Below are 115,343 nucleotides of genomic sequence, written 5' to 3' on the forward strand. Positions count from 1 at the left end.
GCGGTGCCATGGACTGAATGCTATCTACTGATAGGTAGATAGTCAAGGAAAAAGATTTCTATCGAAGGAATAGCCGCCCCGCACCCGTCACGGAAAAGCGCTTCTGAATGAACAATTCTTCACTTGCGGAGTCGGGCCTGCTAGCCTGAAGAAGATGAACCCTGACCCCCGCCCCCCGTCTCAAACCGCGCGGCACCGCTGGCTGGCCGCGGCAGCAGGCATGGCCGTGGCGGCCGGGGTCGCGCGGCATCTGCTGTTTCGTGCGCTGGAGCGCAAAGCCTTTGTCACGCCGACGGATGAGACAAGCCGCGCGGAGCCACCCGACAATTCAGCCCCTATGGTGCGGCACGCCACCTTCGCCAGCGGCGAACGCATCCTCCACGCGGCCTTCATGCCGGTGCCAGACCCCGAGGCACCGGCCCTGATGGTGTGCCATGGCGACAACGAATGCCTGCCGGACTGGGCGCCGGTGCAGGCCATGCTGGCCGATGCGGGCATCGCTTCCTATGTGTTCGACTACAGCGGCTATGGGCGCAGCACCGGGCGGCCAAGCGTGCGCCGGCTGCGGCAGGATGCACTGGTTGCCTATGGACAGTTCATCGCCGCCACGCCGCTATCAAAAAGGCGCGTGGTGCTGGGACATTCGCTGGGATCGGGCATCCTGCTCGATGTGGCGCGGCGTTTCGATCCGCAGCCGGATGGCTATGTGATAGCCGCTGGCTTCAGCTCGGCGCGGCTGGCCGCGGTGCAGACCGGGCGCATTCCCGCATGGGCTGCGTGGCTGCTGCCGGATCCGTGGAACAACGCGGCGCGTGCGAGCAAGCTGGAACGGCCGCTGCTGGTGGTGCACAGCCGTGACGACGTGGTCATCGTGCCGCCCCATGCGGAACGCGTGGCAAGCGCTGCCAGGCATCTGCATGCGCTGGTCATGCACGAGGCCATGCCGCACGATGCGGCCATATTGCCGCAGCATATCGACACCTTCTGGCCGCCGATCCTGCGCTTCATGCAGGCACAGGCAACCGGCTCCGAAGCGCCATTGCAGCAAGCGCGTGATGAGGGGCACATCATGGCCGATTAATCTAACGTAGAGTCCCGCAAGCGGCAATCATCCTTGTGGGCGAGGCGCCACGGCCAAGTGTCCGAGGGACGCTGTCGCGATTTCTTGTCTATATTTGTCCTCATGGCGAAAGCCCGCAAACTCGCTGTTGACAGCACTGGAGGTACTGCCATGCGTTGGCTTGCAAACTTGTTCAGTCCGCCGACCCCGGAAAAAATCGCCGAAAGGGAACTGCAAGACATGAGGCTGACGCTATTCCAGGCCGAACGGCGCATGCTCGAGGCACAGATGCAGGTCGCCTACTACCGCGACATGGTGGCGTTCCTGGAAGATGTCGCGGCCAAGGGCGTCGAAGACGTGGTCGACAAGCGCCGCGCCACACCGCCCGCCATGCCCGAGCTGCCGGCGCGCACGCCCGGCCTGACCACGGTGCCGATCGTTCCGTCCGCGGCCTGAAGCGGGCCCCATGCCGCGGCGCGTGTCAGGGCATGCGGCAAGGCAGGTCCGGACCTGTGCGATACTCGCGCTGCCTGACGCCCCCATGGCGCAGGCAGATCACCCACAGGAACTGGCCCCATGAGCGAACTGCTGCCCGCGATCGAAATTGAAACCGCGCCCAATCCCGGCTGCGCCGTCATCTGGATGCACGGACTGGGCGCCGATGGCAGCGACTTCGCCCCGGTGGTGCCCGAGTTGCGGCTGCCGGCCGCGCCGGGCGTACGCTTTATCTTCCCGCATGCGCCGGCAATACCGGTGACCTGCAATGGCGGCTATGTCATGCCGGCATGGTATGACATCGTTTCCCTGGACCAGGCCGGCCGCCGCGCCGACGAGGCCGGCATCCGCGCATCCTGCGAGGCCATCCGCGCGCTGATCGCACGAGAAAATGCGCGCGGCATCCCGACCGGGCGCATCGTGCTGGCCGGCTTCTCGCAAGGCGGCGCCATCGCCTACACCGCCGGACTGACCCACGCGGAGCCGCTTGCCGGCATCGTTGCGCTGTCCACCTACATCCCCGCACCGTCGACGCTCGCTGCCGAAGCCAACCCGGCCAACGCGGCCACGCCGGTGTTCGCCGCCCATGGCACGCAGGACGACGTGGTGCCTTTGGCCATGGGCGTGGCCGCGCGGGATTTCGTGCAGGCACGGCCGAATCCGGTGACTTGGCACACCTATCCGATGGGCCATGCGGTCTGCCTGGAAGAGATTGCCGAGATCGGCGCCTGGCTGGCTTCGCGCTTTGCGCAGGCCGGTGCCGCGCCCGCCTGACCGCCTTCGACATGACCACGGCCGGCCCGCCGAGCCGGTTCGCACCCAGCTGCAAGCATGACCCTCGCCCCACCCCGCCGGATCGATTTCAATACCCGCAAGGCGCTGCTGTTCGCGCTGGCCGCGGAACGCCTGTCGGCCTACTACGAACACCGCAAGTGGATGACCGATGCCCAGGGCGCCACGCTGGCCGGCGAATGGCTGTCGCGCTCCAAGCTGCAGTTGCCGCTGTCGGAACGGCGCCTGCTGTCCGAACTGAGCGACCAGTTTGCGCGGCAGCTCGCCGAGACCCTGTCGCGCGAAGCCGGCCTCTATGCCGCGCACGAGATGATGGAAGCGCTAGACCCCAACTATCAGTCCGCGTTCGCCTACGACATGCTCGAGGAATGCGAGCGGCTGCTGCACGAGCACGGCGTCACGGAATAAGGACGACGGCCGGAAGGCCTGCAAAGCGGCTGCGTTTGCAAAGGTTGACAATCGCCCGGCGTACGCGCGCTTAAACTTCGCGCACCAATGACGCCCCACTGTCCGCCACCATGGAACGCAAGCACTGCCTGGCCTGGATTGCGCTGAGCATGATCGCGGCAGCCTTGCTGACGCTGCTGTGCCTGATCCTGAACGACCACGCCGAGACCCAGGCGCAGAAGCGCGTCGAGCAAATGGCTGTCCGCATCAAGCCGGCCGGCGCTGGCCTGATCCAGGCCAATGCCCCCTCGCCTTCGCAACGACTCCAGCCGGCACGGCACGAATCACTGCAGCAGGCCAGCGCCCGCTGAGCCAAGCCAGGCGCGCCCCGGTCCGCAGCTTCAGAACGACGACCAGGTAGTTAAGAAGGATTGCGATGCAGGCCGGAGCGCGGGCTTGAGTGTAGACGCGCGCTTTCCCGGCAACTGCAAAGAATTGACAACGATTTGGTCCGTGCGGTCATGCACCCTGTGCAGGCCACTGCGACCCTGACAGCGTGGCCAGCGCCTGGTAAGACGTCGCCAGGTGATAGGGCGAGGTCGAGGGCATCTCCGCACGCACCACGTCGCCGGTCGGCGCCAGGCACTCATGCCAGCCTTGCGCGGACAGGAAACGGTTGCGGAACTGCGCGGCCCAGTCTGCCAGCGTAGCCAGCGACTGCGCCGAGCCTTCCACTGCCAGCGCGCGCGCGAACTCGGTCTGCGCCCAGATGCGCTCGGTGCCGTCGATCCGCGCGCCGCCCGCATCCAGCGCGGCGCAGACGCCCAGCGTGCCCGCCGCCACGCCATGCTGCTGCGCGAACGCGAAAGCGCGGCGCAGGGCATCGGATAGCGGCAGATCGCCAAACAGCGCGGGCCTTCCGGCCACCAGCGAAAACCATTCGAACTGGTGCCCCGGTTCGATGCGGTTATCCGCGCTGCCTTGCGGCAGCTCCGCCACGCAGCCGCTGGCGGTATCGACAAAACACTCGTGCACCGCCATCGCAATCTCGCGCAGCCGTTCCGCATACCACTCGTCGCCGGTAGCATCCAGCGCTGCCAGGTAGGCCTCGGTCAAGTGCATGACCGGGTTCTGCAGCACGCCCGCCCCCTTGGGCCGGAAGTGTTCGGTCAGTGCGGCGTGGTACAGGCCTTGTCCGTCGGCGAAGCGATCCTCGACGATATCGACGGTTTCATCGAGCACCTCCAGCGCATCCGCGTTGCCGAAGCGCGCGTAATACGCGGCGCAGGCAAAGATCACGAAGGCATGGGTATAGAGGTCGCGTGTGCTGTCGAGCGGCGCGCCGGCGGGGTCGACACTGTAGAGCCACGCGCCCTCTCCATTGCCGAAGTAGGCCTGCAACGAGCCGAACAGGGTATCGGCATGCCCCTGCTGGCCCGCCAGCGAGAACACGTACAGCTGGCGCGCACACGCCATGGCGCGATAGCGCGACGGCGGCAGCGGCGCGGCGCTGGCGCCGTCGAGCGCTTCATAGGGCAGCAGCAGGTCGGGATTCCAGCCGGAGGCGGTCCACAGCTGCAGCACGACGGCATCGTAATGTGCCGTCAGGGCGGCGATCCGTTGGTTGAGCTCGGGCGAGAGAGGCATGTTCAGGCGACAAGATCCGGCGCGGCGATTGCCGCAAAGGCCGTATCTTGCCATGGCGCGCCCGCAATGCCTCATGGCATTTGCGGCTGGCACTTGCTAGCATCAATGCGCCTACCTGCGAACGGGAGACACCCATGTCGACTTTGCCTCTCACGCTGACCGACAATCACCGCACCCTGGTGCTCCATGTCCTCGAGGACGCACCGGGCCAGTTCACCTGGCGCATCGTCATGGAAGAACGGTGCGGCGCCGCCGACGAGGACTGCACGGTCGCGGCACCGGGCACCTACCGGTCCTATGCGGAAGCCGAAGCCGCGTGCTGGGCCGCCGGCAACGGCATCCTGAACGGCCCACGCTCGGCAGGCGAACTGCGCATCACCTGATACCCGCAAAACTCCGCGATTCACTTGCACTACGCGCCGCGTGACCTAGTCTGGAAGCGTGGCAGTGGCAACGCGGGCGATGCATTGCCCGCGATTCTTCATTCCGGCCACGTCCCGGGCACGCGCTGCTGCCCGGTGCGCTTTTCTGCCACCTGCCTGTCATCTTCCTGGCCTTTACTGACCTGGTCGCCATGCCGCCCCAAGAAACGGGTACGGTGGCCAGGGCCGCAGGAGCATGCAATGGACAAGCCGGTCGTCACGCCCCAGCGCTTCGTTGAACTGATGAACGAACGCCTCACCAAGCACCCGCTGTTCCGCGAGGGCATGCGGGTCTACGCCATTCCGCAGCACAGCGACCATCCGCGCAGCCTGGTCTGCGTGGGACCGCGCGGCACCGAATGCGTATGCGCCACCATCGAGAGCATCGTGCGCGGCGAATGCGAGGTCTTCCCCGACATCGGCCCGGACTGGCATCAACCGCCCAGGACCGCAACGCCGCCCGAGGTGCGGGCGCGCTGAATGGACGCGGCGCCGTATGGCGCCGCCTGCGTTTCAGACGTCGATGGCCGAATCCGACTTCACCTTGCGGCGCAGCTCGAATTTCTGGATCTTGCCGGTGGAGGTCTTGGGCAACGGTCCGAAGTAAACCGCCTTGGGCACCTTGAAGCCCGCCAGCAGCGTGCGGCAATGCGCGATCAGTTCTTCTGCGCTGACGCTGGCCCCGTCCTTCAGTTCGACAAAGGCGCACGGCGTCTCGCCCCACTTGGCATCGGGCTGCGCCACCACCGCGGCGGCCAGCACGGCGGGATGCCGGTAGAGCGCGTCTTCCACTTCCACGCTCGAGATGTTCTCGCCGCCGGAAATGATGATGTCCTTGCTGCGGTCCTTGATCTTGATGTAGCCGTCGGGCATGCATACGCCCAGGTCGCCGGTATGGAACCAGCCGCCGGCGAAGGCTTCGCGCGTGGCCTTCTCGTTCTTCAGGTAGCCCTTCATGCAGATGTTGCCGCGGAACATGATCTCGCCGATGGTCTCGCCATCGGCCGGCACCGGCTGCATCGAATCGGCATCGAGCACGGCCACCTGCGACTGCAGGTGATAGCGCACCCCCTGGCGCGCCTTCCTGACCGCGCGGTCCTGCTCTGACAGCGTGCTCCAGTCGTCCTGCTCGGCGCAGACCGCGGCCGGGCCATAGACCTCGGTCAGGCCGTAGACATGGGTCAGCTCGAACCCCATCGCCTCCATCTGCGCCAGCACCGCGGCCGGCGGCGGCGCGCCGGCCACCATGCCGCGCACCGGCCCGCGCACGCCCTCGCGCCACGCAGCGGGCGCGTTGACCAGCGCGGTATGCACGATCGGCGCGGCACAATAGTGGGTCACGCCCTCGTCGCGCATCAGGTCGAACACCAGCTTGGGCTCGAACTTGCGCAGGCACACGTTGACGCCCGCGCGCGCCGCCACCGTCCACGGAAAACACCAGCCGTTGCAGTGGAACATCGGCAGCGTCCACAGGTAGACCGGGTGCTTGGGCAGGTCCCACTCAAGGATGTTCGAGATGGCATTGATGGCCGCGCCGCGGTGATGGTAGACCACGCCCTTGGGATCGCCGGTGGTGCCCGACGTATAGTTCAGCGCGATCGCATCCCACTCGTCAGCGGGCAGTTGCCAGGTGTACGACGGGTCGCCGCCGGCGAGAAAGGCTTCATAATCGGTATCGCCGAACGGCACCGCCTGCGGGCCCAGCACATCGTGCACGGCAATCACCTTCAGCCCCGGAAGCTCCAGCGCCATCTGCCGCGCCACGTCGGCAAACTCGGTATCGGCCAGCAGCACCCGCGCCTCGCCATGGCGCAGCATGAACAGCAGGTTGGCGGCGTCGAGGCGGATATTCAGGGCATTGAGCACGGCACCGGCCATCGGCACGCCGAAATGCGCTTCCACCATCGCCGGCGTATTGGGCAGCAGCGCGGCCACGGTATCGCCCTTGCCAATGCCCGCGCGTGCCAGCGCGCTGGCCAGCCGCCGCGCGCGCGCATAGGTGTCGCGCCAGTTCTGGCGCAGCGGGCCGTGCACGATGGCCAGGCGGTCGCCATACACCTCGGCGGCGCGGACCAGGAAATCAATGGGAGTCAGCGGCACGAAATTGGCCGCATTGCGGTCCAGGCCGCTGTCGAAATCGGTTGGCATTGCTGGTGTCTCCGCCTTGTCGGGGTCATTCCGAATCATTCGGGCGCTGTCATTCGGGCGCCTTGCGGCGCTGTCACTTTTTCCGGCACAAGGCTATCATCGCACACGCCTGCGCACTGTCGTCGAGACGACAAAGCTGCCGCAAACCCGCGCCAGGCAAGGCTTACACGATTCTTACAGGATGCGGCGCAGCCCGCCCGTCCGCGCCATGAGCGAACCCGCACACCCCACTTCCCTCCCCGCCCCGGCGCCCGCCGCGGTGCTCGCCGGCCATGCCTGGTTCGGCGAACTGGCCCCGGCACACCAAGCCCTTGCCGCGCGCGAAACCCTGCTGCAGTCCTTTGCCGCGGGCAGCCTCATCGCCCGGCGCGGCGAGCCTTCGCGCCACTGGATCGGCGTCGACAGCGGCCTGATCAAGCTGGCGGTGTACACGCCCGATGGCCGTGGCTGCACCTTCTCTGGCGTGCCGGCCGGCGGCTGGTGCGGCGAAGGCAGCGTGATCAAGCGCGAAGACCGCCGCTATGACGTGATCGCGATCCGCGACTCGCAGGTGCTGCTGGTGCCCGAGCCGGTCTTCAACACATTGCTGGCGCAGAGCCTGCCATTCGCCAGCTTTGTCGTGCGCCAGCTCAACGAACGCATGGGCCAGTTCATCGCCACCGTGCAGAACGACCGCCTGCTGGGGGCCGATGCGCGCGTGGCGCAGGCCATCGCCCAGCTGTTCCATCCGGACCTGTATCCGCGCACCAGCCCGGTTCTGGAGCTGTCGCAGGAAGAGATCGGCCTGCTCACCGGGCTCTCGCGCCAGCGCGTCAACCAGGCGCTGCGCCGGCTGGCGGATGCGGGCATGGTGCACCTGTCGTACCAAAGCATCCGCGTGACTGACCTGCCACGGCTGCGCCACTTCGGGATGTCTGACCTGTAACGCGGCCGCCAACCAGGGGCCGGGCCGGCCTTAAACCGCTGTCCGTGGCTTGCGCCGCCCGCCGAATCCTGCGACAGTTACCCGCCGCACCGCCGCCAGCTTCCGGGTCGTTTTCCGCATGCCGCTTGTCAGCCGTCACCACGTCCGCTTTGCCCGCCTGCGCTTTCCCTTTGCCGTCCATGTGCAAGCCCTGCACGGCACTGCCAGCTTGCGCGATGCCAACGCGCGGCGCGAAGTGCGGCCCGGCGATCCGTTCGTGGTGCACGCCTTCGCCCACTTCGATTGCGACCTGCCTGGCACCTGGCAGCAACCCTGCGCCATCGTCCTGACCGCCGTGCCGGACAGCGACTGTCCGCGCCTGGCCGGCAAGCCCGCCGAGCGCCCGTGGTCGCGCCAGTTCGCCGGCCTGGTCTTTTCCCGCCCCGACACCGACTGGAACGCCGAGCGCCTGGCGGCGCAATGGCAAGTGCCGGCGCGCCTGGTGCGCGCGCGCCTCTTTGCCGAAGGCGAGGCGCTGCATCCGCTGCTGCGCGAGCAACGCGCCGCGCATGCGCTGCACGCGCTGGCCAGCGCCGGCGGCCTGGTGCCCGCGCTGGACCAGCTGGCCACGCACGCGGGCCTGCGTTCAGCCAACGCGCTGGCGCGCGCCTGGCACGACTGGTTCGGCATCGACGCCATGCGGCTGCTCGAAGATTGCCGCGCTGGCGGCCGCACGCTCGCGCCGACGGCAACCTGGCCGGGGCTGGTACGGGCGGCTGCCTGATTGGTCCTTCCTTGGCGGCAAGCCACCCGCCACGCCGCGCGTGGTTTGTCAATCACCTCAACGCGGGTTGGCCGCCATCAGGCATCTCAAGGAAAATCGCGCCCGCGGGGCGGGTAAGCCGCCCCGTGGGCGGGGTCCAGCATGAGCCAGGTTCCATCACGCAGCGCCCTGCCACAACAAAAACCACAGAAATCAATACAGGGATGAAAACAAAACATCTGTTTTTGACGGGTCTGGCGGCGGCAGTACTGACGGCCTGCGGAGGCGGCGGAGGAGACTCCACGACCACGGCACCCGCCGCTACGAAGATCACCGGCACCGCAGCCGTGGGCGCGGCGTTGGCCGGCGCCACGGTCCAGGCCAAATGCGCAACCGGCAGCGGCACGGCCACTACCGCCGCGGACGGAACCTTCACGCTCAGCATCAACGGCGCCACGCGCCCATGCGTGCTCAGCGTCAAGACGCCTGACGGCAACACGCTGCATTCAGTGGTCGAGGCCGGCACCGGCACCACCGCCGTGGCCAACATCACCCCGCTGACCGAACTGGTCACCGCATCGCTGGCGCAGGGCAGCACCACGGCCTTCTTCGACCAGTTCGACGCCACCGCGCAGGCCAAGCTGACCTCCGGCAACCTGACCAGCGCCACAGAAGCGGTGCGCCTGGTGCTGACCGGCGTGGTGGACCTGACCAGCGTCGACCCGCTCAAGGATCCGCTGGTGGCCGCCAACGGCGCCAACGCTGGCAATGCCCAGGACAAGCTGCTGGACCAACTGGGCGATCGCCTGGAAGCGTCGCAGACCACGCTGGGTGAGTTGTCCTCCGCAGTGGCTGCCAATGCCGACGCCGCAGCGGTCCAGACCGCGCTGCAGCCGGCGGCGTCGAGCTGCGCCGGGCTGAAGACGGGCAAATACCATGTGATCGGACTGGGCTCCGCGGCAGCGGAAGCCGGCGACCTCGACGCGGCCGCGCTCAAGCTGCAGGTCGGCAACGAGACCGTCCCCTTCACCGCCGTTGCCAACGACAACTGCCGCTTCACCGTGCCGGGCACGAACGGGACCACCAATACCGTGATGGTGGCCAAGTCGGGCATCGCACTGGCCGTGCCGCCCGCGGGCCCGATGAGCGATCTGCCCACCCTGCTGCTGCCCGCACAGGCCGTTGCCCTGGCTGACCTGGCAGGCGACTGGAACGGTCTCGGCATGGAGCGGGACCACAGCGGGACCCCCTACGCATCGCGCCGCGTCACCTTCAGCATCGATGCCGCGGGCAAGCTGACCAAGGGTGCCGACTGCTCCGGCGTGAACACCTGCGAGGCATGGCTGCCGGAAGAACTGCCGACGCTCAGCGCCAACGCCGACGGCAGCTTCAGGATCACCGACAGCTTCGGCTCGCAGCTGGCCTATGCATTCAAGGGTACCGACGGCCAGGTGACGGTCGTCATCACCCACGACGATGGCTTCATGTTCGCCGCCAAGCAGGTGGTACGTCCCCTGCCGGTGGTGGGTGCGACCAATTCGTACTGGGACACGGTCATGTTTGGTGGCGTGGTGCCCACGCTGCAAAACGCCGGCACGTGGTCGACCGTCGTGACTGTGGTGGATGCGCAGACCGGCAGCTACACGCGCAAGCGCGTGGAAGACGGCCGCCTGGACAGCTGGAAGGCTAACAGCCCGGCCAACGGCCTGCGCTATCGTGCCGCCAGCAGCAACGCTGCCGAGATGATCTCTCTGGTTCCGGGCAATACCGGCCTGAGCTGGGGAATCGCCGTGAACGGAACGTTCTACGATATCTCTGTGAATCGCCCGTAACTTGCCTCGCGAGGCGCCGGCCCGGGCGTGTTGCGCCCGGGCCGGGTAAAGCCGGTGCCGCCATGCGGTGCCGGCTTTTTTCTTTTACACCGGCACCTGGCGTGGCGCGCTCAAAAAAATACCCACAGCCGGGTGGTAGTGGGTAGCAAAGTGGTGCGGGCACGTCGCGGAACTGCCCACGCTCGCATCTTTGCACCGGGTTTCCCGCGCGCCAATAATCTTTCCGGACTAGTTGCGCCCCCACACTGGTTGCATGGACAAGCGCCCGCGATTCTTGTTCAATGGATCGCCCCTCCGCCCCTTCCGTTCAATGCCCCACGCCCGCCTGCTGCTGATCGACGACCATACCTTGTTCCGCACCGGCCTGCGCCTGGTGCTGGCCGACAGCCCGAGCGTGGCGCATATCCTCGAGGCCGGTTCGGTCATGCAGGCGGTGCAGGACCACGACGGCGCGGCGCTCGACATCATGCTGCTCGATATCCAGATGCCGGGCCTGAACGGCATCGAGGGCGTCAAGGTGTTGCGCCGGCATTTCCCGGCGGCGCGCATCCTGATCGTGTCGGGCACTTCGGGGCTGGAAACCATCCCGCCGGAAGTACGGCGCGAGATTTCGGGGTTCCTGCCCAAGTCCGCCGACGCACGCGAGATCGAGGAGGCGATCGCGTGCTGCCTGGCCGGCGGCACCCATTTTTCCGGCGAGGCCGATGCCGCGGCACCGCCCCAGCAGTCCTACGCCGCGAGCACACTCACACCGCGCCAGCTGGAGGTGCTGCATCAACTGACGCTCGGCCGCTCGAACAAGGTCATTGCCTACCATATGGGCCTGTCCGAGAACACCGTGCGCGTCCATGTCGCGGCCATTCTCAATCATCTCGGCGTGGTCAGCCGCGTTGAAGCCATCCTTGAAGCCCAGCGGCGCGGCCTGGTACAGGCGGTGCGATGACGGTGGAGACAAACGACCCGGCCGCCCCCGCGCGCAGCCCGCTGCGCTGGCTGCCCGGCTACGATGCGCCGCGCCTGCTCGCCGCGCAGATGAACCTGATCGACCAGAGCTTCGGCTGCGCGATGGCAGGCTGTTCGCTGGCAGCCCTCATCCTGGCGATCGGCCTGACCCTGAACGGCGACCGCCCCGGTGCCCTGCCCTGGGCGGGCGCGATGGTACTGGTTTGCGCCGTGGCCTACTTTGGACGGCTGCGCTTGCCCGGGCGGCTGACCGAAGCCGGCGCCCCACGCTATGCGCGCGGCATGACCGCCATGCTGGTGCTGATCGGCGCGCTGTGGGGACTGGTGGCGTGGCTATACCTGGACGTGCGCATGCCGGCGGTGGTGATCTGCATCCTGTCGCTGATCGCCGGGATGAGCGCTGCCGCGCTCGCGGTATTCTCGGCATGCCTGCCGGTGGCGATCGGTTTCTTCGTGCCGGCGATCGTACCGGTATGGATCGCCTTCCTGGCCACCGGCGATATCGAATACTTGCCGATGTTCCTCGGCACGCCGCTGTACCTGTGCGTGCTGCTGGTCTTCGCGCGCAACTATGCGCGTGTGGCGCGGCAATCGATTGCGCTGCGCTTCGAGAACGTGGAACTGATCTCGCAGCTGCGCGAACAGACCGCGCGCGCCGAGGCCGCGCAGCACGCGGCCGAGGACGCCAGCCGCGCCAAATCGGTATTCCTGGCCTCCGCAAGCCATGACCTGCGCCAGCCGCTGCACGCGATGGGGCTATTCCTGGTATCGCTGGGCCGCACCTGGCTGGATGAACGCCAGCGCCAGTTGCTGGCGCATATCGAAGCGTCTTCCGGGGCCGCGCGCGAGATGCTGAACTCGCTGCTGGACTTCTCCAAGCTCGAGGCCGGCGTGATTACGCCGCGCGCGCGCGCGTTCCGCCTGCAGCCCCTGCTGCACAAGCTGGAGAACGAGTTCGCACCGCAGGCCGAGGCGCGCGGGCTGGTGTATCGCACGCGGGATACCACCGTCACACTGCATGGCGACCCCACGCTGGTCGAACTGGTGCTGCGCAACCTGATTGCCAATGCCATCCGCTACACGCAGCAAGGCGGCGTGCTGGTGGCTTGCCGCCAGCGCGGCGTGCTGGCCACCATCGAAGTCTGGGACACCGGCATCGGCATTCCCGCCGCACAGCACCGCGACATCTTTCGGGAATTCCATCAGCTGGGCAATCCCGAGCGTGACCAGCGCAAGGGGCTCGGGCTTGGGCTGGCCATTGTCGAGGGCCTGGCGCGGACGATGCAGACGCGCGTGACCCTCGCGTCCACCCCGGGGCGGGGGTCCGTGTTTCGCTTCAGCCTGCGGCAGGCATGGGAACCCCCGGAAGAGAGCCCGCTGGTGCCGGCAGCGCGCGCGCTCGATGGGCTCCGTGTGCTGGTGATCGATGATGACGAGGCCATCCGCAGCGCGATGTCCGAGCTGCTGTCGGCCTGGCGCTGCGAGTGCTGCACAGTCGAATCCGAAGAACAGGCGCTGGCCTCGCTGGCCGGGTTCACACCGGGGCTGGTTCTGGCCGACTACCGCCTGCGCGGACACCGTACCGGCCAGCAGGCGCTGGACGCGATCCGGCAGCGGCTGGGCCGGCACGTGCCGGCCATCATCATTACGGGGGATACTGCGGCCGACCGCCTGCGCACCGCGCACGCGACCGGCACAGCATTGCTGCACAAGCCAGTGGTGCCACAGGAATTGCAGGCGGCCATCGACACCCTGCTGCGGGAATTCCCGGCACAGGACAGAGGCGCGGCGGACCGCCAGGCGGCGGTGACGTAGTGAACGACGCCCCGGTCACGCCGGGGCCGGGGCCTTCAACCGCCCGAATGCAGCGGCGACAGCGAATAGGCCAGCACCAGTCCCGCCACGATCGCCGGCGAGCCGAGCCTGATCGCCGTGCTGCGGGACAGTATGCCCAGATACACGTACAAACACACCAGCACCATCGCAGTCACATACAGCAGGCTGTCATAGACTTGCATGGACGTCTCCCTTGCCATTGTTCTTATTGCTTTACTTCGGTGGGCTGCCAACGGGGCGGGATGCGTGGGGTGTTGCGGAACTGCGTGGGGGCGCTCCGTCGACAGCATGCTATGGCTGTCTGTTGCAAGGATAGTCCGCACTTCGGCGGCGCGTGGCAATTATGGAAATCCCTCTGCGGCGGCGCACCAGCAGCGGGCAGGTCGGCTCAATCGGCCGGCAGCATCTCGGGGTTCCATGCAATTTCCCACAGATGCCCGTCCGGATCCTGGAAGTAGCCGGCGTATCCGCCCCAGAAGGTGTCCTGTGCCGGCTTGACCACGCTGGCACCGGCGCCCAGTGCCTGCGCCATCACCGCATCGACTTCGGCCTTGTCGGCGACGTTATGGGCCAGCGAGACATCGGTCAGCGCGCGCGGCGTTACCTGCAGTCCGGCATCATGCGCCAGGCTGGCGCGCGGCCAGAGCGCCAGCTTGAGGCCGGCCTGCAGGTCAAAGAACGCCACCGCGCCGTGCTCGAACTGCTCGCCGACAATGCCCGCGGTAGGCAGGCCGAGCCCGTCGCGATAAAAGCTCACCGCACGCTGCAAGTCATCGACACCCAGCGTGATCAGCGTAATCCTCGGTTTCATGGCGGTCCTCCACTATCATCGATTGCCTAGCGCTGCCCAAACGCCGCGCCGGCGAACAGGTCTTTCAGTTCGCGCGGCTGCGAACGCCAGTATTGCTTCGGCGCCTGCACGCTCGCACCCAGCCGCGCGGCGGCATGCCAGGGCCAGCGGGGGTCATACAGCATGGCACGGGCCAGCGATACCGCGTCGGCTTCCTGATTGGCGATGATGGCTTCGGCCTGCTCCGGCTCGGTGATGAGCCCGACTGCAATGGTCGGCAGGCCCACCTCCGCCTTCACCCGCTGCGCGTAGGGCACCTGGTATCCGGGCCCGAGCTTGATCGCCTGCTGCGGTGAGACCCCGCCGGTGGTCACGTGGACCGCCGCGCAACCGCGCGCCTTCAGCGCTTTCGACAAGGCGACTGTGCCCTCGATATCCCATCCGCCCGGCACCCAGTCGGTTGCCGAGATGCGCATCCATACTGGCCGCTGCGCCGGAAACGCCTCGCGCACCGCGTCGAACACTTCAATCGGGAAGCGCATCCGGTTCTCCAGGCTGCCGCCGTATTCGTCGCCCCGGTGGTTGGCCAGCGGCGACAGGAACTGATGCAGCAGATAGCCATGCGCGGCGTGGATCTCGATGCCATCCAGCCCCAGCCGCGCTGCGCGCCTTGCCGCGGCGACAAAGTCATCGCGCACCTTGTCCATGCCCGCGCGGTCCAGCGCCACCGGCGCGGCTTCCGCTGCACCATGCGGCACCGCCGAAGGCGCCACCGCATGCCAGCCCAAGGGCGCGTCCGGGGCAATCTGCTGACCGCCGTCCCACGGCGCCTGGCTCGACGCCTTGCGGCCGGCATGCCCCAGCTGGATCGCGATGGCGATCGGAGAATGCGTGCGCATCGCGTTGACCACGCGGCCCAGTGCCGCCTCGTTGTCGTCCGAATACAGGCCCAGGTCATACGGCGTGATGCGCCCTTCCGCGGACACCGCCGTGGCCTCGACAATCAGCATGCCCGCGCCCGACAGCGCCAGCGAACCCAGGTGGATCATGTGCCAGTCGCCCGCATTGCCGTCGTGCGCGGAATACTGGCACATCGGCGCGATCGTGATGCGGTTGGCAAGGGTGAGGCCGCCGATGGCGAGCGGCTCGAACAGTTGGCTCATGCGTTGTGCTCCTAGCGGGAATCTTGTTGCCGTTGCGGACAGGAACTCTGATTCTAGGCCGATGCCGGCATTGCTGGCGACAGCGGCTCACGCTCGCCAACCGAGGCGACGGTATCGAATATGCCCAGGAAGCGCAAGTCGAGCGTGGCATCGCCAACCTTCATGCCGGTTGCCTTGCGTATCCACTGGCAAAAGGTGCGAGCTTCTGCGGCACCGCGTGAGAAGCCAAAAACTGAAAGTCGGACGGCACTGATCCTTGGCCGCCTGCCTTCGATCGCTTTCATTAGGCGCTTTTGAAGGTCGCTGAAGATTCCGATCATCTTGCCATCGCCCAGGCGCCAGGCGGTGCCAAGACCCGTGAATGGTGCTTGTCGAAAGGGTAAGCATCTCGTGCCTTTCGAGCAAGTCATGGTTTAACAATGATCGATGCAAGGCGTTGAAGACCTGCAACATTGCTGTTCCACCAGTCAGTCGTTGAAGCGGAAGCAAGCTGCCGATAATGCGGCAGCCAGATTGCAGGCCTGCCGAGCCCATTCAATCCTGCCGGATCTCGCCACACAAGGATTTGGTGCCCGCTACTCTCGACCAGGCATTCTGCTGTCAACGTCGTCGTGGTCTTGAAATATCCGCAGCGAACATCACGCGTAATAGCGTTAAAACTGAGTTCATACCAGCCCGGCTAAAAAGTGCTCATCTTCGTTCCTTCGGATACAGGGGCATTTGCTCTGGGGAAGCGATAGTGACTCGTCGGGGCTTACCTGAAGCACTCGGTGTGCCTCTTGAGAGCGAGCACGGGCCTCGGCTTCGCTCGCAGCACCACGCCATGGCTCAAATTGGAAGTCTGGTGGCTTTACAGGATAGTCTGGGCCGGGATAGTCGGGGTGGCCAGAACCCATACTTGAGATGATTATTCTCACCTTCCCATCAGGCAGGAAATGTACATTGACGTTTCCCGGCTTTTCGTATTTCTCAATTGGCACGATCGCTTCGTGCCACGTCTCTTCAGCCTCTGCGCCCGTCGCATTCGGATCTGAACTCGAGGTGGTCCACCGGACCTCGGCAGTCAAGCCTTCATGCCACTTCCCTGGGTAAGTCACACAACAAACGAAGCTGCCGCCTCCACCATAGGCTCGGGAATTACCACCCCATGCATCATTGACATAAAACTGGTGAATGTAGTCAGGGGTATGGTTGTAAGGAGTGATGCTAGAAGCAGCGGTATCGTCCGGTTGCTCGCCCCCTTTGCCGCACGCCGCGACCAGCATCGTCAACGCAGAGAAGATCATTACAGCCACTAATGCTCGCTTGTGCCTCATGGGTGTTCCTGTTCATCCCGCACGTGTCACATGACCCGAACCGCGGACGTCTAACACAAAATCTTGCTTATCAGAAAATCGGAAGTTCGCTCCTACCACACGCCGCAAGCCTCACAATAAATGCCGTCACGTCACCGCGTCAGGAATACTCGCACGTGCTCTGTTACGAACTCACCATGCCACCAGACTGATGGGAGCAACGATCGCCACCACTCCCTTCCAGCACGTTCCACAAAGTATCTGACCATTGCGTCATGCATTCCTGAAGGCTGTCACCACTAGCCACCTGTTTCCAGGTATCCGCCAACTCTGGCAATTGATAGAACGTCTCAGCACAGGTAAGGCTTAACACGATGAACTGCAACCGGTCCGCAGGCCGCTTTATGCCCAGCGTCGTCGCGCGATCGAGATAGCTCATTAGCGCTGCATGGAAATTCGCTCGCTGCTCGCCAGGAACCAACTCCGGCGTCGTGTCCAGAAGGAGGCTGAACATCGTATCGCCCTCGCTGGCATCCCAAGCAGCCCCAAGATGCAATGTTTTGCGTCACCCGGCGACGTTGTGAATCCGTCAGCACGCGCCACAACTCCGGCAGTATGCGCGTGCCGGCAAACCGGCAATGGAGCTCCATGTCGCCGTCAACCTGAACCATCGCCAGATAGGCCAGCGTCTGGCATACCTTCTCCATCGGCTGTGAGGAAGCCAACCAACTGAACGCCGGGGCGGCCGCCCCTGACGCTATGAGTTGCCGAATCTGCGTTTGCGCATGGGCATCCCCAGTGGGCAACCCAATCAAGTGCGGCGCCATATCACCAAAGGCCGCAAACCGCGAGTGCTCCAGCACATTGTGAATCGACCAGCCACGCTTTCGCATGGTCGCCTGGATTCTCGCAAAGTCCACAAGCATAGCGTCGACCAGCAGCCACTGTGAAAGGCCTTCTTGTTCGGACTGCCACTGGACAATTTGCGCGGCCACAGCTTCCGGTATCAGGACATCGACAGCAAACTCCACGACATTCCTCATTGCAGCATCGAAAATGGCACCCCCCGCTTGGCGGCTTCCAATGCGCACTCAACGCATACGCTGGATGGAAATAGCGGAATGCCATAGAGCTGGTTCACCGCTCCCTCAAACTTCCTCTGCGCCGCCTTGTAAGTAATCGCCCCCGGACATTCCACGGTAATATTTCCGCCCTCGATCAATATCGAAGCCCCACCCGCCGTGGCAATGCGGATCCGTTTCGCCGCCGCGAAATCCACGTTCATGTTGGCCGACACCACGGTCAAGTCATCCCGTGCCGCCAGCTTTAACAAATCGTGCTGCGCCTGGATATCGATATCATTCTGCCCCGCCGTCAGCTGCAGGCCGATGTTGTTGTCCCCGGCGCTTGAAAGTCCCGCCGCCACGCCGATCGCCTGCCCGGCATGGACGCGGGCCTGGCCATCGTAGTCTTGGAATCGCGTGCCTGACGGCTTTCCCGCACGCGACAATCATCACGGCCATGAGCAGTGTGAAGCCATAAAGCCATGCGCGCTTCGAACCCGATGCTAGAACCATTGAAAAGTCGGAAAAGCGCAGTCTGTCCACCTCGCTATTGGATGCCGGCCAACTCCGGCATTGGCGGAGTCGTGGGTCGCAGACGGATGCTCTTGAGCAAGCCATCCAGCCGTGGGCGGGCTTGCTCGTAAGGTGGTGCGTCCTTCGTCAGTTTGGGGTAGGAAGCTCGGGCTGCCGACTCCATCACCACCTCGATGGTCGGCAAGATTTGCGAACCCGCCCAGCCGGCGTATCCGGTGTACACATGATAGCCCTCCCGCGGTGGCTGGCCCGGACGCTTGGCTTCCACCACGATTCCTCCCTGCTCTGAGGTCAGTGCTCCAATCTTTGCGGGACGAGGACCCAGGCGCTGCTTCACTGTTGTATTTTCAGGCAACTGGCTGAGTAATCCGGTCGCCGAACGACCGGTCGCGTTCAATATCGTCGTCTCCGATGCTCCACCGCCAGGAATCGCGGCAACGCTGAGCGTGTAGATCACTGCGGGACTATCTGCTAGGCGAAAGGACGTGGATATCTTGTTGCCATAGGTGCCGTCGTCGCGCAGGAACGCATAGGGTAGGCACAAGCCCAGGTCCTTGGGGATCTCGTAAAGCTCCCGGGGTTGAAGTTTGCTAATCAGCTCGCGCAGAGCACTCTCGGCGATTTTCCATTGATCTTCAGTCGGCTCAACATAGTTCTCAAAGCCTCTCAACATCGATTGAAAGGCAACAATGTGCTTACCTAACACAATTGCGCCGCGGAAATAGGGCTTGGCCGCTTTTAGATCGGCCCGAAACGCTGCACTATTGGGCCGGCGTAAGTCGATTGCCTTTCGATGTTGGCCAGACTTGATATCCTCGAGTTCTTTTTCGAGCCTTGCTCTATCGTCAGCTACGTGCTCCTTGATTCCAGGCCCAAGGAGCTCCGGTCGCCTCATATACATGTCCTCCGTTTCCTTCTGCAGCTCCAGGGCACGTCCCAACCCGCTGAGTGCAGCGGCATTCATTTCCTCCCTGTAGTTTAAAAACTCATCACGCAACTTTGGAGTTAGGGGACCATACACCGCGAACACCGTATTTAATTGACTGGATTCGATTTGAATTCTTCCTTTACCCGTCCCGTCATCAAAGTGCTGGAAAAGTCCGTCGAAGGATCCATTCTTACTCGTCTCGGATGAAACCGCCCATTCCATTGGCATCTTCTCCGACGTGTCAAACATCAGTCTACCTAGGCATTCTGACTTATGGTCGGCAGGCTTGACATACGTCGGTGCCAGCGCCGCCAGCCGATCTTCACGGCTTGGGTTCGGTATTTCCACTCGTTTTCCAAAGCGATCTACACCTGATGTGGTCTTCGGCTCCTCGGCTTGTCCGCGCGGACCACAGGCAAACAATGTCATAACAGCACAAATGCTAGCTATTCGCCTCAATAATTGCTGTGGTCTTCTGGACATTAATGAATTCCCTTGCTCCAACTTACGTATTAGCTCGATCCGATTTACCAAAAGCAGCCGCTGCGGTCCGCTGCGCACGGTCCGCCTCTTCGTCAAAATCCACATTTGCCAACGTAGTTAGGTTCATCTTTGAATCATTGTTTTCACCAAGCGTCCATTGGAGCGGCAACGCAACGATAAAGCCTCGAATTTCAGCAGGTCTTTTCTCTGGCAAACGCTGCTTGGCATCCCAAGTGAAGCACTCATCTCGCGGTTGATCTGGCCGCCAGAACCGCTCATTGAATGGCATGTAACCTTTGAGGACGCTTTCGTTATCATCCCACGTCGCCCATATTGAACTGCGATTTCGGGGTTTAGCTAGATGTGGGAAGGCGTTTGCATATGCCTCAGCATTTGCGGAGGCTAAAGTTTTGATGGCTTGCCAAGTGTCTCGATTAGCAGGCGCGTCAAGTATGGTCGGCGCTCCAAGTCTTCCAGCTGGCGCAGCCCCCCCCATCAGCCCAAAGTGTTTCCTCCACAACCCCTTACGCAAATCTTGCACGAGCGATCCGACCCCTTGCAAATCGTTTCCGTCTAGTTTTGCCACTGCAGGCTTGTCATCATGAATGATGACAGCCAATTCCGAGTCTCTGTCTCCGAGTTGGCTTCGATCATTGATATTTGCACTGCCAAGAACCACCACGCGATCATCGGCAATCAATAACTTGCTGTGGACATATATCTGCTCGGTGACAGGCCGATTTTTCAGTACGTCCCAATTGCGTAAGTTGAGTAGTGTCAGGTATTGCTCCCACTCTACCTGTCGAACCTTCTCATCCAGCACATTAGGCTTTACCTCATTTGCTAATTCCCTCGCCCTCTTCACCTCCATCTTCCGCTCACGCACATACATCATCGCCAGCAACGCGCGCCGAATCCGATTCACCAGACTGTGGCTCCCAAACACCAGCGACTGCATCGTCAGATGCTGTTGCGTCATGATGTTGATCGTGTCAAGTGTCCCCTCGGGATGTACAGGCAACACCATGTAGACATGGAACGGCTTGCCGTCGTAGATGGCCCGTGTAATCCGATCACCCAACGCCTTGCAAATCGGATTCTTCAGGGACTTTTGAGACGGTCCCAGGGCACTGAAGCCAGCGATTTGGGCTTGCGTGGCCATGACCCGCTTCAGGTCATTGACAAAGTCGGCGCCGCCTCCCCTGATGTCCCGCTGCACGTCGTCGATCTGGCTCCATTTGAGGGACTTATAGATCTGTCCGGGCGGCACACCAAGTATGCCGAGTTGCGCGGCATATTTTTGATATCCCGGCGACCCTTTGACGTCCATCAACGCATGCATCGGTCCTGAGGCCGGGGCACCGCCGCCCGCTTCCTCGTTTCCGATCATGGTGCTCCCATAATCGGACTGAAAAAACTGACCCTCGATGTAAATAAAATGCGACGCGCCCTCGATGTTCTTCAGCATTGCGCTCAGGCAGCTGCTTTCCGCAACGCTCGGCGTAGTCTTTTCCGCCTCTCCGGCAGCCTCGGCCACCCGCATCTTCTTCGGGGCGCTTCGGAGGACCTGGACCCAGCATGACCCTGGCTGGGTCTTGGATCGGACAGGACGGTGTGCAGCCCCGATGCGGGGTGCCTTGAGACGAGCCGCGATACCGAGTTGCCGCAGCAGCGCGTCGACCGTCCTGCCATCGCTGCGCTCGTACTGCAGAGCCACGCCATTCCAGCGCCGTACGAAATTGCGACTCAGGTCATAAACCGACGGCCCTTCGATTCGGCAATGCACGTCATGCCAGGGCATGCGCGGCTGTACGCTGCTGTCAGGGCACTTTCCGCCGGCAGGCAAGAGTTTCCCCAGCTTCTCCAGGTTTGCATAGCACTGCTTGCGCTGGCTGCCTTCTGCTTGCAGGGCCAGCACCAGGCGCATGACAAAGGCCTGGATCGTATCGGCTGTATTTTGCAGGAGGCTGGGCGGCAAGCTGTCCAGCGTGGCGCCGTTCAGCCACGCCATCAGCGCGGTGGTGGCGTCGGCTACATGCGCGCCGCCGTACTCGCGCAGTTTTTCGACCTTAGTCTGAAGGGTCGTTCCCAGCTGCTGGTAGGCCCACTTGCTTGCACTGGCTGCGGATTCCTGTGCGGCGTCGATGACTTTGTCCTGGGCCTTTCGCACGAATTCCGGCACGACGTCGCTGGTCACCCACCAGTCGGAGATCTGCTTGTTGACGTCCTTGACTTTGTCGCTCGCCGCGGAATACGCGTCCATCGCACCCGCCAGCGGCTTCATTGGTGCGGATAGAAAGAATTGCGCCGCACGACCCGCCTTGTTATCGAAACAAGCCGCCACCAGTTCGGCGCGTGTCAGGTATGCCGTTTGTTCTACGCTGCTGAGGCTATGAATCGGTGGTACGCAACTGTTATAGAACTCGCTGCCCTGCCGCCCGTCTGCCTTAAGCGAATACTTGCCATCATCCCGCCTGCCGTAAGCAAGGTCGATGCCGCCCACGTACGCAGACTTGTTATCGATGACCACCAGCTTCTGGTGATGCGAGAAGGCAATGCCCAATGCACCGGATTGATCGCATTGCGATACAGCCGGCAGGACGAAGGCTCGCGGAGCGGGCAGCCCGGCGTTGAGCTGAATCACCGTTAGCGCGGTCTCCAGGTCTCCTGTGTCGACGCCGACCTTGGGAGACATCCAGGGCATGACATAAACGCTGGCCCCGTTTCGGACGGCGGTACGAAGGCATGTCCAGAGCGTCTTCTTGCCGGTCAGCACGACATCGAAATTCACTTGCCAGCCGGTGATAAACACGCTCGACTGCGCGCCTTCTATCGCCTTGGCAACGTTGTCGAAGTACTCTGTCCCCGTGACAAAGAACTGCACCGCGTTGCCCTTCACGGGCTCGGAGAATACGTCCTTGCCGTGCACGAAGCAGCCGGGCGCAGACGTCGCCGTCTTTGCGGCCTTCTGGTCTTCACCAAGGATCTGATACACCTGCTTGTCTGGCGCACCCATAGCTTCTTATTTACTGAGTTTTTTTGTAGATCTGATTGGGCGACCCCGCAGTCAGCGCATCGCGCGCATAGCGCAGGCGTTGCTGGGTATTGTCGTCCGACATGGATTGCGGCAAGCCACCGCTGAAATCACCGGCATTGAGCGCGTGGCGTGCTGCCTCCTCGTCCGTCCACGACGGATCCTGCTCGGCGACGTGCACGCGTACGGTCTGGCCGGGATATACCAGCCAGGTGTTGGCTGGACTGGCGCAATAGGCCCGCGCCAGGGCTTCCTGCTGGGCCTGGCTGAGGACCACGTTGCCATCCGCGTCGGTAACGCCATGTGCCACCAGTTCGTCGTCAGCCACCATGCCGAGTCCCAGCGGCGCTTCGCCAACAGCGATCTTCCAGGGCGCGTGAGCCAGCGCGTGCCCGCCTTCGCCCGGGGTATTTGCCAGTCGCATGCGGAATTCCATGGGCTTGTAAGGCATCGGGGCTTGCGGAAATTCCGGGAGCGGGTAGGCACTATTCACCGCCCCCTCGAACTTCCTCTGCGCCGCCTTATAAGTAATCGCCCCCGGACACTCCACCGTAATATTCCCGCCCTCGATCAATATCGACGCCCCGCCCGCCGTGGCAATGCGGATCCGTTTCGCCGCGGCGAAATCCACGTTCATGTTGGCCGACACCACGGTCAGGTCATCCCGTGCCGCCAGCTTCAGCAGATCGTGCTGCGCCTGGATATCGATATCATCCTGCCCCGCCGTCAACTGAAGGCCGATGTTGTGGTCCCCCGCGCCCGACAGTCCTGCCGCCACGCCGATGGCCTGCCCGGCGTGCACGCGGCCTTGGCCGGCTACCGCGATGTTGCTGTCCTGGCCGCTGGCCAGTGCCACGCTTTCGCCGTTGGCGATCTGCAGGTCCTGGCCTGCAACCAGCGTCAGCCCGGCGCGGCCGTTGAGGTGGACCATGGCGGCGGCCTGGTGCGGGACCTTGCCGGGGGTCGTGGTGTTGCCGCTGGACGCATCGTCCTTGGCCGCTTCCAGCGCTTGACCATCGACCATGCCGGACGCAGCCTGGGTCTGCTCCGACAACGGGGCGTCGTCATCCTTGCCGGTCGACAGCGCCTGCGTCTGGTGCGTGGTCGCGCCCTGGCTCAGGGTTTTGACGAGATCGCGCGCCTGGCGCAGCAACGCGATGCCGGCGGCGTTGTCGCCGGTGGGCAGCGCACGGCCGGTGACGGCGTCACGGTAAGTGGTCAGCAATAGGCCGGCCTGGCCGCGCACGGCGGCGTGGCCGTCGGTGCGCAGCTCAAAGCCCTGGCCGCGGAAGCTGCCGCGCCGGTTGTCCTGCTGGTGGATCAGGTGGCCAAGGTTGAGCTGGGTCGATTGCAGCGTGGTGGCCAGTTGCGTGCGCAGTTGGCTGTCGCTGTCGTCCAGCACCAGCTGGTTGTAGCCTTTGCCGCCGTGCTCCTGGCTCTTGAAACCCGTCAGCGCGGCGGCATTGCGGTGGCCGTCGGGCTGCGCGCCCAGGCCATGCCAGGCGGGACTGTTGCCACCGGCGAGGTTGCCTTGCGCGCTGGCTGCGCTGTCCGTGCCCTGCGTGTACAGGGACTGCCTGTCACCGCCTGCCGCTGCGGTCTTGCCGCCTGGCGTGGGCGCGTGGCCCGCTTCACCCTGGCCGTTGTACAGCGCGCCGATGACGAATGGCTGGTCGATGTCGTCGTCGGCGAATTTGACCAGCACTTCCTGGCCGATGCGCGGCAGCCACTGCCAGCCCATGCCGGCGCCGGCCTGGCGCTGTGCGACGCGGATCCAGCGGCTGCTGCGGTCGTCTGCGCGCTCGCCGCGCTGCCAGTGGAAGCGCACGCGGATTTCGCCGGCTGGGCTGGCGTGGTGTTCGGCGTTGCCATCCGCCTGGGACTGGCCGTCAGGACCGACGACGATCGCGCTATGCACCCCCAGCGAACTGGACCGGCTGTACAGACGCGGACAATCGACGTCGAGTACGCAGGCGCGCCAGGGACGGCGGGCGTCGATGGCGCGGAACATGGCCGCGTAGCCCTGTTCGCGTGCTGCCGTCTGCAGCGCTTGCGTGGGAGCCAGGCGCACGGGCTCTTGATCTGGCAACACGCCCAGCAAGCCGGGCGTTGCCTCTGCGGCGTCCGGTGCGGCCGGGGGTGTGTCGAAACACAAGGCCGCCTCGAGCGGCCCCATGCGATCGGCCAGTGCGGCGCGCGTGTCGGCGGCCAGGTTGTTGATGCCGCACTGCTCCACCGCATCGAGCAGCAGCGGGTAGCCTGCCGCATCGTCTTGCTGCGGCGGCAGGTGTGGGCAGCCATTGACGGTCAGCCGCGTGCCGCTGCGCAGCGTGCGCACGGAGGCCCGGCCGGTGAACAGCAGCGCGCGGGCTTCGACGGCTTCGATCACCTGCTCGGCAACGCGCTGCGCGCTCGCCGCGTCCGGCGCCAATGACAGGCTGACGGACAGGTACGGATCCGGGCTGACCGCCCGGCCCGCATTGCCAACATAGCGTGCCGGGGCGTGGCCGCGGATGGCCCGCTTGGCCTCCGGATCCCATGCCGTCACCGCCACGCCGCCCACGGTCGCGCGGGTCTCGCACGCGAGCTGCTGGATGGCATCGGCCGATTCCTGGCTGTGCGCGCGATGGAAGCGGATGCCGCCACCCGCCGCAGATTCTTCATCTTCCGGCAATTGCGCGCTGTCGGCAAAGATCACCACGGCATGCCCGCCAGGGGCTTCCTCGTCTTCCACGACGGTATAGCCCAGCCCGGCCTCGGCCAGCAGACGCGACAGGAAGTGGTAATCGGTTTCGCGGAACTGCGCGACATGGGTACGCTCGCCGATGGCGGCGATGCGCGCTTCGGCGCCGGCTGCATAGCGCCATTGCGCATGCGGCGCATAGGGTTGCAGCACGCTTTCGATGATGCTGTCGAGCTTGCGGTTCTGGAACACCTGGCTGTTGCGCTGCTGCGTGGTCAGCCACAGCCACGGCACCACCGTCAGGCGATAGCGCGCCAGGCTGCCGTCGGCGCCGAGCTTCTCGGCCTGACGGATCAGGCCGGTGCGGCGCGACTGGCCGCCGCCGGCGAGCGTGGTCAGCAACGTGACCCGCTGGCCAAGCAGGCTGTCCAATGAGATATCGGCATTGGCACTGACCGCGACGATGCGCGACTCGGCCAGCGCGGACACGCCTTCGCGGCCGATCCAGGCTTCGACGGCTAGCTCGCCAAGCGCGCCTTCACCTTCCAGCGCATACAGGCGGTGTGCCGCGCTGAAAAGATGTTGGTAAAGAGTGGTTACATCCATTCGCTGTCCGTTCGTGCAGCTGCAACTGCTTAGGGGCCAACATGCCCGCGGGGACTACCGTTGCCGGCGCCCGCCTTGGATTGCAAGCACGGTGTGGCGCATGCCCGGCCGCCACACCGATTCTCTGTAATGCGATCGAACCGTGGCGGGTTTCAGTTGCGCGCCTTGGTGGTAGAGCGCGTGCTCGCCGTCGCCGTGCTGATCGGCTTGCCCTCGGGTTGGGACAGCAGCGCCGCCAGGACTTCGGCATCGGGGTCAGACGCCGTGCCCGTGGATTTGCGACGTGTTGTTTTCGACTTGGCCGAGGTGCTGGCCTTGGCGACGGTCTTCTTATCCTTGCTGTTCGCAGCGGTACTGGTGGTGCCCTTCTCCACCGGCGTCGTCGTCTTCGACGGTGTTGTCTTTTTGGTATTTTTGCTGACTTCAGTAGTCTTTGGCCGTGCCCCGGCTGGCTGGGCACCGAGAGACGTCAGCGCGGCCAGCGTGGTCGCACCCGCGACGGCTCCTGCGGCAACCGCCGCGCCATCGACCTTGCCGAGCCGATCCAGCGCGGGGTCGCTGTTATCGGCATCGACGATGGTTGCGGCTTGCGGCTGAGAATTCTCGGCAACTGATTGGGCGGATTCCGCCGATGCGGCGGAAGTGACCGGCGCCGATGCGGGCGCATTGTCGGCCAGCGACTGCCCGCCGGGCGCAGCTACACCGGCGGAAGGCTGTGCCGGGGCCGCCGGATTGCTCGCCTGGATTGATACGGGCGTATCGGCGACCCAGTCCAGCCAAAGCCAGCCTGCCACAGCCGTTGCGGCAACAGCGACCAGGCCCGCTCCCAGGTAGCGCCCAGCGGGCTTCCTGGCCGGAGCCTTGGCCGCCATCGGCACGCGGCCTTCCAGGCTGGCCAGGATGCGGGTCTGCCCGGCGGCGTCGGCGTCAGGCTCGCTGCCGAAGAGCGTTGGTGGCGCTGACGGCTTCACATCGTCGCTATTGCTCATCTGTCATCAAGAAATTTGAAATAAAATGCGCGGCGGACGCTACTGGCCGGATTTACAATTACCGGCCCGTTGTGTCATATATGGCAGATTCGATCATTTTGGCCTTAGACTCCCGGATTCTACGGCTGGCATCGTCGAAAGACAAACCCGATACGCGGGAACACCACCCCGGATTGAGATCAAATCGAATACAGATGTAAAAAATACTGAATATGCTCGGCACCCTTGCGGAGGCTTCGCCGCCGGGGCGCAGCCCAGCCCCGGTCAAGCAGGTAAGCATGGTCTTTGTCGCACTGGTCCTCTATTTCGTGTTGATGGTTGCCGCGGCTGCCGTGCTGCTTCTTCCTGCAGTACGGCAGCGCTGCTTGGCGGTAGCGCGCTCGCAGTGGCGCCGCCTGAGCACCAGCGCGGCGTCGGCGGGTTCGCAATCGGCCAGTTCGATCCGCCACTCCGTGGGCAGCGCCACCACGACACTGGCTTCAGCCCGTGACTTCCTGGCCAAGCGCCGCGCGCTGGTGCTGGCTGCCGCCGGGGTGGTGACGCTACCGCCGGTGCTGGCGCTGGCGCTGCGCCACCGGCAGGTCTTTCAGTTCGAGGACGATGACGGTGTGCGCGAGCCGGATCCGCAGATCGCCGCGCTGCTCGATGGCGAGCGGCTGGTGCCGCCGCCACCGCTGCCGCCAGAGGTGTTCACCACGCGCGAAGTGGAGCTGATCCGCCCGGCGATCCGCGAGGCCAGCCGGGACTGGGAGCAACTGGATGCCGAATTCAGGCAGCGGCTGCTGCTGGTCTACAAGATCATGCGCGACGAGCATGGCTATGAAATGGCGCTGCTGGAGGGCTACCGCAGTCCGGAACGGCAGGCCAAGCTGGCGGCGATGGGCAGTCATGTGACGCAGGCCGGCGCCTACCACAGCTATCACCAGTTCGGGCTGGCCGCGGACAGTGCCTTCTACCGCGACGGCAAGCTGGTGATCAGCGAGAAGGACCCGTGGGCCATGCGCGGCTACGAACTGTATGGCCGTGCCGCCGAGTCGGCCGGCCTGGTGTGGGGCGGCCGCTGGAAGATGATGGATCTCGGGCACGTCGAGCTGCGTCGTCCGGGTGTGCTGGGCAAACGGCCGGCACAGCAATAACGGCACGATCGCCCCCGCATGGCGGGGCTGGCGGGAACATGGATACAGGACCGGCAGCGGTGAGCCGGCGCAATTTGGGGAGAGCGTAGTGGCACGTCCTTTCATTCTGCTGGGCGACAAGACCGACCACGGCGGCGTGGTGATCACCGCCTCGGGCAACACCAGCACCAACGGCAAGGGCATTGCGTGCGTGGGGGACCGTGTCACCTGCCCTCGCTCGGGCCATGGCGGCACCACCGTCATCGTCACCGGCGACCCCAACGTGATCATCGACGGCCGTGCCGCCGCGCGGCACGGCGACAAGACCGCTTGCGGCGCAACCTTGCTGTCCAGCCAGGGCGTGACCGGCAGCGCATGAAGTCCCGGCAGCGAACGGCCGTTTCAAACGCACTTGCGCCGCTACTCGACACGAAACCATGTTTCCAAGACTGATCAAGTCCACGCTGATCCTGTTCGCGGTGTTCGCCGTGGTGTGGGTCGCGACCATTGCCTGGTGGCAGTCGATCAACCGGATGCCGACCACCACGGACATCGTCACGCACCTGGCGCTGATGCCGGCGGGCATGGTGGCTGCCTACCTGGTCATCAAGCGGGCCCTGGACGGGATCCGTACCAATGTCGCGGCCGCCAGCCAAACACCCGCCGCTGCGGCGTCCGGAGAAGCCGGCAATGCCGTGGAGGGGGTGCAGGCGGAGCCCAACGATCCCACCCGTACCTGGCGTGCGGCGCTGCTTGCCACCGCCGTGCGCACGCCTGCGGGCAATGCGCCCGATGCGCTGGCGGAGGCCGCCAAGGCCGGCAACCGGCCTGGCCTGGTTGCGCTGGATGGCTTGCCTGCGCCTGTCTTTGCTGCCCAGGTGGAGTCGCTCGATATCGAAAGCCTGCGCACGGAATTCGCCGCGCGCACGCCTGATCTGGCCTGGGACGACGAGGCCCTGCGCGCGCTCGCGCTCGCGGCCGAGGTCACCGACGAGCTCGCCATGCAGGCGGCGGTCTACGCGCCAGCCGGCCACGACATGGCCGTGCCGGATAGCACCGCCCCGCTGGTGGCCACCCTGCTGCTGCCACGCGGCTGGCCGGAACCGCGCCAGGCCGCGGCAGGCGACTGGTTGCGCGAGCGCTTGTCCCAATACTGGCCAGCCACGCGACTCACGCTCGAAGCCACGGCCGCGCGCGGCGACGGCGATGCCCTGCTGTTGCTGGATCGCGCCACCCAGGCCGTGAACCGCCCGGTCGACGGCCAGCCGGCGCTGCGCATGCTGGTGGCCGCCGATTCACTGATCGGCGCCAATACCGTCGAAGCGTTGGAACAGGAAGATCAGTTGTTCAGTGCGCGCTGCCCGCATGGCCGGACCCCGGGCGAGGCCGCCGCCGGCGTGCTGCTGGGCGCGCACCAGCCTGCCGCCGGCGCGGCCAAGGCCGGCACGGACGAGGATGCCGACGTCCAAGCCGATAGCGCACCGATCCTCATCACGCGCACGGCAATGGCCCGCCTGGAAGCGCCTACGGCAGACCGCGGCCAGCCACAGCTCGAGGCGCTGGCTCACGCTGTCACCCAGGCGCTCGAGACCATTGCCGGCAAGGCCGAAGCGGCGCCCCAGGATGCAGCAGACACCGCGCCGCCGTCCGAAGAAGCCCCGGCGGCAGTGGCAACCATCGTCACAGACACCGGCGTCCACCCCGTGCGCACGGTCGAGATCGCCCAGGTCGTCAGCACCCGTTTCCCGACGCTGGACCCCGTGGCCGACCTGCTGGCGCTGGGCCTGCCGTGCGGCTACGCCGGCGCCGCCGGTGCGCTGCTGCCAGTGGTCGTGGCCCATCAGCTGGCGCTCGATGGCGGCCGGCCCGTGCTGGCACTGAGCGCCGGCGACGCGCAGCAGCGTGGCGCCGTCGCGATCCTGCCGGCGTGATCCATCGCCTGACCCGAACCACGCCCCCGAATCCCGTATTGCTCCCGAGCCAAAGGCAACATGCATCGCATCCTTAACTTCCTGACCCACACACGCACGCTGTCGGTATTCGGCGTGGTCGTGCTGACCGTCTTCCTGTTGCTGATGGCGCAGACTTTAGAAATCGGGCTGGCCTGGGTCGCCATCGTCCTGGGTGTGTTGTTGCTGGCGTGGCTGGCCACCTACCTGTGGAAGCGCTGGCGCGCACGCCGGGCCAGCGGCAAGCTCGAAGGCATCCTCGAGCAGCAGGCCGACATGGCCGCCAAGGCCGCGCCACCCGACAAGCGCGACGAGGTCGAGGCGCTGCGCACGCGCCTGGCCAGCGCCGTAAAGACCATCAAGAGCTCGAAGCTGGGCCAGATGTCGGGGAGCGAGGCGCTCTACGAGCTGCCCTGGTACATCGTGATCGGCAACCCCGCGGCGGGCAAGAGCACGGCCGTGCTGAACTCCGGCCTGCAGTTTCCGTTCGCCGACAAGAACAGCGCCGTGATCCACGGCATTGGCGGCACGCGCAACTGCGACTGGTTCTTCACCACCGAAGGCATCCTGCTCGATACCGCGGGCCGCTATGCCGTGCATGAGGAAGACCGGCGCGAATGGCTGGGCTTCCTCGACCTGCTCAAGCGCTATCGGCCCAAGGCGCCGATCAACGGCATCGTGGTCACGGTCAGCATTCCGGAACTGACGCAGAACCGGCCCGAGTTCGCCATCAACCTGGCCAAGAACCTGCGCCAGCGCGTGCAGGAACTGACCGAGCGGCTTGAAGTATTCGCGCCGGTCTACGTGATGTTCACCAAGGCCGACCTGATCACCGGCTTTACCGAATTCTTTGGCGACAACGAGAAGCAGGAGCGCGACCGCGTCTGGGGCGCCACCCTGCCCTTCGCTCCCGAAGAGCGCCGCGATGTCGCCTCTGTATTCGACCAGCGCTTCGACGAACTGTGCGACGGCCTGAAGGAGATCAGCGTGGCGCAGATCGCGCAGCACCGCAACGGCAAGCTGTCGCCGGGGCTGCTGAGCTTTCCGCTGGAGTTCGCCTCGGTCAAGCCCACGCTGCGCGCCTTCCTGGTCACGCTGTTCGATGAGAACCCGTTCCAGTACAGGCCCGTGTTCCGCGGCTTCTACTTCACCAGCGCGGTACAGGAGGCCAGCACCACCAGCGTCTCGGCCGAGCGCATCGCGCGCCGTTTCGGGCTGAAGCTGGAAGGCGTGGCCGGCAATCGCGAGGTGTTCTCGAAGAACGGCTTCTTCCTGCGGGACCTGTTCTCGAAGGTGATCTTCGCCGACCGCCGCACCGTGCGCCAGTTCGCCAGCCCCGCCAAGACGCGGCTGCGCTTCGCCACGTTCTTCGGGCTGGTGCTGGTGCTGGGCCTGCTGCTGGGCGGCTGGACCTGGTCGTTCCTCGGCAACCGGCAGCTCACCGCCAACGTGCAGGCGGACCTGGACAAGATCGTCAAGATGCAGCAAAACCGCGTCGACCTGCAGGCGCGGCTAGAAGCGCTGGACATCCTGCAGGACCGCATCGAGCAGTTGGAACGTTTCCGCGCCGACCATCCACTGGCGCTGTCGCTGGGCCTGTACCAGGGCGACACGCTGCAGCACAAGCTGCTGGACGAGTACTACAACGGCCTGCGCCAGGTGATGCTGAAACCGGTCGGCGGCGCCATCGAGACCTTCCTGGCGGAAGTCAACGCGCATCCCGAGCAGCTTGCGCCGATGGTGCGCCCGCCAGAAACCGGCGCAGTCGTCGCGACGTCGCTGCCCTCCGCAGCACCGGCTTCCGCCCCCGCTGCCACGGCGGCGGCAACCGCCGCCGCGCCCGCCGCTGGCAAGCGCTACACCGACGCCTCCCCCACCAACGTGGAAGACGCGTACAACGCGCTCAAGACCTACCTGATGCTGGCCGACAAGCGCCACGTCGAGGTCGCGCACCTGACGGACCAGATGACCCGCTTCTGGCGCGGCTGGCTCGAAGACAACCGCGGCAACATGCCGCGCGAGCAGCTGATCCGTTCCGCGGAGCGCAACCTGTCATTCTTCCTTGCCCGCGTCAATGACGACAACTGGCCGCTGCTCGAAGGCAACCTGTCGCTGATCGACCAGTCCCGCGAGAACCTGCGCCGCGTGGTGCGCGGCATGCCCGCGCGCGAGCGCGCCTACGCCGAGATCAAGGCCCGCGCCTCCACCCGCTTTGCCCCGATGACCGTGGCCCGCATCGTGGGCGACACCGGCGCCTCCGTGGTCGCCGGCAGCTACGCCGTGCCCGGCACCTTCACGCGCGAGGCCTGGCTCGGCTACGTGCAGCCCGCCATCCGCGAGGCCGCCAGCAAGGAACTGCAGAGCAAGGACTGGGTGCTCAACGTTGCCGCGCGCGACGACCTGACCCTGGAAGGCAGTCCCGAGCAGATCCAGAAGACGCTGGTCACGATGTACAAGACCGAGTACGCACGGGAATGGCAGCGCTTCATGCAGGGGGTGACGATCCAGGACTTCGGCAGCTTCGAACAAGCCGTGGCCAGCATGAACCTGCTGGGCGACCCGGCCAACTCGCCGATCCGCAAGGTGCTGGACACCGCTTATGAGCAGACCTCGTGGGACAACCCGTCGCTGCTCAATGCCGGCCTGAAGCAGGCCAAGTTCGGCATGCTCGACTGGTTCAAGCGCCTGATCTCGCGCGGCACGCCCTCGCAAGTCAGCGTCAATGTCGATGTCAGCGGCGCCAATAGCGCGGCGGGCACCATCCCGATGGGCCCGGTCGGCAAGGAGTTCTCGGGCCTGGCGCGCATCGTTGTCATGCATGACAACAACTCGATGCTGCGTGGCTATATGGAGTCGCTGTCGAAGGTGCGCACGCGCTTCAACCAGCTCAAGAACCAGGGCGACCCCGGCCCTGGCGCACGCCAGCTGATGCAGCAGACGCTGGATGGCAATGGTTCGGAGTTGTCCGACGCCCTGAAGTATGTCGACGAGCAGATGATGACCGGCCTCACCGACAGCCAGCGCCAGGCACTGCGGCCGCTGCTGGTGCGCCCGCTGCTGCAGTCTTACGCCGTGGTGATCCGCCCGGCCAGCGTCGAGATCAACAAGGTCTGGAACGCACAGGTGTACCAGCCGTTCAGCCAGACCCTGGCGACCAAGTACCCGTTTGCCTCGGATGCCAAGATCGAAGCCAGCGCGGCGGAGATCGGCCAGATCTTCGGGCCGGAGGGCGCGATCGCGAAGTTCACCACCGCCACCATCGGCCCGCTGTCGGTGCGCCGCGGCGACATGCTGGCCGCGCGCACCTGGGGCGACCTGGGCCTGACGCTGGCGCCGGAGTTCACTACCAACTTCACGCGCTGGGTGGCGCCTCTGACCGGCGGCGCGGCGGGCGGCAATGGCGGCGCCACGGCCGCGGCGGCCCAGCAGACCGTGTTCCAGATCCTGCCGACGCCCGCGACCGGCACCACCGAGTACACCATCGAGATCGACGGCCAGCAGCTGCGCTATCGCAATACGCCGGCACAGTGGGCCAACTTTGTCTGGCCCAATCCGCAGGGTTCGCCGGGCGCGAAGATCACGGCCACGACCTTCGATGGACGCTCCGTCGAGCTGCTTAACGAGCCCGGCCGCTTTGGCCTCGAGCGCCTGATTGCGACCGCTGCGCGCAAGCGCCGCCCGGATGGCGCCTTCGACCTGACCTGGAGCCGCGACAACATCGCGGTCAGCGTGGCGCTGCGCATCATCAGCAGCCCGCAGACCGCCGGAAACGCCAGCGCATCCGACTCGCCGCAGAGCCAGGGCCTGCGCGGCCTGCGCCTGCCGACCGCGATTGCGGACGCCAATGCGCCGCTCAATACCGCGACGCCGCCAGCCACTTCGCCGTCGACTTCCCCCGCGGCGCCTCCGTCCGCCTCCCCTGCCCCGAACCCGCAGGCCAGCGCGCAGGGCAACGCGCAGGCCACGGCCCAAGTCAACCAAGGAGGTACGGCGCAATGAGCCAGCCGACCCAACTGCAGCTGTCCTATTTCGGCAAGATCCCGTCCCGGGGCGACTTCGTCAAGAGTGCCAATAACACCCAGCTGCTCGATACGCTGGACCGCTGGCTTGCGCAAGGCATGGAACTGCTGGCCGAAGACCCGGCCTGGAAGGCTTGCTATGACGCATGGAAGCCGATGCACTTCGCCTTCCTGGGCTCGCAAAGCAAGCTCGCCATCGCGGGTGTGCTGATGGCCAGCAGCGACCTGTCGTCGCGACGCTTCCCGTTCCTGACGGCAGCGGCGATGGAGGTGGAGCGCCCCTTGCAATTCATCGCCCGCAGCCCGCTGGCGCTGGCCCGCCTGTGGACGCGCGCCGGGCAGCAAATGCATGCGCTCGCACAGGCCTCCGATGCCACCGAAGGCCTGCAGCAACTGGCCCAGTCCCAGCTGGGCGTGGAAACCGGTGCCGGCGCCCAGACCCACGACGCCAGCTTTGCCGACTTCATCGACTTCCAGACCGTGGCCGGCCTGGAACACATGCTGGCCGGCCAGGGCCAGCATGTACGCTTGCGCCGCACGCTGCTGGCGCTCGGCATCCTGCTGCAGCCGCTGATGTCGTCCGGCTCCTCGCACCTGGAGAAAGGCCTGACCCTGCCGCTGCCCGCCGACCCGCTCTACCGCAGCCTGGTCGCTAGCTTCTGGCTGGAACTGGTATCGCGCTTCCTGCACCGGGCCGATTTCGAACTGTCGATCTTCCTCGGGCAGATCGGCGGCAACGAGCGGCTGGTGATCGGCTTCAACGGCGCCTCGTCACGCACACTGCATGGCGTGATCTCGCCGCTGGCCTATGCCGAGCAGAACATCAATATCGATGACCCGGAATGGGTCGAGCAACACGTCAACGGAGACTACGGCATGGCCAAGTTCGTCAGCTACATGGACCAGCCGCAGCTGTCGCTGCGCCTGGCGCTCGACACCTTCCGTGAAGTCTTTGCCGGGGAATGAGCATGGGTGTCAATGCAGTACGCAACCGGGTGGCCCACTTCAAGGCTGCCTCCGCTGTGGTTGGAACACGCACGCCTGCACTGGCCGCGGGCCTGCTGGCCGCGCTGGTCATGCTGCCCGGCCATGCCGCGCCCGGCGATCCCGGCACAACCGCCACGCCTGCCGCGTCCGCAGCGGCCCCTTCAGGCCGCGTCGTCGCAGGTGGCGCGGTCCCTGACGAAGCTACCAAAGCCAGCGTGCTGGCGCGCCTGCGCGAGCTGTATGGCAGCGCCAACGTGGTGGACCAGATCGAAGTCGGCAACGTGGTCTCGCCCCCGAACTGGTCGGCCAATGTGCAGAAGATCCTCTCGCCGCAGATCAAGCAGGTCAGCCGCGGCCAGCTGAGCATCGATGGCACGCAGGTATCCGTGCACGGCGACGTGCGCAACGAGGCCCAGCGCCAGCAGATCGCCAGCGACATGGCCACCGGCCTGGGCCAGAGCTATACGGTGAAGAACGGCCTGCGCGTGCCGGCCTCCGAACAGAACCTGCTTGACCAGACCCTGGCCAACCGGATCATCGAATTCGAGACGGGCGCCGCCACGCTGACGCCCAAGGGCCGCGCCATCCTCGATGAAATGGCTGCGGTGCTGCCGCGCCTGAGCGGGCGCAAGATCGAGATTGTCGGCCACACCGACAACTCCGGCAGCCGCGCGCTGAACCTGACGCTAAGCCAGGCACGCGCGGAGACGGTGAAGAACTACCTGATCGGCAAGGGCGGCGAGCCCGGCATGCTGACGGCGGTGGGTGTGGGTCCGGACCAGCCGGTGGCGCCGAATGACAAAGAGGAAGGCCGGGCGAAGAACCGGAGGATCGAGTTCCGGGCAGGGCAGTAATCCAGCATTGCTGCGATCCACGCCGGCGCATCGATACTGCCGGCGTGGCCTGGAATTACGCGTCGTGATCAGCCGAAGGGTCCGAGGTAACGCCGAGCAGCTCCTCGATCTGCGACAGCGTGGCATCGTCCTTGACCACCGTGCGCAGCCACGCGTGCAGCGGCATGTCCCCCCACTTCGCAGCGCGTGCGGCCAGATAAGCCACCGGACTGTGCGGTTCCGTGCGACGGAAAAACTCCGCGACCTCACGCAATTGCGCCAGTGCCTGGGCGCGCGTGCGAATGGGACCGGAGTGCATGGCATCGGCAGCGTCAGCCGACACGCTTGCATGCCCGCTATGCGCAGGCGAGGACGATGCCTGGTTTGCCTCTGCGCCGGCGGGACGCTCCACCGGCTTGCCGACGAAGCGCTCCACCAGCATACGCACTGCCTCCAGCGCCTCGCGCGCCTGGCGGAAACTTGGCGCATGTTCGCCGGCCCGCTCGTCCAGTACATCGCCCAATAGCTTCAGGGCTGCCTCGCAGGACACCAGGTCCGCATGCAGCGCCGTATAGAATGCCGCCGGCGTCTTCTTCCGCGCCGCCTCGAACTGCTCCTGGCTGACCTTGCCCTGTGCCAGTTCATCCGCCTGCTCCGGATCGCGACGAATCGCTTCCGCGAGGTGCGTCGCCACCTCCCAATCGACGTATGTATAGCCACCCGCCGATTCGTCGACCAGTGGAATCTCGCGGATCAACTGGCTCGACCGCCCCGCCAGCCACGTGACGCTGCCGGTACGGTAATCGACATCGTCGGCTTCCATCACGGGGTGCAGATGATCCCAGTATTGCCCGCAAAGCTCGGCCGTCAGCTGGTATCCGTCTCGCAGCCCGGCAAAACCCCTCTCCTTGGAAAGCGCCTCGGTCAACCACACCGCCAGGCGAAGGTCCTTGGTGCGATCCTGCAACAGCGAAGTGGCAATGCCGATCACCTCGCGCCAGTCCGCTTCCTTGATATCCGTTACCCAATCGCCCTGGTCCAGCGACGGATCGTCAGCGCGGCGCGCTTCCTGGATGCGGTCGAATTCAGCGGAAAACAGGAGGTCTTCGCCGCAGGGCTGGTTGCCAGGAAGCGGGGCAAGCAGGCGGTCGAACTGTAGGGATGCCATGGTGGTCAGTCAGCCTTGGGAACAAGAGGTAAGTGTACCGTTGGAGGTGCGGTAAGGCCATGGGCGTGGTGCCCAGAGCAGGCATTTGCGACGTACACTCTGCTGGATTCAATATTCCGCCTTGTGCGGTCCAGATCCGCGAATCACCATTGCCGATTGTCCGCGCTTCCGCCAATGAAAAGTCTGCTTAGAAACCTGTCACTACATGCCACGCTCGTCCTGATCGTCTTACTCGTTCCCGTGGCAGTGTATGAACTAGTTTCAGAATCCAGGTTTCGAAATGTGGAACTGTTGGCGTTTGGCGGCGCCCTGACCTACCCAGCATACATTGGACTGCGGATCCGGAAGCTTCGAAGTGAGCGGGCCAGGTTCATTCTGTTTCATTTGCTGCTGGTACTGGTGACTGCATTCGTTGCGCTTATCGTTGGAGGAAATCAGCCTTCACTGGCCAGGATCGTGACTCCCGCTGCGGTGGGTGCCGCAACGCTGCCCGTTGCATCTATTGCAGCGCTGCGCGGAAACCGGTGGCTCGCCGTTACGAGCCTCGGCAGTGCCGCCATATCGCTGCCTGTCGGCGCCGCCCTGTCGTGGGTCGTATTTGTTGGTGCCGCGCTATCGGGTATGCGCGGGGGTATGTAGGCTGCTCTGGCACCAAATGATTGTGCGGATAAGCATAAGCTCAGGCGGTGGCCCCGTCTGGCCCCCCGGGCCCTGCACCTCCCGGCGCCCGGCATCGTATGCAAGGGCCAATCTTCACACGGCTACCGACTCGCCCTGCCCCTTCCTAGCGGTTTCTCGAACAGCCTTCCATCGTAACGGCTCCTCCGGCCCAATCCCGTTCTCCCGCCGCTTTTGGCCGCAGTCGCTGTTCCACTCCTCAGGGAAGGTAGGCCACTTGCACAGGCGTTCAGCCAAGCAATGCAACGGCGCCCAGATTGCTGTCATCATAAAAGCGATCTGGGTCTGAGCCGAGTTACTGCCTCGTCCACCAATCTCGTCCAGCGCTCGGGATGGGCCTAGCTCGGTTTCCTCGATATGTTGCGAAGGGGTATGAAACCCCTTACGAAGCCATTCGTGCTTATTGGGTGGCGGAACCTTGTCGATGCCTTCTTCCATGAAGGTACGTATGTATTGCCAAAGATTTTCTCCCGCTAGTTTGGGGCCAACCCATAGAACGTCCTCGCCCTTCCGTTCCGGATCTTCTTGATTCAACGGCGGCCAATACAGCACAAGGCCTCGCATCCGAAATTCCCCCCCGGCATTGTCTTGTCTGCGCTGGCGTGCGATCTTGTCATCGATTTCGTGGGGCTCCATCTCACGGGGCGCGCACCAACTTGGATGAGCCTGCACGCGATCCCAGTCAAGGACCACGTTACCACCATAACGACCTGGCCGAAGAACATAGACCTTACGCGTCGTGCGATTGAAGCGATAACGAGCACGAAGGTTAGTGAAAAAATTCGGCGTTATCTGTATTGGCCAAAAATATACGCCAAAGCCAATCGCACAACCAACGATCGCAGCCAAACAGAAAAATGCCACATCAAATGGCCCACCCTCTATGAGGTCCATCAACATAAAAGCTGTTGGAACCAATGAAACGGCGAGGTAAACGATCGATAGCAGAAACTCCAAAGAACGGTCCTCTTCACCAAGATTGGAAAGCTCTATAAAATGCTCGTTATAATCAAATATTGCCCTAGCAAAATTCAAGCTAGGATTTGCCCGAAGACGAACCACACTATCTCTTCCACTGGGAAAGTGAAATTGGGTATACTCATTTACATCGGCCACATATTCGACAGCCTCCTTCCTACCATGCCTTTTTTGATGGAGCCAAAAAGCTGATTCACAATCGAACACTTTGCGGCCTTCAAATCAATTTTCTCGCACGACAAATGAAACACCCCTGCCAGCTAGACTACCTCAATAGACATTAAAATGTGCAAAAGCCTAGTTAGCTCGTCACTTTCTCGCTTTGCTGACTACTCCGGCATTGGCAAAAGGTTTCCACCGCAACGGCTCCTCTGGTCCAATTCCATCCTCCCGTCGCCTCATCCCGCAATCACTGTTCCACTCGGTCGGAAACGTGAGCCATTTGCACAACCGTTCAGCCAAGCAATGCAATGGGGCCCAGATCACCGCCCCTACAAAGAGAGCTGTGTTTGTATCGAATCCTTGCCTCGTCCGCCTAGGTCGTCCAATGCTCTAGAGGGACCCAACGCGGCCTCCTCGACGTGCTGCGATGGGGAATGAAAGCCCTTGCGCAGCCATTCATGCTCATTGGGAGCCGGAACCTTATCGATGCCATCCTCCATGAATGTACGGATATACTGCCAGAGATTTTCCCCCGGTCGCTTCGGCCCAACCCAGAGCACGTCCTCGCCCAACCTGGCTCCAGAAAGAAGCGGTCCATATACTCGACGAAGGTCGAGTTGACCCTCAGTACACCATGCTCGTTCGGCGATCCGTGATCGGCAGTCTCGGATCCAAGTACTCTTCATCTTCGTAGGCATGTAGTGGAGGGTTTAGTTTGTATCGCGTCAGCCATCCGACGTACTGTCCCTCTTTCATATAGATCCTTACCACGACCCGCACCGCGTGTGTAGATCCCACATCGCCACCATAGGGCTTGCCATAATTAGCCAGAGACCACCCCACAGCAATGTTGATAAAACACCAACAACTGCCCACCTAATTCTCAGGTGGGGCAGATCTCCCTCGAAGGCCGCTTTTTCAACCGTGGATAACGGCTCTCTTCGATATGAATTAGGCCCATTGAAGGTCATTGCATCGCGCATTGCGAATGAATATTCAGGATATTTTCCACGACATTGCAACCACGCCGCCGCTCGCAGCCACCAATAACTCACAATTCCGTGAAAGCAAAAATAGCACCACGCGAACAAACCCCTCTTTAATCGAAAATCTCGATTGACAAGCCCACTCGATCCGACCCGGTCCTGCCAACATTGCTCGCATCTCATTAACTGGAGGTTGCGCAAGGACTGCCGGAACCCTATCCGCTCCAAAATCCATGTAGCGACGAATGAATTCCCATTGCCGTCCGCATTCATCTGGCAAACGTGAAAATGGAGCCAGGAGCGCGGATTCAACAATGGTTCGATTTGAATCGAGCTCTGCGAGCTGCAGCGTGTAAATGGTGGTCACACCCGCAGTCGAAAAGAGTTTTGCACGAAATATGAATGGGTACGACGAATCAAATTTCAGTGTACGCCGACCGATTTTCTTCCCACGCCAAACATAAACCTTACGAGCCTTGCGGCTGATGATCACCGGTGGCTTTATAGGGCTATTCACTACTCGATAAACGAGAATAGCGGGCCCGACTATAGTCGACAGCAAAACACTTATGACAACTGCTAGCACGCCAAACGGTGTCTCATCCGCAACAAGAGGCGGCAGAAACGTCACCGCTCCCAACACCATATAGCTGGATATGAAGATACCGATTGTCAGCCACATGCCCCCATCAAGGTTCATCTCACTATCGACGAAAGTCAGGTAAGCGGGGTTTATATCCTGAACTTGCTCATAAGCATCGGCTTCATGAGTCGCTTGGTCTTTCCCGCGGGGCAGTAGAAAACCCCACGCGCCGCTTTCAGGCGGGAGGCATTTCAATCCCTGCAGCTGTGCCTTTATATGGTCTCCGGACGCCCTCATATCCCCCTCATTCGCAAGTTTTCGAAGATCCGGCAAAAGCCTCATGCCAATTCAGAAGGTTTATCGCGTCATCGCCGCGTTCAAACCTTCAGCGTTACTCCAGCGCTTCGTGAAGTCCACCTCATCTGCCTTAGCCAGTTTGCCCTTGGCGTGATACACCATTGCAGTCATCACAGCGCCTGCCTGCACCGGCCGTCGCTCCGGCTCTCCAATGCCGGAATCGCTCTTCCAGGACTTGGGAAAGCGCGGCCAAGAGCAAGTGGATTGCGCCAGACCATGTCCGCCGATCATCAGCGGAGCATCGCCGATTCATGGGGTTCTTTCCAACTGAGAAAAACACACCCTCCCAAACAGCAGCAGATGGAGCGTCAGGCCATACCAGACCCAAACCGTGAGCAAGCAACTAAGTAGTATTAGCAACGCCACGGACGTCATCATGCTTTGCACGCCGAATCCAGGGTTGGCAAGTTCCAGGTAAGGCATCGTCAGCGCATAGACGCATCGGCCGGGAATAAATATACCTCGGCGGCACCTGTCTTATCTACGTGCCAGCGAAGTTGGCCCTCGATGTTCAACAGTTCGCAGGCCTTGGCAATGGCTCGGCGCCTGGCGCGTGCCCATTCGTACTCGCGACCGAACATGAAGCTCCTTGCCTGTTTCTGTCTCTCCGTGGCAATTTGGATCGAACAACATGCGAAGCGGTCGTCAAATCGGCCAACGCCCAAACCGCCAGCGTCAACGGTAAGATTCACGGACGCGGATCCACTTTAAGCAGCTGTCCCATCCGGCCCGAGACGATTTCTCCGCTCGGCATCGTACTCCAGAGCCATCCTCAGCGCACGTTCGCGGTAGGCAAGCAACTCATCCTCGCCTGCAGGCCCCCTCGCCTTAAGGTCGCCCGCATAGCGAGGCTCATATTGGACAAAAGGATCATCCGGATCGATAGCGCAGGCTGCCTCTACCTCTGCCGGCCAGACAGGGCGTTTGCATGTTTTCATGGCCAGATAGCGGAATAGCGCCCAAGGTAGCGTAATGAACAGCATCAGGATTCGCCAGATACCGGAAAACTGGCCGCTCACCTGCGTTATTACTGCATTCCGAAATGTCGGTTCTGTGCTGACCGTCATTGCCAGTGGTGGAAACGGTAGCGATTGCGGCCCATCCTCCATATACCTTCGAACCATTTCCCAATGTTCCAGGACCGCACCGCGACTGTTACTGCCGTCCATCCCGACCGCGAATGTATCGCGGACCATTCTTTGATCATCGAGGACGTGACAACGCAAATCGAACGTGAAATAAGTCTGTCCGCCCATAGCTGGCCCGGAACGCCCGATGAAGAAATAGGCGTCGTCCCAAGGCACGGTCAGAACACCTCCCGGACCATTGTGCCGAAAAACGTAGACTACTCTGTTCCTGCGATTGAAACGAATCGGGTAGTGCGTATAGCGGAAAAAATCTTTCAGCCAGATGACCTTTACAACGAATATTGCACACGAGATGCATATTATGGTGACGATCCAACTGAACGCAACCATTGCATCGCTGGGGTCCGATCCATCGTCACGCGGTGAATATATAGTGAATCCAAACAAACCAGCAAAGAACAGGGCCAAAAAAAAGAATGGAGTCCCGCCCATTGCAGCCCACCCGCGGCGCAAAAAAAACCTATCCATGTATTCGCAAAAAGTCGAATTCAAGCGGAGGAGTCCATGATCATTTGGAGGTAATTCCGCGGCGGGAGCTTTAGGATTCAAATGCTCCTCCTCCTCATAGTGATACAGCGGCCTATTTGATTTATACCGTGTGATCCAGCCTGCATATTCACCATCTCTCATTTACCTACTCCAATCAGGCTTTCATCATCGCCTCATAGGCGGACTCTTGTTCCTTCAAGTGCTTGAATCGTCCATGCCCATGGCGACCAAATGGCGACTTATCGAGCCAGATCTCTACCTTGTTGTCACGTATAACATTGATTAACCACTCACCCAACATGGAAAGCAGTGCAAGAGCAAGCAAGAGCAAGAATCCTAAGCCGGCACTTAGCAGCCCAAAAAGCATTAGACCGGCGATGATGCCTCCGGCGAGCGCTGAACTGATATAAAGTACCGCCATAGGAACGTCTCCGCGCATCACCGCCTGCCAACCCTTCCAAGCATCCAGCGCAGCGCCTAGGAAGCTGCCGACTGTGCCAATACATTTGCCAAAAAAAGCGACCAACGCGCCGCGCGTAGGAACCTGTGTCAGAAACACCCGAAACGGGCTAACAAGTGCGGTCTTTCCCCATCTAGTTCGCTCTAGCGCTTTTCCAAATAGTTCCACACCGCTCCCGGCCAAGCTGGTCAACGCACCGACGAGTTGAAGCTGCCTCTGCCCCATCGTTCCCTTCTTGGCATCAGGCATATCCGCGAACGCCTGCCAGACGTTCCAACCATCCAGAATCATCCCAGCCGCACCCAGGCCGATATCTAACTTGATCCCGTTTGCGGTCCGGCTGCGCAGCACAGATCTTAGCTGATCCTCTTTCAATAGCACGTTATCCAGCTCATCCAAGCTGGTACCGTTGAATATGCGTTTACTCTCTTCATCCCAGAAGACTGTCCAGTAGAACACGCGCCTGCCCCTAGCATTCCTCGCACCGGGGGCACGAGCTCGAGCGCCGGATCGCTCAGACAGTTCCACCCTAACGTGACGGTCCACCTGCCTCCGTAAGGCCTCACGGTCGACATTTGGACTCACTCGCGCCAACTCGTCAACGATGATGTGGGCAAGCTCTGCCTCCGATGCCCGAATCTTTAGTCGGTTTAGCGGTTTATTGGCGAGCAAACCGAGAAACGCCATCTGGCGATAGCGAACCGCAAGACTAACCGCTGCATCTCCAGCTTTTCCAGCGACTGCCCGACCGGAGCGCCCAAGCAAGGTGACGATAGGCCCTGCCACGCTGTAAGCCAAGCGCGCGACGCTTGTAAAGGCCCCCGCCAATTCATTCGCATGCCCCTTTTCCAGGACGTGGGCAAAGGCCTTGAATACATTGCTCCAAGCTCCAGGATTGCCAACTTCTAACTCTGCAGTCGCCGCCTTCTCCAATTTCTTAGCCGCCTCGGAGTTGTCAAGCACAAGTGCCCTCAGAACCGTGTTCTTGCGCTCCGTAAAGGCACCCTGCAGTTCCTTGAGAAGGATGTCAGATACCGGCTCAAGTCCAACAATGTCGTACAAGCAAGCCATGACCAGGCTGGTCATGGCTTCGCCACTCTTGATATCGGTATCATCGTGGTTGCAGGCCATTGCCTCACGATATGGTGTTCCTCCGTACCATGTCACAAAGCTCCGCGCGAGCGGCGCCAGTGTGTTCTTGGCGTACGCGTTCATATCGCGCTCGAGCTCCTTATCGAAGGCTTCCCGGTTAGGCTCGCTGTAATCGTTCAGATACTCCTTCCAAGCATTTCTGCGAGCGCGCCTCTCTTCATCCGGCGTCAGTGCCATCAGTCCATTCTGCGCCCATACCTTTTCCTCCAGGTCTGGGTCATAGGGAGTCGCAACCGGCATTCCATCGGCGTACGTGTAGACGGCAACGCTAGAAGTGTTTCGTTTGACTTGGAGCGCTTCCTGCACGGCCTGCTCTTCAATGGCATGGCGCATGCCCACGATGGTCGTGGATGTGGCGTGTTTCCAGTCTCGGCCCTTGTCGCGTTCGAATATTTCGACGCGCAAGCGCAGCAATTGAGCGGCCTCCAAAGCCAATCCGACTGGGTCGTCAACTGCCAACATTGGGGCAACCATTCCCATGCGCTTTGCTTGCGAGTTTGCCCAGTTGACAAGACCGGGCAGCTGTTCGCTCAAACCGTAAAATGCCTGTGGCGAGTGAGAAAATGCGGATGGTTGTCCCGCCATTTCGCTTGGATATGTGCCGCGCTTGCCTGCTTCGGGACGGGTCTCCTTGATCGTATAGCCTCCCTCGGACAAATGGCCACCTAGCTTTTCCAACGAATCGACGTGGCGGTGGCGTCCTCCTTTCCAAAGATCCAAACGGAGCTCGCGCATATGGCGCGCTCGCTCCCTGGCATCGGTATGCGCCTTCCATACACGTTTTGTCCACGGTGTATCTGAGAATCCGATCCAGATTCTTTCTGCGGAACTGGCATCGGGAACCATGATGCAACGAGCCAGATAGGGATGATCGGGTTCCCTCTGGCAACTGAATTCGATGGCTTCCTTGGGCGGCTGCAGCAACGCGTCAATGGTCTGCACCTTGTTGGTGTCCATCTTTTCCAGGACACTGTGCTTGATCTCGGTTGCAAAGGGGTACAGGTACCCTTTTTCCGTGACCACATAGGCATCCCAGCTGCCACGCTTTTCATTGCACACATAGAGGTAGCCGGGCCGCATGAGACGCAACGTATAGTGTTGCCCTGCCGGCAGTTCATTCTCTTGGACGCCGTGACCAAAGGGACCAGCAAGGCGTGGCGCCGGTTTGCCCTTGCCTATGTCATCGCGGGCGATCGCATACCGGACAGGCAAGATCGGCAGCCCTTTCTTTAGGCAGAATGGGCAACCGGCTTTGTTGTTCTTCGGAGTCGTACCAGATTGGGTCATGGTTGTCTCATTACGCTGTCGGCATTCGGCTGTTCAGCTCTTCCACCATACTGAGCCAAGCGGAATCGTCGAGGTCCGCACATGCGGCAGCATAGCTTCCCCTTTTGGTAGCTGCTTGCCCAAGACGTTCCAATAGCTGCGGATGATGGTGGATCTGCGGATGAAAGCGGACGGATTGAATGGCGCAAAACAGCCAATCCTCGCTATCGGTGAGCGCGAGGTCAGTACTGGCCTGGAGCAGCGCCGCATCGAGCCACTGAAACAACGCGTCGTTCTGCGATAGATCAGGCGCCAAAATCTCAAGTTCCGTCAGTGCCCGGTTCATTAGGGCCAGGCGCTCGAGCGTCGCCCACTGGTGCGGACGCAGGACCAATCGCTGGCCGGGACTGTATTGCGCGAGACGGCGACCGGTAATCCAGCCGCTGGATGCGGGCCACGACCAGACGCTGATCGGCCCGCAAAATTCCACATGCTGCTTGTCCGTCAATAACCATTGCAAGTGACGCATGACACGTGGGTCGTAATAGCGAAGCAGGTAACGCTGTCCATTGTCCTGTCGTGTCATCACCAGAAGGCGGCTGAGATGGGCGCTCAGCACTGATTTCTCGGCGTCGCTGTTGAGGAGACCGCAAAGATATGAGTCCCCCTGCTGTTCCCTCGCTTCTATACGACCCAGCAGGATAGCGCGTTGCGGCGCGGTCAGATCATTGAAACTTAATAGCAACGGCATGAACTCCGCCTGCACTTTCAATTCTGGAGGTGCCAGCCTGGTAACCGGAAGGTCTTCCCATTCCTCACGATCAAGGCGCAGCGGATTCAGCAGCCCGTAGGCGAAATCTGATAGCCACCGGTGAGAAAAGGCGGAGTGGCCAGCAGGCGTGTCAGCGGCGCCCTGCGCATTCCAGGACTCAGCGTGATTCATCAGGTGGCGATCTTGCACGGGCATAACTAGCGAGTCAGGACTGAATTGGAACGATGCCGGCACCGGTCGATTCAGCCCCCATCGTCTGATACTCGCACAAGGGTAGCTCGCCCTTGGGCAGGCTCGTATGTGGTTCACGCCCCCCAGGCCCCACAAACAAATGCTGCGCCCCCTTAAACGTAGTCATCCCCGGCGCATGCACCTCAATCGTGTTCCCGAGCACCCGGATCTGCGCCCCTGCCGCATTCAACAGCACATGCTCCTTCGCTTGGACATTGACCGCGCCCTGAGACGAGGACACCGTCACCAGCTTTTCCGCGGCAATACGACCCTGGCCCTGCAAGCTGGCAACACCCACCTTCCCGCTCGCCGCATGCATGGCAATCCCCGCCGCGGACTCACCCCCACCTTTGCCATGCGTAAACAAGCTCAGCCCATCAGCCACCGCCACCGACAGATTCCCACCCGCGGCCACATTGGCATCCTTCTGCGCCGCCACCGTCAGCTGCGTACCCGCAACCAGCACTGCATCGGCGGGCGTGGTTGCGGCGATGCCCTTGGGTGCTGACACCTGCAGGTGGGGCTCGTTATAGGCAGTGGCGCTGGCCTTGCCATCGGTTCCTGTTTCCGTATGGCGCAGCACTTCGGTGGTGTGCTTCAGCTTGGCGATGGCGGGCAGTTCGGCGGGAGCCGGTTCGTCCGGCAAGTCTGCCTTCTGCTTGCGCGCGACATCGGCCAGCGAGGTCAGCAGTTCGGCACTGGCTTCCACCTGCGTTGCAGCGCCCTCGCTGTCGAGCAAGGGCACATTGGTGCCGGCGCCGTGCGCGGTCAGCAGCATGCCTGCGCCGCCTCGCAAGGCGCCGCTGTCTGCGGTTTCCAGCACGGCGCCGTGACCGAGTGCTGCCTGGCGGGCATTGTCGCGTTGTTCAAGGTGGTGGCCCAGCGTCAGGGCTGAGGCCGCTTGCGTGGTGGATAGCAGTGTGCGGCTTTGTCCCGAGGTATCGTCGAAGACCAGCTGGTTGTAGCCGCCGGTACCGTCCTGGCTGTGGCCGAGGGCCTGGGTCTTGATGCCGGACAGGACCGCATTGTGGGCGTGGCCTTGCTGGCCGTCGGGCTTGCCGTTGCCGTCCTGCTTGCCATCGGCGGCCTCGTTGCTGCCGGCGAACCACGCCGGTGCGTTGCCGGTGGCGTTGGCAGCGCCGGTCTGGTCGATGGCGGTCTGTGCGCCGGTGACGGTGGGTCGCGGGTGTAGTTGCCGGCCTTGTCCGTCAAGCTGCTGCGGGCGGTATGGAAGCGTTGCCGGCACTACCGTAAATTGGTTGCGGTAGAACGGCACGTCCGCGGCGGACGACGTACTTTCGGCTGGCGCCGCAGTAGGCTGGCCTGTCCCGAGCAATTGATCGATGACGCCCCGGAAGCGCTCGTTCAGGTTGTTGCGGGCGGCATGCGTCACCGCCAGGACGACAAAGCGGCGCTCGTCGTCTCCTTGCACGCGCTCGTAGTCATAGTGGCCGGTCAGCACGAAGCGGCTGGCGGGCGCCAGCGTGCGCACGCTGCCCTCGCCAGAGAACGACAGGCGCCGGACTTCCAGCGCCTCCACCAGCTGCCGTGCATGGCGCTGCGCCTGGTCGCCGTCTTCGAACCAGTATTGGCCGGGATAGTCGGTGTCCTGCAGGGCCGGGGCAGCGGAATTGCCCTCGGCCGGCGCACCGGCCTCGGCGCTGCGCACCGCCTTGGCGCGGTAGTCCCAGCTGGCCACGGCGACGGCATTGGTCTGCAGCCTGCGCGCGCCTTGCCAGCGGTCGATCACGTCTTCGGCAGCGGTGGCATCGGCGCGGCCGAAGCGGATGCTGGCCTGTTCATTGTCCTGGAATACATCGTTGGCATCGGCGATCACCATGCGGTGCGTGCCGAGCGCCTCGCCGTCGCCGGCTTCATGTTCGAAGTAATAGAACAAGCCTTCTTCGGCGAGCAGGCGCGTCACGAAGTCGAAGTCGCTCTCTTCGTACTGCGTGACGATGCTGCGGCGCGGATAGGCCGAGGCGTCGCGCAGCGCCCAGCGCCACGCCGGCACCAGCTTGCCCTGGCCGTTGTAGTCGCCGAACACGCTGTCCACCACGTCGACCACCGACATGTCCTGGAACAGGAAGCTGTCGCGGCGGTGGCGCAGGAATGCCAGCCAGGGTTCCACCACCATCCGGTAGCGCGCCAGCCCACCATTGGCGCCCACGCGCTCGAAGCGCGTGACGTGGCCATGGAAGGGCCGCAGCGTGGTGCGGCTGCGCTGGGTCAGCAGGTCGATGCGCACGGCCTGGCCCAGCAGGCTTTGCGCCTCGATGCCGGCGTTATCCGATACCGCCGTCAGGTCGATGCGGAACCCGCCGCCGTCCCTGCAGCCGTCATGTGGCCCAGCAGATGCCCGTACATGCCGATACGATCTTGGAAGCTACGTGGCCGCTCAGTTGCAACGGCATCATCGGCGCTTCAAATTGGAGCGCACGAAGTTTGGCTAGCAGCCAGTCGCGCTCGTCGGGTTCCGCAGTCGCAGCGGCTACCTTGCCTTGCACTGCGTTGCGCTGCATTGCCACCACATCGCTGTTGGCCGCCAGGGCCGGCTCGGCACTCATGCCCGCTCCCGTGCAGTGCGAAGCGCCCCCGGATGCGCCACCAGTTCATGCTCCTGCGCCAAGCGCGCATCGGCCGTGACCAAGCGTTCGTCGAGTTCAGACCGCTGTGCCTCCAGCGCAGCCAGCCGCACTGCGGCCCGGCCCCCGGCGCGTTGGTCGCGCTGGAGCGCCGTTCAGTCAAACAGCCACCGACTCCCCTTGCGCTTTTCTACCGGTTTCACGAACAGCCTTCCATCGTAATGGCTCCTCCGGCCCAATCCCGTTCTCTCGTCGCTTTTGGCCGCAGTCGCTGTTCCATTCCTCCGGGAAGGTTGGCCACTTGCACAGGCGTTCAGCCAAGCAATGCAATGGGGCCCAGATTGCTGTCATCAAAAAAGTGATCTGCGTCTGAGCCGAGTTACTGCCTCGCCCTCCAATCTCGTCCAGCACTCGGGATGGGCCTAACTCGGTTTCCTCGATATGTTGCGACGGGGTATGAAACCCCTTACGAAGCCATTCGTGCTTATTGGGTGCTGGAACCTTTTCGATGCCCTCTTCCATGAAGGTACGTATATATTGCCAAAGATTTTCTCCCGCAAGTTTGGGGCCGACCCATAGCACATCCTCACCCTTCCGTTCCGGATCTTCGTGATTCAACGGCGGCCAATATAGCACAAGGCCTCGCATCCGAAATTCCCCCCCGGCATTGTCTTGTCGGCGCTGACGCGCATTCTTATCGTGGATTTCGTGAGGCTCCATCTCACGGGGCGCACACCAATTTGGATGAGCCTGCACGCGATCCCAGTCAAGGACCACGTTACCACCATAACGACCTGGCCGAAGAACATAGACCTTACGCGTCGTGCGATTGAAGCGATAACGAGCACGAAGGTTAGTGAAAAAATTCGGCGTGATCTGTATGGGCCAAAAATATACGCCAAAGCCAATCGCACAACCAACGATCGCAGCCAAACAAAAAAATGCCACATCAAATGTCCCGCCCTCTATGATGTCCATCAACATAAAAGCCGCCGGAATCAATGAAACGGCAAGGTAAAGAATCGATAGCAAAAACTCCAAAGATCTGTCCTCTTCACCGAAATTTGAAAGCTCTATAAAATGCTCGTTATAATCGAATATTGTTCTAACAAAATTCAACCCAGGTCTTACCAAAGATTTCGACTTATTGCTTTCATTCGGGAAATGCAACTCGGTACACTTATTTACATCAGCCACATATTCAACAGCCTCTTTCCTACCATTCCTATTTTGATACAGCCAAAAAGCTGACTCACAATCGAACACTTTTCGGCCTCCAAATTAATTCGCTCGCACGACAAATGAACGCTTCCGCTAGCTAGACTAATAGACATTAACACTATCCCAGCATGCAGAAGCTAGTTAGCTCATCACTGGCTCACTTTTCTGGCTACTTCCGGCATTGGCAACAGGTTTCCATCGTAACGGCTCCTCCGGCCCAATTCCATCCTCCCGCCGCCTCATCCCGCAATCACTGTTCCACTCGGTCGGAAACGTGGGCCATTTGCACAACCGCTCAGCCAAGCAATGCAATGGGGCCCAGATCATCGACCCTACAAAGAGAGTCTGTGTTTGTATCGAGTCCTTGCCTCGTCCGCCGAGGTCGTCCAATGCTCGAGAGGGGCCCAATTCGGTCTCCTCAACGTGCTGCGATGGAGAATGAAAACCTTTACGCAGCCACTCATACTCATTGGGAACCGGAACCTTATCGATGCCATCCTCCATGAATGTGCGGATATACTGCCAGAGATTTTCTCCCGATCGCTTCGGCCCCACCCAGAGCACGTCCTCGCCTTTTCGCTCGGGATCGCTAGGATCGAACGGTGGCCAATACAGCACCAGGCCACAAATGCGAAGTGTGCCTCCTGCATTTTCCTGACGACGCTGACGCGCGCACTTGTCATCGATCTCGTCGGGCTCCATCTCGCGCGGCGCACACCAGTTCGGGTGAGCCTGCACACGACTCCAATCGAGCACGACGTTGCCGCCGTAGCGGTCGGGGCGCAGAACATATACCTTACGGGTTGTTCGATTGAATCGGTAACGGGCACGAAGATGGGTAAAAAAATTCGGCCCAATCTGATGTGGCCACATCGCCCAACCAAACAAGAATGCCCCCAGAGGGGCAAACCAGACCACAACCGTCAAAATATCGAAGCTGAACTCAAAAGAGATATATGCAGCGCCACCAATACCCATCAAAACTGCAAACAATATGACGCACGCAAGCATAAACACAGTACCCCTATTCTCCTCCCCCATATTACTTAATTCGATGAAATGCTCATTATAATCCAGTAGCGTTCTACGCCAATTCAACATCGGCTTCTCAAAGCCCTTACCAGCTTGAGCAGGGGAAAACAATTTAGTATGCCGATTTATGTCGGCAACAAATTCAATCGCCCTTTTTGCACCGATCTTTTTTTTATAATTATGCAATCCCGCCTCAACATCAAACATAACTATCACCCAATCTATTAAATCTCTGATATCGCCTCTGCGAGCCCCTGCATCATCTTCTCTTCACTGACAAACGGAAGCTTCTTGCTACTTGCATGCCGAAATGGCTGTGCATTTAGCCAGTTGATCCATGCCTTTCCCTTTAAACCAGCTATTATCGCGGTTAGTGCGACGGAAACAATGGCGGTGATAAGGTTTACACGCGTCAACCAGATTGGCACTTTGTGAAACCCCGCACTCCAAAGAGTCCCGCCTATAGACACCACTCCCGACATTGCTCTGCCCACATAAGCCGCGGCAAGCTCCTTATTCCGCTCCTTAATAGCAACCACGCAGTCAACCGCATCCCAGACGACCACGACCACAGCTCCCGCTGCAACATATCTTGCAGCGACTCCTTTCAGACGAAGGAGTTCGTCTCCCGTTACAGCCGCAACGCCCGCACGATGAGTCTTATATGCCCAATCAGGCACTGTTTTAAAGAATGCCTTCTCATAGAAGTCCGTTCGAACTTCCTTAAGCGTACCAACGACGGATGCCAATGCTCCCGCTAGCTCCGTCATTGTCCGCATGTCGCGACGCGCATCAGCTCGACCAATCGCCGGAAAAATAGACAGCGCCGCAATTGCACAGACGGCATGCTTGATTCGCAATTCTTGCATGGCGCTATTTGCCCCACCTTCGCGAATTCTCGCCTCTATCCGACGCTGGATCGAATTGGCTTGCCTCAGCAGAGGTCGCTCAAGTGCCGCAGCTTGCTCTTGCTTAAGGAACGCCATCGCTTGAATGCCGAGTCCCCTCGCCAGTATCAGTGCCTGCCCCTGCGCGACAGCGTTTTCCATGCGGCTAGGCGCAAGCGCCTTTATCTTTCCCACAACTGCCGCAAACAATACCGCCGCCATGCTATCTTTAGCCGCCTTGCCAACTTTCACCAGCGCCTCTATACGCTGTCCAGGCTTCGCAGTGCCATCGGCTACAGTCTGCCATTCCTTCTCGATCTTCTCGGCGCTAGATAACGTTTTGCTCATGGACCCCAAGGCCGCCACCATGTCGGCATATGCCTTTTGAGTGCGGGCATTGTCCTTCGCTTCTTCAATAGCTTGACCGGGAACAGGCAAAGGATCGGCCAGTCGCTGCAACGCAGCGACCAACTCCTGGCTTACCTGAGCATTGTTCAGGCTCAGCATTCGCCAAACCAGATTCTTCTTACCGGGTGTAAAGGTGTCCAGGGCAGCATACCAGTCCCGCCCCCGGCTACTGTTGTCAAGCTGAAGCAGGATGGCGCACAACTGGCCGGCACAGCGCATACCGTCCCCCGATTCGATCGGAGCCGTCTCACTGTATCGTGCCAATGCATTGTCGATAAAGCTGTCGGCCTTTAGCCAGACGATCAGGTCGTCGGCAAGACGGTCCAGCAACTTATCGCGCTTCTCGATCTGTTTCTGGTGCAGTGCGTCGAATGCGTGCACGGCAGCCATGTCACAGTTCGCGGCAATCTTAGCGAGCGCGTCCTCGTTTGCCTTCTTTTCGATCTCGCCCCGTTCCGCGACGCGCGTGTCTATGTCCTTTTGGATCGCCTCTCGCCTGCGCCGATTTAGCTCCTGTACAGAGATCAACTCGTAGGTGCCGTCAGGCCGCGGCAGTCTTACGGGCATCGGACTGTCAGAACCGGGATAGTGTTCGCCCATCCGTTCATGCACGTCACGAAGGTTTTCGGTCTGACCGTCGTACGTCGAGATTACCTGTTTCTCCAGGGCCGCCCTGATCGTCTGTATACTGCGGCTTGCACTATCTTTCCATTCATTGCTGACCTTGTTGCTATCCGTCTCCTTCAACCAATCCATATAGGGAATGGCAGCGCTCAGGTGATGGAGGCTCAATTCCTGTGCAATGCCTATCGCATCCTCGCATGCTACGACGGCGCCGTTGTTGTCTAGCAGGAACTTACGAATTCCCTCAAGACGCGGCCCATGAGCCTCTGCGTAAGCAGGTTGTTTGACGTGGACGGTATGCGGTCCTATTGCCATCCCAACCACCGCTCCCGCGGCATTCTCTACGAAATGCTTGCCGTTGCGCAGTTCGTCGTAGCTGCCCCAACTGCGCTCACGTGGCGTAGCGCCCATTAGACCGAAGCACTGCTCATTTCCGAGGCGCTGCAATGACTCACTGCGAAGCGCGGCGTACTCAAGCACTTGCTTGTCAAGTGACAACGGCTCACAGGAATCCTTCTGCTGGGTGTTGCCACCCAGCCATGCTGCGACGTTGAGGCGCTGCATGTACTTTGCACGATTCGGCTCGAGCTCCTGCTTCAAATGGCGGGCGTCAACAGGATCGGGATGGAACATATACCACAATGCCGTCACCTTCTTGGCATCTTCCAGCCACACCAGGCTGTTGTTGGCCTGGCGCGCATCCCGTGCGCAGGCAACTTTTGGCGCAGCATTCTCCGGCAACATCACCGGAAATTCATTCAGATAACCATGTGGGTGAACTGCATAGCCTTTCCATTCCAGTTCACCCACGCGTTCAATGCACAAGTACAGAAAACCGGTGCGCAGCATGCGCACGACGTAACGGCCTGTCTTCAGCGGAACTCCGCCGGGGTTGGTTTGAAACTGCCCGCCGGGCGTATGGGCAGCAAGCAGTTCCATTCCCTCGGCTCTAGGACTGTATGCCGCTGCGTAGCGCGTAAACAGGATAGGCAGACCTTTGCGGTTGCATTGCTCGCACGGTGTAGCACACGTCATGGGCTTCTCGCTGTTCAATCGGACAGTTGCGCATTCAGCGCTTCAGCAAATCCTGTATCCGGGTCATTTCTGATTGTTGCAAGCACTCCGTCCAAGATGGACTTCCATCTTTCGTTGCGCCAGTCTACTGCGGGCGCTTCGCCCCGATAGCGCCAACTACACCAGACAAAGTCCTTCAAATCACGGCCCGCCAGGCCTAGGGTGTTTCCCATATCAAGTAGTGAGTTCATTTGCCTGCCGTCAAGCTGATCTTCAAGTCTGATGGCATCCATAGCAAGCCTTTGCCACACGAGATTGCCAGCCGACGCCCCGTGAGCGCATTGCCATTGTTCCTTCTGGAAAAGCTGATGAATCTCGTGGCCGCTCGTCGGTTTGGCTCCGGTATCTGAGCCATGTGCACACAACCAATGCGGATCAGCTGAATTCGTTAAGTCATCACCGATCAGTTGACCCAGGTCCATGGCCCCCCATGGCTGGACGATAGCCCACCACTGCCTGACTGGCCCCAGCCATCGCATTTGCTGATCGTGGGACAACCGGGGCCACACCCTTTGCATTACGCGAGGATCCTGATATCGAAAGAGTCTGGACGGCCCGCCGCCAGGTGGCATCTGCACCCCCAAAAGGGCAAAATGGTCGGCGACTGTTGTAATGGGCTGATCAGAGAAAAGAATGGCGCAGAGCGATATGCTCACCAGCCGCTTTTGGGACTGTTGCCACGTCAGTTCCAGCCACCGTGCAAGTTGCTCTTGAGCCTTGGCTTCTGCAAGCGACCCCGTACCTGACGGGGCAGGAAACATAGCGCTAGGCATGGGAACTAGACAAGGCGCGGAATCTTCACGCCCCTTGAAGTGACTGTCAGGAACAGCAATTCGCTGGCTTGCTTCAATGGGAAAGTGCGAAGTAAAGTCCTCGGCCAGCTCTGCTTCATTCCATCGATCAAGCAACAAGTATGCGCAGATAGATTCTCTGGGGCCTGCCTTGGAGGCCAGGTCGGCATAGGCTTTCGACAGCGACTTGCACAGCGCAATAAACTGGAACCGACGGGGACTCTCGGATTCCCCAAGATAGGACATCGGTGTTGACGGGAGGGGTTCTTGCATTTGGACCATATGACGTGCTAACGGGAAACAGAAGCTTCGCCGGCAGCGGCGCTATACGCCTCTTGTACATCGCAGCCTTTTAGGGTCCCATTCGGCATGGCATTACTATTGCCACTACCCCCCGGCCCCACAAACAAGTGCTGCGCCCCCTTAAACGTAGTCATCCCCCGCGCATGGACCTCAATCGTGTTCCCCAGCACCCGGATCTGCGCCCCCGCCGCATTCAACAGCACATGCTCCTTCGCCTGCACATTGACCGCTCCCTGGGACGAGGACACCGTCACCAGTTTTTCGGCGGCAATGCGGCTCTGTCCCTGCAAGCTGGCAACGCCCACCTTCCCGCTCGCCGCATGCATGGCAATCCCAGCCGCGGACTCACCCCCACCTTTGCCATGCGTAAACAAGCTCAGCCCATCCGCCACCGCCACCGACAGATTCCCACCCGCCGCCACATTGGCATCCTTTTGCGCCGCCACCGTCAGCTGCGTACCAGCGACCAGCACCGCATCGGCGGGCGTGGTTGCGGCGATGCCCTTGGGTGCTGACACCTGCAGGTGGGGCTCGTTATAGGCAGTGGCGCTGGCCTTGCCATCGGTTCCTGTTTCCGTATGGCGCAGCACTTCGGTGGTGTGCTTCAGCTTGGCGATGGCGGGCAGTTCGGCGGGAGCCGGTTCGTCCGGCAAGTCCGCCTTCTGTTTGCGCGCGACATCGGCCAGCGAGGTCAGCAGTTCGGCACTGGCTTCCACCTGCGTTGCAGCGCCCTCGCTGTCGAGCAAGGGCACATTGCTGCCGGCGCCGTGCGCGGTCAGCAGCATGCCTGCGCCGCCTCGCAAGGCGCCGCTGTCTGCGGTTTCCAGCGCGGCGCCGTGACCGAGTGCTGCCTGGCGGGCATTGTCGCGCTGCTCAAGGTGGTGGCCCAGCGTCAGGGCCGAAGCCGCTTGTGTGGTGGATAGCAGGGTGCGGCTTTGTCCCGAGGTATCGTCGAAGACCAGCTGGTTGTAGCCGCCGGTACCGTCCTGGCTGTGGCCGAGGGCCTGGGTCTTGATGCCGGACAGCACCGCATTGTGGGCGTGGCCTTGCTGGCCGTCGGGCTTGCCGTTGCCGTCCTGCTTGCCATCGGCGGCCTCGTTGCTGCCGGCGAACCACGCCGGTGCGTTGCCGGTGGCGTTGGCAGCGCCGGTCTGGTTCTGGTTGTACTGGGCGCTGGCCTGGCCGCGGCCGTTGTAGGCGGCGCCGATCACCACCGGGCGGTCGATGTCGCCATGCTGGAACTCCACCACCACTTCCTGGCCGACGCGCGGCAATGCCACGCCGCCCCAGTTCGCGCCGGCAACCGGGGTCGCTACACGCACCCAGGTGCCCAAACCGGCTTCGGCACGGGCGTTGTCGTCGCCCGCGGGATGAGCCAGCCGGCTGGCCGAGCGGGCGCCGCGTTGCCAGTGGAACTGGACCTTTACCCGATGGTCGCGGTCGGTATGCACGGGACCGTCGGTGCCGATGACGATGGCGGTCTGTGCGCCGGTGACGGTGGGTCGCGGGTGTAGTTGCCGGCCTTGTCCGTCAAGCTGCTGCGGGCGGTATGGAAGCTTTGCCGGCACTACCGTAAATTGGTTGCGGTAGAACGGCACGTCCGCGGCGGACGACGTACTTTCGGCTGGCGTCGCAGTAGGCTGGCCTGTCCCGAGCAATTGATCGATGACGTCCCTGAAGCGCTCGTTCAGGTTGTTGCGAGCCGCATGCGCCACCGCCAGGACGACAAAGCGGCGCTCGTCGTCTCCTTGGACGCGCTCGTAGTCATAATGGCCGGTCAGCACGAAGCGGCTGGCGGGCGCCAGCGTGCGCACGCTGCCCTCGCCAGAGAACGACAGGCGCCGGACTTCCAGCGCCTCCACCAGCTGCCGTGCATGGCGCTGCGCCTGGTCGCCGTCCTCGAACCAGTATTGGCCGGGATAGTCGGTGTCCTGCAGGGCCGGGGCAGCGGAATTGCCCTCGGCCGGCGCACCGGCTTCGGCGCTGCGCACCGCCTTGGCGCGATAGTCCCAGCTGGCCACGGCCACGGCATTGGTCTGCAGCCTGCGCGCGCCTTGCCAGCGGTCGATCACGTCTTCGGCAGCGGTGGCATCGGCGCGGCCGAAGCGGATGCTGGCCTGCTCATTGTCCTGGAAGACATCGTTGGCATCGGCGATCACCATGCGGTGCGTGCCGAGCGCCTCGCCGTCGCCGGCTTCATGTTCGAAGTAATAGAACAAGCCTTCTTCGGCGAGCAGGCGCGTCACGAAATCGAAGTCGCTCTCTTCGTACTGCGTGACGATGCTGCGGCGCGGATAGGACGAGGCGTCGCGCAGCGCCCAGCGCCACGCCGGCACCAGCTTGCCCTGGCCGTTGTAGTCGCCAAACACGCTGTCCACCACGTCGACCACCGACATGTCCTGGAACAGGAAGCTGTCGCGGCGGTGGCGCAGGAAGGCCAGCCAGGGCTCCACCACCATCCGGTAGCGCGCCAGCCCGCCGTTGGCGCCCACCCGCTCAAAGCGGGTAACGTGGCCATGGAAGGGCCGCAGCGTGGTGCGGCTGCGCTGGGTCAGCAGGTCGATGCGCACGGCCTGGCCAAGCAGGCTTTGCGCCTCGATGCCGGCGTTATCCGACACCGCCGTCAGTTCGATGCGGAACCCGCCGCCGTCCAGCTGCTCTGCCGCCTGCAGCTGCTCCGGCATCAGCGCGTCTTGCCCAAGGGGCGTCTGCAGGCGCAGCAAGCGGTTGGCCTGCGAGAAAGCGGCGCCAAGCAGTTTGGCCAGGTCGGTCGCTGAAACCATGAATTACTCCCGCGATGTCACGAGTCCGCGCATGCCGATATCAGCTGATGCGGTACTTGAACTCACCGTTCTTGCCCGTGGTGACCTTGATCTTGTCGACGCCGCCGCCCTCTGCCATGCGCACCAGCACGGTTTGCGCGATCTCCGGAAGCAGCGTCCCGTTCAGGATATGGTCGACCGCACGCGCACCGGCATCGACTTCGGTGCAGCGCGCCAGCACCGCCTCGACCAGCGCGTTGTCCCACTGGAATTCCGCCTGGTGGTTGGTGGCCACACGGTCGCGGATGCGGCCCAGCTTGAGCGTGATGATCTCCGCCAGCACGTCGTCCGGAATCGGGTAGTACGGCACTACCTTGGTACGTCCCAGGAAGGCCGGCTTGAAGGCCTTGTACAGCGTCGGTCGCAGCATCTCGGCCAGGGCGTCGGCGTCAGGCAGTTCCTCCGCGGGCTTGTTCAGGCAGGCCTGCATGATGGCCGACGAGCCGACATTCGACGTCAGGATGATGATGGTGTTGCGGAAGTCGATGGGCCGCCCCTCGGCATCGTCCATCTCGCCCTTGTCGAACACCTGGAAGAACATCTCCAGCACATCCGGGTGGGCCTTCTCGATCTCGTCCAGCAACACCACGCTGTAGGGATTGCGGCGCACGGCCTCGGTCAGCACGCCGCCCTCGCCATAACCGACATAGCCCGGCGGCGATCCCTTCAGCCCCGACACGCTGTGCGCTTCCTGGTACTCGCTCATGTTGATGGTGATGAGCTTGCGTTCGCCACCGTAGAGGATGTCTGCCAGCGCCAGCGCGGTTTCGGTCTTGCCCACGCCGGACGGGCCTGCGAACAGGAATACGCCGCGCGGCTTGTTGGGATCTTCCAGGTTCGCGGTGGCGGTGCGCACGCGCTGGGCGATTGCATCCAGCGCATGGTCCTGGCCGATCACGCGCGCGGCAAGCAAGGGCTTCAGGTTCAGCACCGTGCGCAGCTCGTCCTTGACCATGCGGCCGAGCGGAATCCCAGTCCATGCCGATACGATTTCGGAAACCACGTGCCCGTCTACCTGCAACGGCACCATCGGCGCTTCACCCTGGAGCGCACGAAGCTCGGCCAGCAGCCGGTCGAGTTCGTCGGGTTCCACAGCCGCCGCGGCTGCCTTGCGGTTGCCCTTGCGCGGCATTGCCACCACATCGCTGTTGGCGGCCATGGCCGGGGCGGCGGCTTCCGTCTCCGCATCGTTGCCCTGCTCTCGTGCCGTACGCAGTGCCTGGATGCGCGCCACCAGCTCGCGCTCCTGCGCCAGGCGCGCATCGGCGGCGGCCACGCGCTGCTCCAGTTCGGTACGCTGTGCTTCCAGCGTTGCCAGACGCTCCGCGTGCGCGGCGCCGACGCGTTGCTCGCGCTGCAGCGCGGCCAGTTCCACGGCCAGGCGCTCAAGTGCCTTGCGATCGTCCTCGATCGCACCTGGCGTGGCGTTCTGCCCCAGCGCCACCTTGGCGCAAGCGGTATCGAGCACGCTGACCGCCTTGTCCGGCAGTTGGCGGCCGCTGATGTAGCGATGCGACAGGCGCACCGCCTCGGTGATGGCTTCGTCCAGCACGCGCACGCCGAAATGGCGCTCCATCAGCGGAACCATGCCGCGCAGCATCGCTGCGGCCAGCGTCTCGCTGGGCTCGTCGACCTTGACCACCTGGAAGCGCCGCGCCAGGGCGGCGTCCTTCTCGAAGTACTTCTTGTACTCGCTCCAGGTGGTCGCGGCGATGGTCCGCAGCTCGCCGCGCGCCAGCGCCGGCTTGAGCAGGTTGGCGGCATCGTTCTGCCCGGCCTGACCGCCCGCGCCGATGATGGTATGGGCTTCGTCGATAAACAGGATGATGGGCTGCGGGCTCTTGCGGACTTCCTCGATCACGTTCTTCAGGCGATTCTCGAATTCGCCTTTCACGCTGGCACCGGCCTGCAGCAGCCCCATGTCGAGCGTACGCACGGTCACGCCTTGCAGCGGCGGCGGCACGTCGCCCACCGCAATACGCTGCGCAAGGCCTTCGACCACCGCGGTCTTGCCGACACCCGCCTCGCCGGTCAGGATCGGGTTGTTCTGCCGGCGCCGCATCAGGATGTCGATGACCTGGCGGATTTCGGCATCGCGCCCGATCACCGGGTCGATACGGCCATCGCGGGCGGACTGGGTCAGGTCGACGGTGAACTGGTCGAGCGCCGGCGTCGCGGTCAGCGCGGGCGCCGCCGTGGCACCGCTGGCGCTTGCCGTGGTCCCGCTGCCATCGGCGATGTCCACCGCCTGCTCCCGCTCTTCGGAACCGGCGGTCAGCTTGTCGAAATCATGCTTGAGGCGGTCCGCATCAAACTCCGCAAAGCGATGCGAGCCGCGTACTGCCAGCGGCGCCAGCGCCGGCTCTGTCAGCAAGGCCAGCAGCAGGTGGCCGGATCGGATGCGGGTCGTCTGGGAGTCGAGCGACGCGATCAGCCACGCATGTTCGAACAGCTTCGGCAGATAAGGCGAAAAAGCCGGCGTGCGCGTGTTGCCGTCCTTGAAGCGCGCGATTTCCGCTTCCAGGTCGCGCTGCAGCGCCGAGGCATCGATGCCACTGGCACGCACGGCCACCGAGAAATCGCTGCGCGCGTTTTCCAGCAACGCCAGGAACAGGTGCTCCAGGTCGACCTCATAGTTGCCGCGCGCCATGCACAGCGACGCGGCGCGCTCTGCGGCCTGCCGGCAGCTTGCATTCAGTTTGGCGATCAACGTCTTGAGGGGAATGGCCATGGCGGCTTGGGCTCCGGTAGGTGTGAATCGCGTTGGTGGCGCGCGTTAGTGGCGAAATCGGGACGAAAGCAAGGCTGTACTTAATGCACGGGCGCAAGCGTGTAGCGCGCATCGCTGCGGTGCTGGCGCGCGGGCCTGGTGCTGAGGAAGGTATCCCAGCCAAGCCTGCCGCTGCCCTCGGCGCCGAGCGCGCAGCCGGATACGTCGCTGGCGCGCAAGATCAGGCCGACTTCGTACTCCAGCGTCGCGCCGCACAGCACCGTCACCATCTTGCGCAAGGCCAGGGCGCCTTCGGCGCCGGGCAGGAAATTGCGATACTGTTCGCGGCCCAGCGGCCCCATCCAGATCCGCACGCGCAGGTCCCGCTGCCAGACGCGGGCCCCGGCAAGTGCGGTGGCACCCAGCAGGTTGTTGGTGCCGCCAAGCCGCGAATATTGTGATGGCGGCACCTGGTACCAGCCGCCGACGAACTGCTCCACGCGTACTTCAGCCTGGAAGTAGTCGGACAGCACCTGCTGCAAATAGGCGGCCGATACCGGCCGGTGGCGCGCGGCGGTGGCATACCCGGCCAGCGCTTCGTCATGCACGACCCCCGCCGTGGCTGACAGGCTACGCCGCATGGACTTGTCCGCCATGCCGGCCAGCGACAGCAGCAGTGGCAGGTAGTGCCGGTTGCGGTCGACTTCGTGCTGGAACGGCAGCCGGTACTTTTTCCACGCCTGGTAGAACAGCGCCGTCGCGCGATTGGAAAAGATATCGAAGAAGGCGCGTGCGGCGCGGTCGCGGCGCAGGGTTTCGCGCTCCGCCACGATCTCGGTGTAGTGCAGCGGCAGTGCGCCCTGCGCGCCCAGCATCCCGAAGAAGGTGGGAGTGATCGACACCTGGTCCAGCGCACCATCGGCCAGGGCCTGCGCAAAGGCCGCATCGCTTTCCAGTTCCCCATTCAGCGCCGTGGCGGCCTCGATGGACTGCAGCTCGCTCGGCGGGAATGACAGCGACAGTGTGTTGCGGAAGGCGACGCGCGTGGCCAGCACCTGCTCAGGTGTGCCGGCACCTTCGCGCGCATAGTGGAGCTCGAGCAACCGCACCGCCTGGAAGAACTCGTAGCGGTAGGGTTGCCGCAGCAGCGTGCGGATTACACCAGGATCGATTCGCCGCTGCGGGGTGCGCATCTTGCCAGTTCCTTGCCGCCGCGGCGCGATACCGCGACCAGCTGCACAAAGCTGTTCAGGTGGACATACAGGCCAAAGAAATGATCCATGACCCGGATAAAGCGATGCAGGCCGGTGCCGACGAAGGCATCCTCGTCCAGCGTCAGCTGGATCTCGAGCCCGCGCACAAAGGTGGCGAACGGCTTGCCGGCCAGCCACTGCGTCGTCGGCTTGTAGTCCAGGCCGACGATGCCTTCGATCTGCCGCGCCGAGATCGCGCTGCGCGGCAGGTCATGCAGGCGCAGCATCTCCTTGAGCGTGGCCAGGCCGTTCTGCACCAGGGACAGGTGATTCAGCGCCAGCAGCGAAACCAGCCGCCACTGCGACGAGCGCCCGCTGCTCAGCCGCATCGACGGCGTCGGCTTGCGCAGGAAGCTGATGCGGCGAGCGATCGAGCTGCCCTCCATGGTCAGGTCGCCATCGGGCTGCCCGAACGCCAGCAGCGCGGGCAGGTCGCGGTTGGTGCAGGTCACGCTCAGGCTCAGCGTTTCCGTGCGTGGGCTGGCGGGATCGAAGTCCGAGTCGACGATGGAGATTTCGGTCTCGAAGCCCGGGCTGCGTTCTGCTACCAGAGCATTGCGGCGGGCGATCCAGTAGTGTCCGGCGCTGCCCGGATCTTCGCCGTGGTGCAGAGAGTAGAACGGCCGGAACTCCACCACGTCATGACTGGCTGCGGTTTCGCGCACCAGTTGCACCTGGTCGATCGAATAGATCTCGAATCCGTGTGCGCGGCGGCTGTCGGCCACCACCGGATAAGCAGTGGCGGTATGTTCGATGCGGATCGGGTCGGCCTTTTGCCGGAACAGGTTGACCACCGGCGTGCAGTGCAGGCGCAGGTGAGCCGCGCCAAGCCCTTCAAGCAGACGCGCGGTGTTGCTGTCGCTGCGCACCTCGGTCAGTACCAGGTGCAGGGTCACGCGGCGCACAGCGCCACCGGGCAACAGCGCCCGCTGCACCGGATCCAGGTCAAGATCGAAGAAGTTGAATTTCTCGGCGAAGCCGAAATGCTCGCTCAGCAGGCGGTATGCGGGATGCGAGCGAGCGGGGGTGTCGATCAGCGCCTCTTCTGCGCCGAAACCCACTTCGCGCAGCGGCACCTGCTGCAGGCGCTTCCACACACCGGGGCGCTCTTCCACATACGCCGCGGCCACGTGCAGGAATAGCGCGTCCCCCAGGGCAGCAACGAATGACGGCTCGCCGTCCAGGTACACGCGCACCGCCTGGCGGCCCAGTGCATCGAAGCCGCCCTGCTCGCCCAGGTACTCCAGCTCGATCGAGATCGCGCCCGTTGCCCCCTTCGGCAAGTTCACCGTCGACGGCGCGGACACCGCCCGCTCAAAGCCGGCGGCAGCGACGCGCAACGGCAGGAAGGTCACGTCATAGGCTGTGCGGAAACGGCACTCCACCTTGCGAACCGGGCGCGTGGTCAGCAACGTGCCGCGCGGCACCGTGACCGGCGCGCTCAACTGCGCGGCCATGCCGACCACGTCGAAATGCGCAATCGAACAGGACGGAAACGGGCTCAGGTAGTGCGGATACAGCACCTCCAGCAGCGCTTCGGTGAATTCGGGATACTCGTCGTCGAGCTTCTTGCTGATGCGGGCGGACAGGAAGGCGAACGATTCGATCATCCGCTCGACGTGGGGATCGTCGCAGCCATCGGCCGACATTGCCAGGCGCGCCGCAATCTTGGGATAGCGCTCGGCAAAGTCGCGCGAATACCGGCGCAGGAAGGCCAGTTCGCGTTCGTAATATGGCAGCAAGTCTTCCATTCTGTGTGGCCGGTGGTGACACTAGTAAGGCGGATACGCAGCGATGAGTTCTGTGGCTCCGACGGCCAACCTGACCCGCCGCCGCGCTTCAGCCCCGCCCTCGCGTGACCGAATACTGCAGCGTCGATGGCTGCAGCATGGCATCGAAGCTGACCGGCTCGCGCGCGGGCCCCACCAGCAGCACCGCGCTGATGCCAAAGCACAGCACGCTGGTAGCCCGCTCGTTGACCGACAGCGCGACGTTGACGTTCTGCAAGCGCGGCTCATGGCGCTCGATTGCATTGCGCAACGACTGGCAGATGTACTGACGGTCATCGAAGCTGGCCAGGCTCAGCCCCGCGAAATCATTCAGCCCATAGGTCAGCAGCGACCGCCGGCATTCGGGCAAGCCGTTGAAATCGGCGTCCTCGTGGACGATGCGCGTATTCAGCAGCGACTCGATGTCGCGGGCAACCGTTGCCTTCAGCTCCTCCAGCGACAATTGCCGCAGCGCGCTAGGCAGCGGCGCGTGCGGCTCGTCGTCGAAGAGCTTGTCGAGCAGGCTGGGCTCAAAGCCTTTCATGGGCGTGAACAAGCAAAATGCCGCGGCAACGCTGCCGCGGCGAGGCTTGACTGCAGGAACGTCAGACCGAGTAGGTCTTGTCGTTCTTGGTCAGGCTCCAGGCGCCCTGCGAGTTGCCGCCCTGGTTGCCGCCGATCTTCTGCTGCGTGTACTTCCACTGCACGGCAGCGTACTTCAGCGTGAAGCTGTCGCTGGGGATGCCTTCGGCAACGACGTTGGCCGACACCGCGCCCAGGATGGCGTTCTTCAGCTTGATTTCCAGGTACTTGACCCGCTTGCCTTCACCATCGGCACGCAGGAAGTCGATGGTGACTTCGTCGAACGTGGTGCCGCCCGATACGTGCTGGTACAGCAGCGGGCTGACCACGTCCAGATCCTTGGTGAACACCATCTCGCCGTGCTCGCAACGCTCGGCCGTGTGGCCGCCCGCGGTCGACGCGGTTGCCGAACGCGGCTGCGTGATGCTGTGCTTCCAGGTGTTGACCTCGATCCAGTCCTTGTGGTCCTTGTCTTGCGATTCGCCCTTGATTGCCGGGCTGCCGAACTTGACGTAGATATCCTTCATGGAAAGACCCTCGATGAAAATCGCTATTTAGGCTTCTTGCCAGTTTCCTGGCATTGCTAGGTACTGCGCCCGCATTCCCCCGCAGGGATCGCGGTCAGGAGTTTGCCGCTTTCGGCAAATCCGCAACCAGCCGCAGCGAGATCGAAAGTTCATCAAGCTGGAAGTGCGGGCGCAGGAAGGCGACGGAGCGGTAGGTGCCCGGCTTGCCGGGTACCTCCGACACCTGGATCGAGGCTTCCCGCAGGGGGAACTGCGCCTTCTGCTCCTGGCTGGCGTTGTCGTCCAGCAGAACGTATTGGGAGATCCAGCGGTTCAGGAAGCTCTCCACGTTCTGCGCTGAAGCGAAGCTGCCGATCTTGTCCCGCATCATGGCCTTCAGGTAATGCGCCACGCGCGACACGGAGAAGATGTACTGCAGCTGAGCCGACAGCACGGCATTGGCATTGGCGCTGTCGGTGTTGTACTTCTTGGGCTTCTGCACCGACTGGGCAGCGAAGAACGCGGCATAGTCCGAGTTCTTGCAGTGCACCAGCGGGATGAAGCCGAGGTCGCTCAACTCCTTCTCACGGCGATCGGTGATGGCGATCTCGGTCGGGCACTTCAGTGCGATCTCGCCATCGTCGGTCTTGAAGGTATGCGTCGGCAGGTCCTCGACCAGGCCGCCGCCTTCGACGCCGCGGATGGCTGCGCACCAGCCAAAATCCTCAAAGGCCGCGGTCAGACGCGCGCCGAAAGCCCAGGCGGCGTTGCACCACAGGTACTTGCCATGATCGGTGCCGTCCACGTCCTCGACAAAATTGAAGCCCTCGACCGTGGTGCCGTCCTTCGGGTTGTACGGCAGGCGCCCCAGGAAGCGAGGCATGGTCAGGCCGACGTAGCGCGAATCCTCGGATTCGCGGAACGACTTCCACTTGGCGTATTCGACGGTATCGAACACCTTGGCCAGGTCGCGCGGCTTGCCGAGATCGGCGAACGTCTCCAGGCCGAGCAACTCGGGCGACGCCGACGCGATGAACGGTGCGTGCGAGGCCGAGGCGACGTGCGACATCTGCTCGATGAAATAGACGTCCTCGGGCTGGCGCGTGATTTCGTAGTCGCCGATCAGCGCGCCGAACGGTGCGCCGCCAAAGGTGCCGAACTCTTCTTCGTAGACCTTCTTGAACAGCGCGCTCTGGTCGAAGTCGATGGCGGTCTTGAAGTCACGCACCAGGTCGCGCTTGGTCGCGTTCAAGGCCTTGATCTTGATCATCGTGCCGGTCTGCGTTTCCTTGACCAGGTATGACAGACCGCGCCACGTGCTCTCCAGCTTCTGGAACTCCGGCGCATGCATCACGGCGCTCAGCTGGGCCGAGATCAGGCGATCCAGCTCGGCCACGCGCGCATCCAGCGTCGCCGACAGGTTGTCGGACACCACCACGGTGCCATCCAGCACCTGGCTGACCAGCTCGCCGATGATGTCCTTGGCGCGCGCATGCTCGGAATCCGACTTCGCCACCTTGCTTTGCTCGACGATCTCGTCGAGGAGGTTCAACGTGCCGACAGCCGCACCGGGCTGGGCAACTGCAGCGGACTGGTTATCAAGCATCGTCGCCACCGTTCCTGGCATTGGCACCGAGCTTTTGCAGCGACTCGGTATTGGTCAGCACTTCCGAAAGCAGGTCTTCCAGCTTGTCGTTGCCTGCCAGCTTGTTGCGCAGGTCGGCCAGCTTGGAACGGGCTTCGAGCAGCTTGCGCAGCGGCTCGATCTGCTCGACCACGGCTTCCGGATTGAAGTCTTCGAGGGAATGGAACTTCAGGTCCACGCCGAACTTGCCGCCTTCCTCGGAAAGCGTGTTGGGCACCTGGAACGCCGCGCGCGGCTCGATGCCCGCCATGACGTCGTCGAAGTTGTCGCGATCGATGTTGACGAACTTGCGGTCGCGCAGCTTGGGCTGCGCCACTTCCGACTGGCCCGACAGGTCAGCCACCACGCCCACGACAAAGGGCAGCTCCTTCTGCTCGATGGCATCGCCTTTCTCGACGTCGTACGTCAGTTGCACACGCGGGGGACGCACCTTCTGCAGGCGCTTCTGGACACTTTCTTTCTTGGCCATCACTACTCTCCGATCTGGCGGAATCCGGTCTGATAATCAGCGCAGGGCGCCGAACGGGTCTGCGCTGCCGCCGCCCGAAGCCGCAGGTTGCGCCGGCTGTGCCGGCGCCGCGGCGGCCGTCGGCTTGGCGGGCGCAGCACGACGGCGCGGCACCGGCTTGGCCACGGGCGCGGCATTTTTGTCGCGGGGGAACAGCACTTGCTCGCCCAGCGTGTCGCGCAGCATCTGCGCCAGCAACTGGGCGTCGGAACGGACGTCGCCAGCCAGGGCGCTGTCGGCGCGCAGTTCCTGCAGCGAGCGGCGCGCCACGCGCAGGCCGCTGACCGCCAGCACGCTCTTGGCCTTGCGATCGGTCGCGTCGCGCTGCAGCGCTTCTTCGGCCGCGACGATCGCCTGCGGATAGTGCTCGGCGCCAAACTCGATCTGCGCCATGCGCGACCAAGGTTCTTCCCGCGTCGGATTGTTCTTGGCGATCTGCTCGAACAGGCTGATGGCCTGCTCGCGCTGTCCGCTTGCCAGGGCCGCTTCGGCCTCGGACATGCTTTGCTTGAACGACTCATCGCTCTGCGGCCCCGGATTGGAGGTTGCGCAACCGGCGAGCAGCACGGCGGTGCTGGCCAGCATCACCAGGGTGCGATGGATTCCTGACTTGGGCTTGTAGTCGTTCACGTCGAGTCTCTGTGAAAGTTCAAGATTGCGGCGGGGCGATTCGGGCCTGGCCCTGGCAAGATCCGTCTGGGAAAAGTGCCAAATGCCAATAATGTCAGAACTGTGTTGAACCCGAATTGGCCGGAATAGTACACTCTGCCGCTTACGGCTGACAACAGATCGGTGGATATTGTCAGCATTAGTACTTTTTGGTAGTTCTCTACCATTTTGTTGGATAGGGCTCCAACTGCTGAATTAGATATTCCTAACTTCTGTCATGCGACAAATTGAACTCAGTCGGGCGCCGGACAGCAAGCCAACCGGGCACGCCCCGCGCCGCGCCGCCGCAGGCCATCGGGCGAGCTTGGCGGCGGGCCTGGCTGCGGCTGTCTGCGTTGCGGCGCTGACAGGCTGCGCGGTTGGCGGCACGCTGCTGGCGGGGGCGGCCAGCGGCGCGCTGGAAGCAGTTGGCCTCAAACCGTCCAACCTGCCGGAATCACAGAAGCCGCCGCGCGAAGTCCCGCTGAAGCTGTACGCCGGCAACAACCTCAATGCAGCAGCCGATAACCGGCCGGCCGCCATCGTGGTGCGGCTCTACAAGCTGAAGGACCCCACCAGCTTCTTGCAGGCGCCGTTCGATACCTTCATCGACCCGCAACGAGAACAGAAGACACTCGGCGCTGACCTGGTACAAGTTAGAGAGATGACTCTAATTCCCGGCCAGCGCTATGAAATCGTGGAAAAGATCACGCGCGAGGCAGGCACCTTCGGCGTGGTGGCGCTGTTTCGCAGCCCTGCCCCGCAGCGCTGGAAATTCGCCTTCGACAGCGCCAGGAGCGAAAAGTCCGGCGTGACCATCGGCCTGCATGCCTGCGCCATGACGCTGACCGTGGGCGATGCCATCACGCCGGCGGGCGCCGCGGCCAGCAGCAATCTGAACCTGGTCTCGGCAGCCGGCTGCCGTACCTGATGTAGCCGACAGGCACCAACAAGGACAACAAAGGCAAACGTGAGTTATTCCGCCAAGATTCTGTGGGGCGAAGGCCTGTTCCTGCGGCCCCAGCATTTCCAGCGGCAGGACGCATACCATGAGTCGCGCCTGCACGCCACCGCGCAAGTAATCCAGCCCTACGGCTGGGGCGTGCGCAATGCCAGTTTTGACACCGATGCGCTCGCCAGCGGGGTGCTGCGCGTGACGGAGCTGTCGCTGTTCTTCCCCGACGGCGAACTGTATTCCGCGCCCCAGGCCGATGAGCTGCCACCGCCGGTGGTGCTTGACGCGATTCCCGCCGGCACTTCGGAACTGACCTTCTACCTGGCGCTGCAGCCGCTGCACGACGCCGGCGGCAACTACCGCGACGACGCGGAAGGATCGCTGTCGTCCCGCTATGTCGGCCTGCAGACCGAAACATCGGACCTGTTCACCGAAGCCGAGCCGGCCGCCATCACTTACCTGAAAAAGGCGGTGCGGCTGGTGGCCGAAACCGAGCCGCGCGACCAGTTCATCTCGTTGCCGGTCGTGCGCATCCGGCGTACCGCGACCGGCGGCTTTGAACTGGACGAGACCTTTGTCGCTCCGAGCCTGTCGATCAATGCCTCGGCCGTGCTGTACCTGCGCCTTCGCCGGCTGATCGATGCGCTGCAGGCCAAGGTCAACGCGCTGTACGGCTTTCATCGCGAACCCACCAAGAACATCATCGAGTTCCGCTCGGGCGATATCGCGTCGTTCTGGCTGCTGCACACTGCCAACGCCTCTTTCGCTGCGCTGGCGCACCTGTTCCACCATCCCGAACTGCATCCCGAGCGGCTGTTCCAGGAAATGCTGCGCCTGGCCGGCGCGCTGATGACCTTTTCGAAGAGCCACACGCTGGCCGATCTTCCGGTCTATGACCACGACAGTCCGGGCCCGGTCTTTGCGCGGCTGGACAGCATCATCCGCGACCTGCTCGATACCGTCATCTCCACGCGCTACTTCTCGATCGCGCTGGACGAGACCCGTCCCTCGTTCCATCTGGGGCGGCTGGATTCCGGCAAGATCGACGACAAGACCAGCTTCTACCTGTCGGTCAGCGCGGACATGCCCGTGGCCGAGCTGGTCGAGGCCATTCCCAGCCGCTTCAAGGTCGGCGCCCCGGACGACGTGGACAAGCTGGTGCTGTCGTCGATGCCGGGCGTGCCGTTGACCTACACCCCGCAGGTGCCGCCCGCGATCCCGGTGCGTCCGGGCGCGTGCTATTTCGCGATCGAAGCGCGCGGCGCGCTTTACGACCGCATGCTGCAGGCGCAGACCATCACCATCTACACCCCGGCCGGCATCCGGGAACTCAAACTTGAACTGATTGCGGTGACTTCATGAGCGCTACCTCCACGCCTTCGCTGTTCGGCGCCTCGCCGGCCGGCCAGCCCTCTCCCGCCGCCGCAGGCTCGGTCGACGGCGCCATGCACGCCCGCACGCTGCTGGACCTGCTCTACGATGGCTTTTTCATGCTGTTCCTGCTGCGCAACGGCCAGCAGCCGGGGAGCGCCGAAGAGTTCCTGCAGAAGGTGCGCGACTTCCTCGATGATTTCGAGCGCGGCGCCAAGCGGCTCAACGTGGCGGCCGAAGACATCTTCGACGCCAAGTACGCTTTCTGCGCCGCCATCGACGAGACCATCCTGGCGTCGAACTTCAGCATCCGCAGCACGTGGGAGCGGCGGCCGCTGCAACTGGTGCTGTTCGGCGAGCAACTGGCCGGCGAAGGCTTCTTCACCAAGCTGGAAGAACTGCGCGCGCACGGCGCGCCGCGCCTGCAGGCGCTGGAAGTCTTCCACATGTGCCTGCTGCTGGGGTTCCGCGGCAAGTACATCCTGGAAGGGCCCGAGAAACTGGCCTACCTGACCGCACGGCTGGGCGACGAGATCTCGGCGATCAAGGGCAAGCGCGCCGCCTTTGCACCGCAATGGCCGATCCCGGACAAGATCTCGCACGCGCTCAAGCGCGAAACCCCGCTGTGGATCTTCGGCGCGGTCTTTGCACTGATCGCACTGCTGGCCTTCCTGGGGCTGTCGACCACGCTGCGCTCGCAGACCAGCGACACGCTGCAGGGCTACTCGCAGGTGATCAAGCTGGGGCCGCGTTATTCGCACCTGACCATCTCGCTGCCCTGATGCCGCGTTGATGCCATCGAAGGCGGTCCTGCCGTATCCAGGCCCGCATGCCGAACCCTCTAGCGCGACCCTGCTCCGATGAAGCCCTTGTCCTCTTACCCGTCATCCGTGATGGCCGCCCTGTCCGGGCTGCTGGGCCAGCGCACGCGCCAGATCACGCTGGAGACGGCGCTTACCGCCGACGACCTGGTAGTGGAGCGCTTCGTCGCGCACGAGGGTGTCTGCGCGCCCTTCCAGCTCCATATCGATTGCCTTAGCCCGTCAGCACACCTGGACACCGCGCGCCTGGCCACCGAGGAAATCACGCTACGGCTGATGCTGGCCGACGGCACGCGCCGCGCTTGGCACGGCTATGTGCAGAGCTGCGCGGCCATCGGCGGCGACGGCGGCCTGGCCCGCTACCGGCTGACGGTGGGGACCTGGTTCGATCACCTGCGCGCGCGCACAGATTGCTATGTCTACCAGGACAAGACCGCGCTGGAGATCGTCGAAGACGTGCTGGCCGACTACCCGCTGGCCCAATATCGCATGGCGGTGAGCCAGCCGCTGCGCAAGCGCTCGGTCTGCTGCCAGTACCGCGAAACCGATCTTGCCTTTGTCACGCGGCTGCTGGCGGAAGAAGGTCTGTCTTATCGCTTCGAGCATCAGCAGGACCACGCCGAACAATCCAGCCAGGATGACAAGGCCCAGTCCCGCCATTGCCTGGTGATCTTCGACAACCAGGCCGAACGCCCCGCCTGCGCGCAGCCCAGCATCCGCTTCCACCGCAGCGACGCCACCGAGCGCGAAGATGCCATCGACCATTGGTCGCTGCAGGCGGCCGCGGGAACCAACGCCGTTACCGTCGCTTCATGGGACTACAAGTCCCTGGCCGCCACCGCCGCCGACGCCGGCATCGAAAGCCTGGGCGAATGGCCCACGCTGGAGTCCTTCGAAACGCGCGGCACGTACCGCTTCCCCGACGCCGATGCCGCCCGCCGCGCCGCGCAGCTGCGCGCGCAAGCGCATGAAAGCCGCTACCTGCGCTACGCGGGCGAAGGCAGCGTCCGCGCCCTGGGCGCCGGCGAACGCTTTACGCTGACCGGGCACTTCGACACCGCCGCGAACGAGTTCGTCACGCTGGCCGTGCGCCATGAAGCGGCCAACAACCTGGGGGCCGAGGTGGCGTTGCTGCTGGGCCTGTCCGACATCGAGGCCGGCAGCTACCGCAACCGCTTCGAAGCCGTGCGCGCCGATGCCCCGATCGTGCCGGTGTACTCGCCCAAGCCCACCGCACCGGAAGGACAGCCTGCCGTCGTCATCGCCGAAGGCGGCGCCCCGCTGACCACCGAGCGCGATCACCGCGTGCGCGTGCGCCTGCCCTGGCTGCGCACGCCGATGGCGGACCCAAGAGCCGACACCGCCGCCGACCCGGCCCAGGACGACCTGACCCAGGTCACCGCCTGGGTGCGCGTGGCCACGGCCGCGGCCGGCCCCAACTGGGGCGCGCATCACCTGCCCCGCGCCGGCACCGAGGTCATGCTGACCTACCTCGATGGCGACATCGATCGCCCGATGGTGGTGGCGCAACTGCACAACGAGCAGGACGCCCTGCCCTGGCCCGCCACCGAGGCCCCGCTGAACACAGCGTTGTCCGGCTGGCATTCACAGAACCTTGGCGACGGCGGCTACAACCAGTGGGTGGTCGACGACAACACGGGGCAGCTGCGCATGCGCCTGGCCAGCTCGGCCGCCGACACCCAGCTCAACCTTGGCTACGTGATCGCTCAGGCTCCCGCCAGCGGTGAACGCGGCGCCTGGCGTGGCACCGGCGCCGAACTGCGCACCGACGCGTGGGCCATCGTGCGCGCCGGCAACGGCTTGCTGCTGTCGACCACGGTCCAGGCCAGGGCCGCCGGCACCATGCTCGACATCCGCGAAGCCCGCGGACAAATCACCGCCGCGGAACGTACCGCCCAGCGCCTGTCCGATGCCGCCACCTCGCAGCAGGCGCTGCCGCTGGGAGCCGTCGCCGCTTTCGAACCGCTGACCAAGGCCCTCGACCCCCAGCAGGACGGCAGCTATCCGGACCGCGTCAACGAGCAGGACGCCAAGCGCCCGGATACCGGCACCGCTGCCGAGCACTTCGGGCAACCGTGGCTCGTCGCGGAATCGCCCAGCTCGATTGCGCTGGCCACGCAGGCCACCACCAGCATCTTTGCCGGACGCCACCTGCTGGGACTGGCACAGGCCGACTGGCATGTCGGCGCCGGCAACACCGTCGCCGCAGCCGCGGCCAAGGGCGTGAGCCTGTTCAGCCAGAACAACGGAATTCGCGCCATTGCGGCCGGCGGACCGGTTTCCATCCAGGCCCATACCGATGCGCTGGCGGTGATGGCGGACAAGGCGGTGACGGTGACTTCATCGACCGACGGCATCGAGGTGCTGGCGCAGAAGAAAGTGGTGCTGCACGGTGGCTCGTCGCGGATCGTGCTGGACGGGAATGCGATTACGTTTGAGACACCGGGGTTGTTGTCGGTGAAGGGGGCTGGGCATCCCATGGTGGGGGCTGGGGGGAGTCCGGCGGAGTTGGCGGCGCTGCCGGTACCCGCACAGAACGCGAGCTGGCTCGAACTAAATTATCGCGACGCCTACGCACTTCCGATGAGCGGAGCCCCTTACACCATAACGTTTGCTGACGGCACTTCGCGAAAGGGAAACCTAGACGGCATGGGTCACGCTCGCTTGGAAGGCGTACCTGTTGGCACCTATACCGTAAGCTACGGCGAAGCTCAATTCCCCGCCGAGCCGCGACATATCGCTCCCGCCAATCCATACTTTGGTACCGGCGCACCTCCCACCCTTGAAGAAGCAGGCAAACGCTTGCAGGATTTCATGGCTCAGGAGGATGCCTATCTCAATGACAACTACTTCCCCGACGAAATTGAAGCCATGCAAGCCTCATTGACAGAAGGAGAAGGAAGCATCGAAATCGAAGTCGAGGCGCATTATTCCGATTACCTTGCCGCCAGCGAAGCTGATTCAATGCGAGCTCTGTCGGGCTATCGGTCAGTCCATCCTGAGGGTCAGGAGGTGCAATCTTGAGCTCACAAAGTATTGCACTCAGAGGCGCGCTCAAAGCGGCGGATGACGATCTCGGAACTTGGCTGAAAGGACTGGTCACTGGCGAAGGAAGCTCGCCTTCGCAGATTATTGTGTCTGGGGTTCTCAGCGTGATTCCGGGCCTTGGGCAAGCAATGGATGTACGCGACATTATTGTCGGCGTCATCGTCATTAGCAGGAATCCTACGAGTCCGGCAGGCTGGCTAGATATGTCCATTACCCTAATAGGCTGCGTTCCGGCACTCGGTGATGCACTGAAAACGTCGTTTCGCATGTTGAAGTCAGGTCATGCGTTGCCTCGGATCTTGGATGCGGTGTCTCCAAAGCTGAAGGGGAATATCGAAAAATGGTTTCGGACAGTCAACTGGGACTCATTGGCCAAGACACTTAAACGGAATTTCGATGACGTAATGGGTGCATTCATTGACGGCTTGGACAGTTGGGTAGCTCGGTCGGTGATCGGTAAGCAAGAAGTCGCATATCTGATTAGCCAAATTAAGGACTTGAGACAGCGTGCCCCAAGGATGCTCGATGCAGCCATCTTCGAGTTACAAACCTTATGGAAGAAAAGCCTCGGAGACGCCAAGCCGCGCAGTACCTCAGCACATGGCACCGCACATAGCGGCGGTACTGGGCCAACCGGCACTGCAGCAACAGCCAAACGCCCTTCTGGAAGTACGCCATCCAACCAAGGGCAAGCAGTCAAACGGGACAAAACAGGGACCGAGGCCACAACGACCAATGGATCACGGACAGATCAACGACGTGCGGGGAAGAAGAAACAGAGTTGGCAATCCGGAGTTCCGGCTGAACACATCACGGACTATTGGTGCGCTCGCAATAAGCGCAACCTCAAGAAGGCTAATAACGTAGGGCAATTGTGGGAAGAGTGGAGTCCGGCCGGGCGTCAGGGCATTGATCACGTATGGGTACAGTCCTCCAATCATGTCCGTCCCGGTGTGATCGGTGAAACAAAGAGCAGTCTATTTGGTGCTTTCAGGTTCATTGCAGCCCTTCCTCCTGATATCCGACAGGAGTTGCAAGCACTAGGTAAGGCTGAGGCCGAGAACCCTACATCCACTAATGGGAAGCCGAACATCTTTCAAAGTGAAGGGCGCGATTTAGTGTCCTCTCCGAAAGTAAGCGCCAGTGGTAGCGGAGCTGAAACCGAACTTAAAAAGGGACTGGGTAACACAAAAACAAAAGGCGTCCAGATGAGTCATCTTTGGATTAGCCAATCCATCCCTGGAGAAGCTTTAACCCCGGCTGGGCGAACACTTTCGCGTCAGATAAAATCCTTTTATCGCGAATATACTATTGATAGGAAAGCGAACCCACCATACACTCGCTGGATTATCATGGTCACAGGCCGACAAAAAGAATTACACAAAAAGTCACAACACGAAATTCAAAAGCCCGTTATTAGCATTCCCGACGGCATCCTTCAAGAATAGCAAATGGCAACCCTTAATATCATCTCCGAGTCTGCCTTCAAAAATCGCCGCGACTTGATGCTTGACATCGATGCCTACATCGATCTGATGGACGATGCAAAAGAAAGCCAAAGATTGATAACAGACGATAATATTTCCAAACGGATAAGAGAAAGCCCAGACCAGAATGAGGCCATTACTGCCGTAATGGGCGGAACAAGACAAAAAGCTTGGGACTACCTGACGGCACTGCATGCGCAGTATAGTGCGGGAGGATCACTTGATAGTCTGCGCGCTTTCTTTCCCGAAGTGGTAGGAAGTTGGAAAACTTATGCAGAATATCATACCATGTTTCATCGCACGCCTAATGCCGGCGGACGGAAAGTCCCTCATCTGGATCTTTATGACAAAGATTATTGGTTTGCGATCCGCCTGACAAGTTTTGCTATCTTATTGGGCCATTCCACTCTACTTCCCAGCATCGCAGCGTTATGGGACTATGAGAACGAGGATATGGATGGCCTACTGGAGCGCTTGGTGGCACCGTACTTGCCAAATCGCGGTACGCCGCCGGACACATGCACTCGGCATCTTCCCTATTTCAAGACCCTGAAAATCTTCGATGCGTCGGTAGATGAGCGGGCCGCATTGATGAGCAGCTATCTTGACGAATGGTACAAGGCCAGCCGGCGCGAACCTTATTATGACTCGCACACAAAAGGACGTAACCACAATTACCTCGGTTACTGGAGTTTTGAGGCAGCTGCCATTTCAGTTATCCTAGATATAGATGATGAGGGCTTCCGCAAAAAACCGTTCTATCCAGCGGATCTTGCCCAGTTTGGACGGCAACAAAAATCGGTTGCATTGGAAGCAATCACGGATTCTTCGATGGCTCACCTACACTCCGTAGCAAACAGCCCATGTCCAAAAGCTGGTTATTGGATGACACCCGCGAAGGCAGGGTCTCGCCGCTACTTCCGGCAGGGCGAAACAATGCCAGTTGTTGCCACAGACTACGGGACGACTATTTGGCAGTGGGACATCGATCAATCTGATCCCGGACTGTAACTGCACATACCTATGGTGATGGGTTGAAAGAAATTTCTGTAGCCAATCTTGTCAGCTCACATAAGGCTACATACGACCGAAGACTTGTTACGGTGGGTGGACTCAATAACAATAAGCATAAACAAGCATCCGGAGTTCTTTCAACGCGATGCTGCTAGCCACGGCAACCCATCACATTGCCACCGACCTTGTGCTTTCCCATGACATACAGCGCGGAAAACAGAGGAATGAATACTGCAACCGCTATTCACTGGGAACGCTGGTTATCATGGAAGATCTCCTCGGAGAGCTTTCATCTTCGGGATCAACAAGGGAGAAACTGAACGATTTTCTGGATTTCCTTGCCAAAAACAAGCAAAAAATGGCAAATGGGTTGGAGCAGTTCACAAGCCCGGTTCGCACAATTTTGAAGATTACAGCGAAACGGCTAGACAGCCTCAAGAATCGTGCGGATTGGCGAAAGCGATTGGCAGTCAAGCCGGATTGGAACCAGAATGGTCAATATGTTGTATATGAGGTCTCGGCTGGCGAAGCGCTCCCGGTATGGAAAGGCCCAGCAGCCTCACAGGAGCTTGATGGAACGCCCTATCACCTGCCTGGTGGTGCCGATCAGCTTGTGTTCTTTCCAACTGCCGATACGCTCGCACCAACTCGGCCACGCATCGATCCCGGCACTGGCAAGGCGTTGCCTGGCCGTAAGCCGGACCAGATAGATAGCCGCATTGACTGGGAGGACGTAAGCGGACGTACGGCGCCGGCTGTGTTACGTGGAAAGGTCAATGATAAACATGTGCGCGGCCCTTTTGAAACGGGTTGGGGGTTCTCTGACTGGAATCACTCCGAAGCAAAAGGCATCATGCTCGCATTACCAGACACCCAAAGATGAGCACAACAAATCTTCGCCCCTACAACCTCCCCCGCAACCTGGATCAGGATGCGTGGTTTCTTTATCAGACCACGTCTTTCCGCTTTTACGAATTGTGTGCAACGCTATGCGAAGATTTTGCCAACCTGTACAACAGTTTCATCACCGGCCATGGATTCCATCGCCAAGCTCGGCTGGATTACTGGGTTTCGCGCTACCTACAGCATGCCGACAATATTCGCCGCGGAATTAAGTTCATTAAGGATGAAGGCGACTATATGCCCATGATTGGCTTTCTTAACTCGCCCACCACCGACTATCGCGGCCTCATCGAACAACCACTCGGCTGGATGACCGATGAACAATCCAAACAGTGGAAAAAATCGCACGAAAGGCTTAGTGCTGCTTGTGGAACAGGTCATGTCACACTGAACAACCTCCGATCGGGAGGTTTGGAATGGCTCAAGCGTAGTGCAGATGCGATCGAATCGCCCTTTTGACCGGGACGATAGCCATGTCGGCGACATGGCCCAGTCAATAAGGTTTCTGGAAACATATGGCCTAGTCAATTCACTAGATACCTATCCAAGGCACAGGATCAGAGACGATTTTTCAGTATCCCCAGGACAGATATGCCCCCGCACCGGCGTTTGGGTGCCATCCCAATGGATTGAAGGCGCCACGGATTTTAGCTTGGCTTTCTGTGTTGAAGGCCTATCAATGCAGCCTGCCTACCAAATTATTGGGCTTGATATGTGGTATCTCGATGATGAGGAGGGGAGTGCACTTGAGCCAAATTTGGAACTCGAAGGTGAACCCGTAACTAAAGCCGTGAATACCACCTGGCATTTTGTGGAAAGCGGTTCGATGGACCGAAGCCCGCCCCTTGAGGACTATCGCCTACGTTGCGAAGGCGGGGAACTTTGCCCCAAGAGCGGCTACTGGATAACACCGGCCAAAAGCCTGTCCCGGCGGTATTTCAAGCATGGCGCCCCCATGCCCGAAGACTACTATCTGGCAATGGGACATTAACCAGTCGGATCCGAAACTTTGAAAGACGCCTCATCGTGAATGTGCACATTGCCACCGCATTTACAAATTGCAAGACGCCAAACGAAATCCTCGCCAACAACTTCTGAAGCAGTCGCAGTATATTAATACACGTATGCGACTGATTGAAGGCGTTGAAGCCTCAAAGGACAACGTTCTCTTGAAACACTCGCATCCGCACCCAGGCTATCTTCGGGATGCGCAAGGCGGTCTCTACGAGGAGATGTTTTGGCTATGGATGCTTGACTACACTGCCGGAGCCGATCTCGACCACCTTGCAAGGGAATTCGCCTCTATTGTTGAAGAGTTTTGCCGATGGAACGAACTCAACATCCCGTACCGCCTTTATCTGAAAGAAAAGTTCAAGAACCGCGGTGACACTGAACTGACAATTTGCTCGGTTGACTTTTTCAATCAGATCGAATACGAAAACGCATTACAACTCTTAAGCATTGCCATCCTCATCCGTGACGGGCGCTCTATCAAGAGAATCATTGCAGCGATGGCAAGCAACCGCTATCGCGATGCCTTGTACGAGCAGTTGATCGTCGACTTCGTCCCGGATCCACAGAACGACATGGACGAAGTGATCTTCGCGGAGCCGTATGCGACCCTCGTCGAAGCATACTTTCAACAAGATCCTACGGAATCAATTCGACTAATAAGACATTACCTGAAGGCTTGGTACCGATACCAGGACGGCGCTCGATGGTACGATGGACACAAGAAAATCCAAAATGACGAATCGTTTTATTATGGATATTGGGCTTTCGAAGCTGGCGCGACGATCTATCTGTTAGATATTGGTGACAGCGGCATCGATCATATGGTGTACCCCAAGGATCTCGTAGCCTACGGCAGGCAGCTTCGCGAGACAAATATTGTCACCAGCGATTTCAGTACACCCCTTGATGCAAACGATTACCCTCTTAGTCGGCTGCGCTGCGATTCGGGCCAGCCGTGTCCACAAGCGGGGTGGTGGATGACACCGGCAAAAATAAAGAGTCGGCGTTGGTTTGCGAAGAACGAGATGATGCCGGACATCAAGGATAGCGACTTCGGTGCAACAATATGGCAATGGGATATGGACCAGTCCGACCGAAGCTAATCAGGCAACAAGCTCTTTTTCTTTACGTCAAAAATTGCGTACCATGCCGACGCCGTGCGAGCAGTAAGACTGGGACGGTAGCCATCTTATGACTGGTACCGGTGGCTACTACGGCTATTGGTCCTTTGAAGCGGCGGCAGCGGTACTCTTGCTCGGTATTGAGGACGACAGTAGTCTCCACCCTTATCTTTACTACCCAAAGGAATTGGTCGCCTGGGCGAAGGCACAGTGAGACCGGGAAAAGTTGCTCTGGATGCTGTTGCGGAACGCTACCGAAGCGATGATGACTTGATCGGGCTTAGATCATATCCAGGTTCCCCAGGAGGGCCAATCAACATGGCAGGAAAAAATCCACCATTGCTGCTCGCTGAAATATCAGATCTGCCTGGCGAACCGCGCCAGCAGTTCCTCTACTCCGAACTGTACAAAAACGTACGCAAAGATCTGGTGGAGAGTATTGCAATTTGCCTCGACAGCATTCAGCATGAAAAACTCTCACCTCGCTATCGCGTTAGCGCTCAAGCGAGCGTCTACCTCAACACCTTCTGGCTTTGGATGTTGGAGTACACCGCGGGCCGAGATCTTGATGAATTGGCAAGATCCTTCTCGGGCGTAGTAAGAGAATTCGTTATCTGGAATGAAGTGAATATTCCCTATAGACGCTTTCTTAGTGAGCGGTTCAAGAATAGAGGCGAAACTGACCTGACGATCTGCGCCGTTGATTTCGACAACAGAATAGAGTACCAAAATGCGCTTCAACTGGTCAGCGTCGGCATACTTTTACGCGACGAAGTCTCGGTTGGTCAGATTATTTCTGCCATGGAGAGCAATCGGCATGCCGATGCATTATATGAACAACTGATTGTTGACTACCTCAAGCATCCGCGCGATGACATGGACGAGGTTATATTTGTGAAGCCTTACGGCATCTTAGCCAGCGCCTATTTTCAGGAAAATTCAACTTCATCGCTCGATGCTGTTCAAAGCTATTTGAGGAATTGGTACCGATATCAGGCTGGTGCCCGTTGGTATGATGCACATAAAAGGATCCAGGAACACTGCGCCTTCTACTATGGATACTGGGCGTTCGAGGCCGGTGCCACAACTTACTTGCTCGGTCTTGACGACAGTGGCATCAACCACAGGATGTATCCCAAAGACCTCGTTGCCTACGCCAAACGCTTGCGTGACGCGAACCTCGTCACCAGCAGCTTGGACGCGCCAATTGGCGAAAACGAATGAGTGTCAGCAAGAATGAATAGCACCATGAAGCGCCTACTAACTCCGGTCCTCTCCGCACTCCTCGGAGCCATAGCAGGGGCAATCGTGGTACACCAACTCGCGCACGAAGAATCGCCGAAGGTGCACAAGCTGCAGTATCCGTTGATGCTTACCGGCGGAAATTCGGATAGCCCTGCCGCAATGCTGCCCCGAGGGACGTCTCTATATTTCGATCGCGCCTTCCCGGAGGGCTTTGTCCGATACAAGGTCTACATCAATGTGGAGGGCACAAAGCTTGAGCCTCGGGACGCAACGGAAGAATTCTGGCTAGACCCGCTGACTGCAAGGCCCTTCGACAAGAACAGCCTGCATGCGCTGCTCACGCGCTTTCCACTAGGGAAGGATGATTTTTCCGCTGTGCTCGGCTCGGGCCAATTGACCAAGGAAGAGATACGCGACCTGCTCCGCGCGTACAGCGAATAGTCCGCCTGCACCTATCGCGCGCAGCTATTCCTCGAGCATTTCACCGCCCCCTCTCCCGCTCCATCTTCTCAATCACTCCCACCCTCTGCCCACAATCCCCCTCCACCGCCTTGCACAGCGTCTTGTCATCCACCCCCAGCTTGCGCTGCAGCGCCCGAAATTCCCGCAGATAGACCCGCGCCACCGCCTCGGCCCCCGGCAACGATAAACGCGCCGAACTATTGGCCCCGACCCACGCATAGTAGTAATGCCCCAGCAACCGCGCCGTCGTATCCTTGCGCCCCCGCGGAATCTCGCGGGCGACGGCGTCGATGCAGGAACGGTACTCGTCGGCGTCGTCATGCATGTATTCCTGGCAAGCCGCCATGGCATGCCGGCTTGCCTGCGCCACGGCCGGCGGCAGTTCCGTGGTGGCGGCTTGGGTAATGCCCGCGCACACGGCCAGTGCGCAGGCGATCAGGTAGGGATGCATTGGCGTTCGGTGCATGGCATTGATGGCGTTTCAGGTTAGCGCCATGGCATGACATCCCCGCGTCATGAAGCAGTCACGATGGGCCCATAGAGTGGCTGCCTGCAGCCGCTTCCCACAGGATTGGCCACATGACACGCAAACGGTATCTCGTCGCGAGCCTGGGTGCGCTCGCTCTTGCAGGCATCGTTGCCGCCTGCGGTTCCGGGAATGATGAGGGCGGTTCAGCGCCGTCAAGTCCCGCTCCGGTGGCGGATGCTCCGGTATCGGTCAAGATCATCGGTCTTAATGATTTCCACGGCAACCTGGAAGCGCCGGGCGGCAGCGTGGTGGTGCAGGATGCCGCCGATACCCGGCTGGTACCCGGGTATCGGCGGGCGGTGCCGCGTACCTGGCCGCGCTGATCCAGACCCTGAAGGCGAAGAATCCGAACAACGTGGTGGTGGCTGCCGGCGACATGGTCGGCGCTTCGCCGCTGGTTTCCGGGGCGTTCCATGAGGAGCCGGCCATCGACGTGCTGGGCCAGATGGGCCTGGAGATCTCGTCGGTGGGCAATCATGAGTTCGACAAGGGCCGCGATGAGCTGCTGCGGCTGCAGAACGGGGGCTGCTTTCCGCGGTCGGCCGACGGCCGGCGCGGCATTGTCGGCGTGGATACGTGCATGACCAACGGCGCCTACGCCGGGGCGAAGTTCCAGTACCTGGCCGCCAATGTCATCGACCAGGCGACCGGCAAGCCGCTGCTGCCGGCATACCAGATCAAGACCTTCGACTGGGCCAAGGTGGCGTTTATCGGCATGACGCTGAAGGACACGCCGTCGGTGGTGACACCCGCGGGCACGGCGGGCCTGACGTTCGAGTCCGAGGCCGATACGGTCAACAAGCTGATTCCGGAACTGCGCCAGCAGAACGTCAATGCGATCGTGGTGTTGCTGCATGAAGGCGGATCGACCACGGCGGGCACGGTGAATGACAAGAGCTGCCCGGGGCTGAACGGTGCCATCGTGTCGATCGTCGACAAGCTCGATCCCGCCGTGGATATCGTGGTCAGCGGCCACACCCATCAGGACTATGTCTGCACCCGACCGGATGGCAAGCTGCTGACGCAGACCGGCTTCTACGGCCGGCTGGCCACGGAAATCGATATCACCATCGATCCGGCCACGCGCCGGGTCTCCTCCAAGCTGGCGAACAACCGCGTGGCGGTCAACGATCTGGTGATCAAGGACAGCCAGGGCAAGCCGATCCCGCTGCCTGCCGGCTATACGGCGCTGCCGAAGGACAGCGCGGTCGACGCGATGGTCAGCCGTTACGTGGAACTGACCGCGCCGATCAAGAACGCGGTGGTGGGCGCCATTACCGCGAGCATCGATCGCACCCAGACTGCGGCGGGCGAGTCGGCACTGGGCGACTTGGTGGCGGACGCCTACCTGGCCGGCACGTCCGATGCGTTGTTCGGGCCGGCGGTGATCGCCTTCACCAATCCGGGCGGGCTGCGCCAGAACCTGACGTACGACGCGGCCACCAATGGCCAGACCACGTTCGGGCAGCTCTATGCGGTGATGCCTTTCGGCAACAGCATGGTGACGATGGACCTGACCGGCGCGCAGATCCTGCGCCTGCTGGAACAGCAATGGGAAGCGCCGCAACCTGCGGGCGGTCGCGTGCTGCAGGTTTCCAGCGGCTTTAGCTATACCTGGGACGCGAGCAAGCCGGCAGGCGCCGCCGCGGGACAGGGCAATCGCGTCGACCCGGCATCGCTACGGCTCAACGGCGTCGCCATCGACCTGGCCAAGACCTACCGCGTCACGGTGAACAACTTCATGGCCTCCGGCGGCGACAATTTCACAGTACTGAAGCAGGGCACGAACCAGCAGGCCGGCCCCGTGGATATCGATGTCTTCGAAGCTTATTTCAGGGCGAAATCTCCGGTCAGTCCCGGCACACCGAACCGGATCACGCGCCTGAACTGAAGGAGCGAACGGCGGCCCGCGCCGCTACGGCCGCGGCGTTGCCGTGGCCAGCCGCATCCAGCTGGCCACGGCACCGGCGCCGGCAAACGCCGCGCCCAACGCCAGCGCCAGACCCGGCCCGTGGTCGCCGCCGATGCCGAAGCACAATGCCACCAGTGCCGCCCCCGTGGCCTGCCCAAGCAGCCGGGCCGTGGCCACCACGCCGCTGGCGCCGCCGCTGCGTTCGCGCGGGGCGCTGGTCATCAAGGCCTTGAGATTGGGCGACTGGAAAAAGCCAAACCCGGCGCCGCACAGGCACATGCGCATGCCGATATCGAGCGCGCTGGGGTTGGCTGGCAGCATCGCCAGCGACAGCATGCCGGCACTGAGCACGGCCAGGCCCACGCCGCCGAGCACGGCCGGCGGATAGCGGTCGGACAGGCGCCCGGCTAGCGGCCCGATCAGCGCCACCACCACGGACCATGGCGTCAGCAGGAAGCCGGTCTCCACCTGCCCTCGCCCCAGCACGTGCTGGAAATAGAACGGCAGCGACACAAAGGCCAGGCCCTGCGCCGCGAACGAACACACCGCGGTCAGCGTCGACAGCGCGAACATCGGCCGCCGGAACAGATCCACCGGCAGCATCGGCGCCGGATGGCCGCGCTCGCGCCACAGCAGCAGCCCGAACGCCACCACGAAGACGCCGGCCGCGGCCAGCGACACGTGCAGCGGCGCGCGCTGCCCGCCCTCGCCCAGCGCGAGGACCAGCGCGGCAAAGGCAATCACGCTGAGCACCGCGGCCACGCGATCGAAACCGTGCGTGCTGCGCGCCGTCTGCGGCAGCGAACCGCGCCCGATCGCCAGCGCCAGCAGGCCGATCGGCAGGTTGACGGCAAACAGCCACGGCCACGTGCCGAACGACAGGATCACCGACGCCACCGTCGGCCCCACCGCGAACGAAACGCCGACCACCAGCGCATTCAGCCCCAGCCCGCGGCCAAGCCGGTGCGTCGGAAAGATCGCGCTGATCAGCGCCGTATTGACGCTCATGATCGCAGCCGCGCCGATGCCCTGCAGCACCCGCGCCGCCGCCAGCGTCGGCAGCGACCACGCCAGCGCGCATACCACCGACGCGGCCGTGAACAGCAGCACGCCGCCCAGGTAGATGCGCCGGTGGCCAACCACGCCGCCCAGCGCCGCAAACGGCAGCAGGGTTGCCACCATCGCCAGCTGGTAGGCGTTGATCACCCACACCGAGGCCGCCGGGGTGGCGCGCAGGTCCGCCGCAATCGATGGCAATGCCGTATTGGCAATGGCGGTATCGAGCGTGGCAAGGGCGACAGCAATCAGGATGGCGGCCATGCCGCGCCGCTCGCGCGAGGTCATGGCGTCCGCCGCTGAGGTGGTCTGGAGGGGGGCTGTACTGGACACTGTCTTTACCGGGTTTCCGCCGGGGCCGGTTTCGGCGGTGCGGGGGCGCACCGCGGGCCGTGGCGATCATCAGCCAAGACGATACGGGAAAACCCTTCACCTTGCTGAAGAGGCATTCATATGTATGCACATTACCGTGCGGCAAGACAGATTAGATGATGCTCAACATCTATTGAATAAATGACGCGCATCATCTAAGCTTTGCGAAAGCCCAATCCAGCGAGGTCTACAGATGGCACGCGCATCACGCGAGCAAACCGACAAGAATCGCGAGGCGATCGAACAAGCGTCGTCGCGGCTGTTCCGCGAGCGCGGGCTCAACGGCGTCAGCGTGGCGGAGGTGATGGCCGGCGCCGGCCTGACCCATGGCGGCTTCTATGGCCACTTTGCCTCGAAGGACGCGCTCGCGGCGCAGGCCTGCAAGCGCGCGTTCGAGGAATCGACCGCGCGCTGGGAGCGCCGCCTCGCGCGCGCTGGCGGCGACCGCAAGGCCATGCTCGCCAACCTGGTCGAGCCCTACCTGACCGCCGCGCATTGCTCCAACCCAGGCGTCGGCTGCGCGGCCGCCGCGCTGGCCGTCGATGTCTCCCGCGAGCCCGCCGGCAAACCGGTGCGTCAGGCCTATGCGGAAGGGCTGCGAACCATGATCGATGACATGGCGCAGACCGTGGCGTCCGACGATCCGCAGCAACGCCACGACCAGGCGCTGGTGCGCATGGCGTTGCTGGTCGGCGCCCTCACGCTCGCACGCGCCACCGAAGGCGATCCGCTTTCCGACGAGATGCTGAACGCGGTGCGGACCCACCTGCTGGACAGCCCCGCGTAGTACCGGGCTATTTTTTCCTGATGACAGACCGACAACCCGCGGCCGAACGCAGCGGGATGCCCTTCCTTTGTCCTTTCCGACCCGCATCGAAACCGAGACCACGAGAGCCCCATGTTTGCGCAAGCCCTTTCCCGCCGGCTCGACCGGCGCGGCATCCACTACGCGTGGCTGGTTGCCGCCCTGACCTTCCTGGTGATGCTCACCACCTCGGCCGCGCTGGGCTTGCCCGGAGCCTTCCTGCAGCCGCTGACCAGGGAGATGGGCTGGAACACCGACCAGATCTCATCGATCCTGGCGTTCCGCTTCGCGCTGTTCGGGCTGATGGCGCCGTTTTCGGCGCTGCTGATGGACCGCTTCGGCGTGCGCAACGTAGTCTGTGCCGCACTGGCGCTGATTGCGGGCGGCATGGCGCTGGCCACTGTGTCGACCGAGCTGTGGCAGCTCTTTGTGGCATGGGGACTGATGCTGGGGGTCGGCTCCGGGCTGACTGCGCTGGTGCTGGCGGCCGTGGTCGCCAACCGCTGGTTCAGCGCGCGGCGCGGCCTGGTCATCGGCATCCTGACGGCCAGCGCCGCCACCGGGCAGCTGGCGTTCCTGCCGGTGGCGGCCTGGCTGATCGAACGGATGGGCTGGCGCGTGGCGGTGCTGCCGGTGCTGGCGGCGTGCGCGGTGCTGGCATTGCTGGTATTCGGCCTGATGCGCAGCCGGCCCGCCGATGTCGGCCTGGCCGCGTTCGGCGAAGTCCCGGCCTCCACGCCAGTGCCGCCCGCACCTCAGCCCGCTGTGCCGTTCACGCTGAGCGGCCCGTTCCGTGTGCTGCGCGACGCAGCGCGTACCCAGGCGTTCTGGGTGCTGGCCGGCACCTTCTTCATCTGCGGCCTGAGCACCAACGGCCTGATCCAGACCCATTTCATCGCGCTGTGCGGCGACTTCGGCATGGGTCCGGTACCGGCGGCCTCGGCACTGGCGATGATGGGCGCGTTCGATTTTGTCGGCACCATCCTGTCAGGCTGGCTCTCCGACCGCTACGACAGCCGCAAGCTGCTGTTCTGGTACTACGCGCTGCGCGGTTTGTCGCTGTTCTGGCTGCCCCATTCCACCTTCACGCTGTACGGACTGTCGATCTTTGCGATGTTCTACGGCCTGGACTGGATTGCCACCGTGCCGCCGACGGTCAAGCTGGCGGCCACGGCGTTCGGGCGCGAGCGCGCGCCGATGGTATTCGGCTGGATCTTCGCGGCACACCAGATCGGCGCGGCCGTGGCCGCGTTCGGCGCGGGCCTGAGCCGTACGCTGCTGCTGACCTATACGCCGGCGCTCTACGCGGCAGGCGCGGCCTGCCTGGTGGCCGCGCTGATGGCGCTGATGGTCAGCCGCCAGCGTGCGGGGGTGGCCACGGAGGGTGCGCGCGCCTGAGCAAGGCGAGGCGCTGTTCGCCTCAGAGCTGGCAGAGAAGGACGAAAACGAGAGAGTGCCGGCGCCATGTGCGCCGGCCATTCAGAATTTCGGGATGCGCAGGGTCTTGCTGACCATCAGCGTGCCCGACAGCGCGAACAGCAGCACCAGCGGATGCAGCACGGCGGGGCCTAATACCCATGCGCCGCCAGGCAGTTCACCGCCCAGCTGGCCTTGCGATGCGCACCAAGTCAGCACGGCAGTCAGCAGCACGCTGGTCGGGATGGGCGTGCCTTCGAAGTACGCCACCTTGCCGCTGTCGCTGCCGGCCGCCAGCGATTCGGCGGTGACGTTGAAGCGCGCCAGCCGGCTGACGCCGCAGCAGACAAAATAGATCAGCACCGCCAGGTCCCAGCCGCCGCGCATGCCGGCGGCAAAGGCCAGCGTGGCGGGGCCAACGCCGAACGAAATCACGTCGGCCAGCGAGTCCAGCTCGCGCCCCAGTGCCGAATGCGCATGGCGCCAGCGCGCGATGCGGCCGTCCAGCACGTCGAAGATAAAGGCCAGCGGCGCCAGCGCCGCGGCCGTATAGAAATGCGCCAGCTGCTGCTCCGCGACAAAAAACATCGCGAAGAACACCGACCCCATGCCGCAGGCCGCGTTGCCGAGCGTGAAGACATCGGCCAGCTGCAGTTCGCGCAGCATCGAGAAATGGCGGGGGCGTTCGGGCCGGGTGTTCATGGCGCGGGCTTACAGGACCTTGGACTCGTGGTGCACGTTGGGCGGCGCGGCAAAGGTTTCCGCAACCAGGCCGCGCCATTGCTGGAACTCCGGCGATTCGCGGAACAGCACCATATGGTCGTCCACGGTTTCCCAATCCACCACCAGCGTGTACTGGTCGGGTTGCTCGATCGAGCGGAACAACTGCACCCCGTGGCACCCATGCGAGCGCAGGAACAGCGGCGTGGCCTGGCTCACACCTTGTTCGAACTGCTTGTCCATGCCGGGCTTGATGGTGATTTGCGCGATTTCCTTGATCATGTCGTCGTGGCGATGAAGTGGTTGCCGGCGCCGGTCGGATACCGGCGAGTCTCTACTACCTTAGCACGATCGCGACGTCACTTGCCCGCGGCAAGCATTCCGTTACAAGCAGGGGTTAGCATCGTCCACCTTGCCTCGACCTGCCAAAACCGCCATGCGTCCGCCCCTGCCTGAATGCAGCATTGCGCTGCCCGCCCTGTACCTGGCCTGCCTGATGGGCTTGCCGTCCGGCGCGGATGCTGCAATGCAGCCATGCGACAGCCCCGCGACCGCGCTGGCCGATATCCGCAGCCCCGGCCAGGTCTCGCCGCTTGCCGGTCGCACGGTCGAAGTCCAGGCCATCGTCACGGCAGACTTCAGCGGCGACGGCGGCCTGCGCGGCTTCTTCCTGCAGACCGCGGACGCGCAACGCGTGCATCGGCCGGGCCTGCCCGAGGGACTGTTTGTCTACGCGCCACGCGCCCGGGCCAATGCGGGCGACATGGTGCGCGTGTCCGGAAGGATCGAAGAACGATTCGGACAAACGCAGCTGGTGCTGTCAGGTTCGCCCGTGGTGTGCGCGCAGGGCCTGTCCGTGGCGCCGCGGACGCTGACGCTGCCGCTTGCCAGCGAGTCGGACCTGGCTGCAATGGAGGGCATGCTGGTTCGCCTGCCGCAGACGCTGACGGTCAGCGATACCCATGAACTGGGCCGCTATGGCACGGTGGTGCTGAGCCACGGGCGCCCGCTCGCACCCACGCAACAGGCCCTGCCGGGACCAGCCGCGCGGCAAGCCGCGGCGGCCAACGCGCGCAACCGATTGTTGCTTGACGATGGCTCGACACGCCAGTTTCCCGCCGTGGTGCCCTACCCGTCCCCGCGCCTGTCGGCCGAACATCCGCTGCGCGCCGGCGATACCGTCACCGGCGTGCAGGGCGTGCTGGAGCGACGCCACGGACAGTGGCGGCTGCAGCCGGCGCGCGGTACCGGCGCACTGGGGTACCAACGCGCCAACCCGCGCCCCGCTCCCCCGCCGCGGCATCCCGCCACCGGGCTGCGCGTGGCGGCCTTCAACCTGCAGAACTACTTCAATGGCGATGGCCACGGCGGTGGCCTCGATGCGCCCGGCAACCGCGGCGCGCAGGACACGGCCGCGCTGGCACGGCAGCAGGCCAAGCTGGTGGCCGCGCTGCGCGGCCTGGACGCCGACGTGATCGGCCTGATGGAGGTCCAGAACAATGGCTACGGCCGGTCCGGCGCGATCCGCCAGCTGGCCACGCTGCTGGGGCCGGACTGGCGCGTGGCCGATCCCGGCACCCCCGCGCTCGGCGCCGATGCCATCGCCGTGGGGCTGCTGTACAACGCGCGCACCGCGCTGCCCGCCGGCCGGGTGGCCACCACATGGCTGGGCGAGCGCAGCCGCCAGCCGCTCGCGGCCACCTTCCGCGCCGCGGCGGGTGGCGCGACGGTGACGGTGGTGGTCAACCATTTCAAATCCAAGAACTGCGTCGAGGCTGCCGGCGCGCAAGCCGACCAGGGCGACAGCCAGGGCTGCTGGAATCCCGCGCGCGTACAGGCCGCCGACACCCTGGCCCGCTGGCTGGGCACCGCGCCGACCGGCGTCGCCGACGCGGGCGTGCTGGTGATCGGCGACCTGAACAGCTACGCGATGGAAGACCCGATACGCCTGCTGGCGCGGCGCGGCTACGCCGACCTGGTGGCGCGCTTTGCCGGTCCGAACGCCTACAGCTACGTCTACGCGGCGCAGGCCGGCTACCTGGACCATGTACTCGCCGACGCCACGGCCGCGGCCCACGTGGTGGCCGTACATGCGTGGCATATCAATGCCGACGAGCCCGTGGCCTTCTCCTATGCCACAGCCCCGGGCTCAAGCGCCGCGCCGGCCTTCTATGCGCCCGACCCGTACCGGTCTTCCGATCACGACCCTTTGGTGGTCGACTTCGCCAGCAGCCCGCGCGCCAGGTAGAGCACCACCAGCAGGTTGGCCGCGGCCAGCGTGCCGTGCAGCCAGCTGGGATGGAACAGGGCCTCGTACAGTTCCAGCGGAATGTAGATGCCGCCCGACCATACCCCAAGCCAATTGCCCCAGGCCAGCCCGCGCCACAACCCATAAGCCTCGGCAAAGCGCATCAGCGCATAGACCGCGGCGGACCCGCCGATGGCCCACAGGCGCGCATTGTCGGGATGCTCGAGCAGCGACAGGAAGATGGTGGGATAGCGGCTGGCCGGATTGACATGCCAGCGCTGGATGATGGCTTCGGCCAGCGCCTGGGCATCGCGATGCAGCAGGGCAGCCAGGCCCAGCCCGGCCACGATCACCAGCAGCCCCTTGGCCGCTTCGAACAACGCAATGCTCCTGAGGCCCAGTGCGCCCTGCTTTGCCATGCGGTATCTCCGGTCGATGCAAGATCTGCAAAGCCGGTATTGTGCAATATCGCCAAACGCGAGGGCTGGGTGGGCCCCGGGCGCGCCGCCTACGGGCGTGACTTCTGGTAAGTGCCGATCAGTTCCGCCTTGGCCAGCACGTGGCTTTGCATCGATCGCTCCAGGGCGGCCTTGTCCGGCTTGCCGATGTCGGGCAGTGCCACATCCAGGGCATAGAGCTTGAAGACATAGCGGTGCCGGCCGACCGGCGGACACGGGCCGCCGTAGCCCGCGCGGTGCCAGTCGTTGAGCCCTTCGCGCGTGCCAGCCGGGAGCCCCGCCCTGGCGATGTCGGCGGGAAGCGCGGCGGTGTCGGCCGGCAGGTTGTAGAGCACCCAGTGGACCCAGGTCATCTTCGGCGCGGCCGGGTCGGGCGCGTCCGGGTCGTCGACGATCAGCGCCAGGCTTGCCGTGCCGGGCGGCAGGCCGCTCCAGGCCAGCGGCGGAGAGATATCGGCGCCCTCGCAGGTGTGCAGGGCCGGGATCGCGCCGCCCGGGGCAAATGCAGTCGATTGCAGCTGGAACGGCATACGGGCCTCCCTGGAGGCAATGCGCAATGGCTCCAACTTAGGCCGGATCGGTGCCGCGCGCAAGGCGCCGCGCTGCGATGGCGGCGGCTCGGCCTCGAGCAGCGCCTTGAGCCGGCGCACCGCTTCGGTGGACTCGGCCTGCAACTGGTCGCGCAGCATCAGGCGATTGATCAGCGCAAACAGCAACGTCGGCGAACGGTAGTGGAATTCGCGCTCGAAGCGCGTGCGTTCGGCCGCCGGCGTCAGCGAGGGGGGGATGGCGGGCGTCAGCCGGTAGGTGATGGTGCCGACGCGGCGCCCCGCGGCCACGCCCTCGATCGACCACATGCGCGGCCGCTGGCTTTCGATCACCGTCCAGACCACCACGCCGCCGCGGCGCGCCAGCATGAACGTTTCGGCGACGCGCTCGCCGCGCTCCAGCGGATGGTCGGTGGCGCCCGCCACGCCGAGCGAGGCCGGATGCCAGGCGGGCCAGTGCCGCGGGGTCGCGACAAAATCGAAGACCAGCGCCAGCGGGCGCGCGATCACTACCTCGTCATGGATGGCGGTGCGGTCCAGCCCCGGCAGCGGTGCCAGCAGCGCGCCCACCGTGGCCGCGGCGAAGACGAAACCCCAGAGCAGTTTCCTGTGTCGGACAAGCATGGCAGCGGGACCGGACGCAACCGGGACGCACCCGTGCATCCCTGGCGCATGGCGCGATGCTTACAGTGTAGTGACTGCCCGGCATCGCGCCAGTCCCGTGCGTGGCTCAGCGCGCCACCGGGGCGGCGGCGCCCTCGGCCGCAGGCGCCGCGGCCACGGATGCCGGCAGCGGTCCCCAGCCTCCGCCCAGGCGACGCACCAGCGAAACCGTGGCGGCCGCGCGCAGGCCGGCAACCTGGTTGGCCTCGCGCTGCGACTGCAGCACGGTGCGGTCGGCATCGATCACCGTCAGGTAGTCGACCGCGCCAGCATCGTAACGGCTGCGCGAGATGCGCGCCGCGCGCCTGGCGCCGCCGAGTGCGCTGTCCAGCGCGCCGGCCTGCTGGCTGAGCCAGCGCACGTCCGCGAGGCTGTCTTCCACCTCGCGGAAGGCCACCAGCACGGTCTGGCGGTAGCTCGCCACCGCTTCCTCGTGAGCGGCACGGGCGCCGGCCAGGTTGGCGCTGTTGCGGCCACCGTCGAACACGGTCTGCGCGATGCTGGATCCGATCAGCGGGCCCAGCATCCAGGTGCGCGAGGACCACTTGAACAGGTTGGACAGGTCGGCCGATTCAAAGCCGAACAGCCCCGTCAGCGTGATGCGCGGAAAAAACGCGGCCTTGGCCACGCCGATGCGCGCGTTGGCCGCTGCCATCTGGCGCTCCGCCGCGGCGATGTCCGGGCGCCGCTCCAGCAGCTCGGACGGCAGCCCGGCGGGGACCGCCACCGGCGCGGCATCGAACGGCCTCGCCGGCAGCGAGAACGCCGCCGGCGGCACGCCGGTCAGCACCGCCAGGGCATGCTCCTGGTTGGCGCGGCGGCGCTCGATGCCAGCCAGGTCGGCACGCGCGGTCCCAAGTTCCGCTTCGGCACGCGCCGGATCGAGGTCGGTGGTTTCCCCGGCGTCATAGCGCTTCTTCAGCAGCGACAGCGCATCCTCGCGCAGCTTGATGGTGGCGTTGAGCAGGTTGCGCTCGCTGTCCAGCGTGCGCAGCGCGAAATACGCCTGGGCCACGTCGGCCTGCAGTGCCAGCTGCACCGAGCGGTACAGGTCTTCCGCGGCTTGGCCGTCGGCGCGGGCAGCGTTGACGCTCGACGCGACGCGGCCGAACAAGTCCAGCTCATAGCTGGCAAAGGCACGCGCCTTCAGCACCGTTTGCGGCGGCACGCGGGTGCCGTCGGGCAGGCCCTGCGACGCCGCCGACGGCTGCGAGCGGGTGGGGTCCAGCCCCACGCTGAGCTGCGGGTAAAGGTCCGCCTCGGTGGCGCCGGTGAAGGCGCGCGCCTGCTTCAGGCGCGCCGCGGCGATGGCGAGATCCTGGTTGGATTCACCGGCGGCAGCGATCAGGCGGTCCAGTTCGGCGTCGCCGAAGATCTTCCACCATTCGCCGCGGTGCAGGCCCTCGGCCGGCGTCGCGGTCTTCCATTGCGCGCCTTCGGCCTGGGCGGCCTCGGCTTCCTTGAAGGCCGGCACGGTGGCCGTCTCCGGCACCTTGTAGGTTGGCGCGAGCGAGCAGCCGGCCAGCACCAGCGCGGCGGCCAGCGTGGCGATTCGGGGCAGCTGCCTTGAGATCTGGGCAATCATGTTCATTCCTTGACTGTTCTGTGCTCTGGCGGTATCAACGCCGCCGAGGTAGCTCCCCTCTCCCGCTTGCGGGAGAGGGGTTGGGGGAGAGGGTCGGCTTGTATGACGAAGTGAAGCGCGTCAGTACTGCAAGCGCCTGCCCTCTCCCCCGCCCCTCTCCCAGAGGGAGAGGGGAGCAAACAAGCGCTATTCTGCGGACGCCATCGCCTGGTGTTCCACCGACGCCGACGACTTGCGCCGCTGGCCGCGCGTTGCCAGCAGCCGCAGCGCCACGTAGAACACCGGCGTCAGGAACAGCCCGAAGAAGGTCACGCCAAGCATGCCGGCGAACACCGCCACACCCATTGCATGACGCATCTCGGCGCCGGCGCCGGTGGAGACCACCAGCGGCACCACGCCCATGATGAACGCGAACGATGTCATCAGGATCGGACGCAGGCGCAGGCGGCTGGCCTCGATCGCGGCCTGCACCACGGTGCGGCCGTGGTGCTCCAGCTCGCGCGCAAACTCGACGATCAGGATCGCGTTCTTCGCTGACAAGCCGACCAGCACGATGAAGCCGATCTGCGTGAAGATGTTGTTGTCGCCCTGCGTCAGCCACACCCCGGTCATTGCCGCCAGCAGGCTCATCGGCACGATCAGGATCACCGCCAGCGGCAGCGTCAGGCTCTCGTACTGGGCAGCCAGCACCAGGAACACCAGCAGCACGCACAGCGGGAAGATCCAGATCCCCGCATTGCCCGCCAGGATGTCCTGGTAGGTCAGCTCGGTCCATTCGAACTTGATGCCCTTCGGCAACGTTTCGGCGGCGATGCGCTCGGCGGCGGCCTGTGCCTGGCCCGACGAGAAGCCGGGCGCGGGCCCGCCGTTCATGTCGGCGGCGGTAAAGCCGTTGTAGCGCACCACGCTGTCCGGACCGAAGCCCTGCTTGACCTGCACCAGCGACGACAGCGGCACCATGTCGCCGGCGGCGTTGCGCGTCTTCAGTTGCAGGATGTCCTCGGCATGGGCGCGGAACGGTGCGTCGGCCTGCACCTTGACCTGGTAGGTCCGGCCGAACTTGTTGAAATCATTGACGTACGCCGAGCCCAGGTAGGTCTGCAGCGTGTCGAACACATCCGTCACCGGCACGCCCAGCTGCTTGGCCTTGACGCGGTCCAGCCTGACGTCGAGCTGCGGCACGTTGACCTGGTAGTTGCTGAAGATGCCGCTCAGCTCAGGCGTGGCGCGCGCCTTGTTGGCGAATGCGTTGGTGGCTTCGAACAGCGCCTCATAGCCCAGCGCGGCACGGTCCTCGATCATCAGCTTGAAGCCGCCGATGGTGCCCAGGCCCTGCACGGGCGGCGGCGGGAACACCGCGATAAAGGCATCCTGGATCGCCGCGTACTTCTGGTTCAGCTCGGCCGCGATGGCCGCGCCACCCAGCTCGGCGCTCTTGCGGTCCTCGAACGGCTTGAGCGTGGCGAACACGATGCCGGCGCTCGGGCTGTTGGTGAAGCCGTTGATCGACAGGCCCGGGAAGGCCACCGCCGATTCCACGCCCGGATGCTTGAGCGCGATGTCGCTCATCTTGCGGATCACGTCTTCGGTGCGGTCCAGCGTGGCGCCGTCAGGCAGCTTGGCAAAGCCCACCAGGTACTGCTTGTCCTGCGCCGGCACGAAGCCCTTGGGCACCAGCTGGAACACACCCCAGGTCAGCGCCAGCATCACCGCGTACACGCCGAACACCGAGCCCTTGCGGCGGATCACGCCCTTCACGCCGCGACCGTAGCTCTCGGCGCTGCGGCCGAAGAACTTGTTGAAGCGCTTGAAGAAACCGCCGAAGACGCGGTCCATCCAGCGCGACAGCCAGTCCTTGGGCGCGTCGTGGCTCTTGAGCAGCAGCGCCGACAGCGCCGGCGACAGTGTCAGCGAGTTGAACGCCGAGATGATGGTCGAGATCGAGATGGTCAGCGCGAACTGCTTGTAGAACTGCCCGGTCAGGCCGGTCATGAAGGCCAGCGGCACGAACACGGCGATCAGCGTCAGCGCAATGGCGATGATGGGGCCGCTGACCTCGCGCATGGCCTTGTAGGTGGCCTCCTTCGGCGTCAGCCCTTCCTCGATATTGCGCTCGACGTTCTCCACCACCACGATCGCGTCATCGACCACGATGCCGATCGCCAGCACCAGCCCGAACAGCGACAGCGCATTGATCGAGAAGCCGAACAGGTGCATCAGCCCGAAGGTACCGACGATCGACACCGGCACCGCCAGCAGCGGGATGATCGACGCGCGCCAGGTCTGCAGGAACAGGATCACCACCAGCACCACCAGCGCGATCGCCTCGAACAGCGTGTGCGTCACCGCCTCGATCGAGTGGCGCACGAACTGCGTCGGGTCATAGACGATGCTGTAGTCGATGCCGTCGGGGAAGTTCTGCTTCAGTTCTTCCATGGTCTTGCGCACGTCATCCGAGATCTGGATGGCGTTGGAACCAGGCGCCTGGAAGATGGGAATCGCCACCGCGGGCTTGTTGTCCAGCAGCGAGCGCAAGGCGTATTCCGACGCGCCCAGCTCGATCCGGGCGACGTCCTTCAGGTAGGTCACGGCGCCGTCGGCGGAGGTGCGCACGACGATATCGCCGAACTCTTCCACCGTGCTCAGGCGGCCCTGCGCATTGACCGACAGCTGCAGGTCCGCGCCCGGCAGCGACGGCGACTGGCCGATCACGCCGGCCGCCACCTGCACGTTCTGCTCGCGGATGGCCTTGATCACGTCGCCGGTGGCAAGCTGGCGCTCGGCCATCTTTTCCGGGTTGAGCCACACGCGCATGGCGTAGTCGCCCGAGCCGAACAGCTGCACCTGGCCCACGCCCTGCAAGCGCGCCAGCCGGTCCTTGACGTTGATCACCGCGTAATTGCGCAGGTAGGTCATGTCATAGCGGTCGTTGGGCGAGACCAGGTGGACCACCATGGTCAGGTCGGGCGAGCTCTTGACCGTGGTGATGCCAAGCCGCCGCACGTCTTCCGGCAGGCGCGGCTCGGCCTGCGAGACGCGGTTCTGCACCAGCTGCTGCGCCTTGTCGGGGTCGGTGCCCAGCTTGAAGGTCACGGTCAGCGTGAGCAGGCCGTCGCTGTTGGACTGCGACGACATGTACAGCATGTCCTCGACGCCGTTGATCTGCTCCTCCAGCGGCGACGCCACGGTTTCGGCGATCACCTTGGGGTTGGCGCCCGGATACTGCGCGCGCACCACCACCGACGGCGGCACCACTTCCGGGTACTCCGAGATCGGCAGCTTGAACATCGAGATGGCACCGATCAGGAAGATCAGCACCGACAGCACCCCCGCGAAGATGGGGCGGTCGATAAAGAATTTCGAGAGATTCATGTTGGTCTCTGCTAAAAGCGCCCCCCTGGCGGCCCGCTTGTGGCGGGCACCATCAACTGCCTGGGGAGCGATGCAAAACTAGGGGCGCTGGCAACACGCCACATCAAGCAAGGCCGGCGGTTATGGATGCTCCAACGCCGCCCGGGCTTGTCTGGGCTGGTACTCCCTCTCCCCTCACGGGGACGGGGAGCAAACCCTCAGCAAGCGTTCATGGCGCTCAACTCACCGGCTTCACGTCCGCATCGCCCTTCTCGCTCGCGGCCTGCTTGCGGTCAGGCGCCGCCGGGCGCGGCTCCAGTTCGCTGCGGTAGGCCATGGCCACCACCTTGGGCTGCACCGTGTCGCCCGGCCGCACGCGCTGCAGGCCATTGACCACGATGTTCTCGCCCGGCTTCAGCCCCTTGCGGACCACACGCAGGCCTTCATAGTTGGGCCCGAGTTCGACTTCGCGGTAGACCAGCTTGTTGGCCTTGTCGACCACCAGCACGAACTTCTTGCCCTGGTCGGTGCCGACCGACCGGTCGTTGACCAGCACCGCCGCATGCGGCGCGCCGCCGCCCATCTTGACCTTGGCGTACAGGCCCGGCAGCAGGCGGCCGTCGTCGTTGTCGAACACCGCGCGCACGCGGATGGTGCCGCTGCGCGTATCGAGCCGGTTGTCGACCGACTGGATCTTGCCCTGGTGCGGATGGCCGTCTTCGTTGGCCAGGCCGAGGTAGACCGGCAGGTTGGCCTGCCCGCCACCGGCACCGGGAGCGGTGTAGCGCAAATAGCTCTGCTCGTCGATCTCGAAGCTGGCGTAGATCGGCGACACCGACACCACCGTGGTCAGCGGCGGCGTCGCCGCGCCGGGCGCCACCAGGTTGCCCACCGTGATCTCGGCGCGCGACACGCGGCCGGACACCGGCGCGGTGATGCGGGTGTAGGCCAGGTTCAGGCGCGCGGTTTCCAGCTGGGCCTGGGCGGCGCGCACGTTGGCGCCGGTTTCGCGCGCGGCATGGATGCGCTCGTCGAACTCGCGCCGCGAGATGGCGTTGTCGTCCAGCAGGCGCTGCGCGCGTTCGCCTTCGCTCTTGGCATGCGCCGCACGCACCTGCGCCGCAGCCAGCGCGGCCTCGGCGCGTGCCACTTCCGCGGCATAAGGCCGCGGGTCGATGGTGAAGAGCGGATCGCCCTTCTTCACCAGCGCGCCTTCGCGGAAGTGCACGGCGTCGATGGTGCCGCCGACGCGCGGGCGGATTTCCACCCGGTCCACCGCTTCCAGGCGGCCGGAGAATTCATCCCACTCGGTGATGGTCTGCCCGACCACCGCGGCCACCTCGATGGCCGGTGCCGGCGGCGGCGTGTTGGCGTGGGCTTCGCCGCTGTGCCACGGGCGCAGGATCGAACCGGCCACGCCGGCACCGAGCACCACGACGATGGCGAGGGCAATCAGGGTACGTCGCTTCTGCTGCTGCATTTCTCAAACTCCTGGATCGGGTTTTCTTCAACCGGAAAAGCAAATGGCCGAACGCCGCCTGCCGGTCCGCGCGGGCGGATCGGAACCATGGTCAAACTGATGGTCGGACTTGGGACCGCGCGCATCACGGCGCGCCGCGGTCCTGGCTCTGGCCGAAACAGAGCCGGCTGGCGGTTGTCTGGAGCGGCTCAGCCGGCGGGCTTGGCTCCAGGCCGGCTGGCGTTGGCGCCAGCGCAGCGTTCAGTCAAGGTGAGGTAGCGTCGGCCACGGCCAGACATCGCCGCAGGAACCGCGCCCCTTCGTCGACCCATGCCTGACAGCTGTCATGGGCCTCTTCCACGCCGTCGCCGCAGGCGCCGGGCATGATCATGGCTTGGGCCGGCACACCGGCCTTGCCCAGGCGCCCGGCGAAGGCTTCGCCTTCGGCACGCAGCGCGTCGTGTTCGGCCACCTGCACCAGCGTGGGCGGCAGCCCGGCCAGGCGCGAGGCCAGTGCCGGCGCCGCATACGGATGCACCGTATCAGCCGGCGTCGGCAGGTAATCGCGATAGTTGTCCGCCAGCCGGCGCAGCGTTTCCATCGGCACCGTGCCGCCGCCAAACCCAGCGCAGGAGGCATGCTGCAGGCACGGGTCGGTCACCGGCCGGATCAGCCACTGGCCGCGCGGCTGGGCGGTGCCGCGGTCGCGCAGCATCTGCGCCAGCGCGATCGCCAGGTTGCCGCCGGCTTCCTCGCCCACCAGCGCGAAGCGGGTCTTGTCCACCTTCAGGCGCCGGGCATTGCGCAATACCCACTGCACGGTGCTGTGCGCATCCTCGGGCGCCGCCGGGAACGGGTGGTCGGGCGCCAGCGAATACGCCGGCGTAACCACCACCGCGGGCACCGTCGTGGCCAGGTCCTGCACCAGGTGGCAGGCATGCTCCAGGCCGCCGTCGACGAAGCCGCCGGCGTGCAGGTACACCAGCCAGGGCAGCAGCGCGGCGCTGTCGAGGCCCGGTGCCGGGTAGCCCGGCGGATAGCACACCCGCACCAGGATCTCGCGGCCGTCGCTGGTCACCGTGTGCTCGGCCACGCGCGCCTGTCCCGGCCCGGCTGCCGCGGGGGCAGTGGCGGCGCTGGCGGCTGCGGAGCGTTGGCCTGGCTTCTGTGACATGGCATCGGCGCACGACATGACAATGCGCTTGAGTGTTGCGATGCAACGGATTATGGTGATTGACGAGGATGGGATAAAGCGAGAGATCGCCAATGCACTGTTCCGGGATTGGAATAATCGCAAACCGGCCTGTCATGCGTCTGAAAACCGAAATCCCCACGCATGACAAGGTCTTGGATTTTGTGATTCACTCCCGCTCTCGGCACGCGCGGCGGTTGGCCAGGCCGTTGCGCGCCCGGCCCGTGGGTGGACTCCCCGCGGCGCCGGACGCCTGACTGAATTCAGGCCGGCATCGCGCCCAGCCAGCGCGCCTCCAGTGCCAGCAGCCGGCAGACTCCCCATCACAACAACAACAGGCCGCGTGCGCCACGAGCGCGGGCGGCACGCCGTTCGGATCTATCGTCGGAACCTCATCATGGACCGTCTCGTATCAATGCAGGCATTCACCCGGGTCGTCGACGTCGGCAGCTTTGCGCGTGCCGCCGAGTCGATGGACCTGCCCAAGGCCACGCTGACCCGCCTGATCCAGAACCTGGAAACCCACCTCGGCGTGAAGCTGCTGCACCGGACCACGCGCCGCATCAGCGTGACCAACGATGGCGCCGCGTACTACGAACGGTGCGTGCGCATCCTGGCCGATGTCGAGGAGGCCGAGCAGTCGCTGACGCGCCAGAACAACTCGCCACGCGGCACGCTGTCGGTCGACACCACCGCCGGGCTGGCGCAACTGGTGCTGGTGCCGCACCTGCATGAATTCTTCCAGGCCTATCCGGACCTGAAGCTGGAACTGACCATCAACGGCAAGCCGATCGACCTGCTGCAGGAAGGCGTCGACGTGGTGCTGCGCGTCGGCATACCGCTGGATGAAGCCATGGTGGCCCGCCGCATCGGCCACGTGCAGCTGGCGTTCTACGCGTCGCCGATCTACCTGAACCGCGCCGGCACCCCGCATGACCTGGCCGAGCTGGCGCAGCACAAGGCCGTCAATTTCCTCTCCAACCGCACCGGCCGGGAAATGCCCTGGCCGCTGGCGCGAGGCACGGAGCGCGGCGAGGTGCTGCTGCCCTCCGCCATTTCGACCAACGACGCGGATGTCTATCTTGGCTGCGCGCTGGAAGGCCACGGCATCGCCCGCATCTCGCGCGCCATGGCCGAGCCCTATGTGGCCAGCGGCAGGCTGGTGGAAATCCTGGCCGACTGGCAGACCGATGAGCTGCCGATCTCGGCGATGTATCCGCAGAACCGGCACCTGTCGGCCAAGGTGCGGGTGTTCGTGAACTGGGCCGCGGAGCTGTTCTCGCGCCATCCGCATTTTGGTGCGGCACAGCAGCCGCTGCCCGTGGCGGCCTGAATGGTTGCATGGCCGACCTGCGCGACTAACCTGCGCTGGCGCGATCCGCCAGCGGCGCGTATGCCAGGCGGCATGTAGGACAAAACCGGAAATCCGTTCAGCAGCCGCCGACCTATACTGTTTCTTCCGAAATCACGACAAGAAGAGGATTCCGATGAAACAAGTGCTCCTCCCCCTGGCGGCGTGCATTGCCGCAACCATGGCACTGGCCGGTTGCGCCGGCTCCGGCATGCCTTCGTCGTCCGCGGCCCAGCCGTCCGCCACCGGCGCCACCAGCGGTGCCAGGGCGTCGGCCACGCTGCAGCCCAAGAGCGGCTCCAACACCGCGGGCACCGTCACCTTCCAGCAGCAGCCCGGTGGCGTGATGATGACCGCCGCGATTACCGGGCTGCCGCCCAATTCGGTCCACGGCTTCCACGTCCACGAGAAAGGCGACTGCTCCGCGCCTGACGCAATGAGCGCGGGCGGGCATTTCAACCCGACCGGCAAGCCCCACGGGCAGATGACCATGCCGGACCACCATGCTGGCGACATGAACAACATCACCGCCGATGCCAGCGGCAACGTGCGCGTCAGCATGCTGCTGCCGTCGCTGTCGGTAGGCACCGGCGCCAACAGCGTGATCGGCCGCGCGGTCGTGGTGCACAAGGATCCGGACGACTACAAGACGCAGCCCACCGGCAATGCCGGCGGCCGCATTGCCTGCGGCGTGGTGGCGGCGTCCTGAGCGCCCTGCGGTCAGCGGGCCTGGACCAGATGTGTCCGGGCTCGCCGGGCTGCCCGAACCGCCACGCCCGCGGCGCGGCATGGCAACATGGCGCCATCGCCGCAACCATAGGGCTCCGCAAAGGGGCCGTCCCGACGCCCCATGCCATTGCCGACCGACGCCGCATTCGTCCCCCACCGCCGCCTGGGCGCCGGTTCGCTGATGCTGTGCTGCGCCGCCCTGCTCGGCGGCTGCGCACTGCCGCCGCTGAATCCCCGCACCGAATCCTCTGCGCTGACGCCGGCCGAAGCCCAGGCCACGCGGCTGGGCCAGGCGCTGGCCGGCGAAGTGGCGCGCCACCCGGGGCTGAGCGGCATCCATCCGCTGCAGAACGCCTACGCCGCCTTTGCCGCGCGCGTGCAGCTGGCGCGCACCGCGCAGCGCACGCTCGACGTGCAGTACTACATCTGGCGCGACGACCTGACCGGCACGCTGCTGCTCGAGGCCTTGCACGAGGCCGCCGATCGCGGCGTGCGCGTGCGCCTGCTGCTCGATGACAACGGCATTGCCGGCATGGACGAACTGCTGGCCGCGATGGACGCGCACCCGCAGGTCGAAGTGCGCCTCTTCAACCCGTTCGTGATCCGCCACCCCAAGGCACTGAATTTCCTGACGGATTTCCGGCGCCTGAACCGGCGCATGCACAACAAGTCGTTCACCGCCGACGGCGTTGCCACCATCATCGGCGGGCGCAATGTCGGCGACGAGTACTTTGGCGCCACCAACGACGTGCTGTTCGCCGACCTCGACGTGATTGCCGTCGGCCCCGCGGCCGGCGAGGTGGCGCAGGATTTCGACCGCTACTGGTCCAGCGCCTCGGCCTACCCGGTCGACCGTCTGCTGCCGCCGGTCAGCGTGGAACGGCTGCAGGCGCTGGCCGAGCACGCCCGCGAGGTCGAGCGCAATCCAGCGGCGACGGCCTACCTGGCCGCGGTGCGCGAACTGCCCGACGTGCAGCGGATGCTGGACGGCACGCTGCAATTCCAGTGGGCAAGCACCCGCATGGTCAGCGACAACCCCGCCAAGGCGCTGGGCGAAGCCTCGCGCCGCACGCTGGTGGCGCATCAGCTGCGCGAGATCCTGGGCGAGCCGCAGCGCGAGCTCGACCTGGTCTCGCCCTACTTCGTGCCCTCGAGCGGCGGCACCTCTTTTTTCACCGACATGGCCAGGCGCGGCGTCGCGGTACGCGTGCTGACCAATGCGCTCGAGGCCACCGACGTGGCCGCCGTGCATTCGGGCTATGCCAAGCGGCGCAAGGCCCTGCTCGAGGCCGGCGTGGACCTGTACGAACTCCGGCGCGCGGCCGCGCCGCCCAAGAAGGAAGAGCGCGCCGGCCCCTTCGGCAGCTCGGGCTCCAGCTTGCACGCCAAGACCTTCGCGGTCGACGGCAGCCGGGTCTTCGTGGGTTCGTTCAATTTCGATCCGCGTTCGGCCATGCTCAACACCGAACTCGGCTTTATCATCGACAGCCCCGCGCTGGCGGGCCGGATCGAATCCACCTTCGCCAGCGTGGTCCCGCAAGCGGCCTATCAGGTCAGGCTGGACGAGACCGGCCAGCTGTACTGGCTGGAACGGCGCGGCGATGAAGTGATCCGCCACGATACCGAGCCCAACACCAGCTGGTGGCGCCGTCTCGGCATCTGGTTCCTGTCGATCCTGCCGATCGAGTCGATGCTGTAGGAGTGGCCCCGCGGGCCCGGCGATCAGATCTGGTCGATCAGGCTGCGTACTACATCGGCCAGCCGGCCGGCGCGCTGGCGCCCCTTCTCGTCCAGCCCCATGCCGCTGCCGCCGGCCAGCGCCTTCAGGCCGAACAGTGCATCGCCCACGTCGCGCCAGGCGGGGAAATCGGCGTGGATCTTCTCCAGAGCGGCGGCCCCCGCCGCCACCTGGGCGGGCGCGGGCGCGTTGCCGGCCGCCAGGTCTTCCAGCGCCATGGCGGCGTCGACCAGGCCTTTGCGATTCATCTGCTGTCTCCCCGGAAGCTCTTTTGTCATGGCCGCCTGCATGGCGGCCATGACACTGTAGCAGGCCTGCTGCTGACCTTTGCCGGGATGGGGGAAAGTCCGGGGGCGGGCTCGGTAACGGCGGCTCAGTTGCGGCCGATATCCTGCAGAATCCGCGTCATCAGGTACAGGCGCGGCACGATCGAATCCAGTTCGATGTATTCGTCGCGCGCGTGGTAGCCGAAGCCTGCCAGCCCGAAGCTTTCCACCACCGCGGGCTTGCCCGAGCGGGCCGCGTAGCTGGCGTCGGTGGCGCCGCCGGTGCCTTCGGCCAGCGCCAGCGTGCGGCCGTCCAGCTCGGCATAGATTTCCTGCGCGCGCTTGGCCAGCGCGCGGCCGCGCGCGTCGGCCACGAACGGCGGGCGGCCCTCTTCCATCGTCACCGTGGTGTGGGTGTCGGGCACCAGCTGGCTGGACTTGACCTTGTCCTGCAGCGCCACCTTCAGTTTTTCTGCGGCACCGGCTGCCGTGGTGCGCACGTCGCCATAGGCCACGGCGCTTTCCGGGATCTGGTTGCGCACCGTGCCGGCCTGGGCCTGGGTCCAGTTCAGCTGCGAGCCCGGCACCAGGCTGGCCGCGTCACGCGTCTGCTGCAACTGGTGCGCCAGCTCGATCAGCGCATTGCGGCCGCGCTCGGGCGCGGCGCCGGCGTGGGAGGCGCGGCCCTTGACCTGCATGGTAGCGGTGGCGGTGCCCGAGGCGCCCAGCAGCAGGGCCTCGGCCTTGACCACGTCCTTGGCCGCGGTTGGCTCGCACGACAGCACCACGTCATGCTGCGCCGCCAGCGTGGCGATGGTTTCGGCCGAACCGACCGAGCCGACCTCCTCGTCCGGGTTGAACAGCACCGTGATCTGCGCGTAGTCGCGCCAGCCCTGCTGCTTCAGGATCTCGAGCGAATGCAGGATCACCGCGATGCCGCCCTTGTCGTCGGCGATGCCCGGGCCATAGAGCCGGTTGCCTTCCTCGCGGATCGGCTGCGTGGCGAGCGTGTTGTCGGGGTACACGGTGTCCAGGTGGGCAATCAGCATGACGCGGCGCTTGCCGGTGCCGGTCAAGGTGGCCTTGACCATGGTACCCGGGCCCTTGGTCACGGGCAGCCGCTCCACCTTTGCGCCTAGCGCCTGCAGGCGCTTCTCGGTATAGCTGGCCATCTGCGCCAGCCCTTTGGCATTGGCGCTGCCGGATTCGATCGACACCATCTCCTTGAGCGACTGCACGACCCTGGGCTGCGCGGCCTGCGCTGCGGACAGCAGCGCGGCATCGGGCTGCGCGGCAATGGCCGGCGTGCCGGCCCCGGCAAGCGTCAGGGCAGCGGCAACCGCAACGTGGCGAACGGAAAACGGCATGGAATCTCCTCGGTGTGGTGTTGTTGGCGGTGCCGCGATCATGGCCGTTCGCCGCGGCACAACGGCACGATGCTAGTCCTTGCCAGCCACTATGGGGAGGTTCAATATCGCCAATCCGGATGCCGATCCCGCCACGGCGTTCGGCATCCGGCCCATCTTCAACCATTCGAACGCCTCGAGGCATGCCAGCCCCCACCGCCGCCATCGCGCCCTCGTCACAGAATGTCCCGCTGCACGTGCGCCTGCTTTGGCTGCCGCAAGCCATGCCCGGCAGCCTGTTCACCACGCTCGACGTGCTGCGCACGGTGGCCGGCGTGGCCAGCCTGCAGCGCCCCGGTGCCGCGCCGACGCTGAGCTGGCAACTGTGCCGCGCCAACGGGCGCACACTGGCCACCGAGCTACCGGGCTTGGTATCGTCGACGCGGCGCGCACGCGTGCCGGGCAGCCGCACGCTGCTGGTCATTCCCGCGCTGCTGGCCAGCAATGCGCCGCAGCTGGGCGAACTGGTGCTGCGCGATGCCGCGGCGCTGCGGCTGGTGGAGCGCCATGCGCGCGCCGGCGGCTGGATTGCCGCGTGCGCGTCGGGGATGGTGCTGCCGCTGCAGCTGGGGCTGCTGGATGGCGCGAGCGTGGGGGCGCCGTGGATGTTCCAGAGCTGGATGGCGCGCCAGTACCCGCATTGCGATCTGACCAGCGACGCGGCCATGAGCGTGCACGGGCACGTGTTTTCGTGCGTGGCGCCCGCGCTGCAGGTGGAATTCATGCTGCGCGTGCTGGGCCACCTGCACGACCCTGACCTGGCGCAGGCGGCGTCGCGGCTGATGCTGTTCCAGCCCGAGCGCCAGCGCAGCGTGCCGGCGCTGGTGTCGCAACGCTGGCTCGGCCGCACCGCCGACAGCCCGGTCTACCGCGCCATCTTATGGCTGCGCGACCATGTGTCCGAGCCCTACCGGCTGGCCGCGGTGGCGCAGGCGGCGGCGGTCAGCGAACGCACGCTGCTGCGGCATTTCCGCCAGGTCACCGGCATGACGCCGCTGGACTACCTGCACACGCTGCGCGTGGAGCGTGCCCGCATGTTGCTGGAGGTCACGCTGCACGGCACCCATGCCATTGCCGAGGCCTGCGGCTACAGCGATGCCGCGGCGTTCCGCCGGCTGTTCCAGCGTGCCGCCGGCATGTCGATGTCGGATTACCGCGCCCGTTTTGCGCTGCGGGCGCGGCGGCGCTACTGGCGCATGGAAGATACCGCTGCAAAGCGTGCCGCGCAGCGCGGCGCGCAGCGATAGCCGCTCGCTTGCTGCGCTCAGGGACGCAGCGAGATGTGGTTGACCACGTCCTCCACGCCCTGCACGTACCAGGCATCGCGCTCGGCCTGGCGGCGCGTGCGCTCGTTGCTGACGCAGCCCTCGAGCGTGACCACGCGGTCCTGCGTATGCGCGCTGACCTGGGCGGCATCGACGAAGGGGTCGGTCTCGAGCACCAGCATCAGCGCCTCGGTGATTTCATCGTCACGGTCGGCCTCGGCGGGCGCCACCACCAGTTCATTGACCACGCAGCGGCAGCCGCGCGACCACCACGCCAGCACGCCGGCCAGGCGCATGTGCGACAGGCTGATCACCTGCCCCCACAGCGTCACCACGCCGTCCTGCACCGCGACCTCGATCCAGCCGTTGCGTTCGTTCACCGGTTCGCGCATGGCCTCGGGCTTGCCCTTGACGCGCGCGCAAATCTTGCAATTGTGGAATTCGACGGCATTGAGCAGGCGCTCGCATACGGCATCGCGCAGCTCGCCGTCGCCAACCGGTGCGCCGCCGTTGGCCACGCGCAGGTGGTCGATCACGCTGGTGACGCCGTCCACGCGCCGCAGCGTCGCCGCGGCCCGGGTCTTGTCGACGATATCGGCCACCTCGCCTTCGAGGATCAGCGCCCCGTCCGAGAGCCGCAACTGGATGGTGGGATGGAGGACATGGCCCTGATAAGGCACATGGGCCAGGGCTGCGCGCGCCTGCGTCAGCACCGCTTCGCTACTCTGCATGTTGTCGCCTCGCCGGTTGGTCTGGAGATGGAAGGATGCGCGCCCCTGCCTGCAGGCGCGCGGGAGCGGCGCCGCGGCCTCCTTCACCCCCGGGACCCGGCAACCGCTTCCTCATTATAGGAAGCGGTGCGCCGCTGGCCCCTGCCGCCACCGGCGCGCGCGCCGTGCCGGCAGGCCTCAGGCGCCGGCCGCCGCGCGCGCGCGGGCGACTTCCTGGTTGCGCAGGATAAAGCGCTGGACCTTGCCGCTGGGGGTCTTGGGCAGTTCGGCGACGAACTCGACCTCGCGCGGGTAGGCATGGGCGGCCAGGCGCTGGCGCACGTGCAGGCGCAGCGTTTCGGCCAACTCGGGCGACCCCTGGTGGTGCGGGTCCAGCACCGCGAAGGCCTTGATCAGCTCGGTGCGCTCGGGGTCGGGCTTGCCGATCACCGCGGCCTCGACCACCGCCGGGTGCTCGATCAGCGCGCTTTCCACGTCGAACGGCCCCACCCGGTAGCCGGAGGTGGTGATGACGTCGTCGGCGCGGCCGATAAAGCTGATGCTACCGTCGTCGTTGAGCTCGGCGGAATCGCCGGTCAGGTAGTAGTCGCCGGCAAAGGCGCCGGTGGGCGTGCCGTGGTAGCCGCCGAACCAGCACATCGGCGAGCGCTTCAGGTCCAGCGCCAGCGTGCCCGGCTGGCCGGCCGGCAGTTCGCGCAGCGCGTCGTCGACCACCACCACGCGGTGCCCGGGGCTGGCAAAGCCGGCCGCGCCCATGCGCACCGGGTGGGCCAGGGCGTGGTGGTTGCACAGCACCATGCCCAGCTCGGTCTGGCCATAGTGGTCGTGGATGGTGACGCCCAGCTCGCTGGCGAACCAGCGGATCACTTCCGGGTTGAGCGGCTCGCCGGCGCTGCTGACGGCGCGCAGCTGCCCGCGCAGCGGGCCGGACACGGCCTCGCCCGCCGCGATCAGCAGCCGGTAGGCCGTGGGCGAGCCGGCCAGGTTGGTGATGCCGTATTTGCGGATCACGCGGCAGGTGCTGTCGACCGTGAACGGGCCGTCGTAGAACGTGGTGGCATGGCCCAGCGACAGCGGGCCGGTGACGGCGTAGTACAGGCCGTAGGCCCAGCCCGGATCGGCCAGGTTCCAGAACGCGTCGTCGTCGCGCAGGTCGACCGCGTCGCGCATATAGCCGGCAAACGCCGCAATGGCCTTGAGCGGCACCAGCAGCGGCTTGGCCGGGCCGGTGGTGCCGGAGGTGAACATCATCAGGAAGGGGTCGTCGCCGCGCCGCATCACCGGTGCGAACGATGCCGGCTGGCGTGCCAGTTCGGCCCAGAAGCTGAAGTCGCCCGCGCTCAGAGCGTGTTGCTCCGCGCTCCCTTGGGTGCCGGTTACCGTGACGATGGCGGGACAGCCGCCCACCTCGTCCAGCTTGGGCCGGTTGGCCGTATCGGTGACCACCACCTTTGCCCCCGACGCATTGAGCCGGTGTTCGATGGCCTTGGGCCCAAAGGCGGTAAACAGCGGCTGGTACACGGCCCCGGCGCGCCACGTGCCGAGGATTGTCACCAGCAGTTCCGCGTTGCGCGGCAGCAGGCCCGCGACGCGGTCGCCCGGCTGCACGCCCTGCGCCGTGAGGAAGCCAGCGAACTGTGCCGACAGCGCCTGCAGCTCGGCGAAGGTCCAACTGCGCGCGTCGCCGTTGCGCCCTTCCCAGTTCAGCGCAATGCGGCCGGGCTGCGCGTGCCGGTCGCAGCATTCGACGCAGGCGTTCATTGCCGCCAGGCTGCCGTGCAGTTGCCGGGCCACGGCGTCGTCATAGGAAAATCCGTCGAAAGCTTGGGCGTAGTCGCGCATTGGGTCTCCTGGATCCGGCTTGTGCCTTGTAGTCGGTGGCCGTGCGCGTTGGCCGCGCCACGGCTGCCGCAAGAGTGTGCGCTACGGCCCGCCGATCCGGCAATAACCGTTTCCGCCAGCGCGGCTGACGGTTTTTGCCATCCCTGCCATGCGCATCAACGGCGCGCCCAGGCGCGCTTGACGCGGCGCCGCCGGCCCCACACGATACGGGCATCACCTACGGGAGACAGCGCATGTGCACCAACTATGCCCCGGTCCAGCGCCGCATCCTGCGGGAGATCTTCGGCGTGGAGCCACCCGCGGGCGTGTACAAGGCCGAGACCTACCCCGACTATGCGGCGCCGATCGTGCGTGCCGATGACGGCGGTGCGCGCAGCGCCGACCTGGCCGCGTTCGGCATGGTGCCGCGCGCGCGCATTCCACCCGGCGCACGGCGTTACGACACCACCAATGCCCGCAGCGAAACCGTGGGCGAGCGCCCCGCCTTTGCCCGCTACTGGCGCCAGGGCCAGCTCTGCCTGATACCGGCCACGGCGTTCTACGAGTTTGCGTACCCCGATAATGTGGCGGACGGTGCCGCGCCGGGCAAGCCGGTGCGCTGGCGCGTGTGGCTGCCCGGCGAGCCGGCCTTCGGCATTGCCGGGCTGTGGCGCGGCTGGCCGGACCAGGCGCTGTCCTTCACCATGCTGACGGTCAATTCGGCGCAGCACCCGCTGCTGCAGCGCTTCCACAAGCCGGGCGACGAGAAGCGCGCCGTGGTCATCGTGCCGCGCGCACAGTGGGACGACTGGCTGGCGTGCCGGGACCCCGAGATCGCGCGTACCTTCCTGCGGCTGTTGCCCGCCGATGCCCTGCACGCCGAGCCGGCGCCCAAAGTGCAGGGAGCGCCCATTCCCGACGCGGATTAGCGCGACCGGCGCGGCGGCGGCAAGGCTCGATCCGCCGCTGCCCTTGTCATGGCGATTTTCCCGACTACACTCGTTGCTGGACGCCGACGGGCGTCTGATTGCTGATCGGGCCCCCGACCACCCCGGCCGGGGGCTCGATTCTTTGCGCCGGTCCGGCTCAGAAGCGATAGGTGACCGTGCCCACCACCGTGCGGCGCGCGCCGAAATAGCAGTCGCCGCGGGCGAGGCAGGTGGTCAGGAACTGCTTGTCGAACAGGTTGTTGGCGTTCAGCGCGACCCGCAGCGGGCCGTGGTCATAGGCGATCATGGCGTCGTACAGCGTCACGCCGCCAACGCGGTTCTGGTCGTTGCCGTCATAGCTGGGCCCGACGTAGCGCAAGCCGCCGCCCGCCACGAAGCCCGGGATCCCGAACAGCTTGAAGCGATAGTTGGCCCACAACGACGCCATGTTCGACGGCGTGCTCGCCAGCTTCTTGCCGACCTCGGCCGGGGTGCCGTCGATCACGCGCGCATCCAGGTAGGTGTAGGTCGCGATCAGGTCCAGCCGGTTCGTCAGCGAAGCCAGGGCCTCCACCTCGATGCCGCGCGTGCGTGCTTCGCCCACCTGCACCGAATCCGGAATGCCGTTGACCACGCCGGCGGTCTTGCGGTTCTTCTCGCGCATGTCGAATGCCGCGATGGTCAGCGTCGCGTTCTTGCCGGGCGGCTGGTACTTGATGCCCGCCTCCCATTGCGAGCCGCGCAGCGGCTTGAAGGCCTGGTTGGCCTTGTTGAAGCCGGCCAGCCCCTGGAACGACTCGGAGTAGCTGACGTACGGGTTCAGGCCGATGTCCGAGCGGTACATCAGGCCGGCGCGCTTGGTCAGTTCGCTGTCGTCGCGGCTGGCCGACGGCGTGTTGTCCTGCGCGGCGCGCGACCAGTCATAGCGCAGCCCCAGCATCAGCAGCCACTTGTTCCAGGCCAGCTGGTCCTGCACGTACAGGCCGGTTTGCGCCTGCGTGGCAGGGCTCAGCGAGCGCGTGCCCGGCGGCGTGAAATTGCCGTAGACCGGGTTGAACACATCGAGCGGCGCGGCGGAACCGCCCACGCCGGTGGTCCCCGTGATTTCAGCGTGCTGGTAGTCAACGCCCGTCAGCAGCGTGTGCTGGATCGGGCCGGTGCGGAAGTTGGTCTGTGCCTGCGTGTCGACCGCGAACGAATTCAGCGTCGGCTGATTCACGTAGACGGTGCGGTTCATCAGCGTGTTGCTGCCCGGCACCCAGCCGCGATTTGCATCGTTGAATCGCGCGTAGATGCTGCGGTAGTCCACCGAACTGTGCGAGTAGCGCAGGTTCTGCCGCACCGTCACAGTGTCGTTGAACTTGTGCTGGAATTCGTAGCCGACCGACTGCTGCTCAGCGGTGTAGCGGTCAAAGCCGGGTTCGCTGATGAACAGGTGGTCGGGAATCTGCCCGCCCGGGTTCGGGTACAGCGTGCCGCGCCACGGGAAGAATCCGACCGAAGTCCCGCTCACGTCGCGCTGGAAGTTGGCCAGCAGCGTCAGCGAGGTGTCCTGGGTCGGCCGCCATGTCAGCGACGGCGCGAGCAGGTAGCGGTTGTCCTGCACGTAGTCGACCTGCGTGTCGCTGTCGCGCGCCAGCGCCACCAGTCGGTACAACCACTTGCCGTCCGCATCGAGCGGGCCGGTCACGTCCGCCTGCACCTGCTTGCGGTTGTAGTTGCCGAACTGCACCCCGATCTCGCGCGCCGCTTCCGCCTGCGGACGCTTGCTGACCAGGTTCAGGATGCCGCCGACCGCGCCCTGGCCGAACAGCATCGACGACGGCCCGCGCAGCACATCGATGCGCTCCAGGGCGTATACGTCGGGACGCACGTTGTTGTAGAAGCCGACCTGGTTCAGCAAGCCATCGCGATACTGCGTGAAGTCCGTGCCTCGGAACTTGCCCCAATCACCGCGCGCGTCATTGCCGAACGGGCCGGCATAGACCCCGGCGCTGTAGCCGATGGCCTGCTGCACGGTCTGCGCACCCTGCGCTTCCATGCGGTCGCGCGTGATGACGGTGATCGACTGGGGCGTCTCCATCACCGGCGTGTCGGTCTTGGTGGCGGTGGCGCTGCGTTTCGCCACAAAGCCATGGACCGGGCCGGTGGCGCTTTCATCCTCGCTGCTGGCGCGCACCGTGACCGCCGGCAGTTCCGCCGCGGCTGCGGCCGCCGGCGCGGCAGGCACAGGGCTTTCGCCGGACTGCGCAAACACGCCGCCGGCCTGCAGGCTCAGCACGAGGGTGGTCAGGGAAAGACGGCATGGGGTGACAAGCGCGGAGCGGGCAAAGCGCGGCTTCGCCCGACGGTTCGGGTGCAGAGACATCACTCAGGGGGTCAAATTGTGGCGGTGCCGCCAAGCGGCATCACAAGTGGAAAATTCTGAATTACGAATAGGAATGATTCGTGATTACATCAGAATTGTAGCTGAATGTGTCAGACACGAGACATATGATCCGCACTTTTCGTGGGATTCTTTGTCCGGGTGACCGATTTTCCGCTTTGTACGATGTCAGCCACGCATTTTTACGCTGTAGCATAAAAATATTGCTCGCCTTATTTTCTGCTGCTACAGTAAATCCGAATGGAAATCGAGTTTGACTTGGCAAAGGACGCCATCAACCAACGTCATCACGGGTTGTCACTGGCCGCTGCAGGGTTGACTGACTTCGATAACGCCCTCCTGAAAATCGATGACCGCAAGCCGTACGGCGAAGCCCGTTACATCGCCTATGGACCGATTGGTACGCGCCTGTATTGCCTGGTATTCACGATGCATGGCGACACACTCTGGGCAATCAGCCTGCGTAAAGCCAATTCAAGAGAGCTGCGAGACTATGAACAGGAAACCAGACCTCATCCGCCCCACCCCGGAAGAAGACGCCGCCATCTCGCAAGGGATTGCGCAAGACCCCGATGCGACGTCCGTGCCGACAGAGCAGTTCGGGAAGTTGCGCCCGGCACGGGAACTGCTCGGCAACGATAAAGCCGATGCACTGGCTAAACGTCGCGGCAGGCCTGCCAAACCGGCCGGCGAGCGCAAGGTCAATCAGACGCTGCGCATCGATCCCGACGTGCTGGCCGCCTACAAGGCAACCGGCAGCGGCTGGCAAACACTGATGAATGAGGCCCTGCGCGACTATGCGGCGGCGCGCCGGATGCTGCCCCGGCGCTAGTGCCGGACGATCCCGTCATTCGCCCTGCAAACGGCCAAGGAACCGCCTGCCCGCCTCGATCACCGCGCTGTCCGGCTGCATCTGGTAGCGCACGATCATGCCCTCGATGCACAGCATCGCCTCCGCCGCCACCGCCTGTGGCGCGCGCAGGCCGAGGCGCGCCGCGAGGTCGGCGACGAACGCCTCGAGGTCGGCCTTGTGGGCCGCCGCCTGCTGCTGCGCCTCGGCGTCGCCGCCGGCCTCGGCCACCACGTTGATGAAAGCGCAGCCGCGGAAGTCGCGGCCGAACCAGTCGGCCAGCGCGTCGGCGATCACGTCAAGGCGGGGCCGCTCGGCAAGGCGGGCTTCCACGTCCTGGCGGAACCACGCCATCCACTCGTCATGCCGGCGCGCCAGGAACGCCGCGATCAGCGCGTTCTTGGAGGCGAAATGCCGGTAGAGCGACATCTTGGCGACGCCGGATTCGGCAATGATCCGGTCGATGCCGGTGGCGCGGTAGCCCTCCTGGTAGAACAGGCGGGCGGCGGTGTCGAGAATGCGGTCGCGGGCGGAAGGCGTGGCCATGTGATGCAAGCGGGGTAGCAAGAACAGGAGAAGCGCCCGGGGCTGCGCTAAGCCCCGCCCCGGGCCTGTGCTTCGATACTATGACAGACAGACCTGTCTAGCAATGGCCGCGATCAGCCTTCCAGCTGGGCGGCCGCATCGCGCAGCGCCGTGCGCAAGCCCTCTTCCACCACCGGGTGGTAGAACGGCATGGTCAGCATCTGCGCGATGGTCAGCCCCTGCTGGTACGACCATGCCAGCAGGTGGGCGATATTCTCGGCGCGCGGGCCGGTCCATTCGGCGCCCAGGAAGCGGCCCGTGGCCTGGTCGGCATAGACGTGCATCAGCCCCCGGTTCTTCAGCATGACGCGGCTGCGGCCCTGGTCTTCAAAGCTCACCTCACCGGTGACGAAGCTGCCCTCGGCCAGGTCCGCATAGCGCTGACCGACCATCGCGATCTGCGGGTCGGTGAACACCACCGCGATCGGCGCGCGACGCGCCAGCGGCTTCACCTGCGGATAGCTGGCGGCGTTCTCGCCGGCGGCCTTGCCCTCGTCCGCGGCCTCATGCAGCAGCGGCAGGATGTTGTTGGCATCGCCGGCGATAAAGACCGGCGCGTTGCCGCACTGGAGCGTGTGCGCGTCGAACAGCGGCACGCCGCGCGCATCCAGCGCCAGGCCGGTGTTCTCCAGGGCCAGGCCGCGCACATTGGGCGCGCGTCCGGTGGCTGCCAGCGCGTAGTCGAAGCGCTCGGTCACGCTGCGGCCTTCGCGGTCGAGGTAGGTCACCACCACCTGGTCGCCGTCGCGGCCCATGTCGGTCACCTGCGCGTCAGGATCGAGGTAGAACTCCTGGTTGAAGTTGCGCGCCGCGTCGGCGCGGATCACCGGGTCGGTCAGCGGCCCGAGCGAGCCGCTGACGCCGAACACGCGCACCCGCACCCCCAGCCGCGACAGCGCCTGGCCCAGCTCCAGCCCGATCACGCCGGGGCCGAACACCACCACGCTGCCGGGCAGGTCCTGCCACGAGAACACATCGTCATTGACGATCAGGCGGTCGCCGAACACCTTGAACGGCGCCGGCAGCACCGGCGTGGAACCCGTGGCGATGACCACGCGGCTGGCGCGCACGGTGGTGTGCCCATCCACCTCCAGCGTGGTGGTGTCGATAAAGCGGGCATAGCCCCGAATGCGGTCGGCCGGCGCGATGCTCTCCATGCCGCGCACCACGAAGCCGACAAAGCGGTCGCGCTCGCTGCGCACGCGCGCCATCACCTCGCGGCCATCGACGCGGATCTGGCCGTCGACATGCACGCCGAACGGCGCGGTGTGGCGCAGTTCATGCGCGGCCTCGGCGGCGGCGATCAGCAGCTTGGAGGGCATGCAGCCCACGCGGGCACAGGTGGTGCCGTAGGGGCCGCCTTCGATGATCACGGCGCGCTTGCCGGCCGCAATCGCGGCGCGGTAGGCGGCAAGGCCGGCGGTGCCTGCGCCGATCACGGCGACGTCGGTCTGGATGGTGGTCATGGCGGTGGTTCCTTTGTGTTCTGAAGCGTCAGGCTGGGTCAATCAGCGGGCTGGATGGCGCCGCCCGGGGCGGATTCGCGGGCAAGGCGGCGCAATCGGGTCCGGCGACTGCCGGCCCCGTGGCTCGGGGCAAGAATGGGAATCAGCTGATTGCAGCTCAGGCGGCCAGGTACTGCTGCAGCGCTTCGGCGCCGCCGATCAGCTTGCCGTTGATAAAGACCTGCGGCGCGGTCATCTCGCCCGACACGGCACCCAGTACCTTGCCGCGCACCTTGTTGTCGAGCGGCACGTCGACGTAGTCGAAGCCGTTGTCGTCGAGCAGCTGCTTGGCCTTGGCGCAGAACGAGCAACCGACCTTGGAGAACACCACCACCTGGTCAGGCTTGCGCGCGCCCGGGGCGATGTGGGCCAGCATGGTGTCCGCATCGGACACCTTGAACGGGTCGCCCGGCTCCTCCGGCTCGATGAACATCTTCTGCACCACGCCGTCCTTGACCAGCATCGCGTAGCGCCAGCTGCGCTTGC

Annotated in this window: 93 protein-coding genes and 3 pseudogenes (1 of these 96 running past the window's edge); 44 read left to right on the plus strand and 52 right to left on the minus strand. The window is 63.9% G+C overall.

Going from position 1 to position 115,343, the window contains the following annotated elements:
- Window positions 1–154: 154 nt before the first annotated feature.
- The 5 genes from CBM2588_RS25625 (at window position 155) to CBM2588_RS25645 (ending at window position 3,105) form a co-directional block, all read left to right on the plus strand.
- Entirely contained in the window at window positions 155–1,081 is a 927-nt protein-coding gene (locus CBM2588_RS25625; RefSeq protein WP_115683094.1) for an alpha/beta hydrolase, read from the plus strand.
- Between the two features lie 150 nt (window positions 1,082–1,231).
- Window positions 1,232–1,516, plus strand: coding sequence for a hypothetical protein (locus tag CBM2588_RS25630; RefSeq protein ID WP_115683095.1), 285 nt, complete (start codon window positions 1,232–1,234; stop codon window positions 1,514–1,516).
- A gap of 120 nt (window positions 1,517–1,636) precedes the next feature.
- Entirely contained in the window at window positions 1,637–2,329 is a 693-nt protein-coding gene (locus CBM2588_RS25635; protein WP_115683096.1) for an alpha/beta hydrolase, read from the plus strand.
- Between the two features lie 57 nt (window positions 2,330–2,386).
- Window positions 2,387–2,755, plus strand: a complete 369-nt coding sequence (locus CBM2588_RS25640; protein ID WP_062803234.1) for a hypothetical protein — start codon at window positions 2,387–2,389, stop codon at window positions 2,753–2,755.
- A gap of 110 nt (window positions 2,756–2,865) precedes the next feature.
- Window positions 2,866–3,105 (plus strand): hypothetical protein, encoded by a 240-nt coding sequence (locus CBM2588_RS25645; protein WP_115683097.1) that lies wholly within the window; start codon window positions 2,866–2,868, stop codon window positions 3,103–3,105.
- Between the two features lie 148 nt (window positions 3,106–3,253).
- Here CBM2588_RS25645 and CBM2588_RS25650 read toward each other — a convergent pair whose 3' ends face one another.
- Window positions 3,254–4,381: an AGE family epimerase/isomerase gene (locus CBM2588_RS25650; protein WP_115683098.1), complete on the minus strand. Its 1,128-nt coding sequence runs from the start codon at window positions 4,379–4,381 to the stop codon at window positions 3,254–3,256.
- A 134-nt stretch (window positions 4,382–4,515) separates the two neighbouring features.
- On the opposite strand from CBM2588_RS25650, the gene CBM2588_RS25655 reads away from it, so the two are divergent.
- Both CBM2588_RS25655 and CBM2588_RS25660 read left to right on the plus strand, forming a co-directional pair.
- On the plus strand, window positions 4,516–4,764 hold the full coding sequence (locus CBM2588_RS25655; protein ID WP_115683099.1) for a hypothetical protein: 249 nt from the start codon (window positions 4,516–4,518) through the stop codon (window positions 4,762–4,764).
- Window positions 4,765–5,004: 240 nt separating this feature from the next.
- A complete protein-coding gene (locus CBM2588_RS25660) occupies window positions 5,005–5,283 on the plus strand; it encodes a hypothetical protein (RefSeq protein ID WP_062803237.1) in 279 nt (92 codons plus the stop codon).
- Window positions 5,284–5,316: 33 nt separating this feature from the next.
- On the opposite strand, the gene CBM2588_RS25665 is transcribed toward CBM2588_RS25660, so the two are convergent.
- Window positions 5,317–6,951, minus strand: coding sequence for an acyl-CoA synthetase (locus tag CBM2588_RS25665; RefSeq protein ID WP_115683100.1), 1,635 nt, complete (start codon window positions 6,949–6,951; stop codon window positions 5,317–5,319).
- Between the two features lie 208 nt (window positions 6,952–7,159).
- On the opposite strand from CBM2588_RS25665, the gene CBM2588_RS25670 reads away from it, so the two are divergent.
- The 5 genes from CBM2588_RS25670 to CBM2588_RS25690 all read left to right on the plus strand — a co-directional run bounded on the left by CBM2588_RS25670 (window position 7,160) and on the right by CBM2588_RS25690 (window position 13,228).
- Window positions 7,160–7,876 (plus strand): Crp/Fnr family transcriptional regulator, encoded by a 717-nt coding sequence (locus tag CBM2588_RS25670; RefSeq protein WP_115683732.1) that lies wholly within the window; start codon window positions 7,160–7,162, stop codon window positions 7,874–7,876.
- A gap of 118 nt (window positions 7,877–7,994) precedes the next feature.
- Window positions 7,995–8,639, plus strand: coding sequence for an AraC family transcriptional regulator (locus tag CBM2588_RS25675; protein WP_115683101.1), 645 nt, complete (start codon window positions 7,995–7,997; stop codon window positions 8,637–8,639).
- A gap of 203 nt (window positions 8,640–8,842) precedes the next feature.
- Window positions 8,843–10,450, plus strand: a complete 1,608-nt coding sequence (locus tag CBM2588_RS25680) for a hypothetical protein (protein WP_115683102.1) — start codon at window positions 8,843–8,845, stop codon at window positions 10,448–10,450.
- A gap of 310 nt (window positions 10,451–10,760) precedes the next feature.
- A complete protein-coding gene (locus tag CBM2588_RS25685; RefSeq protein ID WP_115683103.1) occupies window positions 10,761–11,393 on the plus strand; it encodes a response regulator in 633 nt (210 codons plus the stop codon).
- Complete coding sequence (locus tag CBM2588_RS25690; RefSeq protein WP_115683104.1) at window positions 11,390–13,228, plus strand: ATP-binding response regulator; 1,839 nt, start codon at window positions 11,390–11,392, stop codon at window positions 13,226–13,228. The genes CBM2588_RS25685 and CBM2588_RS25690 overlap by 4 nt, the downstream gene beginning before the upstream one ends.
- Before the next feature lie 35 nt (window positions 13,229–13,263).
- Here CBM2588_RS25690 and CBM2588_RS25695 read toward each other — a convergent pair whose 3' ends face one another.
- The 11 genes and pseudogenes from CBM2588_RS25695 to CBM2588_RS25745 form a co-directional block, all read right to left on the minus strand.
- A complete protein-coding gene (locus CBM2588_RS25695; protein ID WP_167330465.1) occupies window positions 13,264–13,431 on the minus strand; it encodes a hypothetical protein in 168 nt (55 codons plus the stop codon).
- 206 nt (window positions 13,432–13,637) lie between these two features.
- Window positions 13,638–14,060, minus strand: a complete 423-nt coding sequence (locus CBM2588_RS25700; protein ID WP_115683105.1) for a VOC family protein — start codon at window positions 14,058–14,060, stop codon at window positions 13,638–13,640.
- 26 nt (window positions 14,061–14,086) lie between these two features.
- Entirely contained in the window at window positions 14,087–15,202 is a 1,116-nt protein-coding gene (locus CBM2588_RS25705) for an NADH:flavin oxidoreductase/NADH oxidase (protein ID WP_115683106.1), read from the minus strand.
- A gap of 53 nt (window positions 15,203–15,255) precedes the next feature.
- Entirely contained in the window at window positions 15,256–15,522 is a 267-nt protein-coding gene (locus CBM2588_RS25710; protein WP_147298433.1) for a DUF2235 domain-containing protein, read from the minus strand.
- A gap of 345 nt (window positions 15,523–15,867) precedes the next feature.
- Window positions 15,868–16,518 (minus strand): DUF3304 domain-containing protein, encoded by a 651-nt coding sequence (locus CBM2588_RS25715; RefSeq protein ID WP_115683107.1) that lies wholly within the window; start codon window positions 16,516–16,518, stop codon window positions 15,868–15,870.
- 329 nt (window positions 16,519–16,847) lie between these two features.
- Window positions 16,848–17,528, minus strand: coding sequence for a DUF4123 domain-containing protein (locus CBM2588_RS25720; RefSeq protein ID WP_172583663.1), 681 nt, complete (start codon window positions 17,526–17,528; stop codon window positions 16,848–16,850).
- Between the two features lie 8 nt (window positions 17,529–17,536).
- A pseudogene (locus CBM2588_RS25725) lies at window positions 17,537–17,959 on the minus strand (DUF2345 domain-containing protein); the annotation flags it as partial.
- Window positions 17,960–18,108: 149 nt separating this feature from the next.
- Complete coding sequence (locus tag CBM2588_RS25730; RefSeq protein WP_231942268.1) at window positions 18,109–19,452, minus strand: T6SS immunity protein Tli4 family protein; 1,344 nt, start codon at window positions 19,450–19,452, stop codon at window positions 18,109–18,111.
- Window positions 19,453–19,528: 76 nt separating this feature from the next.
- The gene (locus CBM2588_RS25735) at window positions 19,529–22,522 is read right to left on the minus strand and encodes a phospholipase D-like domain-containing protein (protein ID WP_115683110.1); all 2,994 of its coding nucleotides are present in this window, start codon (window positions 22,520–22,522) and stop codon (window positions 19,529–19,531) included.
- A 10-nt stretch (window positions 22,523–22,532) separates the two neighbouring features.
- Window positions 22,533–25,829, minus strand: a complete 3,297-nt coding sequence (locus CBM2588_RS25740) for a type VI secretion system Vgr family protein (protein WP_115683111.1) — start codon at window positions 25,827–25,829, stop codon at window positions 22,533–22,535.
- 152 nt (window positions 25,830–25,981) lie between these two features.
- Window positions 25,982–26,818 (minus strand): hypothetical protein, encoded by an 837-nt coding sequence (locus CBM2588_RS25745; protein ID WP_115683112.1) that lies wholly within the window; start codon window positions 26,816–26,818, stop codon window positions 25,982–25,984.
- A 278-nt stretch (window positions 26,819–27,096) separates the two neighbouring features.
- On the opposite strand from CBM2588_RS25745, the gene CBM2588_RS25750 reads away from it, so the two are divergent.
- From CBM2588_RS25750 to CBM2588_RS25775, 6 genes are all read left to right on the plus strand, one after another.
- Window positions 27,097–27,954, plus strand: coding sequence for a M15 family metallopeptidase (locus CBM2588_RS25750; protein ID WP_115683113.1), 858 nt, complete (start codon window positions 27,097–27,099; stop codon window positions 27,952–27,954).
- Between the two features lie 88 nt (window positions 27,955–28,042).
- The gene (locus tag CBM2588_RS25755) at window positions 28,043–28,312 is read left to right on the plus strand and encodes a PAAR domain-containing protein (RefSeq protein ID WP_018007548.1); all 270 of its coding nucleotides are present in this window, start codon (window positions 28,043–28,045) and stop codon (window positions 28,310–28,312) included.
- A gap of 58 nt (window positions 28,313–28,370) precedes the next feature.
- Entirely contained in the window at window positions 28,371–29,864 is a 1,494-nt protein-coding gene (locus CBM2588_RS25760) for a hypothetical protein (protein WP_115683114.1), read from the plus strand.
- A gap of 60 nt (window positions 29,865–29,924) precedes the next feature.
- Window positions 29,925–33,881 carry a type VI secretion system membrane subunit TssM gene (gene tssM, locus CBM2588_RS25765; protein WP_115683115.1) on the plus strand — a complete coding sequence of 1,319 codons (3,957 nt, stop codon included), beginning with the start codon at window positions 29,925–29,927 and terminating at the stop codon, window positions 33,879–33,881.
- Window positions 33,878–34,867 carry a type VI secretion system-associated protein TagF gene (gene tagF / locus CBM2588_RS25770; protein ID WP_115683116.1) on the plus strand — a complete coding sequence of 330 codons (990 nt, stop codon included), beginning with the start codon at window positions 33,878–33,880 and terminating at the stop codon, window positions 34,865–34,867. Before tssM ends, tagF begins: the two co-directional genes overlap by 4 nt.
- Window positions 34,864–35,742 (plus strand): OmpA family protein, encoded by an 879-nt coding sequence (locus CBM2588_RS25775; protein ID WP_115683117.1) that lies wholly within the window; start codon window positions 34,864–34,866, stop codon window positions 35,740–35,742. Before tagF ends, CBM2588_RS25775 begins: the two co-directional genes overlap by 4 nt.
- Before the next feature lie 55 nt (window positions 35,743–35,797).
- Here the strand turns inward: CBM2588_RS25775 and tssA are convergent, their stop codons facing one another.
- A complete protein-coding gene (gene tssA / locus CBM2588_RS25780) occupies window positions 35,798–36,889 on the minus strand; it encodes a type VI secretion system protein TssA (RefSeq protein ID WP_115683118.1) in 1,092 nt (363 codons plus the stop codon).
- Between the two features lie 174 nt (window positions 36,890–37,063).
- Between tssA and CBM2588_RS25785 the strand changes: the two genes are divergently transcribed.
- Window positions 37,064–37,528: a hypothetical protein gene (locus CBM2588_RS25785; protein ID WP_147298434.1), complete on the plus strand. Its 465-nt coding sequence runs from the start codon at window positions 37,064–37,066 to the stop codon at window positions 37,526–37,528.
- A 114-nt stretch (window positions 37,529–37,642) separates the two neighbouring features.
- On the opposite strand, the gene CBM2588_RS25790 is transcribed toward CBM2588_RS25785, so the two are convergent.
- The 20 genes and pseudogenes from CBM2588_RS25790 to CBM2588_RS25885 all read right to left on the minus strand — a co-directional run bounded on the left by CBM2588_RS25790 (window position 37,643) and on the right by CBM2588_RS25885 (window position 67,456).
- Window positions 37,643–38,752, minus strand: a complete 1,110-nt coding sequence (locus CBM2588_RS25790; RefSeq protein WP_115683119.1) for an MFS transporter — start codon at window positions 38,750–38,752, stop codon at window positions 37,643–37,645.
- Between the two features lie 951 nt (window positions 38,753–39,703).
- Entirely contained in the window at window positions 39,704–40,618 is a 915-nt protein-coding gene (locus CBM2588_RS25795) for a hypothetical protein (protein WP_147298435.1), read from the minus strand.
- A 722-nt stretch (window positions 40,619–41,340) separates the two neighbouring features.
- Window positions 41,341–42,411, minus strand: a complete 1,071-nt coding sequence (locus tag CBM2588_RS25800) for a DUF6708 domain-containing protein (protein ID WP_147298436.1) — start codon at window positions 42,409–42,411, stop codon at window positions 41,341–41,343.
- A gap of 13 nt (window positions 42,412–42,424) precedes the next feature.
- A complete protein-coding gene (locus tag CBM2588_RS25805) occupies window positions 42,425–45,169 on the minus strand; it encodes a T6SS effector BTH_I2691 family protein (protein ID WP_147298437.1) in 2,745 nt (914 codons plus the stop codon).
- Window positions 45,170–45,179: 10 nt separating this feature from the next.
- Window positions 45,180–46,091, minus strand: coding sequence for a DUF4123 domain-containing protein (locus tag CBM2588_RS25810; RefSeq protein ID WP_172583664.1), 912 nt, complete (start codon window positions 46,089–46,091; stop codon window positions 45,180–45,182).
- Between the two features lie 34 nt (window positions 46,092–46,125).
- Window positions 46,126–48,480, minus strand: a pseudogene (locus tag CBM2588_RS25815) (type VI secretion system Vgr family protein); the annotation flags it as partial.
- 10 nt (window positions 48,481–48,490) lie between these two features.
- Window positions 48,491–48,718, minus strand: a complete 228-nt coding sequence (locus tag CBM2588_RS25820) for a hypothetical protein (protein WP_115683123.1) — start codon at window positions 48,716–48,718, stop codon at window positions 48,491–48,493.
- Between the two features lie 177 nt (window positions 48,719–48,895).
- A complete protein-coding gene (locus tag CBM2588_RS25825) occupies window positions 48,896–50,002 on the minus strand; it encodes an MFS transporter (protein WP_115683124.1) in 1,107 nt (368 codons plus the stop codon).
- A gap of 96 nt (window positions 50,003–50,098) precedes the next feature.
- Window positions 50,099–51,196 (minus strand): MFS transporter, encoded by a 1,098-nt coding sequence (locus tag CBM2588_RS25830; protein WP_115683125.1) that lies wholly within the window; start codon window positions 51,194–51,196, stop codon window positions 50,099–50,101.
- A gap of 17 nt (window positions 51,197–51,213) precedes the next feature.
- Window positions 51,214–53,943 carry a T6SS effector BTH_I2691 family protein gene (locus CBM2588_RS25835; protein WP_115683733.1) on the minus strand — a complete coding sequence of 910 codons (2,730 nt, stop codon included), beginning with the start codon at window positions 53,941–53,943 and terminating at the stop codon, window positions 51,214–51,216.
- Between the two features lie 14 nt (window positions 53,944–53,957).
- A complete protein-coding gene (locus CBM2588_RS25840) occupies window positions 53,958–55,046 on the minus strand; it encodes a DUF4123 domain-containing protein (RefSeq protein ID WP_172583665.1) in 1,089 nt (362 codons plus the stop codon).
- Window positions 55,047–55,063: 17 nt separating this feature from the next.
- Window positions 55,064–57,859: a type VI secretion system Vgr family protein gene (locus CBM2588_RS25845; RefSeq protein ID WP_115683127.1), complete on the minus strand. Its 2,796-nt coding sequence runs from the start codon at window positions 57,857–57,859 to the stop codon at window positions 55,064–55,066.
- 40 nt (window positions 57,860–57,899) lie between these two features.
- A complete protein-coding gene (tssH, locus tag CBM2588_RS25850) occupies window positions 57,900–60,629 on the minus strand; it encodes a type VI secretion system ATPase TssH (RefSeq protein WP_115683128.1) in 2,730 nt (909 codons plus the stop codon).
- Window positions 60,630–60,709: 80 nt separating this feature from the next.
- Complete coding sequence (gene tssG, locus CBM2588_RS25855; protein WP_115683129.1) at window positions 60,710–61,801, minus strand: type VI secretion system baseplate subunit TssG; 1,092 nt, start codon at window positions 61,799–61,801, stop codon at window positions 60,710–60,712.
- Window positions 61,765–63,612, minus strand: a complete 1,848-nt coding sequence (tssF, locus tag CBM2588_RS25860) for a type VI secretion system baseplate subunit TssF (RefSeq protein WP_115683130.1) — start codon at window positions 63,610–63,612, stop codon at window positions 61,765–61,767. Before tssF ends, tssG begins: the two co-directional genes overlap by 37 nt.
- 88 nt (window positions 63,613–63,700) lie before the next feature.
- Window positions 63,701–64,174, minus strand: coding sequence for a type VI secretion system baseplate subunit TssE (gene tssE / locus CBM2588_RS25865; RefSeq protein WP_012355845.1), 474 nt, complete (start codon window positions 64,172–64,174; stop codon window positions 63,701–63,703).
- Between the two features lie 61 nt (window positions 64,175–64,235).
- Complete coding sequence (locus tag CBM2588_RS25870; protein ID WP_012355844.1) at window positions 64,236–64,739, minus strand: Hcp family type VI secretion system effector; 504 nt, start codon at window positions 64,737–64,739, stop codon at window positions 64,236–64,238.
- A gap of 94 nt (window positions 64,740–64,833) precedes the next feature.
- Entirely contained in the window at window positions 64,834–66,324 is a 1,491-nt protein-coding gene (tssC, locus tag CBM2588_RS25875; protein WP_062803262.1) for a type VI secretion system contractile sheath large subunit, read from the minus strand.
- Window positions 66,317–66,832 carry a type VI secretion system contractile sheath small subunit gene (tssB, locus tag CBM2588_RS25880; protein WP_012355842.1) on the minus strand — a complete coding sequence of 172 codons (516 nt, stop codon included), beginning with the start codon at window positions 66,830–66,832 and terminating at the stop codon, window positions 66,317–66,319. The genes tssC and tssB overlap by 8 nt, the downstream gene beginning before the upstream one ends.
- Before the next feature lie 36 nt (window positions 66,833–66,868).
- Complete coding sequence (locus CBM2588_RS25885) at window positions 66,869–67,456, minus strand: tetratricopeptide repeat protein (RefSeq protein ID WP_115683734.1); 588 nt, start codon at window positions 67,454–67,456, stop codon at window positions 66,869–66,871.
- A 388-nt stretch (window positions 67,457–67,844) separates the two neighbouring features.
- On the opposite strand from CBM2588_RS25885, the gene tssJ reads away from it, so the two are divergent.
- The 13 genes and pseudogenes from tssJ (at window position 67,845) to CBM2588_RS25945 (ending at window position 80,960) form a co-directional block, all read left to right on the plus strand.
- Window positions 67,845–68,450, plus strand: coding sequence for a type VI secretion system lipoprotein TssJ (gene tssJ / locus CBM2588_RS25890; RefSeq protein ID WP_115683131.1), 606 nt, complete (start codon window positions 67,845–67,847; stop codon window positions 68,448–68,450).
- A 39-nt stretch (window positions 68,451–68,489) separates the two neighbouring features.
- The gene (gene tssK, locus CBM2588_RS25895; RefSeq protein ID WP_018007532.1) at window positions 68,490–69,836 is read left to right on the plus strand and encodes a type VI secretion system baseplate subunit TssK; all 1,347 of its coding nucleotides are present in this window, start codon (window positions 68,490–68,492) and stop codon (window positions 69,834–69,836) included.
- Window positions 69,833–70,627 (plus strand): type IVB secretion system protein IcmH/DotU, encoded by a 795-nt coding sequence (icmH, locus tag CBM2588_RS25900; protein WP_115683132.1) that lies wholly within the window; start codon window positions 69,833–69,835, stop codon window positions 70,625–70,627. The genes tssK and icmH overlap by 4 nt, the downstream gene beginning before the upstream one ends.
- A 78-nt stretch (window positions 70,628–70,705) precedes the next feature.
- Window positions 70,706–73,711 (plus strand): type VI secretion system Vgr family protein, encoded by a 3,006-nt coding sequence (locus CBM2588_RS25905; RefSeq protein WP_172583667.1) that lies wholly within the window; start codon window positions 70,706–70,708, stop codon window positions 73,709–73,711.
- Window positions 73,708–75,183 carry a hypothetical protein gene (locus CBM2588_RS25910; protein ID WP_115683134.1) on the plus strand — a complete coding sequence of 492 codons (1,476 nt, stop codon included), beginning with the start codon at window positions 73,708–73,710 and terminating at the stop codon, window positions 75,181–75,183. Before CBM2588_RS25905 ends, CBM2588_RS25910 begins: the two co-directional genes overlap by 4 nt.
- A 3-nt stretch (window positions 75,184–75,186) precedes the next feature.
- Window positions 75,187–76,233 carry a PoNe immunity protein domain-containing protein gene (locus CBM2588_RS25915; RefSeq protein ID WP_115683135.1) on the plus strand — a complete coding sequence of 349 codons (1,047 nt, stop codon included), beginning with the start codon at window positions 75,187–75,189 and terminating at the stop codon, window positions 76,231–76,233.
- 148 nt (window positions 76,234–76,381) lie between these two features.
- A complete protein-coding gene (locus CBM2588_RS25920) occupies window positions 76,382–77,119 on the plus strand; it encodes a hypothetical protein (protein ID WP_147298438.1) in 738 nt (245 codons plus the stop codon).
- Window positions 77,116–77,598, plus strand: coding sequence for a hypothetical protein (locus tag CBM2588_RS31120; protein WP_231942269.1), 483 nt, complete (start codon window positions 77,116–77,118; stop codon window positions 77,596–77,598). The genes CBM2588_RS25920 and CBM2588_RS31120 overlap by 4 nt, the downstream gene beginning before the upstream one ends.
- Window positions 77,599–77,818: 220 nt before the next feature.
- Window positions 77,819–78,130 carry a hypothetical protein gene (locus CBM2588_RS31125; RefSeq protein ID WP_231942270.1) on the plus strand — a complete coding sequence of 104 codons (312 nt, stop codon included), beginning with the start codon at window positions 77,819–77,821 and terminating at the stop codon, window positions 78,128–78,130.
- Between the two features lie 133 nt (window positions 78,131–78,263).
- Window positions 78,264–79,256, plus strand: a complete 993-nt coding sequence (locus CBM2588_RS25930; protein WP_115683136.1) for a PoNe immunity protein domain-containing protein — start codon at window positions 78,264–78,266, stop codon at window positions 79,254–79,256.
- 82 nt (window positions 79,257–79,338) lie between these two features.
- A pseudogene (locus CBM2588_RS25935) lies at window positions 79,339–79,488 on the plus strand (PoNe immunity protein domain-containing protein); the annotation flags it as partial.
- 104 nt (window positions 79,489–79,592) lie between these two features.
- Window positions 79,593–80,498: a PoNe immunity protein domain-containing protein gene (locus tag CBM2588_RS25940; RefSeq protein WP_115683137.1), complete on the plus strand. Its 906-nt coding sequence runs from the start codon at window positions 79,593–79,595 to the stop codon at window positions 80,496–80,498.
- Between the two features lie 24 nt (window positions 80,499–80,522).
- Window positions 80,523–80,960: a hypothetical protein gene (locus CBM2588_RS25945; protein WP_115683138.1), complete on the plus strand. Its 438-nt coding sequence runs from the start codon at window positions 80,523–80,525 to the stop codon at window positions 80,958–80,960.
- A gap of 40 nt (window positions 80,961–81,000) precedes the next feature.
- Here CBM2588_RS25945 and CBM2588_RS25950 read toward each other — a convergent pair whose 3' ends face one another.
- Entirely contained in the window at window positions 81,001–81,432 is a 432-nt protein-coding gene (locus CBM2588_RS25950) for a hypothetical protein (RefSeq protein ID WP_231942272.1), read from the minus strand.
- A 128-nt stretch (window positions 81,433–81,560) separates the two neighbouring features.
- On the opposite strand from CBM2588_RS25950, the gene CBM2588_RS31130 reads away from it, so the two are divergent.
- Complete coding sequence (locus tag CBM2588_RS31130) at window positions 81,561–81,833, plus strand: hypothetical protein (protein WP_231942273.1); 273 nt, start codon at window positions 81,561–81,563, stop codon at window positions 81,831–81,833.
- Between the two features lie 32 nt (window positions 81,834–81,865).
- Window positions 81,866–83,401: a bifunctional metallophosphatase/5'-nucleotidase gene (locus CBM2588_RS25955; RefSeq protein WP_231942274.1), complete on the plus strand. Its 1,536-nt coding sequence runs from the start codon at window positions 81,866–81,868 to the stop codon at window positions 83,399–83,401.
- A gap of 24 nt (window positions 83,402–83,425) precedes the next feature.
- Here the strand turns inward: CBM2588_RS25955 and CBM2588_RS25960 are convergent, their stop codons facing one another.
- A complete protein-coding gene (locus CBM2588_RS25960; RefSeq protein ID WP_115683139.1) occupies window positions 83,426–84,766 on the minus strand; it encodes an MFS transporter in 1,341 nt (446 codons plus the stop codon).
- 277 nt (window positions 84,767–85,043) lie between these two features.
- Here CBM2588_RS25960 and CBM2588_RS25965 point away from each other — a divergent pair, with 277 nt between their 5' ends.
- The gene (locus CBM2588_RS25965) at window positions 85,044–85,637 is read left to right on the plus strand and encodes a TetR/AcrR family transcriptional regulator (protein ID WP_115683140.1); all 594 of its coding nucleotides are present in this window, start codon (window positions 85,044–85,046) and stop codon (window positions 85,635–85,637) included.
- A gap of 111 nt (window positions 85,638–85,748) precedes the next feature.
- Window positions 85,749–87,053 (plus strand): MFS transporter, encoded by a 1,305-nt coding sequence (locus CBM2588_RS25970; protein ID WP_115683141.1) that lies wholly within the window; start codon window positions 85,749–85,751, stop codon window positions 87,051–87,053.
- An 81-nt stretch (window positions 87,054–87,134) separates the two neighbouring features.
- Here CBM2588_RS25970 and CBM2588_RS25975 read toward each other — a convergent pair whose 3' ends face one another.
- Together CBM2588_RS25975 and CBM2588_RS25980 are read right to left on the minus strand one after the other, a co-directional pair.
- On the minus strand, window positions 87,135–87,773 hold the full coding sequence (locus CBM2588_RS25975) for a CDP-alcohol phosphatidyltransferase family protein (protein ID WP_115683142.1): 639 nt from the start codon (window positions 87,771–87,773) through the stop codon (window positions 87,135–87,137).
- Between the two features lie 9 nt (window positions 87,774–87,782).
- Window positions 87,783–88,073, minus strand: coding sequence for an antibiotic biosynthesis monooxygenase family protein (locus CBM2588_RS25980; RefSeq protein ID WP_115683143.1), 291 nt, complete (start codon window positions 88,071–88,073; stop codon window positions 87,783–87,785).
- A 154-nt stretch (window positions 88,074–88,227) separates the two neighbouring features.
- On the opposite strand from CBM2588_RS25980, the gene CBM2588_RS25985 reads away from it, so the two are divergent.
- On the plus strand, window positions 88,228–90,039 hold the full coding sequence (locus tag CBM2588_RS25985) for an ExeM/NucH family extracellular endonuclease (RefSeq protein ID WP_115683144.1): 1,812 nt from the start codon (window positions 88,228–88,230) through the stop codon (window positions 90,037–90,039).
- Here CBM2588_RS25985 and CBM2588_RS25990 read toward each other — a convergent pair.
- The 6 genes from CBM2588_RS25990 to CBM2588_RS26015 form a co-directional block, all read right to left on the minus strand.
- Window positions 89,991–90,458 (minus strand): DUF2127 domain-containing protein, encoded by a 468-nt coding sequence (locus CBM2588_RS25990; protein ID WP_115683145.1) that lies wholly within the window; start codon window positions 90,456–90,458, stop codon window positions 89,991–89,993. The genes CBM2588_RS25985 and CBM2588_RS25990 overlap by 49 nt on opposite strands.
- Before the next feature lie 89 nt (window positions 90,459–90,547).
- On the minus strand, window positions 90,548–91,669 hold the full coding sequence (locus CBM2588_RS31705) for a YbhB/YbcL family Raf kinase inhibitor-like protein (protein ID WP_115683146.1): 1,122 nt from the start codon (window positions 91,667–91,669) through the stop codon (window positions 90,548–90,550).
- A 106-nt stretch (window positions 91,670–91,775) separates the two neighbouring features.
- Window positions 91,776–93,293 carry an efflux transporter outer membrane subunit gene (locus CBM2588_RS26000; RefSeq protein ID WP_172581831.1) on the minus strand — a complete coding sequence of 506 codons (1,518 nt, stop codon included), beginning with the start codon at window positions 93,291–93,293 and terminating at the stop codon, window positions 91,776–91,778.
- 186 nt (window positions 93,294–93,479) lie between these two features.
- Window positions 93,480–96,665, minus strand: a complete 3,186-nt coding sequence (locus CBM2588_RS26005) for an efflux RND transporter permease subunit (RefSeq protein WP_115683148.1) — start codon at window positions 96,663–96,665, stop codon at window positions 93,480–93,482.
- Between the two features lie 217 nt (window positions 96,666–96,882).
- Window positions 96,883–98,124, minus strand: a complete 1,242-nt coding sequence (locus CBM2588_RS26010; RefSeq protein WP_115683149.1) for an efflux RND transporter periplasmic adaptor subunit — start codon at window positions 98,122–98,124, stop codon at window positions 96,883–96,885.
- Window positions 98,125–98,368: 244 nt separating this feature from the next.
- Window positions 98,369–99,277, minus strand: coding sequence for an alpha/beta hydrolase (locus CBM2588_RS26015; RefSeq protein ID WP_115683736.1), 909 nt, complete (start codon window positions 99,275–99,277; stop codon window positions 98,369–98,371).
- A gap of 415 nt (window positions 99,278–99,692) precedes the next feature.
- On the opposite strand from CBM2588_RS26015, the gene CBM2588_RS26020 reads away from it, so the two are divergent.
- From CBM2588_RS26020 to CBM2588_RS26030, 3 genes are all read left to right on the plus strand, one after another.
- Window positions 99,693–100,628 (plus strand): LysR family transcriptional regulator, encoded by a 936-nt coding sequence (locus CBM2588_RS26020; RefSeq protein WP_115683150.1) that lies wholly within the window; start codon window positions 99,693–99,695, stop codon window positions 100,626–100,628.
- A 154-nt stretch (window positions 100,629–100,782) separates the two neighbouring features.
- Complete coding sequence (locus tag CBM2588_RS26025) at window positions 100,783–101,355, plus strand: superoxide dismutase family protein (protein ID WP_115683151.1); 573 nt, start codon at window positions 100,783–100,785, stop codon at window positions 101,353–101,355.
- 141 nt (window positions 101,356–101,496) lie between these two features.
- Window positions 101,497–103,074 carry a phospholipase D family protein gene (locus tag CBM2588_RS26030; protein WP_115683152.1) on the plus strand — a complete coding sequence of 526 codons (1,578 nt, stop codon included), beginning with the start codon at window positions 101,497–101,499 and terminating at the stop codon, window positions 103,072–103,074.
- Window positions 103,075–103,097: 23 nt separating this feature from the next.
- Here CBM2588_RS26030 and CBM2588_RS26035 read toward each other — a convergent pair whose 3' ends face one another.
- Entirely contained in the window at window positions 103,098–103,361 is a 264-nt protein-coding gene (locus tag CBM2588_RS26035; protein WP_115683153.1) for a hypothetical protein, read from the minus strand.
- 125 nt (window positions 103,362–103,486) lie between these two features.
- Window positions 103,487–104,746: a M20/M25/M40 family metallo-hydrolase gene (locus tag CBM2588_RS26040; protein WP_115683154.1), complete on the minus strand. Its 1,260-nt coding sequence runs from the start codon at window positions 104,744–104,746 to the stop codon at window positions 103,487–103,489.
- 182 nt (window positions 104,747–104,928) lie between these two features.
- Here CBM2588_RS26040 and CBM2588_RS26045 point away from each other — a divergent pair, with 182 nt between their 5' ends.
- Window positions 104,929–106,032 carry a GlxA family transcriptional regulator gene (locus CBM2588_RS26045; protein ID WP_115683155.1) on the plus strand — a complete coding sequence of 368 codons (1,104 nt, stop codon included), beginning with the start codon at window positions 104,929–104,931 and terminating at the stop codon, window positions 106,030–106,032.
- Between the two features lie 17 nt (window positions 106,033–106,049).
- On the opposite strand, the gene CBM2588_RS26050 is transcribed toward CBM2588_RS26045, so the two are convergent.
- Both CBM2588_RS26050 and CBM2588_RS26055 read right to left on the minus strand, forming a co-directional pair.
- A complete protein-coding gene (locus CBM2588_RS26050) occupies window positions 106,050–106,781 on the minus strand; it encodes a BON domain-containing protein (RefSeq protein WP_115683156.1) in 732 nt (243 codons plus the stop codon).
- Window positions 106,782–106,958: 177 nt separating this feature from the next.
- Window positions 106,959–108,623, minus strand: a complete 1,665-nt coding sequence (locus CBM2588_RS26055) for an AMP-binding protein (RefSeq protein ID WP_115683157.1) — start codon at window positions 108,621–108,623, stop codon at window positions 106,959–106,961.
- Between the two features lie 233 nt (window positions 108,624–108,856).
- Between CBM2588_RS26055 and CBM2588_RS26060 the strand changes: the two genes are divergently transcribed.
- Window positions 108,857–109,531 (plus strand): SOS response-associated peptidase, encoded by a 675-nt coding sequence (locus tag CBM2588_RS26060; RefSeq protein ID WP_115683158.1) that lies wholly within the window; start codon window positions 108,857–108,859, stop codon window positions 109,529–109,531.
- 157 nt (window positions 109,532–109,688) lie between these two features.
- On the opposite strand, the gene CBM2588_RS26065 is transcribed toward CBM2588_RS26060, so the two are convergent.
- Complete coding sequence (locus CBM2588_RS26065; RefSeq protein ID WP_115683159.1) at window positions 109,689–111,899, minus strand: TonB-dependent siderophore receptor; 2,211 nt, start codon at window positions 111,897–111,899, stop codon at window positions 109,689–109,691.
- A gap of 258 nt (window positions 111,900–112,157) precedes the next feature.
- Here CBM2588_RS26065 and CBM2588_RS31510 point away from each other — a divergent pair, with 258 nt between their 5' ends.
- Together CBM2588_RS31510 and CBM2588_RS26075 are read left to right on the plus strand one after the other, a co-directional pair.
- A complete protein-coding gene (locus CBM2588_RS31510; protein ID WP_306437253.1) occupies window positions 112,158–112,559 on the plus strand; it encodes a BrnT family toxin in 402 nt (133 codons plus the stop codon).
- Window positions 112,474–112,749, plus strand: a complete 276-nt coding sequence (locus CBM2588_RS26075) for a BrnA antitoxin family protein (protein WP_306437259.1) — start codon at window positions 112,474–112,476, stop codon at window positions 112,747–112,749. The genes CBM2588_RS31510 and CBM2588_RS26075 overlap by 86 nt, the downstream gene beginning before the upstream one ends.
- A 15-nt stretch (window positions 112,750–112,764) precedes the next feature.
- Here CBM2588_RS26075 and CBM2588_RS26080 read toward each other — a convergent pair whose 3' ends face one another.
- The 3 genes from CBM2588_RS26080 to CBM2588_RS26090 form a co-directional block, all read right to left on the minus strand.
- Complete coding sequence (locus tag CBM2588_RS26080) at window positions 112,765–113,313, minus strand: TetR/AcrR family transcriptional regulator (RefSeq protein WP_115683161.1); 549 nt, start codon at window positions 113,311–113,313, stop codon at window positions 112,765–112,767.
- A 113-nt stretch (window positions 113,314–113,426) separates the two neighbouring features.
- Entirely contained in the window at window positions 113,427–114,818 is a 1,392-nt protein-coding gene (locus tag CBM2588_RS26085) for a dihydrolipoyl dehydrogenase (protein ID WP_115683162.1), read from the minus strand.
- A gap of 157 nt (window positions 114,819–114,975) precedes the next feature.
- A protein-coding gene (locus CBM2588_RS26090; protein WP_111520353.1) for a glutathione peroxidase crosses the window boundary here: on the minus strand, window positions 114,976–115,343 show its 3' portion. Its footprint extends 364 nt past the window's final position; only the last 368 of its 732 coding nucleotides appear in the window; its start codon lies off the right edge, out of view; the stop codon is at window positions 114,976–114,978.

The sequence above is a fragment of the Cupriavidus taiwanensis genome (assembly GCF_900250075.1).
In the GTDB taxonomy this organism is placed as follows: domain Bacteria; phylum Pseudomonadota; class Gammaproteobacteria; order Burkholderiales; family Burkholderiaceae; genus Cupriavidus; species Cupriavidus taiwanensis_C.

What these genes read in the sequence shown, in the direction of transcription:
- CBM2588_RS25625 (WP_115683094.1), top strand. Translation starts at nt 155, where the DNA reads ATGAACCCTGACCCCCGCCCCCCGTCTCAAACCGCGCGGCACCGCTGG.
- CBM2588_RS25630 (WP_115683095.1), top strand. Translation starts at nt 1,232, where the DNA reads ATGCGTTGGCTTGCAAACTTGTTCAGTCCGCCGACCCCGGAAAAAATC.
- CBM2588_RS25635 (WP_115683096.1), top strand. Translation starts at nt 1,637, where the DNA reads ATGAGCGAACTGCTGCCCGCGATCGAAATTGAAACCGCGCCCAATCCC.
- CBM2588_RS25640 (WP_062803234.1), top strand. Translation starts at nt 2,387, where the DNA reads ATGACCCTCGCCCCACCCCGCCGGATCGATTTCAATACCCGCAAGGCG.
- CBM2588_RS25645 (WP_115683097.1), top strand. Translation starts at nt 2,866, where the DNA reads ATGGAACGCAAGCACTGCCTGGCCTGGATTGCGCTGAGCATGATCGCG.
- CBM2588_RS25650 (WP_115683098.1), bottom strand. Translation starts at nt 4,381, where the DNA reads ATGCCTCTCTCGCCCGAGCTCAACCAACGGATCGCCGCCCTGACGGCA.
- CBM2588_RS25655 (WP_115683099.1), top strand. Translation starts at nt 4,516, where the DNA reads ATGTCGACTTTGCCTCTCACGCTGACCGACAATCACCGCACCCTGGTG.
- CBM2588_RS25660 (WP_062803237.1), top strand. Translation starts at nt 5,005, where the DNA reads ATGGACAAGCCGGTCGTCACGCCCCAGCGCTTCGTTGAACTGATGAAC.
- CBM2588_RS25665 (WP_115683100.1), bottom strand. Translation starts at nt 6,951, where the DNA reads ATGCCAACCGATTTCGACAGCGGCCTGGACCGCAATGCGGCCAATTTC.
- CBM2588_RS25670 (WP_115683732.1), top strand. Translation starts at nt 7,160, where the DNA reads ATGAGCGAACCCGCACACCCCACTTCCCTCCCCGCCCCGGCGCCCGCC.
- CBM2588_RS25675 (WP_115683101.1), top strand. Translation starts at nt 7,995, where the DNA reads ATGCCGCTTGTCAGCCGTCACCACGTCCGCTTTGCCCGCCTGCGCTTT.
- CBM2588_RS25680 (WP_115683102.1), top strand. Translation starts at nt 8,843, where the DNA reads ATGAAAACAAAACATCTGTTTTTGACGGGTCTGGCGGCGGCAGTACTG.
- CBM2588_RS25685 (WP_115683103.1), top strand. Translation starts at nt 10,761, where the DNA reads ATGCCCCACGCCCGCCTGCTGCTGATCGACGACCATACCTTGTTCCGC.
- CBM2588_RS25690 (WP_115683104.1), top strand. Translation starts at nt 11,390, where the DNA reads ATGACGGTGGAGACAAACGACCCGGCCGCCCCCGCGCGCAGCCCGCTG.
- CBM2588_RS25695 (WP_167330465.1), bottom strand. Translation starts at nt 13,431, where the DNA reads ATGCAAGTCTATGACAGCCTGCTGTATGTGACTGCGATGGTGCTGGTG.
- CBM2588_RS25700 (WP_115683105.1), bottom strand. Translation starts at nt 14,060, where the DNA reads ATGAAACCGAGGATTACGCTGATCACGCTGGGTGTCGATGACTTGCAG.
- CBM2588_RS25705 (WP_115683106.1), bottom strand. Translation starts at nt 15,202, where the DNA reads ATGAGCCAACTGTTCGAGCCGCTCGCCATCGGCGGCCTCACCCTTGCC.
- CBM2588_RS25710 (WP_147298433.1), bottom strand. Translation starts at nt 15,522, where the DNA reads ATGATCGGAATCTTCAGCGACCTTCAAAAGCGCCTAATGAAAGCGATC.
- CBM2588_RS25715 (WP_115683107.1), bottom strand. Translation starts at nt 16,518, where the DNA reads ATGAGGCACAAGCGAGCATTAGTGGCTGTAATGATCTTCTCTGCGTTG.
- CBM2588_RS25730 (WP_231942268.1), bottom strand. Translation starts at nt 19,452, where the DNA reads ATGACATTGTTTGCCTGTGGTCCGCGCGGACAAGCCGAGGAGCCGAAG.
- CBM2588_RS25735 (WP_115683110.1), bottom strand. Translation starts at nt 22,522, where the DNA reads ATGGGTGCGCCAGACAAGCAGGTGTATCAGATCCTTGGTGAAGACCAG.
- CBM2588_RS25740 (WP_115683111.1), bottom strand. Translation starts at nt 25,829, where the DNA reads ATGGATGTAACCACTCTTTACCAACATCTTTTCAGCGCGGCACACCGC.
- CBM2588_RS25745 (WP_115683112.1), bottom strand. Translation starts at nt 26,818, where the DNA reads ATGAGCAATAGCGACGATGTGAAGCCGTCAGCGCCACCAACGCTCTTC.
- CBM2588_RS25750 (WP_115683113.1), top strand. Translation starts at nt 27,097, where the DNA reads ATGGTCTTTGTCGCACTGGTCCTCTATTTCGTGTTGATGGTTGCCGCG.
- CBM2588_RS25760 (WP_115683114.1), top strand. Translation starts at nt 28,371, where the DNA reads ATGTTTCCAAGACTGATCAAGTCCACGCTGATCCTGTTCGCGGTGTTC.
- tssM (WP_115683115.1), top strand. Translation starts at nt 29,925, where the DNA reads ATGCATCGCATCCTTAACTTCCTGACCCACACACGCACGCTGTCGGTA.
- tagF (WP_115683116.1), top strand. Translation starts at nt 33,878, where the DNA reads ATGAGCCAGCCGACCCAACTGCAGCTGTCCTATTTCGGCAAGATCCCG.
- CBM2588_RS25775 (WP_115683117.1), top strand. Translation starts at nt 34,864, where the DNA reads ATGAGCATGGGTGTCAATGCAGTACGCAACCGGGTGGCCCACTTCAAG.
- tssA (WP_115683118.1), bottom strand. Translation starts at nt 36,889, where the DNA reads ATGGCATCCCTACAGTTCGACCGCCTGCTTGCCCCGCTTCCTGGCAAC.
- CBM2588_RS25785 (WP_147298434.1), top strand. Translation starts at nt 37,064, where the DNA reads ATGAAAAGTCTGCTTAGAAACCTGTCACTACATGCCACGCTCGTCCTG.
- CBM2588_RS25795 (WP_147298435.1), bottom strand. Translation starts at nt 40,618, where the DNA reads ATGAGGCTTTTGCCGGATCTTCGAAAACTTGCGAATGAGGGGGATATG.
- CBM2588_RS25800 (WP_147298436.1), bottom strand. Translation starts at nt 42,411, where the DNA reads ATGAGAGATGGTGAATATGCAGGCTGGATCACACGGTATAAATCAAAT.
- CBM2588_RS25805 (WP_147298437.1), bottom strand. Translation starts at nt 45,169, where the DNA reads ATGACCCAATCTGGTACGACTCCGAAGAACAACAAAGCCGGTTGCCCA.
- CBM2588_RS25810 (WP_172583664.1), bottom strand. Translation starts at nt 46,091, where the DNA reads ATGAATCACGCTGAGTCCTGGAATGCGCAGGGCGCCGCTGACACGCCT.
- CBM2588_RS25820 (WP_115683123.1), bottom strand. Translation starts at nt 48,718, where the DNA reads ATGAGTGCCGAGCCGGCCCTGGCGGCCAACAGCGATGTGGTGGCAATG.
- CBM2588_RS25830 (WP_115683125.1), bottom strand. Translation starts at nt 51,196, where the DNA reads ATGTTTGATGTTGAGGCGGGATTGCATAATTATAAAAAAAAGATCGGT.
- CBM2588_RS25835 (WP_115683733.1), bottom strand. Translation starts at nt 53,943, where the DNA reads ATGACGTGTGCTACACCGTGCGAGCAATGCAACCGCAAAGGTCTGCCT.
- CBM2588_RS25840 (WP_172583665.1), bottom strand. Translation starts at nt 55,046, where the DNA reads ATGCAAGAACCCCTCCCGTCAACACCGATGTCCTATCTTGGGGAATCC.
- CBM2588_RS25845 (WP_115683127.1), bottom strand. Translation starts at nt 57,859, where the DNA reads ATGGTTTCAGCGACCGACCTGGCCAAACTGCTTGGCGCCGCTTTCTCG.
- tssH (WP_115683128.1), bottom strand. Translation starts at nt 60,629, where the DNA reads ATGGCCATTCCCCTCAAGACGTTGATCGCCAAACTGAATGCAAGCTGC.
- tssG (WP_115683129.1), bottom strand. Translation starts at nt 61,801, where the DNA reads ATGCGCACCCCGCAGCGGCGAATCGATCCTGGTGTAATCCGCACGCTG.
- tssF (WP_115683130.1), bottom strand. Translation starts at nt 63,612, where the DNA reads ATGGAAGACTTGCTGCCATATTACGAACGCGAACTGGCCTTCCTGCGC.
- tssE (WP_012355845.1), bottom strand. Translation starts at nt 64,174, where the DNA reads ATGAAAGGCTTTGAGCCCAGCCTGCTCGACAAGCTCTTCGACGACGAG.
- CBM2588_RS25870 (WP_012355844.1), bottom strand. Translation starts at nt 64,739, where the DNA reads ATGAAGGATATCTACGTCAAGTTCGGCAGCCCGGCAATCAAGGGCGAA.
- tssC (WP_062803262.1), bottom strand. Translation starts at nt 66,324, where the DNA reads ATGCTTGATAACCAGTCCGCTGCAGTTGCCCAGCCCGGTGCGGCTGTC.
- tssB (WP_012355842.1), bottom strand. Translation starts at nt 66,832, where the DNA reads ATGGCCAAGAAAGAAAGTGTCCAGAAGCGCCTGCAGAAGGTGCGTCCC.
- CBM2588_RS25885 (WP_115683734.1), bottom strand. Translation starts at nt 67,456, where the DNA reads ATGCTGGCCAGCACCGCCGTGCTGCTCGCCGGTTGCGCAACCTCCAAT.
- icmH (WP_115683132.1), top strand. Translation starts at nt 69,833, where the DNA reads ATGAGCGCTACCTCCACGCCTTCGCTGTTCGGCGCCTCGCCGGCCGGC.
- CBM2588_RS25905 (WP_172583667.1), top strand. Translation starts at nt 70,706, where the DNA reads ATGAAGCCCTTGTCCTCTTACCCGTCATCCGTGATGGCCGCCCTGTCC.
- CBM2588_RS25915 (WP_115683135.1), top strand. Translation starts at nt 75,187, where the DNA reads ATGGCAACCCTTAATATCATCTCCGAGTCTGCCTTCAAAAATCGCCGC.
- CBM2588_RS25920 (WP_147298438.1), top strand. Translation starts at nt 76,382, where the DNA reads ATGCTGCTAGCCACGGCAACCCATCACATTGCCACCGACCTTGTGCTT.
- CBM2588_RS31120 (WP_231942269.1), top strand. Translation starts at nt 77,116, where the DNA reads ATGAGCACAACAAATCTTCGCCCCTACAACCTCCCCCGCAACCTGGAT.
- CBM2588_RS31125 (WP_231942270.1), top strand. Translation starts at nt 77,819, where the DNA reads ATGCAGCCTGCCTACCAAATTATTGGGCTTGATATGTGGTATCTCGAT.
- CBM2588_RS25930 (WP_115683136.1), top strand. Translation starts at nt 78,264, where the DNA reads ATGCGACTGATTGAAGGCGTTGAAGCCTCAAAGGACAACGTTCTCTTG.
- CBM2588_RS25940 (WP_115683137.1), top strand. Translation starts at nt 79,593, where the DNA reads ATGGCAGGAAAAAATCCACCATTGCTGCTCGCTGAAATATCAGATCTG.
- CBM2588_RS25945 (WP_115683138.1), top strand. Translation starts at nt 80,523, where the DNA reads ATGAAGCGCCTACTAACTCCGGTCCTCTCCGCACTCCTCGGAGCCATA.
- CBM2588_RS25950 (WP_231942272.1), bottom strand. Translation starts at nt 81,432, where the DNA reads ATGCATCCCTACCTGATCGCCTGCGCACTGGCCGTGTGCGCGGGCATT.
- CBM2588_RS31130 (WP_231942273.1), top strand. Translation starts at nt 81,561, where the DNA reads ATGACACGCAAACGGTATCTCGTCGCGAGCCTGGGTGCGCTCGCTCTT.
- CBM2588_RS25960 (WP_115683139.1), bottom strand. Translation starts at nt 84,766, where the DNA reads ATGACCTCGCGCGAGCGGCGCGGCATGGCCGCCATCCTGATTGCTGTC.
- CBM2588_RS25965 (WP_115683140.1), top strand. Translation starts at nt 85,044, where the DNA reads ATGGCACGCGCATCACGCGAGCAAACCGACAAGAATCGCGAGGCGATC.
- CBM2588_RS25970 (WP_115683141.1), top strand. Translation starts at nt 85,749, where the DNA reads ATGTTTGCGCAAGCCCTTTCCCGCCGGCTCGACCGGCGCGGCATCCAC.
- CBM2588_RS25975 (WP_115683142.1), bottom strand. Translation starts at nt 87,773, where the DNA reads ATGAACACCCGGCCCGAACGCCCCCGCCATTTCTCGATGCTGCGCGAA.
- CBM2588_RS25980 (WP_115683143.1), bottom strand. Translation starts at nt 88,073, where the DNA reads ATGATCAAGGAAATCGCGCAAATCACCATCAAGCCCGGCATGGACAAG.
- CBM2588_RS25985 (WP_115683144.1), top strand. Translation starts at nt 88,228, where the DNA reads ATGCGTCCGCCCCTGCCTGAATGCAGCATTGCGCTGCCCGCCCTGTAC.
- CBM2588_RS25990 (WP_115683145.1), bottom strand. Translation starts at nt 90,458, where the DNA reads ATGGCAAAGCAGGGCGCACTGGGCCTCAGGAGCATTGCGTTGTTCGAA.
- CBM2588_RS31705 (WP_115683146.1), bottom strand. Translation starts at nt 91,669, where the DNA reads ATGCTTGTCCGACACAGGAAACTGCTCTGGGGTTTCGTCTTCGCCGCG.
- CBM2588_RS26000 (WP_172581831.1), bottom strand. Translation starts at nt 93,293, where the DNA reads ATGATTGCCCAGATCTCAAGGCAGCTGCCCCGAATCGCCACGCTGGCC.
- CBM2588_RS26005 (WP_115683148.1), bottom strand. Translation starts at nt 96,665, where the DNA reads ATGAATCTCTCGAAATTCTTTATCGACCGCCCCATCTTCGCGGGGGTG.
- CBM2588_RS26010 (WP_115683149.1), bottom strand. Translation starts at nt 98,124, where the DNA reads ATGCAGCAGCAGAAGCGACGTACCCTGATTGCCCTCGCCATCGTCGTG.
- CBM2588_RS26015 (WP_115683736.1), bottom strand. Translation starts at nt 99,277, where the DNA reads ATGTCACAGAAGCCAGGCCAACGCTCCGCAGCCGCCAGCGCCGCCACT.
- CBM2588_RS26020 (WP_115683150.1), top strand. Translation starts at nt 99,693, where the DNA reads ATGGACCGTCTCGTATCAATGCAGGCATTCACCCGGGTCGTCGACGTC.
- CBM2588_RS26025 (WP_115683151.1), top strand. Translation starts at nt 100,783, where the DNA reads ATGAAACAAGTGCTCCTCCCCCTGGCGGCGTGCATTGCCGCAACCATG.
- CBM2588_RS26030 (WP_115683152.1), top strand. Translation starts at nt 101,497, where the DNA reads ATGCCATTGCCGACCGACGCCGCATTCGTCCCCCACCGCCGCCTGGGC.
- CBM2588_RS26035 (WP_115683153.1), bottom strand. Translation starts at nt 103,361, where the DNA reads ATGAATCGCAAAGGCCTGGTCGACGCCGCCATGGCGCTGGAAGACCTG.
- CBM2588_RS26040 (WP_115683154.1), bottom strand. Translation starts at nt 104,746, where the DNA reads ATGCCGTTTTCCGTTCGCCACGTTGCGGTTGCCGCTGCCCTGACGCTT.
- CBM2588_RS26045 (WP_115683155.1), top strand. Translation starts at nt 104,929, where the DNA reads ATGCCAGCCCCCACCGCCGCCATCGCGCCCTCGTCACAGAATGTCCCG.
- CBM2588_RS26050 (WP_115683156.1), bottom strand. Translation starts at nt 106,781, where the DNA reads ATGCAGAGTAGCGAAGCGGTGCTGACGCAGGCGCGCGCAGCCCTGGCC.
- CBM2588_RS26055 (WP_115683157.1), bottom strand. Translation starts at nt 108,623, where the DNA reads ATGCGCGACTACGCCCAAGCTTTCGACGGATTTTCCTATGACGACGCC.
- CBM2588_RS26060 (WP_115683158.1), top strand. Translation starts at nt 108,857, where the DNA reads ATGTGCACCAACTATGCCCCGGTCCAGCGCCGCATCCTGCGGGAGATC.
- CBM2588_RS26065 (WP_115683159.1), bottom strand. Translation starts at nt 111,899, where the DNA reads ATGTCTCTGCACCCGAACCGTCGGGCGAAGCCGCGCTTTGCCCGCTCC.
- CBM2588_RS31510 (WP_306437253.1), top strand. Translation starts at nt 112,158, where the DNA reads ATGGAAATCGAGTTTGACTTGGCAAAGGACGCCATCAACCAACGTCAT.
- CBM2588_RS26080 (WP_115683161.1), bottom strand. Translation starts at nt 113,313, where the DNA reads ATGGCCACGCCTTCCGCCCGCGACCGCATTCTCGACACCGCCGCCCGC.
- CBM2588_RS26085 (WP_115683162.1), bottom strand. Translation starts at nt 114,818, where the DNA reads ATGACCACCATCCAGACCGACGTCGCCGTGATCGGCGCAGGCACCGCC.